Origin of the sequence: Vibrio sp. B1-2 (genome assembly GCF_963888445.1) — a bacterium.
Lineage (GTDB): Bacteria > Pseudomonadota > Gammaproteobacteria > Enterobacterales > Vibrionaceae > Vibrio > Vibrio anguillarum.
The window spans coordinates 57,672-173,014 of record NZ_CAWPJH010000044.1 but is presented as its reverse complement, the minus strand read 5'-3'; the positions used below and the strand labels follow the sequence as shown (position 1 = coordinate 173,014).

Here is a 115,343-nt window from a genome sequence, read left to right as displayed (position 1 = left end):
TCTTCTGCTAAGTGACGAATCGCATCAATAATGTTGCGCATTTCAGGAAGAAGCACGGTATCGCGAGCTTCTTTGAGCATTAGCGCGTGAGATGTGTTGTTGATGTCTTCTGAAGTACAAGCAAAGTGAATGAATTCATTAACGGCGTGCAGCTCAGGAACACCCGCTACTTTTTCTTTTAAGAAATACTCTACAGCCTTAACATCATGGTTCGTTGTGCGTTCAATTTCTTTAATACGAGCGGCATCTTCTTCGCTAAAATTGTCTGCTATCGCATTAAGAAATTGATTTGCTTCATCACTGAATGCTGGAACTTCGGCAATTCCAGCAGTGGCTGAAAGCTTCTGTAACCAACGAATTTCAACAATGGTCCGATACTTGAGGAGACCAAACTCACTAAAGATACTGCGTAACGCAATCGTTTTACTTCCGTAGCGGCCGTCTACCGGTGAAACAGCAGTCAAGGCTGACAGTTCCATGTTTTTCTCCTGAATTTTGAGGTTAAGTGTGAGAGTGAATTCTTTGCGTCAATATTAGACTCGAGCTAATAAAATCTGAGCTTGTTCGATCATTTTCTTACGACCGAAGATCAGATGGCGACGCTTTCCTCCAACCTGACGCCACAAGACAGCGCAACGAATTCCTGAAAGGAGTAAGGCGCGCACTTTGTGCTGGGTTGAAGTTTGTTGAAGTATGGTAGGGGTTCCAGTGACTTGGATTCTCGGGCCAATAGGGCTGATAACATCCAAGTAGATACTGGCAAGGTTGCTGATCATCTGATCATCAAGCAAGTCAAAGTGGTTGACTTGACGTTCAATCGTTTGAATACGATCGCCCAGCTGTGACATCGCATCACGACGAGCGCTTAATTTACGCTCTAATGCCATCAGGCTAATGATATAGCGAGTGATTTCACTCCCTGATGGCGTGCTATCAATACCTTTCACCAAACATTCGAGGCCAATTTTTAAGTTGGCCTCAGAGCCGAAGACATCAAGTGTATTGTTTGGATTAGTACTTAAGATAGCCGTTAGAGAAGTTTCAAACGCGTCTGAATCACAGTGACCATTTTTTGCTACGTGTTGCACTAAAGCGACAGCTTGGCAGATACCCGCAAAAGCGATGGTACGGTCATAAAGGGTGTTAGCCACGTTTATTACTCCTAAGTTGTTTAAATTCGCTGCTCAATAATTCCACCGCCAAGACACACATCGCCTTGATAGAAAACCGCGGATTGACCAGGCGTGACGGCCACTTGTGGCTCATCAAAAATGACTTTAATGTTTTCATCATCAATAGGGATGATGGTACACGCTATATCCGTTTGACGGTAACGTGTTTTTACCGTGCAGCTTAGCGTTGCTTGGATTGGTGTACGATCAACCCAGTGTAATTGGGAAGCGATCAAGCCATGAGATTTCAATAATGGGTGATCAGCGCCTTGGACTGCAATCAAAACGTTACGTTTAAGATCTTTATCAGCGACATACCATGGGTCTTCGTTACCGCCACCGCCTTTTTGGCCACCAATGTGTAACCCTTTGCGTTGACCTAAAGTGTGGTACATCAGGCCTTGATGTTCACCAATAACGAGACCTTCTGGTGTTTCAATTTTACCCGGTTGTGCTGGTAAATAGCGAGACAAGAAGTCGGTAAATTTGCGCTCGCCGATGAAACAGATACCAGTTGAATCTTTTTTCTTCGCCGTCACCAAACCTTGTTCTTCCGCAATGCGTCGAACTTCGGGTTTTTCTAAATCACCGACAGGAAATAAGCTACGAGCCACTTGTTCATGGCTTAGTGTATAGAGGAAGTAGCTTTGGTCTTTGTTGTTGTCCAAGCCGCGCAGCATTTTTGGTTTGTCATTACCTTCAGGGAAGGTGCGTCGAACATAGTGGCCCATGGCGATATAATCGGCATCTAGCACTTCATCTGCAAACTCTAAAAAGGCTTTAAACTTGATTTCTTTGTTACAAAGAATGTCTGGGTTGGGAGTTCGCCCTGCTTTATATTCCTCAAGGAAATATTCAAATACGTTGTCCCAATATTCGGCGGCAAAATTAATGGTATGAAGAGGGATGTCTAACTTATCGCACACGGCTTGTGCATCGGCTAAATCTTCCGCCGCTGTACAATATTCCTCGTTATCATCTTCTTCCCAGTTCTTCATGAACAGGCCTTCGACTTGATAACCTTGCTCTTTGAGAAGATACGCCGAAACGGAGGAGTCAACACCACCGGACATGCCGACGATGACTTTCTTTTGGCTGTTTGCGCTGCGGTTGTCTGACATTACTTAATACCACTCAATTGACTTGGTCGCAGATTCTAGCAGAAAGATTTTCGTCGCGACAGATCCGAGACAGCAATCACACTTCTATCTGGTTTAATTGGCGTCGTATCTGTCAATGTCAGCAGAAATTAGTTTTAGAATTCTACAATGGCTTATGGCATAGTGCGTGCCATTTTAAAGCGTAACAAAAGGCCACAAAATGCAAGATGACAATCAGATTATGGATGACGCGTTCCTCATTGAAACAGTAGAGAATCAACTCGCGGACGGAAATCCGTTAAAGGTCAAAGAAACCTTGATGCGCTTGATGATGACAGGTCACTCAAGGGAGGATGCCGTTGCCTCTATTGCTTGTGCGCTTGCAATTGAGATTTTTGATGTGATGAAAAACGAAGGGCAATTTGACCTAAAACGCTATTCAGAGCATTTAGATAGGTTACCTGATCTCAGCTTTATGGAAGGTGAATAAAAATAATCAAGAGCAAACGTTTGCTATAATTGCCTTAGTTGCCGCGCTAATGGGTGCGCGGTAGAATCGCGCATCTTTTTCTCCTCTACTCAGACTGACGTTATGAAATTTCCTGGCCAACGCAAATCAAAGCATTACTTTCCTGTTCATGCACGTGACCCACTTGTTATCCAAGCACAAGAAAATAAAAAAATGTCACGTACACATATTATTGGTATTGACCAGACCTTGGTGGATATAGAAGCGAAAGTAAATACTGACCTCATCGAAAAATATGAGCTTAGTAAAGGCCATTCGTTAGTGATTGACGATCAGAAGGCCGAAGCGTTGTACACTGAGCTCAAACAAAATGGTCTGATTACTAACGAATATGCTGGGGGAACGATTGGCAACACATTACACAATTATTCGGTGCTGGCAGATGATCGCTCAACGTTGTTAGGTGTGATGAGTCAAGATATAAAAATTGGTAGCTACGGTTATCGTTATTTATGTAATACATCAAGTCGGATGGATCTGAATTATTTACAAGCGGTCGATGGAGCGATTGGGCGCTGCTTTGCCTTGATCACAGAGGATGGAGAAAGAACCTTTGCTATTAGTGAAGGGCAAATGAACCAACTTCGCGCAGAAAGTGTTCCAGAAAAAATATTTAAAAGTGCTTCAGCCTTAGTATTGACTGCTTATTTAATTCGCTGCAAAACTGGTGATCCAATGCCAGAGGCAACAATGAGAGCGATTGAATATGCTAAGAAATATGATGTACCTGTTGTTTTAACCTTAGGTACTAAATTTGTTATTCAAGATGACCCTCAATTTTGGCAAAATTTTTTGCGTGATCATGTCACTGTTGTTGCCATGAATGAAGATGAAGCCGAAGCATTAACCGGGGAAAGTGATCCTCTTGCAGCGTCAAATAAAGCTTTAGATTGGGTCGATCTTGTATTATGCACCGCAGGACCAGTCGGTTTATTTATGGCAGGATATACTGAAGATGCAGCGAAACGTGAAACATCGTTGCCACTATTACCTGGTTCTATTGCTGAATTCAATCGTTATGAATTTAGTCGCCCAGCATCAAAAATAAGTTGTGAAAATCCGATACGTGTTTATTCTCATATTTCACCGTATATGGGTGGGCCTGAGAAAATTAAAAATACTAATGGTGCGGGAGATGCGGCGTTGTCGGCATTGCTTCATGATATGGCAGCCAATAAATATCATAAAGAGAACGTCCCTAATTCGAGCAAGCATCAGAATAACTTTTTAACCTATTCATCCTTCTCGCAAGTTTGCAAATATTCCAACCGTGCCAGTTATGAGGTGCTAGCCCAGCATTCACCTCGTCTGTCCCGTGGTTTACCTGAACGTGAAGACAGCTTAGAAGAAGCGTATTGGGAAAGATAAAAAATTAAAATAATAAAAAGGCTCCGTTAGGAGCCTTTTTATTTGCTAAAGAGTTATTAAATCTCGAATTCGTCTAGAGATTTACCTGCATCAAGTTGCTCTTGAATTGCAGAAGGTGTGCGACCTTGACCTGTCCATGTTTTTTCTTGGCCATTGGCATCAAGATATTTGTATTTTGCTGGACGAGGTGCGCGTTTGCCTTGAACTTTAACTTTGTTCTTAGTTTCACCAGAAAGTGCAGAAATTAATGCACTTACATCAATACCGTCTTTGGCAATCTGTTCTGCAATCGCAGCCAGCTTAGCTTCTTGTTCTGCGCGAGCAGAGCGTTCTTCTTCTTCCGCTTCTCTGCGTTCTTGAACAACGATCGTTAATTTATCTAGTGCTTCTTCAAGCTGCTCTAGAGTGAGTTCACGAGAAAAAGCGCGTAGGCTACGAATATTAAGTAGAGTTTTTGTTAATTCAGACATGACTATTCCTATTTGATTTAATTTAGTCGACACAGCAATAATAAACTGCTGAATTGGTACTTACAATATTAGATTCAAATATTAATGAAAATTTTATAGATAAATAAAAATCAAAAAAATATGAACTTGTTAGTGATGAGCTAATTTCATACATAAGTAGTAGTATCAAGAAGATCATCAATGATTTTTAGATAAACTTATAATTAATGTTTTTTATTATAATCTTCGTGATATTCATTGCACCACATTATGAAAGAAGTCTCAATGTTTCTTAATGAATGTGACCAATAATTGATGCACTTTGATGACATGATCGGTTGCAATGCATTCGTTGTTAAGTACAATGTCATTTACCTAAAGCGAAGTAAGACATTTATCATTGTTAAAATGACTTAATAACGGTGATTTATTGTACTTTCTTTGACGTAGAGGTGCGGTAAAAAATAGTAACTTTTGTTGGGGTAATGCCAATGAACAAAAGTGAAAGGTTTTATCGCCGAAGTAAGTATGCACATTAAAGCAGCTTGCTGGGGTTGTATTCGAATAGGAACAACACTGCCATAGTCTATTCTTTTTTTAAACTATGGAGCGCTACTGTAGGGTTGGGTGAAGTGTTCGCTTCCCTTTCGCTTAGTTCAACATGAATTACGTGGTTATCTTAGCTCGTAATTTGTCTGCAGTAGATCTCTAACCATTTACTTACTGGTTTTTGAAGATCATGAATTTAATCGATTTTGCATCATCTCCTCTGTCGCTGTTACCGCCTCTGGTAGCATTAAGTTTGGCTGTTCTTACACGCAGAGTACTTGTTTCATTAGGTGTCGGTATTGTATTAGGCGCGGTATTACTCGCGGATTATTCTTTTGGTAGTGCATTCAGTTATGTTGCTACTAAGGTATCAAGCGTCTTTGTTGCTGATGGCGGCATTAACACTTGGAATATGAGTATCGTCGGGTTTTTGCTTTTATTAGGTATGATGACCGCGTTATTAACTTTGTCTGGCGGTACTCGTGCTTTTGCCGAATGGGCACAAGTCCGCGTAAAAAGTAAACGTGGCTCAAAACTGCTGGCGGCATTTTTGGGTGTGTTTATTTTCGTTGATGATTATTTTAACAGTTTAGCCGTAGGTTCTATTTCTCGTCCTGTGACTGACCGCTTTTATGTATCTCGCGCTAAACTTGCCTATATCCTTGATTCAACTGCAGCACCAATGTGCGTTGTGATGCCAGCTTCTAGCTGGGGCGCGTACATTATGACGATTATTGGCGGTATTCTCGTTTCTCACGGGATTACCGAATATTCGGCATTGGGCGCGTACATGCGTTTAGTACCAATGAATTTTTATGCCATTTTTGCATTACTGATGGTGTTTGCGGTGGTGTGGTTCCAATTAGATATTGGTCAAATGCGCCAGCATGAAATTAATGCCTCCCAAGGCCGTGGATTTGACGACGCAAATGAAAACGATAGCCAAGACGCACATGAGTTAAATGAAGAGCTTGATATCAAAGAGAGCGAACATGGCAAAGTGTTGGATCTGGTTCTGCCTATCGTATTACTCATCATTGCAACGGTTTCAGCCATGTTATTTACGGGTGGTAAATCTTTAGCCGCAGACGGTAAAGCATTTGATCTACTGGGTGCGTTTGAAAACACCAATGTTGGCGCTTCATTGATTTACGGCGGGCTAGTTGGCTTGGCGATGGCTCTGTTTACTGTGTTTAAGCAAAAGCTGCCAATGAATGACATCAGTAATACATTGTGGATCGGTGCTAAATCGATGTTTGGTGCGATTTTGATCCTGATTTTTGCGTGGACAATTGGCTCTGTTATTGGGGACATGAAAACCGGTGCGTACATGTCATCTTTGGTTCAAGGTAATATTGATCCGCATTGGCTACCGGTCATCTTATTCTTACTATCGGGCGTGATGGCGTTTTCAACCGGCACTTCTTGGGGAACGTTTGGCATCATGTTGCCCATTGCTGGAGATATGGCCGCGGCGACCGATATCGCTCTAATACTCCCTATGCTGAGCGCGGTGCTCGCTGGTTCCGTTTTTGGTGACCACTGTTCTCCTATTTCTGACACCACCATTTTATCGTCGACAGGCGCGCGTTGTAATCATATCGATCACGTTGCGACACAATTGCCGTATGCACTGGCTACGGCCTTGGTTTCGAGTGTCGGTTTTGTTGTTTTAGGAATGACAGCGTCAGTGCTGATCTCGTTGGCTTGTGCTTCTGTTGCATTTATCATTGTGTGCATGATTATGGCCGCTATGGCGAAATCAAAAATGACACATTGCGAGACGTTGTAGCTGTATTTTGGTTAAATAGAGTTGATAAAAGGGAAACGAAAGTTTCCCTTTTTTATTACTGGTGCACGACGGCGAAAAAAGATTTTAAAAAAGCAAAATTTTTAGTTGAAAAAGAACATCAGCTTGGTTAGTGTGGAGTCAAGACAGCAAACCAATAAGAGCTGATAAGTATGCGTAATTTTGTAATGAACATTCATCATCACCATCACCCTAAATAATCTTTCGGGGAGATGTACGCATACCCGGGAGGCAGGAAACTCCCGGTGGTTAAGTCAAAGCATTTAGATTAAAACCCTCGGGAGAACGCAAATCTCCCGAGGGTTTTTTCATTTTGCTTTAACTCAATTCCAAATACATTCAATACATTGCACAGGGAAATTGTCATGCAAACACAACGCCTAAGAATTGCCATCCAGAAGAAAGGTCGCTTGAGCTCAGAGTGCCAAGACTTACTTAAAAAATGCGGCGTAAAATTCAATATTATGGGTGAGCGTCTTGTCGTTCACTCTCTCAATATGCCGATCGACCTACTGCTAGTGCGTGATGACGACATACCCGGGCTGGTGATGGACGGTGTGGTTGATCTCGGTTTCATTGGTGAGAATGAGCTGGAAGAGGTGCGTTTAGAACGCTTGTCGCAAAATAAGAAAAGTGAGTTTGTTTCACTGCGCCGTCTTGATTTTGGTGGCTGCCGCTTATCCATCGCGATCAATAAAGACCAGCAGTACAACGGCCCTCAAGATTTGGCGGGTAAACGCATCGCCACAACTTATCCGCAGTTACTCAAAGCGTACATGGATGAAAAGGGCATTGATTTTAGCACTTGTGTGCTCACCGGTTCTGTTGAGGTTGCGCCACGAGCTGGCCTAGCTGATGCGATTGCTGACCTTGTTTCTACTGGCGCAACATTAGAAGCGAATGGTCTCAAAGAGGCTGAAGTTATCTTCCAATCCAAAGCAACACTCATTCAGCGTCAAGGTGAATTCAGTGAAGATAAGCAAGCATTGATTGCTCGGTTATTGACGCGTATGCAAGGTGTGATTCAAGCCAAAGAGTCCAAATACATCATGCTGCATGCTCCGGTTGATCAATTAGAAGCAATTAAAGATTTACTTCCGGGAGCGGAAGACCCAACAGTGCTGCCTTTATCGGCGGAGAAAAATCGCGTTGCAGTGCATGTGGTCAGTACCGAGAACCTATTTTGGGAAACCATGGAGCGCCTAAAAGCATTAGGGGCGAGTTCTATTTTGGTTTTACCTATCGATAAAATGATGGAGTAACGGCGATGAGAACTGTCGTTTGGCAATCGTTGAGTGAAACTCAGCAAGATTCAATTTTAGAACGCCCGGCTATTACTGAAGGAGCTAATGTCACTGCTGCCGTGAGCGCCGTGATTGCGCAGGTGAAAGCGCAAGGTGACCAAGCGTTAATTGAGTTAACTGAAAAATTTGACCGCGTGAAACCGGATTCAATTCGCGTCTCAAGTGGTGAGATTGATGCGGCGTGCGAGCGTCTTTCTGACAAGATGAAACAAGCACTTCAACAAGCTTATGAGAATATTACTAAGTTCCATAAAGCACAAAAGCTGCAACCGATCAAAGTAGAAACGCAGCCGGGAGTGGTGTGTGAACAAGTCACGCGTCCAATTAATACGGTGGGCTTATACATTCCCGGAGGCAGTGCGCCTTTACCTTCTACCGTATTAATGTTGGGTGTTCCTGCACAAATTGCAGGGTGTCGTAAAGTGGTGCTCTGCTCACCGCCACCGATTGCGGACGAAATCCTCTACGTGGCCAAGCTGTGTAACATTGATGAGGTGTACAACATTGGTGGTGGTCAAGCGATTGCAGCAATGGCTTATGGGACTAAATCCGTTGCTAAAGTAGACAAAATCTTCGGCCCCGGTAATGCCTACGTGACAGAAGCAAAACGTCAAGTGAGTAATGATTTTCGCGGTGCAGCGATTGATATGCCAGCGGGTCCTTCGGAAGTGTTGGTGATTGCTGATGATACGGCTGATGCCGATTTCATCGCGGCTGATCTGCTTAGCCAAGCTGAGCACGGACCTGATTCACAAGTTGTGTTAGTGACCCCTTCAGCGGTGATTGCCGATCAAGTAACAGATGCAGTGCAAAAGCAGCTAAAAAGCTTATCTCGCGCCGCCATTGCAGAAAAGGCCTTGGCTTCTAGTTTGATCATTATCGCTGAGTCTTTGACCCAAGCGGTTTCTATCTCGAACTACTACGGCCCTGAACACTTAATTGTGCAAACGCGGAACCCTCGTGAGCTGTTGCCGTTACTTGATAACGCTGGCTCAATTTTCTTAGGTGAGTGGTCACCAGAATCAGCTGGTGACTACGCTTCGGGTACCAACCACGTTTTACCAACATACGGTTACACGCGTACTTATTCTAGCCTTGGTTTAGCTGATTTTAGTAAGCGCATGACGGTGCAAGAACTCAGCGCAGAGGGCTTACAAGGGTTAGCGCCAACCGTGGTCACAATGGCAGAAGCTGAAGGATTGGATGCACACAAACGTGCGGTCACCATTCGAGTCGAAAAATTGCAAAAGGCGAAAAAATAATGGAAAAACTGGCTCGTAAGCAAATTCAAGCACTGAAACCTTACTTATCGGCTCGCCGTATTGGCGGCAGTGGTGATGTGTGGCTCAATGCCAACGAATCGCCATTCAATAATGAGTACAAAACCGATTTTGTGCGTTTGAACCGTTACAGTGATTGCCAACCCAAAGCTATGATCGATGCGTATGCGGCTTATGCCAAGGTACAGCCAGAGCAGGTGTTGACCTCACGTGGTGCCGATGAAGGGATTGAACTTTTGATCCGCGCATTTTGTGAGCCCAATCAAGACGCTATTTTATACTGTCCGCCGACTTATGGTATGTACGCGATTAGCGCTGAAACGTTCGGTGTCGAGCGTAAAGTTGTGCCATTAACAGAGGATTGGCAGCTCGACCTGTCAGCCATTCGTGCCAGTTTGGACTGCGTGAAGTTGATCTTCGTTTGTAGTCCTAATAATCCAACCGGCAATTTGGTTAAGCGCCAAGATATTATTGCTTTGCTGGAAATGACTAAAGACCGCGCTATTGTTGTGATGGATGAAGCCTACATTGATTTCTGTCCAGAAGCCTCAACCGTTGATTTATTAGCGCAATACCCGAATTTGGCGATTTTACGCACCTTATCCAAAGCGTTTGCGCTTGCAGGTTTGCGCTGCGGTTTTACCTTGGCCAATAAAGAGCTGATTGATGTGCTGCAGAAGGTAATTGCACCTTATCCCGTGCCAATTCCGGTAGCAGACATTGCCGTGCAAGCGTTATCGGAAGCTGGGCTGGCTCGTACCAAATTCCAAGTGTTGGATCTCAATGCAAACCGTGCTTACTTACAAGCAGGGTTGTATATGGTGCCCAATTTAACTGTGTTTGAAGGGTGGGGAAACTACCTATTAGTGAAATTCCCCGATGGCGATGCATTGTTTAAAGCCGCTTGGGATCACGGCATTATTTTACGCAATTCTCCGATTGAAAATTGCGTGAGGATCAGTATCGGTAATCGCGAAGAGTGTGAAAAAACACTCGCTTTTATTCGCAATTATTATCAGTAATCGAGCACCATAAATAGCCAAAAATGAATAAGAGCCAGTCGTTTAAGTGACGTTACTGGCCAATAGAAAAGGATATTCCAGTGAGCAAACAGCAAAAAATTCTCTTTATTGATCGTGACGGCACCTTAATTGTTGAGCCTCCGGTCGATTTCCAAGTTGATCGTTTAGACAAACTGAAACTAGAGCCGTATGTGATCCCAAGCCTACTGGCTTTGCAGGCTGCGGGTTATCGGCTGGTGATGGTCACCAACCAAGATGGACTGGGGACGGATAGCTATCCTCAAGCGGATTTCGATGCCCCTCATGCGATGATGATGGACATTTTTCAGTCCCAAGGAGTGATCTTTGATGATGTGCTGATTTGCCCGCACTTTGAAAAAGATAATTGCTCTTGCCGCAAACCCAAACTGGGGATGGTTAAAGAGTATCTGCAAGGAGGCAAAGTCGATTTTCAGCAATCAGTGGTGATTGGCGATCGAATGACCGACCTGCAACTGGCTGAAAATATGGCGATCCGTGGTATTCAATATCATCCGAAAAGTATGGGATGGCGTGAAATAGTTAAAGACTTAACCGTGAAAGCGCGCAGCGCCGAAGTGGTAAGAACCACTAAAGAGACCGACATTAAAGTTGCGGTCAATTTGGATGAAACTGGTGGTAATCAAATTACAACGGGGTTAGGTTTTTTTGACCACATGCTTGACCAAATCGCAACCCATGGTGGTTTTCAATTGAAGTTGAGCGTCAATGGTGATCTGCACATTGATGATCACCACACCATTGAAGATACCGCATTAGCACTCGGGCAAGCCTTAAAAGAGGCATTAGGCGATAAGCGTGGCATTGGTCGTTTTGGTTTTTCGTTGCCGATGGATGAGTGTTTAGCACAATGCGCGCTCGATCTATCGGGTCGCCCTTATCTGAAATTTGAGGCCACCTTTACACGTGAGCAAGTGGGCGATCTCTCCACTGAAATGGTATATCACTTCTTCCGTTCATTAACCGACACTTTGGCCTGTACGCTGCATCTCTCATCCAGTGGTGAGAATGATCACCATATTATTGAAAGTTTGTTTAAGGCTTTTGGCCGCACATTGCGCCAAGCCATTAAAGTGGAAGGCAATGAACTACCTAGCAGCAAAGGAGTACTGTAATGTCGTCAGTCCGCGAAGCGATGAGTGATCACAGCAGCCAGCCGCAAAAGGTCGTCATCATTGATACAGGCTGCGCTAATGTTTCTTCCGTGAAATTTGCCATCGAACGCTTGGGGTACCCAGTCACTATTTCAAAAGATCCTGATGTGGTGTTGGCGGCAGATAAGCTGTTTTTACCCGGTGTCGGTACGGCAAGTGAGGCGATGAAAAATCTGCAACAGCGCGATTTAATCACCTTGGTGAAGCAGGTTGAAAAGCCACTGCTCGGCATCTGCTTAGGCATGCAACTGTTAGGTCAGCTGTCAGAAGAAAAAGGACAGCAAGCTAACGATCAAGCTAATGGCATTGTTGAATGCTTGGGTTTATGTGATGGTGAGGTTCGCCTGATGGATACAGGCGATTTACCACTGCCACATATGGGTTGGAACACGGTCAATGCCGAAAGAGGCCATCCTCTGTTTAAAGGCATTGAGCAAGGCGAATATTTCTATTTTGTCCATAGCTACGCCATGCCCGTCGGTGAATACACGATTGCTGAATGTGAATACGGCAAGCCTTTCACCGCGGCGCTGCAAAGCGGTAATTACTATGGTGTCCAATTTCACCCAGAGCGCTCATCCAAAGCCGGCTCGGCACTGATCAAGAACTTCTTGGAATTATAAAAGGGAATTAGCAATGATTATTCCAGCATTAGATTTAATTGATGGCCAAGTGGTTCGCTTATTTCAAGGCGATTATGGTCAAGTTACCGAATACAAAGTGGACCCTGCAGAGCAGTTTCGCCTCTATCATCAGGCTGGAGCTAACTGGTTGCACCTTGTCGATTTAACGGGTGCAAAAGATACCTCAGCCCGACAGCTTGATCTGATTGCCAAACTGCTTGCCAGTACCCCTGCCAATATTCAAATTGGTGGCGGTGTGCGTAGTGAGCAAGATGTGGTGGATTTATTAAATGCGGGTGCGCAGCGCGTGGTTGTCGGTTCTACGGCCGTAAAACAGCCTGAATTAGTCAAAGGATGGATGGAAAAGTATGGCGCAGAAAAAATTGTGCTAGCGCTAGACATCAACATTGATCAAGACGGCACACGTAAAGTGGCCATTTCAGGTTGGCAAGAAGATTCAGGTGTAACGATAGAAGCCTTGATTGATGATTACCTAACGGTTGGTTTGACGCACGTATTGTGCACTGATATTTCCCGCGATGGCACACTAGCCGGTTCTAACGTTGAATTGTATATCGATTTATGCAAACAGTACCCACAAGTACAGTTTCAATCCTCAGGTGGTATCGGTAGCTTAGCGGACATCAAAGCCTTAACAGGCAGTGGCGTCGCAGGCGTGATTGTCGGTCGTGCCTTATTAGATGGTAAGTTCACCGCTCAGGAGGCATTCGAATGTTGGCAAAACGCATAATTCCTTGTTTGGATGTCCGCGATGGACAAGTAGTGAAAGGGGTGCAGTTTCGCAATCACGAAATCATTGGTGATATCGTACCGCTTGCAAAACGCTACGCCGAAGAGGGCGCGGATGAGTTGGTGTTTTACGACATTACCGCGTCGAGTGATGGCCGAGTGGTTGATAAAAGTTGGGTGGCGCGTGTCGCGGCAGTGATTGATATTCCATTTTGCGTCGCGGGCGGTATTAAATCTGCCGAAGATGCTGCGCGAATTTTAGAATTTGGTGCAGATAAAGTCTCCATTAACTCTCCTGCACTCGCTAACCCACAGTTGATTACTGACTTAGCGGATAAATTTGGCGTGCAATGTATTGTGGTCGGCATTGACTCTTACTTCGATCAAGAAACGGGTCAGTATCAGGTCTATCAATTTACTGGAGATGAGACGCGCACCAAAGCAACACAGTGGCAAACTTGCGATTGGGTACAAGAGGTACAAAAACGTGGTGCGGGTGAAATCGTATTGAATATGATGAACCAAGACGGCGTGCGTAATGGTTATGATCTACAGCAACTCCAGAAGGTACGTGCTGTGTGTCGCGTGCCACTTATCGCTTCTGGCGGGGCGGGAACGATGGAGCACTTTGCGCAAGCTTACCAACAAGCTCATGTCGATGGCGCGTTGGCGGCATCGGTTTTTCACAAGCAGATCATCAATATCGGCGAATTAAAACAATATTTACAAGCAGAAGGTGTAGAGGTAAGACGATGAGTTTTCAAGTATCGAGTGCGGTTGCACTTTCTGAGCGTATTGATTGGAACAAAGTTGATGGCCTTGTTCCGGCGATAGTGCAAGATTTTCAATCAAGTCAAGTGCTTATGATGGGTTACATGAACCAAGATGCGTTGCAAAAAACCGCGCAAACAGGCCAAGTGACGTTCTTTTCTCGCAGCAAACAGCGCCTTTGGACCAAAGGAGAGACCTCTGGTCATGTGTTACAGTTGAAAAACATGGCGCTCGATTGTGATAATGACACTTTATTGGTCAAAGTGAATCCCATTGGGCCAACGTGCCATACTGGAACCACAACCTGTTGGGATAACGATGCACAAGAAGAGTCTCAAATGGTGTGGCTTCATCAGCTTGAGCAGCTATTGGCTGCCCGCAAGAGTGCCGGCCCTGATTCCTCTTACACCGCTAGCCTTTATGCCCGTGGAACAAAGCGTATTTCGCAGAAAGTGGGCGAAGAGGGCGTTGAAGTTGCGCTTGCGGCGACGTCGGGCGATAAGGCGGAGTTAGTGTGTGAGTCTGCTGATTTGATTTATCACTTATTGGTGCTATTGCAAGACCAAGGATTAGCGTTGAGTGATGTGATTGATAAGCTTAAAGAACGCCATAAATAAACACAGTGAAGCCTCTTAAATAAAGAGGCTTCCGTTTTTGAGAGCGGTGTTAGAGGGTAATTTCTTTCCACTCACCGGGTTGTAGATCGCCTAAAACAATGTCGCCCATCGCGTAGCGCACTAAGCGCAGTGTTGGAAAGCCAATATGCGCTGTCATACGTCGTACTTGCCGGTTTTTACCTTCAGTAATGGTAATCGCAAGCCATGTGGTTGGGATTTGTGCGCGAAAACGAACCGGTGGATTACGTTCCCACAAGGTAGGCGGTTGCAAAATCTCAACCTTGGCAGGCAGCGTCATGCCATCTTTTAGCTCTACACCTTGGCGCAATTTATCTAAATCGTTTTGAGCGGGTTCTCCTTCTACTTGAACCCAATACGTTTTTGGTAATTTTGACTGCGGCTGCGTTAGTCTCGCTTGCAAGATGCCGTCATTGGTGAGCACCATCAAACCTTCGCTGTCTCTGTCCAAACGACCTGCGGCATACACCTCTTTTACGGGAATAAAATCAGCGAGAGTTTTGCGCCCATCACCATCAGTAAACTGGCTTAGTGTATCAAAAGGCTTATTAAAGATGATGACTTTTCGATCAGCAAGTGATATTCGTTTTTTTACCTCTTCTGCAGATGAAGAGGAGCGGGCGGTTGAACGCTGATGTGGATCGCGCCGTTTAAAATGAGAAGAGCCAGAGGGTTTTGATACTGATGAAGAATCACGACGCAAGCGGGATGACATGTTAACTACCTTGCAAAAATGTAAATGAAGTGTGTTTGAAAGTTTTCTGAACTTTGGATTTAAGCTATGATTTGCGCGCCCAGAAACAGGATTGACGCACAAGATAATAGACTATTATCCTAGTTTTGTTTAATTATACTCAACCCATGCTATTTGGATTCAGTATCAATAAAGGGTTTGGGTGTATACGTATTTTCACTCAATGACTAAAATCGGATAACGCTCAACGACATTCGATTCAGTTTTTGAAAGAGTGACGCTATCGTGTTCAAGTCGCGAGGATGCTAACCCACTTGACACGGACAATCACACAGCGCTGTTTCATCCAATGGTGCTGCTAGAACAAATAGGGAAATTTTTCATGCCTACAGAAAAACCTACAATTATTTATACCATCACAGACGAAGCACCAGCACTGGCCACTTATTCTTTATTGCCGATTATCCAATCCTTTACCGCCTCGTCAGGCATTAGCGTTGAAACCCGCGATATTTCACTGGCTGCGCGTATCCTTGCCAGCTTCCCAGAACATTTAAAAGAAAATCAACGTGTAAGTGATGCGCTTGCCGAATTAGGTGAACTGGCGACCAAACCAGAAGCGAATATTATTAAACTGCCTAACGTTTCGGCATCGGTCCCACAATTGAAAGCCGCGATTAAAGAGTTGCAGGAAAAAGGTTACGACCTACCAAATTATCCTGAAGAACCAAGTACCTACGAAGAAGAAGCGATTAAAGCGACTTACGATAAAATCAAAGGTAGTGCGGTTAACCCTGTGTTGCGTGAGGGAAACTCCGATCGCCGCGCACCACTATCAGTCAAGAATTATGCGAAGAAAAACCCACATTCAATGGGCGCATGGTCACCGCAATCCCGTTCACATGTTGCCAGCATGCAAGACAAAGATTTCTATGGAACAGAAAAGTCAGTCACCATTGAAGGTGACACTAAGGTCAAAATTGAGTTTGTCGGCCATGATGGCTCGACTAAAGTCTTAAAGAAAGAGTTTGCGCTGCTTGATAAAGAAATTATCGATGCTTCAGTTCTAAGCAAAAAAGCGTTAGTTGAGTTTTTCGAGCAACAAATCGCAGCAGCGAAACAGCAAGATGTGCTGCTTTCCTTGCACATGAAAGCAACCATGATGAAAGTGTCTGACCCAGTCATTTTCGGCCATGCCGTTAAAGTGTACTACAAGGACGTATTTGCGAAGTATGGCGCGTTGTTTGACTCATTAGGTGTTGATGTCAACAATGGCCTAGGCGATGTTTACGCGAAAATACAAGCATTGCCACAAGCACAGAAAGAAGAAATTGAAGCCGCGATTCAAGCGGTTTATAACACGCAGCCACCGCTTGCTATGGTCGATTCTGACCGAGGTATTACTAACCTACATGTCCCAAGCGATATCATTGTTGATGCGTCAATGCCAGCAATGCTGCGCGCTTCTGGTCAAATGTGGGGGCCAGATGGCAAGCAACAAGACACCAAAGCACTGATCCCCGATCGCTGCTACGCTGGCGTTTATCAAGCGGTGATTGATTTTTGTAAAAAGCACGGCGCATTTGATCCCACCACGATGGGCAGTGTGCCAAACGTGGGCCTTATGGCGCAAAAAGCTGAAGAATATGGATCGCACGATAAAACCTTTATCCTCGATGCAGCGGGTTCGGTACGTGTTGTGGATACCTCCGGCAAAGTATTGCTAGAGCAAACTGTTGAAGCTGGTGATATTTTCCGCATGTGCCAAGTGAAAGATGCACCGATCCAAGACTGGGTGAAACTGGCCGTGACTCGCGCCAGAGCTACTGGCGTTCCTGCGATTTTCTGGTTAGACGATCAGCGTGCGCATGACCGTGAATTGATCAAAAAAGTCAACGTCTACCTTGCTGATCATGATACGGCTGGCTTAGATATTCAGATCCTATCACCCGTTGAAGCGACTCTGTTCACACTTGAGCGTCTCAAAGCGGGTAAAGATACCATCTCAGTTACGGGTAACGTACTGCGTGATTACCTCACGGATCTATTCCCCATTCTTGAGCTCGGTACTTCGGCTAAAATGTTGTCGATTGTTCCCTTGATGAATGGCGGTGGCTTGTTTGAAACAGGTGCTGGTGGCTCTGCGCCAAAACACGTTCAGCAGGTTGAGAAAGAAAACCACTTGCGTTGGGATTCGTTAGGCGAGTTTTTGGCGCTGGCGGCGTCTTTGGAACATTTGAGTGTTGTCACTGGAAATGCGAAAGCGAAAGTACTAGCCGATGCGCTTGATAAAGCCACTGGTAAGTTCCTTGATCTCAATAAATCACCATCGCGCAGAGTTGGTGAGCTTGATAACCGTGGCAGCCACTACTATCTTGCAACCTATTGGGCTGAGGCCTTAGCAGAGCAGACGGCGGATGCTGATTTAGCGGCGGAATTCGCACCGATTGCGAAGCAGCTACAAGAAAATGAACAGGTTATCGTCTCTGAGCTGAATCAGGCACAAGGTACTCCGGGTGATTTGGGTGGTTACTATGCGCCAGTGTTTGAAAAAGCATCAGCACTAATGCGTCCAAGCCAAACCTTGAACGAGATCATTGGCGCTTAACCTTCAGTTATTCACCTCTAAGCAATAAAAAAACCCGCCAGTTCGGCGGGTTTTTCATCAAATACACGTTTGGCAGCGATTATTTTGCAAGTTGACCTTCGATTGGAACAACAGCGCTAGCGTGATAACCTTTCGGCCCCTGTTCAATTTCGTAGGAAACTTGTTGGCCCGCTTTGAGTGTGCGGTAGCCTTCCATTTGAATGGTTGAATAGTGAGCAAAAATATCGGTATCCTCACCTTCTGGACAAATAAACCCAAATCCTTTGGCGTTGTTAAACCATTTTACTGTACCTGTAGCCATGCTTTACATCCCTCATTGCATTTTAGTTACTGATGTTGTTATCGAGAAACTTATCCTAAAAACGTTACCCGAATGTGAATATCAATTCAGCCGCTGCCAAATTTTTAGTCACTAATTGACCAATGTAGTCAATGGTTCGGCGCAGTCAATAGGCAAAAGGTATGATACTCGACATATTTGCAAATAAATCACTTTTAAGGTTTACATTGTTGTAACGATTAAATAGGGCGTTAAGAATGAAATAGTTAAAGAAAGTAGTTGCTTTTGTTTTCTTTTTAATCAACTACGCCGTTGATAGTTCGGAATAGCAATGTTTTATTTGCAGCGATACAATTGCTGCATTAGTCTCTAAGTAAGGGTTGTTTTTCAACTGTGTCGGTAGCACTAATAACATTAATAGATTCGAACGACACAATGGTTACTGAGAGGCACACGGTTCCACTAGGTAGAGAAGCACTCTAAATACGGTCATCATGAGTAAACATTTTGAATGGGTGACTCCAGACTCAGATCTTCTGGAGAAAGAGAAGACAGCAATTAAACCACCAGCGATGTACAACGTAGTTCTTAATAACGATGACTACACGCCGATGGAGTTTGTGATTGAAATCCTTGAGCGATTCTTCTCGATGGATATCGACAAAGCAACACAGATAATGCTCAAGGTGCATTATGAAGGGAAAGCAATTTGTGGCACGTTCAGTGCTGAGATTGCAGAGACCAAAGTAGCTCAAGTTACTTTGTACTCAAGGGAAAATGAGCATCCACTGCTTTGTACTATGGAGCAAGCGTAGTCGCTTGCTGGAGCAACAAAGTGGTTCCTTAAGGAGGTACTTATGCTTAATAAAGAACTAGAGTCGAGTCTAAACGGCGCGTTCGCTCGAGCGCGAGACAAAAGACATGAATTCATGACCGTCGAGCACCTCCTACTTGCGTTATTAGAAAATGATGCAGCCAGAGAGGCCTTATTAGCCTGCCAAGCGGATTTGGATGCCTTACGCCAAGAGCTTGATATTTTTATTGATCAAACCACCCCTCTTATTCCTGAAAGTGACGAAACACGTGAAACGCAACCTACATTGAGTTTTCAACGTGTGCTGCAACGTGCTGTATTTCATGTGCAATCCTCTGGCCGCAATGAAGTCACAGGGGCGAATGTACTGGTTGCAATCTTTAGTGAGCAGGAGTCACATGCGGCTTACCTACTGAAAAAAAATGACATCAGTCGCTTAGATATCGTCAACTACATTTCGCACGGCATCACTAAAGCTTCCAGCGCAAGTGATAATTCAGCCTCTTCCGACTCTTTTAGCAGCGAATCAGCTGATGAAGTCAGTTCTGATGAACGTTTGGAAAGCTTTGCCAGCAACCTCAACCAATTGGCAAAGCAAGGGTTGATTGATCCGCTAATTGGGCGTGATAAAGAGCTAGAGCGAACCATTCAAGTGTTGTGTCGTCGCCGTAAAAATAATCCGCTGTTAGTGGGAGAAGCGGGAGTCGGTAAAACGGCGATTGCGGAAGGGCTAGCGTGGCGCATTGTGGAAGGCCAAGTGCCTGAAATAATTCAAAATAGCGTTATTTATTCACTGGATATTGGTTCATTGCTCGCTGGAACTAAGTATCGTGGCGATTTTGAAAAGCGTTTTAAAACCATTTTGAAACAGCTTGAAAAAGAGCAGGACGCGATCCTATTTATTGATGAAATTCATACCATCATCGGTGCGGGTGCCGCTTCTGGTGGTCAGGTGGATGCGGCTAACTTAATCAAACCTCTGCTTAGCAGCGGTAAATTGCGCTGCATCGGCTCAACGACTTATCAAGAGTACAACAACATCTTTGAAAAAGAGCGCGCGCTGGCTCGCCGTTTTCAAAAAATCGATGTGGTCGAGCCATCGTTGGATGACACCACTAAAATACTTATGGGCCTGAAAACAAAATACGAGGCGCACCATGATGTACGTTACACCAATAAAGCGTTACGTGCGGCCGTAGAGCTTTCTGCAAAATACATCAATGAACGTCATTTGCCTGATAAAGCGATTGATGTGATTGATGAAGCGGGAGCACGTTCAAGGTTGGCACCTGCAAGTCGCCGCAAGAAAACCGTTGGAGTGGCCGATATTGAAGCGATGGTTGCTAAAATGGCGCGTATTCCAGAAAAATCGGTCTCTTCTTCCGATAAAGACATTTTGCAGCACCTTGATAGAAAAATGAAAATGTTGGTATTTGGACAAGATGACGCTATCGATGTATTGAGTGAGGCGATCAAACTCTCACGCGCTGGCTTAGGTGCCGACAATAAACCGGTGGGCTCATTCTTGTTTGCAGGGCCAACAGGCGTGGGTAAAACAGAAGTGACAGTGCAGTTATCGAAGCTACTTGGCATTGAGCTGCTGCGTTTTGATATGTCTGAGTATGGTGAACGTCACTCGGTGAGTCGTTTAATTGGTGCTCCTCCTGGTTATGTTGGGTATGACCAAGGTGGCTTGCTAACTGATGCTGTGATTAAACATCCACATTCAGTGGTGCTACTTGATGAGATTGAGAAAGCGCACCCTGATATTTTTAACTTGTTACTTCAAGTCATGGATAACGGCACTTTAACCGATAACAATGGACGAAAAGCGGATTTCCGTAACATCATTTTGGTGATGACAACCAACGCAGGTGTTGCAGAGACAGTGAAAAAATCGATTGGTCTTATCCAACAAGACAATAGTTTTGATGCGATGTCAGAGATTAAGAAAGTATTCACACCCGAATTTCGTAACCGTTTAGATAACATCATCTGGTTTAATCGTTTGGATGAGCGTGTAATCCATCAAGTGGTTGATAAGTTTATTGTTGAACTACAAGCTCAACTCGATGCGAGAGGTGTATCGTTAGAGGTTTCTGAGGATGCTCGTCATTGGCTTGCTGTGAAAGGCTACGATATTGAGATGGGCGCTCGTCCGATGGGCCGCGTGATTCAGGATAAGCTGAAAAAGCCATTAGCGAATGAGTTGTTGTTTGGCTCGTTGGTCGATGGTGGCACGGTGAAAGTGGATTTAGATGGCGAAGAGCTTAAGTTTAAGTACATTGGTTCTCGTGAAGAAGCGGTTCACTAATCGGTAATCCCGATGCTTATCACCTAATAACAAAAGCACGCTGAGGCGTGCTTTCTTCTATGCATTGCATTTAATCCAGTTCTATGAGTAACAAAAAACGGAGCATTTAGCTCCGTTTTTTGTTGCGTTCGAAAATCAGAGATTAACGAGCACGGAAGACGATGCGGCCTTTAGTTAGGTCGTATGGAGTCATCTCTACAGTTACTTTGTCACCAGTAAGAATACGAATGTAGTTCTTACGCATTTTACCAGAGATGTGAGCTGTTACTACGTGGCCGTTTTCTAGCTCAACACGGAACATTGTGTTTGGAAGAGTATCAAGGACAGTGCCTTGCATCTCAATTACGTCTTCTTTAGCCATTTAATCCTCTTTAGAAACTTGGCGATTTTTAACGGACGCATTCTGCCGCTAAAAGATAAATATGTAAAGTTGGGGCGTATTCTACCCTTGCCAACGTTGATTTACTAGCTTTTGATGGCGCTCAAAGCGTACTTTGTAGTTCATTGCTGGGCATTCATCAATTTGATAACCCAAATATAACCATTGTTTCTGTGTGGCTTGGCAATATTGCAGTTGAAATAAAACGCCAAGTGTTCCGAGTGACAGATCTGACTCTGGATCATAAAAGGTATAAAAGGCGCTGGCACTGTTTTGTAAAATATCCGTCACCGCAATCGCGACCAGTTGTCCGTTTTGATAAATATGCAGGTATTGAGTATCTAGCCAACGACAAGCGGAAAAGGTTTCAAACTCCTGCTCGTTGGGAGGGTACATGCTGCCCTCTTTATGTCGCGCTTCAATATAGCGGGCATAGAGTGCAAACCAACCCGAATCCATGGTCGGTTTCAACTGCCACTGAAAAGCGTGTGCCTTTTTGAGTAACCGCTTTTGGCTGGTTGATAGCTTGACTTGGTCAACAAAAACACGCAATGCTTGGCAGGAGTTGCAATTGTCACAGTGAGGTTTGTAAATGGTATCCCCACTGCGCCGAAAACCATTTGCGAGTAGAATTTCATAATTCTCAGGCGATTGCATGGCGGAGTCTAAAGTCACAGCGACACGTTCTTGCCTATCTTTTAAATAGCTACAAGGGTGGTTATTGGTTAAACCGATGCGTATTTGCTGTAAATCTGAGCTCATGGTTATCCTTCATTAGGCAAGGTGATCCACTGGGGTGTAAAGCAGCGCTCATCGACAGAGCTATCTCTAAAAGATAGCAAGGATTTGAGAAAATCGTCGCGATCTAATTCGAAAGCTCCCAATGATGCCAGATGCGGATTCATCACCTGACAATCAATCAACTGTCCACCGTGTGATTGAAAATGCTGGCAAAAATACCAAAGCGCAATTTTTGATGCATTGACTTTGGTACTAAACATCGACTCACCGCAAAACATTTGGCCCATTTGTATGCCATAGAGCCCGCCGATCAATTTATCTTCCTGCCACACCTCAACCGAATGACAACGGCCAGAAGCCGCAAGGGCGAGGTAGGCGCTGCGCATCTCTTCATTTAGCCAAGTTTGATCTGCGGGTCTTACGTTGGCGCAACTTGTAATTACCTCTTTAGTTGCATGGTTAAGGCTTATTTTATATTGATGTTTTCGCTGGAATTTTTTAACGCTTTTAGCTGGAGAAAAAGTTTGTGGGTTAAACACAGCTCGCGGAGCGGGGCTCCACCAAAGAATAGGCTCTTGTGGGCCATACCAAGGAAAAATTCCGTGTCGATAAGCATTATAAATACGTTCTGGTTGTAAATCGCCACCAAACGCGAGCAGTCCATTTGGCTCTTCTAGCGCCTCATCAGCGGAAGGAAAAGAGAAATCATCAAGCGCAAGTTGAGGAAGGTAAATAGTCATGTTCGATCCGATCTGGGTTAACCATCAAGATAAGGCCACGGAATGAGGATAGTAGGGATTTTTCAATAGTTTGCCAATCATTACTATCAGGCCATATTTGTACTGGAGTTCGCTTTTATTTTTAGATAGGCTGCAAGTACGAAGAATTTTCATTTTCCCAGAGCAAACAGGAGCTCTTTGGAAGATGCAAGGAAACACAACTCGAATGGAAAGCCTCACGTTACAACCAATAAAAAAAATTAATGGGCAAGTCAATTTACCCGGTTCCAAAAGTGTCTCAAACCGAGCGCTACTGCTTGCCTCTTTGGCAAGTGGTACGACTAAGCTAACGAACTTGTTAGACAGTGACGACATTCGCCACATGCTCAACGCACTAGCAAAACTTGGTGTGGAGTATCGTTTGTCAGACGACAAAACGGTGTGTGAGATAAAAGGTTTGGGTCGGCCTTTTAGCATCGAGCAATCCGTTGAGCTGTTTTTAGGTAATGCAGGGACGGCAATGCGTCCACTTGCGGCAGCATTAGTTCTTGGACAGGGTGAATTCATTTTGACTGGTGAGCCGAGGATGAAAGAACGTCCAATCGGTCATCTCGTTACGGCGTTACGTGAAGCGGGCGCTGATATTGAGTACCTTGAAAACGAAGACTTCCCGCCGTTAAAAATTACGGCAACCGGCCTTAAAGCTGGAACCGTGGCGATTGACGGTTCAATCTCGAGTCAATTTTTGACCGCCTTTTTAATGGCTGCGCCACTGTCTGATGGTGAAATGACGATAAACATCGTTGGTGACTTGGTCTCAAAGCCCTACATTGACATCACGTTACACATCATGGCGCAGTTTGGTGTAAAAGTGATCAACCATAACTACACTCAATTTGTGATCCCAGCTGGGCAATCGTATGTTTCTCCTGGGCAGTTTTTGGTGGAAGGAGATGCATCCTCTGCTTCTTACTTCCTCGCGGCGGCGGCTATCAAAGGTGGCGAAGTAAAAGTTACTGGTATTGGTAAAAACAGTATCCAAGGAGATATTCAATTTGCCGATGCGCTAGAAAAAATGGGCGCAGTCATCGAATGGGGGAATGATTATGTCATCGCTCGTCGTGGAGAGCTTAATGCGGTTGATCTCGATTTTAATCACATTCCTGATGCGGCTATGACCATTGCGACGACCGCATTATTTGCCAAAGGCACCACAGCCATTCGCAACGTATATAATTGGCGTGTTAAAGAAACCGATCGTTTAGCCGCAATGGCGACGGAGCTGCGTAAAGTGGGTGCAGAGGTTGAGGAAGGGGATGATTACATTATCATTACACCACCAACGTCATTACAGCATGCGGCAATCGACACTTATGACGATCATCGAATGGCGATGTGTTTTTCGCTGGTTGCACTGAGCGATACCGCAGTGACGATTAATGATCCTAAATGTACTTCGAAAACGTTTCCTGATTATTTTGAACAGCTTGCGCAACTAAGCCACTAGGCATTGAGCGTTTAAACCCAATAATGAAAAGCCTCGAATGAGGCTTTTTTTCATCAAGAATTACGATTGAACGAGAGTAAATTGCTTTGATAAATGCAAGGCAAGGTACTTGAACATGTTAAATACCGCAGTGGTATTAGGTGTTGGCAGCCCCTTGTCGTCTAAAAAGTAGTTGCCTTTAAAAACTAATACATCCTCTTTTTCTTCAACGCTATCGGCGCGCATGCCAACGATATAAGCGTCATGTTCTTGAATGATTTGGTTTGCAATAAGTAACAAATCAAATTCAGTAATAGATTGTTTTTCGCTCATCTTTTACGGTCCTATGAGTAGATGTGCGAGGATAGTGCCGTAAAAGGGTAGGTAATTTCAATGATTTCAAATAGAATTCGGCGCAAAATTCGATGGAGTGGATTCTCAAGCTTTGACCAAAGAGAGAAGTCACGTCTAAGCTTAGACAAGAAAGCCGATTTTTTATGCAATGAGAATGTGTGACTTACGGCATATTTCATTGGATTTATTTCGCGAACTGATAATACTCACTTTAGTATGAGCGCCAAAGCACGTTTAGTAGAGTGCTGCAGCAATGAAAGTCAAGCTCACAAGCGCCACAGGACTCGATTTTAAACTTTTCAATTTAGGTTGGAAGGCTGGCGGAGAATAGGCCACTGAGCTCTGGTTGCATTTTGACCAATTATTGAGTGGTTGAATTTTATTTTTAAAAAACATGTTGATCTTCTTGTTAACTGGCTCGATAGTAAAAAAAGAAGCAATAATTTAGAACGTCATGCGATTTACTTTCGCGTAATGATTAAGGGCATTTGAGTCAATTATGGGTAAATCACTCGTTATAGTGGAATCGCCAGCCAAGGCTAAAACGATCAATAAATATCTTGGTAAAGATTTTATTGTTAAGTCGAGCGTAGGGCATGTTCGTGATCTTCCAACCGCAGGTCAAAGTACCGCTAAAAAAGCAACGCCTAGTTCTTCTTCAAAGAACCTTAGCGCTGAAGAGAAAGCACGCTTGAAAAGCGAGAAAGACCGTAGTTCGTTAATTAAGAAGATGGGCATCGACCCTTATCACGGCTGGGAAGCGAATTACCAAATTTTGCCGGGTAAAGAAAAAGTAGTGGCGGAATTGCAAAAGCTTGCTAAAGATGCCGACTGCATTTATCTCGCAACCGATTTGGACCGCGAAGGAGAAGCCATCGCTTGGCACCTTCGTGAGATCATCGGTGGCGATGAACAGCGATACAAACGAGTTGTATTTAACGAAATTACAAAAAATGCAATCCAACAAGCCTTCCAAACACCGGGTGAATTGAATATCGACGGTGTAAACGCCCAACAAGCACGTCGTTTCATGGACCGTGTGGTGGGTTTTATGGTCTCTCCATTACTTTGGAAAAAAGTGGCGCGTGGCTTGTCTGCGGGTCGCGTCCAATCGGTGGCGGTGAAATTACTTGTTGAGCGTGAGCGTGAAATTAACGCGTTTGTCCCTGAAGAGTTCTGGGATATCCATGCTGATACGAAAACGCAAGATAAAACGGATTTCCGTCTGTTGGTTGCGCAAAAAAATGATGTAGCGTTTAAACCTGTCAACGAAGCGGAAGCTAAATCAGCGGTTTCGATTTTAGAAAAAGCTTCTTACGAAGTGTGTAAACGTGAAGACCGCCCAACCAGCAGTAAACCTTCCGCTCCTTTTATCACCTCGACGTTACAGCAAGCAGCCAGTACTCGCTTGGGTTACGGAGTGAAGAAAACGATGATGCTAGCTCAGCGCTTGTATGAGGCAGGTTACATCACTTATATGCGTACCGATTCAACCAACTTAAGTGCTGAAGCGGTCGAAGCGGTTCGCAGCTATATTGGGAGTGAGTTTGGACAGGCCTACTTACCTGAGAATCCGTTAGCTTATGGAAGTAAGCAGGGCGCTCAAGAAGCGCACGAAGCGATTCGTCCATCCAGTGTGGATGTTAAAGCCGATGATTTACAAGGTATGGAAGCGGATGCTCATAAGCTATACGCGCTAATCTGGAATCAGTTTGTTGCTTGCCAAATGACGCCAGCTCAATACGATTCGACCACTGTGAGCGTGAAAGCGGCAGAATTTACCCTTAAGGCGAAAGGTCGCATCCTTAAATTTGATGGTTGGACACGAGTTCAACGTCCAATGGGTAAGAATGAAGACCAAATTTTACCTCCAGTGAAAGTGGGCGAAACGTTGTTATTGCAAACGTTAGATCCAAAACAACATTTCACTAAGCCACCGGCACGTTATACGGAAGCTGCGCTGGTAAAAGAGCTTGAAAAGCGTGGTATAGGCCGACCATCGACGTATGCTTCTATCATCTCTACGATTCAAGATCGCGGCTATGTGAAAGTGGATCAGCGACGTTTTTATGCTGAGAAAATGGGTGAAATCGTCACCGATCGTCTGGATGACAGTTTCAATGACTTGATGAACTATGACTTCACCGCGCGAATGGAAGAAAAGCTGGACCAAATTGCAGCAGGATCTGCAAATTGGAAAGGAGTCTTGGACGATTTCTTTAAAGATTTCACTGCAGATTTAGAAACGGCTGAACTGGATGAAGAACAAGGTGGTATGAAACCCAACCACATCGTGATGACCGACATTCAATGTCCGACATGTTCACGTCCAATGGGAATTCGTACAGCCTCTACAGGGGTGTTCCTCGGTTGTTCTGGTTATGCACTGCCGCCTAAAGAGCGTTGTAAAACCACCATTAACCTAGGTGACGAAGAAGGCGTCATCAATGTCTTGGAAGAAGATGTTGAAACGGCTGCACTGCGCGCTAAAAAGCGTTGTCCTATCTGTGAAACGGCGATGGATGCGTATCTAATCGATGACACACGTAAAATGCATGTGTGCGGGAACAATCCGAACTGCGAAGGTTACGTTGTAGAATTCGGTGAGTTTAAAGTTAAAGGCTATGATGGCCCAGTTGTCGAGTGTGACAAGTGTGGGTCAAACATGGTACTGAAAAATGGCCGTTTTGGTAAGTACATGGATTGCACCAGCGATGACTGTAAAAATACGCGTAAGATCTTAAGAAGCGGCGAAGTTGCTCCACCAAAAGAAGATCCTATCCATTTCCCTGAATTGCCTTGTGAAAACTCGGATGCGTATTTTGTACTGCGTGATGGCGCTTCAGGCCTGTTTCTTGCGGCGAGCAATTTCCCGAAATCTCGCGAGACACGTGCGCCATTGGTTGAAGAATTGGCTCGTTTTAAAGAGCGCCTAGCACCAAAGTATCAATACTTAGCGGATGCGCCTACACATGATCCTGATGGTGTGGCGGCGGTTGTACGCTTTAGTCGTAAGTCAAAAGAACACTATGTACGCACTGAGATAGATGGTAAACCCTCAGGTTGGACGGCGTTGTACGATAATGGGCGGTGGGAAATTACCGATAAGCGTAAAAACGCTAAAAAATAGCCTTTAATGTGATCAATGCGAAAAGGTAGCCTTCGGGCTACCTTTTTTTTGGCTGGAGTTTGAGCAAGTTCAACTATTCATACTATTCATGGAAAATGTGTCGCCAATATTTTGACATTCCATGTGTAAGGCAGTATTGATTAACTATCCGTGAGCGGGCGGAGTGTCTGATGTTCAGAGTCTTGTACACAGGAGATAACCTTATTGCACCAGCATGTTGTGAATTGTTCAGTCGGTTCAACAACTAAAATGGAGCTATTTGGTGTAATTAATATTTATGTCTTTAACCTAGTAAACATAGCGTCATAAATTCGTTGTATTTTTAATAAAAAGAGAGTGTATATAAAATTAAGAATGCATCAATAAAGTGAATAAAAATGATTAGTTAATACATTGTTATGTTTATATGTTACACCGAGCTGTAAATGTGAGCTAGGTTAGGAGTTAGCAAACTAAAGGGTTCAGACAAGTCAGAACAGCGTATTTAAAATTGTATTATTTCTTTAATTCGATAACGTATAAACAACCAATTGCATTTAGGGTGGTGAGGGAGTTTCATACAGCCCACTGCAAGTGGCCAATAAGGATAGCATCCATACATCCCCTGTAAATTAAGGTATGGAATGCAAATATAAGAATGAAATAAGGAGAATTAAAATGGCTGGTGTTTTAGGAATGATCCTTGCTGGTGGCGAAGGCTCGCGCTTGATGCCTTTAACGGAATCTCGTAGTAAACCTGCAGTGCCATTTGGTGGCAGTTATCGTTTAATCGATTTTGCTTTGAATAATTTTGTAAACGCGGATTTGATGCGTATCTACGTGCTTACACAATTTAAATCACAATCGTTGTATTTACATATGAAGAAAGGCTGGAACCTTTCGGGCATCACTGATCGGTTTATCGATTCAATCCCTGCACAGATGCGTGATGGCAAGCGATGGTACGAAGGTACTGCGGATGCTATCTACCAGAATATTCGCTTTATTGAACTTTCTACCCCCGACCAAGTATGTATTTTTGGCTCTGATCATATCTATAAAATGGATATCCGCCAGATGCTCGATTTCCATAAACGTGTAGATGCAAAACTGACCGTTTCTGCGCTGAGAATGCCGCTGAAAGAAGCGTCTCAGTTTGGTGTGATTGAAGTTGATGAAGCCGGAAAAATGGTCGGTTTTGAAGAAAAACCTTGCAACCCTAAAGCGATCCCTGGGCACCCAGACCTTGCACTTGTTTCTATGGGTAACTACATATTTGATACAGATAAACTCTGTGCAGAACTGCGTCGTGATGCTGAAGATAATCATTCCAGTCATGATTTTGGCAAAGATATTATTCCTAAACTTTTCCCGGAAGGAGAGGTTTATGTCTATGATTTTTCAACCAATAAAATCAAAGGCGAAAAAGACACAACTTACTGGCGTGATGTTGGTACGATTGAGGCCTACTGGGCAGCGCACATGGATCTATTAGAGCATGATGCCGATTTCTCGTTGTATAACCGTAGCTGGCCTCTCCACACTTATTATCCACCGTTGCCACCTGCAACCTTTGTTGATTCACACGATCGTAAAGTACAGATCACCGACAGCTTGATCTCCGGCGGAAGCTACATTCAAGGTGCGAAGATTTATAAATCGGTACTAGGCTACCGCAGTAACATTGGAGCCAACACTTTAGTGAGCGAATCCGTGATCCTCGGTGATGTTAAAATTGGCGAAGGATGTACAATTAAGCGTACAATTATTGATAAAAATGTCGAAATAGCACCAGGTACTATCATTGGTGAAGATTTAGAACTCGATAGACAACGTTTCCATGTTTCTGATGAGGGCATCGTTGTTATCGCAAAAGGAACAAAAGTTGGATTCTAGAATGGAAAAAATCGATGTTTGGTTTACCGTTTCAGAAGCTCAAGGTTTGATCAAAAGTGGTGGTTTGGCCGATGTGGCCAAAGCACTGCCTAAAGCACTGCAAGAGTTAGGTCATCAGGTAGCTATTGTGCTACCTGCTTATCGTTCTATATTGGGCATTTCAGATGCTCCTGTTGTGCTAGAAACTGAGCTTACCCATTGGCCTCATACTTCATATCTGGTCCGCCAGATGGAGCTAGATGGAGTGGCCGTGTACTTAATTGAATGTGAACAATATTTTGGCCGAGCACAAATGTATGGTGAAAATAACCAAGCGTACGCTGATAATGGTGAGCGTTTTGGTTTCTTTTCAGCGGCTAGCCTAGATGTTTTACCTAAGCTCGGTAAAAAACCACAGATTATCCATGCAAATGATTGGCATACAGGGTTGGTTCCATTTTTGTTGAAAACGCGTTACCAGCATGACGCTTATTTTTCTGATATGAAAAGCGTATTGACCGTTCACAACGCGATTTTTAAAGGTATTTTTTCTTATCATCAATTAGAGATCATCCCAGAATTGAACTTATCTGGCATGGAATTTTTACGCTACGGACACGATCACGTCAGTATGCTAAGAGCAGGGATTGCCTTTGCTGACAAAATCAATGCCGTTAGCCCTAATTATGCTTCCGAGCTGCTAACACCGCTTGGCTCTCATGGGTTGGTAGATGATTTTGTTCACCGAGCTAGAGATTTACACGGCATCGTTAATGGGTGTGATTATAGCGAGTGGGATCCACAAAACGATGAATTTCTTCCTCTTGGCTACTGTGATGAAGCTGAATCACTTCAAGCGGGCAAACGGGCGAGTAAGCGCATGTTGCAAGAGGAGCTGCAATTACCTCAGCGTGACTTGCCTTTGTTTGGGATGGTTTGTCGACTCACCCACCAAAAAGGTTTCCACTATATTTTACCTATACTAGAGTCGTTCTTACGCAATGATGCTCAGCTCATTATTGTTGGCACAGGAGAGCCTGAAGTTGCTGTTCAGCTACATAAAATGGCGGCGAAGCATGCTGATAAATTTGCGTTTGTTGAAGCTTATAGCAATCGTTTTGCACATTTGGTTGAAGCCGGTTCTGATTTCTTCTTAATGCCTTCAGAATTTGAAGCTTGCGGTTTGAATCAGATCTACAGCATGGCTTATGGCACGCTGCCCATCGTTCGTGAAGTTGGTGGTTTAAAAGACACCGTACGTGATTATGATAAGTTTCCTGAAGAAGCGACCGGCTTTGGTTTTCATGATCCTTCTCCAGAAGCACTGCTTATTGCAATGCAGCGAGCGATGCTGTTTTATCTTCAACATCCCGAAACTATGTTGGAGGTTCAGCAGAGGGCGATGCGGCAAAACTTTAGCTGGCAGGATTCAGCGAAAGAGTACATCAAGATGTATCATCTCGCGTTTCATGACTGATGTTTTTATAACAAGTAAGGCGCTTTGGCGCCTCACTTGTTGAGCCGAACGAGCCCGCATGATTTTTTGCTATTCAGCCCCCGTTTTGTGGTAGTCTTGCGTTTCTCAAATTGAAGCTGATTAACGGTTTTGTATGTCTCATAGCCTACTTTTCCATAAGACCTACCTGCATCCCACCAGTGATGAATGGGTTGTTTTTGTGCATGGTGCAGGTGGAAGTTCATCCATCTGGTTTAAGCAAATCAAAGCGTACCGTGAGCATTTCAACCTGTTATTAGTTGATTTACGAGGTCATGGCAAGTCAAACCAACTGTTTAAAGAGTTGATGGCAAATCGTTACACGTTTAAATCCGTCACTCTTGATATTCTCAAAGTGCTCGATCATTTGAAAATTCAGTCTGCCCATTTTGTTGGAATGTCACTCGGCACCATTATTGTGCGTAATCTTGCTGAAATAGCGACTGGGCGAGTTTGCTCTATGGTTTTGGGCGGAGCGATAACCCGTTTGAATGTGCGCTCTCAAGTGCTCGTAAAGTTGGGTAATTTGAGTAAACACATCATTCCTTACATGTGGCTTTATCGTCTGTTTGCTTACATTGTGATGCCACAACGCAACCAAAAAGAGTCACGGCATCTTTTTATTCGAGAAGCGAAGAAGCTGTGCCAAAAAGAGTTTAAACGCTGGTTTATGCTGACTTCCGAAGTCAATCCTCTGATGAAATGCTTCAAAGAGAAAGAGCTACCCATTCCCACTCTTTATCTTATGGGAGAGAGAGACTATATGTTCATTCAACCCGTTAAAGACATGGTGGCAATGCATAGACAAAGTGTGTTATTAGAAATCCCAGATTGCGGCCACGTGTGTAATGTTGAACAATCTGAGATGTTTAACCACCACTCAATTGAGTTCATCCGCCAGCATCAGACTCGTTAGTCTGAATCTAAACAACCGCAGTACCAGCAGGCTGCAAACTGCGGCCCATTTTCCTCGTTGCACTGTCCACAAACCCAGTTAGGTTCTTCGTTTATCTCTTCTATCTGATAGGTCAATAATTGTGCTTGAGCCTCGGCGATTTGAGTTTCATCCAACAGCCATATATAGGGCAAGATATAGGGCAAGGTTTCTTCTGAAAAAGGGAGCTCCCCACCTAAGCCGTATAAGTTATCGCCTCTCACTTCACAGCGAATATTGAATTGCTGTAAATACTGACAAACTATATATGCCTCTATCGGGTGGTTTGAAACACAAATTTTCATCATTATTCACTTCAGGCGGAAGTTGGGTTTTTGTTCAATCTGGCCATAATCCACTTGGTGAGAATAGGAAAAAGACCTAATAGAGCAAATGAAAGCAAAACCGAAGGAGATACAATGCCGGATAAGCTTTCAATTTCAGCTAGTTGAGTACCAGCATTCAGATAAACGGCAGTGCCGGGCAGCATACCGAGTTGGCTAATCAGGTAAAAGCGAGCGGTTGATATGGGTGTTAGGCCCATTAATAAATTAATCAAGAAAAAAGGGAAAACCGGAATTAAGCGCAGTGAGAATAGATAAAATGCCCCATCTTTTGCAACGCCTTGATTGATCGTTTGCAGCTTTTGACCAAATTTTGTTTGAATCCATTCACGCAGTAAGAAACGGCTACTCAAAAAGGCGATAGTTGCGCCTATGGTGCTGGCAAAGGAGACAAGCAGTAAGCTAGTCCAAAAACCAAACAGCGCAGCACCCAGTAACGTGACGACCGCCGCTCCTGGGATAGAGAAAGCGGTGAGCACAATATAGAGTGAAAAATAGATCAAAGCAGCACTGATCACGTTTTGGCTAATGTATTCGTTTAATAGCATTTGCTGTGCTTTGGCATTATCTAACGTTAGATAGTGGCCAAAATTTACAATCAAAAAGACAATGAACGCAAATAAAGCCAAGCCTAAGAGAAGTTTTTTATTCATGGTATTCCTCAAAACGACATATTTTACTAGATATAGTGAAGAAGACAGAGGAAGTCGAATTTATATTTCAAAACGGGATGAAAAAAACGCCCGCATGGTGATACGAGCGTATTTGATTATTTAATCGAGATATTTATTTACTCGGAGGTTAAAGGCTTTTAGCTAATTCATCGCGTCGAGATTGTGGGATAACCGACCAATGCTTGCCTTCAATCGCACCTTCAAGGGCCCATAGCAATTCAAGACTGATTGAAGAAGAATGGGTTTGCTGAATCGCTTTATAGGCTTCCAAAGCCCCCTTTGTATGCAAATCCGTTACAGATTCTATCCCTGCTTTCTTAAGCATACGTTCGGTGGCGAGTCGAAGGTTCGGGAGATCTTTTAGGCGTTCTGGCTTCGTTTGGGCTTGAACTTCTCGTTCTTGTTTGGCGATTTCGAGTGCGACAGCAGCATCTCGTAAAATAAGCGAAGGGTTTTCCCAACAATTGTCAGGTAATGCGAAGTATTTTGTGACGACAGGGAACCCACGTTTTTTATAGATATAGGGCTCATAGCCTTGCTCTTTAAAGCGAGAGGTTGATAGATCGTCTGCGCGAATATGAAGTTTATCGTTTACGACCAAAGCAAACATGGTGTCATCGACAAAAATGCCGAAGCCGCCAAACATTGAACGAGACTTAACGCGTCCAAGTTGTTCGAAGAGTCGCATTGAATCTTTAAGTACTGGTTTATCCATGCTGTAAATTCTCGGTGTATGGGAAAAACGCCACCAAAATCAGGTCCGAGAGATTAGCAAACTTATGCAGAAAGAGTGTCAGTAAGGGGTAAACTTAACGTTTGCATATTTGCCATCGGCAACCCCGCTACCTACCGAATAGTCGGTTTAGGCCGGAGGCTTTGCGTCCCATCTTTTCAAATGGTTTGCCCTGTGCGTGACTTCTAATAGTAAGAATATATAAATTTTTGGATGAGCATCACATTTATTTATTATTTGTGTGATGCTAATTCCAAATTTACTATTATTTAATACGGCGTTCTGTCTCGAATATGGGAAAATCCATAAAATTGACATTTGTCGCTTGCTTTAAATAATGACACTATTTCGTTATGTTTTTTACTGTGTTGCGTTCAACAATTTCGGGGTGCATCTCAAACACACGACGTTCATGCTCTTTGTCTTTAATGCGTTCCAATAGGATTTCAAAGGCGTTTTTCCCTACTCGTCGTTTTGGCTGGTGAACCGTGGTTAACGGTGGCGAGAAATACTCAGCAAGTTCAATATTGTCATAACCAATAACAGACATGTCATCAGGAATACGGATGCCTTTTTGTTGCAAGCGACTCATTAAACCGAGAGCCATTGTATCGTTAAAGCAAAAAACAGCCGTTGGGCGCTTGTCCATGGCGGCGATCTTGTCGGCGGCGAGAACCGCCGTATCACACTCGAAGTTACCTTCCAAAATCCAATCTTCATGAACGGTTAGGCTTGCTTCGGCAAGAGCACGCTTAAACCCTTGAATACGCTCTTGGCACGCCGCTTTTTCGAAGTGTCCACTTAAGCAAGCAATGTCAGTATGGCCATGATCAATAAGGTATTTGGTGGCGAGATATCCGCCTTCCTCTGAGTTATCAATAATTTTATCGGCTTGAGAACTTTCAGGGCCCCAGTCCATGATCACTTTCGGAATGTCTGAATGACGATCAAGCATCTCAAGCAGTTCTTGGGTGAGGTCCGAGCACATGACCAACATACCATCGACACGTTTTTCCGCTAGCATGCGGATGTAGTCGCGTTGCTTCTCGTAAATACCGCCGGTATTGCACAAAATAAGTGTGTAGCCTTGGCGGTAGCAGTAACTTTCAACACCATCGATAACCTCAGAAAAAAATAAGTTTGTCGATTGGGTCACTAACATACCAATGGTACGGGTGGTGTTGCATTTTAAGCTGCGAGCGACTGCACTTGGTGCATAGTTAAGCTCTGATACCGCTTCCATCACTCGTTCTTGGGTTGCTTCAGCCACAAAGCGAGTTTTATTGATTACATGCGATACCGTGGTGGTTGATACGCCCGCTAAGCGTGCAACGTCTTTAATCGTAGCCATAAATTCTCTGTCCTGTCGATAACTGCTGAAAGTGATAGTCACGAAGAGCAATTCAGCGGTATTAGGCCTATCGGTGTTATATTGAAGCCTAAAAGTAGTAAAAACACAAAAACCGCCTCTAATCAGCGGTTGCATCTTAAATTCATTTTTTATCGTTTGCGGTCAAGATTCTAGTCCGCAAATGTCCATCAAGCAACGAAAAATCCACCGAATAAATCGGTCAACAGTCACAATTGACCGATTTAGTAATAGGTATTAACTAGGTTATCTCATTAGTTTGATAAATAGTCGCGGTCTAAGTGAAGAAACGCGACCAACAATTCGCTTGCGGCACCGTAAAAACCAAATTGATCAATTTGTTGGCAGCGAAGATGGAATTGTGGGATCCAAGAGAGCAAATGTTGTTCAATAAAATCACACTGCTGTGTAAAGGCTTGTTCAAGGTGTGTCTCTTGTTCAAGCTCATTGGAGCGAATGATCAAGTTACCTAAGAAATCCAGTTCAATCGCAATGTGGTCGGCGGGTTCGTTGAGTGTATCGTTGACTGCAATGTGATGGGCTGCCATCAAATCCGACATTGCTCTGGCTGGTTCGTCATTGAGCAACCCTGATTTTCCAATGTACATTGAGGCATAGGGTAGCGCGGACTCCTTATTGGATTTTAAAAAAAGATCACAGAAATCGGCTGCGAGCTCAAGCTGTGCGTCTTCTTTGTCTTGTAATCGGTTCAGTGCACCAACTAATTTATCAATGGCAGGTTTAAGTGTCGCGTTTTCTGCTAATCCTGAAAGAAATGTGCGAATAGCGGGCGTATAGTATTGCTCTAATTCATGCTCCGAAAGTTCTTTCACAAATAAACTCGAAAGCCACCAATAAATCTCGGCACGTTGTTCATTAAAAGCTTTGATGTCTTGCATGGTATTGGCTCTCCAAGGGGGTGGTTTTGCGAAAATCGTTTTTAAAAAGTAATTGATCTAAGTGTAACTAATAAAAATGAATAGCAGTCGCTAAGAAAATGAAAAAATATGAGTGATTTTTTCATTAAGTTAATGGATGTCTGGAAGGTTGTTTTGAATCAAAAAACTCTCATCTTTCTTAATTTTAAAAGTGATACGACTAGAATTATGACTATTTATGAATAGAATGGCTTTGTACAGAATCTCGAGCCGAGGTTTGAACATTTCTATAGAGTAAAGTGGTGTAAATGAGCTATCACGTATTAGTAGTTGAAGATGATGCAGTCACTCGCAGCAAGCTAGCTGGATACTTTCAAAGCGAAGGTTATATGGTAACGCAAGCGGAAAGCGGTACTCAGATGAGAGATGCTTTGAAAAACAGCGCGATAGATCTGATTATGCTAGACATTAATTTACCCGGTGAAGATGGTTTAATGTTAACGCGTGAGCTACGCAGCCAATCTGATATTGGCATCATATTAGTGACAGGGCGCACGGATAGCATTGATAAGATTGTTGGTCTTGAAATGGGGGCCGATGATTACGTAACGAAACCTTTTGAATTGCGCGAGTTGCTGGTGAGAGTGAAAAACTTGCTGTGGCGGATCTCGACCGCAAAAAACAAACTGAACGAAGAGAGCGGTGTATCTCACAATGCGAATTTAGTGCGCTTTAGCGAGTGGACCTTTGATATCCAGCGCCGAGCGCTGAGCCGTAATGGTGAGCCCGTAAAACTGACCAAAGCGGAATATGAGCTATTAGTTGCCTTGTCGTCATATCCGAATCAAGTCCTTAGCCGTGAACGTATTTTAAATATGATCAGCCACCGTGTGGATGCACCTAACGATCGAACGATTGATGTACTGATTCGACGCATGAGGGCGAAGATGGAGTTTGATCCCAAGAATCCGCAAATCTTTGTGACTGTGCACGGTGAAGGTTATATGTTCGCTGGCGATTAGCTGAGTGGTCGCGTGTGTAAAATTGGCAGTTGGGCCGTGCCTTTTTATTCCCATGATTTTTTGTAGCCGCAATTATCAAGAAAAACGGAGCACATAAATGGCTCCGTTTTGGGTTGAATACAATGGCTAATGGCTAATTGCTATTGATGTCCAACTCTGTATCGCCATGCCCGGAGGCCCAATCACGTAAGTCTTGCCACAGCAGCCCTAACGTTTCATACCAGTAACGCTCAGTTTGTTCTAAATAACGCGCTCGAGGAGCGTATTTTTCCCAAGGTTGCTCAATATTCGTTTGCGCTAAGAAATTGGTTGGCGCAGGTATTGGGTCAATACCTGCAGAATTAAACTCTTTTAACGCTCTTTCCATATGACTGGCTGACGTTACCAAAACCAGCCTACGCTGTTGAACAAAGGCGGCGGCTTGTCGTGCTTCTTCCCAAGTATCTTTAGCTGTTTCTAGCAAAATAATATCGGATTTATTCACTCCAAGCGCGAGTGCCACCACGGCTAGCATGCGTGCATGGCTAAATTCCGACCCGCCAGAGTAGCCTGATAAAATCAACTTTGATCCGGGGTACATACGCATGACACGTATGCCTTCGTTTAGGCGTACCAACGCAGTGCGGCTGAGTTCCGAGGTCGGCGGGATTTGGTCATCCACTACGTGGCCGCTGCCTAAAACCATCACATAATCGATGGTGCCATCAACGGGGAGAAAAGCCGAGTATTGTCTTTCCAAAGGCATTAGCATGCGCGTTGCAAAGGGTTGGAAAGAGATAAGAAATATCCCCACTAAAGAGAAGAGGACAAACATACAGCCAGTCTTACGTCTGACGGTGAACATTATGAGCATTAATCCGACAAAACCGAGGATTAGCATTGCCGGAAGAGGCATTAATAATGAGGAAATAACTTTTTTCAGCTCAAACATATACAAAATAGTCCGAAAAAACACCACTTGATAATAAAAAGGAACAAAGCCCCTTTATTCCTGCCATTCCTATGACAGAATAGCAGCACGATTCGCTATCATAACTCAAGCCACTGTGACTGAAGACCGGAATTTCGACGATATTGCCCACAAATTTGCAAAAAACATATACGGCTCTGACAAAGGTGAAATTCGTCAAGTCATTGTTTGGCAAGATCTTGAGCAACTGCTCGCTTTGTTGAGCAACCACCCAAAACCTTTGCAAGTGCTTGATGCTGGCGGCGGTTTGGCACAAATGTCACAAAAAATAGCCAAGCTTGGGCACCAAATCACGCTGTGTGATTTATCCTCGGAAATGCTCCAGCTAGCCGAACAAGAGATCCGCAAAAATGGTCTGCTTGAGCAGTATCGGTTGGTACATTCCCCCGTGCAATCCATCCAATCGCACCTTAGTGCGCCAGTGGATGTGTTGTTGTTTCACGCGGTGATGGAATGGTTAGCCGAGCCAAAACCCGCATTGCAGAATTTGTTAGAGCAAGTTAGGCCAGGTGGTATGGCATCAATCATGTTCTATAACCATCATGGCTTGGTGTACAAAAACGTTGTCTGTGGCAACATTCCCCATGTATTGGAGGGCATGCCGCATCGCAAGCGGTTTAAGCTCCAGCCTCAGCAAGGGCTAAAACCTGAAGAAGTGTATCAATGGATCGAAGAATCAGGATTTGAGATTTGTGGAAAATCGGGCATCCGATCATTCAGTGACTATATTGGGAATGTGAAAAATATGGGTGACTACCAATATGAAGATGTACTGGCACTCGAACAACAATTATGTAGACAAGAGCCGTACCTCTCGCTAGGTCGATACATTCATGTATGGGCGAAAAAGAAAATAGAGCAGGAATAACAATGAGTGAGATGACTCAGAACGCTGCACAGCAACCTATTGATGAATTGGTTGGTTGGGTAAAGCAGCATGATTTCTCATTGAACCTGACGACAGAACGACTGGCGTTCCTTATTGCCATTGCAGTATTGAGTAACGAAAGGTTTGATGAAGAATTAGGTGAAGGTGAGTTACACGATGCGTTTGCCATCGTAACTCGCTTATTTGAAGAAACCGGTGAAGCCTCCGCGTTTCGTGCTAATAATGCGATCAATGAGTTGGTAAAACAGCGCTTAATGAGCCGCTTCACCAGCGAGATGACTGATGGCGTTAGCATTTACCGTTTGTCACCGTTGGCTATTGGTATTACGGACTATTACGTCCGCCATAGAGAGTTTTCCAAGCTGAAGCTCTCAATTCAGCTTTCTATGGTCGCCGATGAAATGGCCAAGGCGATTGAAGCCGCGAATAAAGGTGGTACTCCCGGGCATTGGAAAAAGAACGTCTACGGCGTATTAAAATACTCGGTAGGGGAAATTTTTGATCGTATCGATTTAAACCAACGTGTGATGGACGAGCAGCAGCAATCGGTCAAACTGCAAATCGCAGAGTTGCTGAATAAAGATTGGCGTGAAGCGATCAACAACTGTGAATCGTTATTGTCTGAAACCTCTTCAACGCTGCGTGAACTGCAAGATACTTTACAAGCGGCGGGGGATGAGCTGCAAACGCAAATTTTGGATATTCAAGAATTGGTTTATGGCGAAGCCGAACTCGAATTCATTGAAGAAATCCTGTTTGGATTACAGATGAAACTTGATCGCATCACCAGTTGGGGACAACAGGCGATCGATCTCTGGATTGGCTACGACCGCCATGTCCATAAATTCATTCGTACCGCCATTGATATGGACCAAAACCGAGCGTTTAGCCAGCGTTTACGTCAATCACTGAGCGACTATTTTGACGCCCCTTGGTATCTCACTTATGCCGATGCTGAGCGTTTAACCGACCTGCGTGATGAAGCTCTCGTCTTAAGAGATGATGAGGTGATGGGGCAAGTGCCTCCAGAAGTGGAGTACGAAGAGTTCCAGCAAGTCAATGATGAGCTCTCCTTGCGTATCGGCAGCATGCTCAAAGGTCATAAAGATCAAGGGATGCCAATTGATTTAGGACGAGTACTGAGAGACTACCTCGCCACTCATCCCCATACACATCATTTTGATTTAGCCCGAATTATTGTTGATCAAGCGGTGAGACTTGGCTACTCAGAGCAAGATTACCAAGCCATCCAACCTGACTGGCAAGCGATCAACGATTTTGGTGCAAAGGTACAAGCAAATGTCATCGACAGATATTAATGAATACATGCCAGAAAATCTGGCCAAAGCGATTTCAAATCCTTTATTTCCTGCGCTAGATAGCCAGCTTCGAGCTGGGCGTCATGTTTCTAGTGATGATTTGGATAATCACACCTTTTTATTGGATTTTGAGCCTGATTTAGCGCTGTTTTACCAACGCTATAACACCGAATTAGTCAAAGCGCCGGAAGGCTTTTTTTACCTGCGTCCTCGCTCTACTGCTTTAATCAATCGTAGCGTGCTGTCTGAGTTGGATATGTTGGTCGGCAAAGTGCTCTGTTTTCTTTATTTGAGTCCGGAACGCCTTGCGCACGAAGGCATCTTTACTAATCAAGAATTGTACGAAGAGCTACTGTCTCTGGCCGATGAAAAAAAACTGATGAAGCTCGTCACCAACCGAGCCAGCGGTTCAGACTTAGACAAAGAAAAGCTGTTTGAAAAAGTGCGTACCTCATTGCGTCGTTTACGTCGTTTGGGGATGATCATCCATTTAGGTGATACCAATAAATTCCGCATTAGCGAAGCCGTATTTCGTTTTGGTGCCGATGTGCGCATTGGTGACGACATGCGTGAAGCACAACTGCGTTTGATCCGCGATGGTGAAGCGGTTGTCCACGCCCAAGAACCGAATCAAGGCAGCTTGCTGGATAACGAAGACGAGATTGAAGAACAAAATGTTAACGAGCAAACAGAATGGGAAGGTGAAGCATGATTGAGAGAGGTAAATATCAATCGCTAACCATGATCAATTGGAACGGCTTTTTTGCTCGTACTTTTGATATTGATGGATTAGTTACCACCTTGTCAGGCGGTAACGGTGCGGGCAAATCGACCACCATGGCGGCATTCATCACCACCTTGATCCCAGATCAAAGTTTGCTTCATTTTAGAAACACCACCGAAGCGGGCAGCTCACAAGCGTCTCGCGATAAAGGCTTATACGGTAAACTGCAAGCGGGCGCATGTTACGCCGCGTTGGATGTAGTGAATTCACGCAAACAGCGTTTACTGTTTGGCGTTAAGCTACAACAGGTGGCGGGGCGCGATAAAAAAGTTGATATCAAACCGTTTGTGATTCAAGGCTTGCCAAGCCATGTCAAACCAACCGATGTGCTGATTGAAAACGTCTCAGACAACCACGCGCGCGTGCGTCAACTCAATGAAGTGAAAGAGATTGTCGCGAAAATTGAAGGGGCGCATTTTAAAGCGTTTAGCTCCATTGTCGATTATCACGCACAAATGTTTGAATTTGGCGTGGTGCCTAAAAAACTGCGTAACAGTAGTGACCGTTCAAAATTCTATCGCTTGATTGAGGCTTCTTTATACGGCGGTATTTCCAGTGCCATTACTCGCTCGTTGCGTGATTATCTGTTGCCACAAAATGGTGGTGTGAAGAAAGCATTCCAAGATATGGAATCGGCGTTGCGTGAAAACCGCATGACGTTAGAAGCGATCAAAACCACGCAAGCGGATCGCGATCTCTTCAAGCACCTGATTACCGAATCGACAAATTACGTGGCCGCGGATTACATGCGTCACGCCAACGATCGCCACAATAAGCTAGAGCAAACGCTCGCGTTGCGTAACGAGTTATTCGGCTCTCGCCATACATTGATTGAGCAAAATCGATTACTCAATCAAGTTCAAGAAGAGCTTGAGCTGCTGTTAGAGCAAGAATCTACCTTAGAGCAAGATTACCAAGCCGCTTCTGATCACTTGCAACTGGTGCAAAACGCACTGCGTCAGCAAGAGAAAATTGAACGCTATCAAGAGGATTTGCAAGAGCTCACTATTCGCCTTGAAGAGCAGATGATGGTGGTGGAAGAGGCGCAAGAGCGCGTCATGATGGCTGAAGAGCAAGCGATTATTTCTGAAGATGAGGTCGATAGCTTAAAGAGTCAATTGGCCGATTACCAACAAGCATTAGATGTTCAACAAACGCGAGCATTGCAATATCAACAAGCCGTACAGGCGCTCGATAAAGCCAAACAGTTGCTAGATGATGATCAGTTAACACCAGAGCGTGCCCAAGCGCAGGTTTCTGATCTCAAGCATCAGCAAGACGCTAATACGACCACGTTATTAGCGTTAAAGCATAAATTGGACATGTCTTCGGCCGCGGTCGAACAGTTTGAGCAGGCACTGAAACTGGTGCGCAGTGTGGTGGGTGAAGTGTCTCGTCACGATGCGTCTCAGCATGCAAAAGCCATCATGCAGCAAGCGCGTAACGCCCAGCAAATTAGCCAAAATGAAGCACAGTGGTATGCACAGCAGCGAGATCTGGAACGTCGTTTAAATCAGCAGCAAGTGGCGCGTCAGTCCGTGGCTGAATACCAAAAGCAACACCATATTGACTTGCACGATGAGCTAACACTAGAGCAAGAGCGCGAGCGCCACGCCGCTCTGATTGAATCGCTGGAATATGAACAAGAAGCGCTACGTGAACAGCGCAGTGAGCAGCGCCGTACCGAGCAAGATAAACAGGCTGAAATTCAACGACTGGAATCGATCGCTCCGACTTGGATTGCTGCCAACGATGCATTGCATACTTTACGCGAACAAAGTGGTGCAACATTAGAAAATAGCCAAGCTGTGATGGCGCAGATGCAGCAAGTGCTTGAGCAAGAAAAAGCACAATCAATCGCTAAAGATAAACTGGCAGAACGTCGCGCGCAGCTTGAAAACGAAATCGAGCGCTTGGCGTCTCATGGTGGTTCAAATGATCCTCGTTTGAAAGGATTAGCGGATAGCTTAGGTGGCGTTTTACTGTCTGAAATTTACGATGACATCACGATTGACGATGCACCTTATTTCAGTGCCATGTACGGCCCAGCTCGCCATGCGATTGTGGTTTCGGATTTATCTGGCATCAAAGAGAAGCTGGTTGAGCTTGATGACTGCCCAGAAGATCTGTACATCATTGAAGGGGATGTCGATGCCTTTGATGATAGCTCGTTCAATGCTGACGAATTGGAAGGAGCGGTATGTGTTCAGCTCAATAACCGCCAAATGCGTTATTCTCGTTTACCTGAGATCCCACTCTTTGGCCGCGCCGCGCGTGAACAACGTTTAGAGTTACTGCGTAACGAGCGCGAAGAAGTGGTGGAAGAGCACGCGAAAGCGGCGTTTGATTCACAAAAACTGCAACGTCTATACCACAGCTTTAACCAATTTGTTGCTTCATACATCCAAGTTGCTTTTGAAGCCGATCCAGAACAAGCATTGCAAGCTGCACGTGAGCAACGCAATCAACTGGTCCGTGTATTGGCTGAATTGGATGCAAAAGAACAGCAGCAACGCAACCAGTTACAGCTAAGCAAACACGCGTTAACGATGCTCGATAAGCTGGCTCCTAACATGTTGCTCATTGAAGATGAGGCATTGCAAGCACGTTTCGATGAAGCTGAGCTGAACATTAATCAATTGGCGGAAGCGAAAGCGTTTTTAAGCTCGCACGGTAAAGCCATCGCGGAGTTAGAGCCGCTTGCTTCAGCGCTTGAGGTTGACCCGCAGCAATTTGATGCACTCACTGCACAATATCAGCAAGCGGATCAGGCTCTTCAGACATTGAAAGTGCAGATCTTTGCACTCTCAGACGTGATTGAACGCCGCCACTATTTTAGCTATTCCGATTCGGTTGCTCTGCTCAGTAAAAGCAGCGAGCTAAGTGAGCAGCTCAAAAACAAATTGGTTGAGGCAGAAAGCGCCCGTACCCGTACTCGTGATGAGCTCAAACAAGCTCAAAGTCAAATGAACCAATATAACCAAGTGTTAGCGGCCTTAAAAAGCTCGCATCAAGCTAAGTTGGAAACGGTTCAAGAGTTCAAGCAGGAGCTACAAGAGTTTGGTGTGCATGCCGATGAAGGTGCGCAAGAGCGTGCTGAACGTCGTCGTGATGAATTGCAACAGCGTCTGCATGCCTCACGTACCCGTAAGAGCGAGTATGAACGTACACTAACCGCAACTGATCTTGAAATGAAAGCATTAGTTAAACGGTTGAAAAAGGTGCAGAAAGATTATCAAGATCTGCGCACATTTGTGGTGAATGCAAAAGCAGGGTGGTGCTCTGTATTACGTTTGGCGCGTGATCACGATGTTGAGCGCCGCTTGCATAAACGTGAGCTGGCGTATTTATCGGCCGATGAACTGCGTTCCATGTCGGATAAATCACTGGGCGCGCTGCGTTTAGCGGTCGCAAGTAATGACGACCTGCGTGATGCACTGCGCTTGTCGGAAGACAATGCGCATCCAGAACGCAAAGTGTTGTTCTACATCGCCGTGTATCAACATCTGCGTGAGCGTATTCGCCAAGACATCATTCGCACTGATGATCCTGTTGAAGCGATTGAAGAGATGGAAGTGGAGCTTGCGCGTTTAACTGAAGAGTTGACTCAACGTGAAAACCGTTTAGCGATCAGCTCTGAATCGGTGGCCAGCATCATCAAAAAAACCATTCAACGTGAGCAAAATCGTATTCGGATGCTCAACCAAGGTTTGTCTAACATTAACTTTGGTCAGGTGAAAGGCGTTCGCCTTAACGTGAAAGTACGCGAGAGCCATGAAATCCTACTCGCGGGATTATCTGAAAAACAGAGTCAGCATAAAGATCTGTTTGAGAGTACTCGTTATACCTTCTCTGAAGCGATGGCGAAATTGTTCCAGCGTGTTAACCCGCATATCGATATGGGGCAACGTTCACCGCAAGTATTGGGTGAAGAGCTATTGGATTACCGCAACTACTTAGAGCTGAGTGTTGAAGTAAATCGCGGATCCGATGGCTGGTTGCAAGCAGAATCGGGCGCGTTATCGACTGGTGAAGCGATTGGTACTGGGCAGTCTATTTTATTGATGGTAATTCAAAGTTGGGAAGAGGAATCTCGTCGTCTACGCAGTAAAGACATCGTTCCATGCCGTTTACTGTTTTTAGATGAAGCGGCGCGTTTGGATGCCAAATCCATTTCAACCTTGTTTGAACTGTGCGAGCGTCTAGATATGCAACTTTTAATTGCTGCGCCAGAGAATATTAGCCCTGAGAAAGGCACGACCTATAAATTAGTGCGCAAAGTGTTTAAAGATCACGAACACGTTCATGTGGTCGGTCTACGGGGTTTTGGTCAAACTGAAAAACCAAAATCAGAAGCACAGCAGATGGCCGAAATGCTGTAAGCATCGCCTCCATCGCTAATAAAAAAGCCCAATACTCCTGATAGAGATTGGGCTTTTTAGTGATTAAATTTGGTGAGAGTTACTCGCTTACCTCACCTGAACCGAATTGCTTTGCGGCATAAGCCACGCGTTCTTCGGGGCTGGGATAGATAAGTTGCGTACCTAAACTTTCAATATGCTGCAAGCGTGGCAACAGCCCTGCGCCATTGGCTATCTGGATAGCAAGCCCTGGGCGAGCGTTAAGCTCAAGTACCATTGGTCCTTCTTCTTTATCCAACACCATGTCGGTTCCCATATAACCAAGGCCGGTCATTTCCCAAGCGCTAGAGGCTAAGGTGAGTAGCTTTTTCCAATGTGGTACTTGCAGCGTTGAGAGCTCTTTGCCGGTATCTGGGTGCTCAGTGATGGGTAAATTAAACTGCACGGCTCGTACTGCTTTTCCTGTCGCAATATCAAGACCTACGCCAACAGCGCCTTGGTGTAAGTTGGCTTTACCATCAGAAGCCGAAGTCGAAAGGCGCATCATCGCCATGACGGGGTAACCTTTGAAGACAATAATGCGTACATCAGGCACACCTTCATAGCTAAAGCCTTCGAAACAATCGTCAAACTTAATTAGGTTTTCAACCACAGCAACATCATTTTTACCGCCTAGTGAAAATAGTCCGGCCAAGGCATTACTGATGTGGCGCTCAACATCTTGCTGGTTGATGGTCGCACCAGAAGGTTTAGTGTACACACCATCCTTGTGCGACATAATCACTAAAATTCCTTTACCACCGCTTCCGCGTGCAGGTTTTATCACAAAGCCCGGCCACTCTTTAACCATGGCATGGATCGACTTCACATCCGCTTGATTACTGATCACACCAATCAGTTTTGGCACAGTACAACCCGCACGCTGCGCAATCAATTTGGTTTGTAACTTATCATCAACCAATGGGTATTTTGAGCGATCGTTATAGCGACCAATGTAGCTATGGTTGCGCTTGTTCATGCCCATAATGCCTTTACGGCGTAGCTTAAATGGAGAAGTGTATTCGGATAATGAAAACATCTTTACTCCTCGGCTAACGGTTTAAAACGGCGAAGTTCAGTTAAACGGTATCCAGTATAGGTTCCCAATAGCAGAATGGCAGCTAATACGATCAGCTGTAAGCCAATAAAATTAAAGGTTAGGTGTTGGACATAAGAGTTAGTCATTGCTAAGTAGATTAAGATGGAAGTAAAGAGCGAGCCGCCACCTTGTAAAATCACCTCTTTTGCTCCTTCTTCTTCCCACAGAATCGACATACGTTCGATGGTCCAAGAGAGAATGATCATCGGGAAGAAGGTAATGGATAACCCTTCGGTCAGCCCGATCTTAAAGGCAACGACGGTAAAGACAGAGATGATGAGTATTACCGCAATGATGACCGCCGATATCCGTGCTACCAGTAGCAGGTTCAATTTCGATAAATAGCTACGAATGATCAAACCTGTTCCGACGATAAGCAGAAAGCCCACGATACCTGTCAGTAATTGAGTTTGAACAAACGCCACGGCGATCAGTACCGGCATGAAAGTACCTGAGGTCTTTAGCCCAATAATCACCCGCAAGAACACCACAATTAATGCGCCGATAGGAATCAACATGATGGTCTTGAACATCGCTTGATCTTCAAGCGGCAAACTGTGAATAGAGAAGTTTAAGAGTTTGTCGGCCTCAATTTTATTATTGGTTGCCGTTTGAGGTGAAACATCTTGAGACAGCATAGTGAAGTGAACTTGGCTGTTTTGTCCACCCGTGACATCCAGCAGTGAAACGTTGGATTCATCCCAAACCAGTAGGTTAGGGTGGTTGGGCTGCGTACCCGTTTCAGGGTTAAAAAGTACCCACTGATCGCCATTCCATATTTCGTTCATGTGTTGAATCGTTTGACGGCGGCGACCATCTTCGAGCTGAATAACACCAACGACTTTATTGGGAATTTGAGAGTATGACAGCAGTTTTTGTGTGGCGTCCACTTTGCTCATTTTATTGAGTAGTAAAGAGGCGTTTTGGCTGTCGGTGTCATTGAGATTTTTAATCAGTTCGCGGGTAAAAGTAATGTTATCCGCAGAGCGTTGGTTCGCTTGCTCAATTAATGCGATAGCTGCGGCTTCTTCTGGACCGTTAAAGGTCGGTTGAACTACATCTCCCACAGGCGGGATAGGTGTTGCTTTCGCTTGGGGATCAACTAAAAATTGGCTTTTATAGTAAATAGTTTGTGGGCCAGTTGCTTTGCGGATTGACCACTCAACACGTTTGCCCGTATCAGTAGTCACGTAAGCTACGCCATAACCTGGTGATGATGACGATTCATTGATCAAAGTATATCCATCTTGAGTATGAGGCGCAGCTAAAGAGACTTTGGCTTCTTTGCCTAACGCATTGAATTCAACACGTGCTTCAATATCCCAAATTTGGCGAGTTTCCCCGGGTGTCCATGGCACCCCGTAAGTTTGGTGGCGAACTACACTCAGTGTGATTCCTGCCACTATCAGCAATAAAACGGATAGATAAAATGGAACTCGTGACGTCATAAATGTCCTTGCTACTATTTAGTTTCGGTTTGGATATACTTGCGACTGACATCGACTAACGCGATATCACGAATAAACTCGCGGCCTAGAAGAATAGGATGGCTCATTTGAGAGCGATCAGCCAAGGTGAACTGTGCTTTTTCGTGAATACTGCCTAATTTTACCCACAGCTCAACAACGGCTCTGCGTTCCATCTCATCGTTGGTCGATTGGCGAATTTTAACGTAGCGAATAATGGGTGATTCAATCCAGTTACTCTCGTCTGTTGCTCTATCACCATCGGAAAGATGAAAGCGCACCCAGTTTTTCCCATTACGTTCAAACTCTTCAATATCAATCGCATTGAGTGAAGAGGTGGCGGCCCCTGTATCAACTCGAGCATCAAAGGTTTGTTTGATCGAATCAATCGTGACTTTTTCGACTTCACCTAAAATGACGTCATAGCGTGATTTTTGAATAGAGGGTGTAGCGACTGGAATTATCACATCATCATTACTGGTTGCTTCTACACGTTTTTGTTGGGTATTGGTCGTGATCTGCTTAAGTTTTGTTAGTTTTCGATCGAGTTTTGATATTTGGTTTTCAAGGCTTTCAATGTAATCATTCTGGTTACTTAGCTGAAGCTCAAGGTTGGTCATTGTGTTGCTGAGGTTCGATTCGGAAGCTTGAATCGCTGCGAGGGTAGCTTGGTGGTATTGTTCACCATTGGTTAGAGTGCAACTTGACAGTAAGGCAATGGCAATGACGGGGGCTACAGACTTAAACATTTGCGACCTTATGTGTTTGTAATGAATACGGATAAACCGAAGTTTAGCTAACAAAATTTAGCTGATAAAAAAGGATGCGTACGGCATCCTTTGACAAGGGTAGTATTATACGCATAGCCAAGCGTTAAAACTGTGTCAATTATAGTTTTTTTGCTACCAAAATAGCGCGTCGTGGTGCGGGATACCCTTCTACGGTTTTGCTTGGGTCGTTTGGGTCAAGATAGTCGGGTAATGAGTTGTGCGTCATCCATTGAGTTGTCCGTTGTTCATCAACGGAGGTGACGCTCTCATCAACGATACGCACGTCACCAAAACCACATTTCTCAAGCCACACTTTGAGCGCTTTTGCGGAAGGGAAAAAGTAGACGTTGCGCATTTGTGCGTAGCGGTCGACAGGGACCAACACCGCATTTTCGTCGCCTTCAATAACCAGCGTCTCAAGAATCAATTCGCCCCCTGTGACCAACTGATTTTTCAATTGGATAAGATGATCTAGCGGAGAGCGGCGATGATATAGGACACCCATGCTAAATACAGTGTCAAAGGCGTTCAATTCGGGTAACTGTTCAATGCCTAGCGGCAGAAGATGAGCACGTTGGTCATCACCCAATAGTTTACGCACCGCTTCAAACTGCACTAAAAACAGGTGCGAAGGGTCGATACCCACACACAGGCGAGCACCTTCGCCAAGCATACGCCACATGTGATAACCATTACCACAGCCAACATCCAGCACGGAACGGTTTTTCAGCGGTGAAATGTGGGGCAATACGCGGTCCCATTTCCAATCGGATCGCCACTCAGTGTCGATATGGATACCGTGTAAGTGATAGGGACCTTTGCGCCAAGGATGAAAGGTTTTAAGCAAACTTTCTAGTTTCTTCTGTTCGCCTAACGTCAGCGGTGTGCTATTTGAGAGAGTGACTGACTGCTTGAGCTCGATCAGCTCAGGTGTACCCGAGGGGATTTTATTTAACGCACGAACCCAGCGGTCAAAGTCGCCATGCTCTGTATTTTGCCAGTCCGTCAACTGTTGTGGCAAAACGTTTAGCCAAGGTTGGAGACGGGTATCTTGAGCGATCAGTTGATAAAAATTGGCAAAGTTAAACATGCAAAGCGTATTCCTAGATGAGGTAAAAAGATCCTAGATAAATGGCTGGTCAGGTTTTGGGCCTTCTAGGGAAAAAAGCCAAAACGGCATTCTATTATTTAATGGCGAACATTGAACCAAAGTTGAAACACTGGAACCACACTTCATAACTTGAAAAGCCAATTTTTTTAAAGCGAGCTTTATGTGTTGTGATGGAGTCTGGGCGCATCACATTTTCAATCGCACTGCGTTTTTGACTGATTTCTAATTCGCTGTAACCATTGGCTCGCTTGAAATCATGGTGAAGGTCAATTAGCAGATCATGCGCCGTTTCATCTTCAAAAATGTACTTTTCAGATAAAATCAGTATGCCACCGGGGCGAAGACCCACGTAGATTTTTTCAAGCAGTGCGAGCCTATCTTCTGGCGATAGAAATTGCAGCGTAAAATTGAGCACCACCACTGAGGCATCATGAATTTCAATCTCACGGATGTCGGCTTCAATCACCTCGACAGGCGTATCCGAACGATAGGCGTTAATGTGCAATTTACAACGCTCAACCATAGCAGGCGAATTATCAACCGCTACAATTTTACAACCTTCTTGGTGAATATGACGACGCATCGAAAGCGTAGCCGCCCCTAAAGAGCAACCCAGATCGTAAATGGTAGAGTGTGGCTTAACAAAGCGCTCAGCTAACATGCCGATTGCAGAGATAATATTGCTGTACCCCGGCACAGAGCGCTGAATCATATCAGGGAAGACTTCAGCAACTCGTTCATCAAACGTAAAATCACCAATTTTATCGATTGGAGCAGAAAAAATGATGTCTTTATGATGGCTCATAATGTACCTCATGGCGATGCGTAAAAAGCAATGCTGACCGTCGCGCTACCTTAAAAAAGGCGCACATTCTAAGAGAAAAGTGTGCGCGTGTCATTAACCTCGCACGCGATCATCAAAATAGGGTGATTTGGTGCTGGTCATCTTGGGCTGGAAATGTTGTCAATGTAGGTAATGTGAGTCGTTGTTGCAGCTGTTGGTATAGTTCGGCGGCTAATAATGGGGCTTCAATATTGTCTGGCGTGTGGACCATAAGATAAGGTTGTTTTCCTTGTTCGATCCAATGTGGCAGTTTGGTCATCCACGCTTCAAAAAAGGGGTAATTGGCCTCTAATTCTGGGTGGCCGATAAAACGGATCATCGGCGTTTGTGCCGTGGCAATGGCGTGAACAGGGACTTTAGGTTTCTTTTTCTGAGCATCAATGATGACGTCAGTTGTCGGTTTGGCCGAAAAGATAGGACGACTGTCCATAATGATTCGATCAATCGACGATTCAACTAACCATTGATTGAGCGCTTTTTCAGCTTCTCCCTTAGCAAAAAACTCAAGGTGCCGCACTTCAACACCCAGTGGAAAACCCGCGGGAAAATAGGCGCAGAATTTTTTCAACTGTTCTAAGTGCTGTGGGCCAAAAGTAGCTGGCAGTTGGATGGTCCATAATCCAACACGAGAGTGCAGAGGCTCCATCAGCATCATAAAATCTTTTAACTGATCTTGGCAGCCAGTGAGCTTATGTTCGTGGGTAATAGCTTTGGGCAGTTTGAACGTAAACCGAAAATCATCATGAGTGGCGGCGCGCCAGTTCTGCACTGTGTTCATGGAAGGTGACGCATAGAAAGTAGTGTTGCCTTCTACGGTATGAAAAACCCTCGCATACTTTTCAAGACGCTGCGCAGCAGGCGTTCCCGCGCCGTAAAACGTACTTTTCCAGCCCGCGTGTGACCACATGGTAAGGCCGAGTCGCAGTGGTAAATTCATCATACTGACCTTTCATCCATTACTAAAAATAAATACTCTACGAGAGTTTTGATGATTTTGGTATTTTAACGCTATAATCAGCCGCAATTTCTCAGCGGTGTTGCTATTTTGGTTGATTATTGATTTAAAAAGCAGCAACCCTTGATAAAACACAACAAATTGTATTCTGGAAGGTCGATTTTGCACATCTTTCAGCGTATAAATGGAACTTTGCGCTGCTCAGATAATGACGCTGAGCGGCTTAGAATTGATAACTAATTAGAGATTGGGAAATTCATTATGCGTAGCCATTATTGTGGTCACCTGAACAAGTCCCTCGCAGGACAAACTGTGGAGTTGTGCGGCTGGGTTAATCGCCGTCGTGATTTAGGCGGTCTTATCTTTATTGATATGCGAGATCGTGAAGGCATCGTTCAGGTGGTGGTTGATCCAGATATGGCGGATGTATTTGCAGTAGCTAATCAACTGCGTAATGAATTCTGCATTAAGCTAACTGGTGAAGTACGCGCGCGTCCAGAAAGTCAAATCAATAAAGAGATGGCGACTGGCGAAGTAGAAATTCTCGCGAGTGGGATTTCTATTATCAACCGCAGTGATGTTTTACCACTGGATTTCAACCAAAAGAACTCAGAAGAGCAACGTCTAAAATATCGTTACTTAGATCTACGCCGTCCAGAAATGAGTGATCGTATTAAGCTGCGCGCTAAAGCGTCTAGCTTTGTACGCCGCTTCCTTGATGAACACGGTTTCCTCGATATTGAAACGCCAGTTTTGACGAAAGCAACGCCGGAAGGGGCTCGTGACTACTTAGTGCCAAGTCGTGTGCACAAAGGCAGTTTCTATGCACTTCCTCAATCGCCACAACTGTTTAAACAGTTGCTGATGATGTCAGGCTTTGACCGTTACTATCAAATCGTAAAATGTTTCCGTGATGAAGATTTACGTGCTGACCGTCAACCAGAATTTACTCAAATCGATATTGAAACGTCATTTATGACGGCCGACCAAGTGCGTGAAGTGACTGAAAAAATGGTTCGCAATATGTGGCTTGAGTTACTAAATGTAGACTTAGGTAATTTCCCTGTTATGCCATACAGCGAAGCGATGCGTCGCTATGGTAGCGACAAGCCGGATCTGCGTAACCCACTGGAATTGGTTGATGTTGCAGACCTTGTAAAAGATGTGGATTTCAATGTTTTCTCTGGCCCAGCTAATGATGCTAAAGGACGCGTGGCGGTTATTCGTGTACCGGGTGGCGCGGCATTAACTCGTAAGCAAATTGATAGCTACGCTGAGTTTGTTGGTATTTATGGCGCGAAAGGTTTGGCGTGGATGAAAGTCAATGACCGCGCTGCTGGCTTAGAGGGCGTTCAATCTCCGGTCGCGAAATTCCTTTCGGCTGACATTGTGGAAGGCATTTTGGCGCGGACTCACGCTGAGTCTGGCGACATCATTTTGTTTGGTGCCGATAAAATAAAAGTGGTGACTGAAGCATTGGGTGCGCTGCGTTTGAAATTGGGTAAAGATCTGGCGATCACCAATGAAAATTCATGGGCTCCACTATGGGTTGTTGATTTCCCAATGTTTGAGGAAGATGACGAAGGTAACTTGCATGCTATGCATCACCCATTTACCGCACCACTTAACTTAACCGCGCAAGAGCTGCAAGCCAACCCAGCGGTTGCAAATTCAAATGCTTACGACATGGTATTAAACGGCTATGAAGTGGGTGGTGGCTCGGTGCGTATTCACAATGCTGAAATGCAATCTGTGGTGTTTGATATTTTAGGTATCGATGCGCAAGAGCAACAACTGAAATTTGGCTTCCTATTGGATGCGCTGAAATTTGGTACGCCACCACACGCAGGTCTTGCATTTGGTCTTGACCGTTTGGTGATGCTGTTGTGTGGTACGGAAAATATTCGCGATGTGATTGCCTTCCCTAAAACAACCGCAGCCGCTTGTTTGCTAACGGATGCACCGAGTCTGGCTAACCCAGCGTCGCTCGAAGAGTTGGCGATTGCGGTGACGGTCGCAAAAGAAAAAGCGCAATAAACGCAACGGTAGCAGGGTGGCGAAAGTCACCCTCTTTTTTGCCCCCGCGTAGGGTTATCCTTTTTTATTTGAGTGAACCTTGTTCTCTCGCCAATTGACTTAGTGACAGGAATCTCTCTTTTGGCTCAAATGTATTTCTATTACTCTGCGATGAATGCAGGTAAATCAACCACTCTTCTACAATCTTCTTTCAACTATCAAGAGCGTGGTATGACGCCCGTGATCTATACCGCCGCCATCGACGACCGTTATGGTGTTGGTAAAGTAAGTTCAAGAATAGGATTGGAATCAGACGCCCAGCTTTTTACCGCTGAAACGAATTTGTATGATGAGATCAACGCACTGCACGAGCAACAAAAGCGTCACTGCATTTTGGTTGATGAGTGCCAATTCTTAACCAAAGAGCAAGTCTATCAATTGACTGAAGTGGTCGATAAAATCGGCATTCCGGTACTGTGCTATGGCTTGCGTACCGATTTCTTAGGTGAGCTATTTGAAGGGAGTAAATATCTACTTTCTTGGGCCGATAAGCTGGTGGAATTGAAAACAATTTGTCATTGTGGCCGTAAAGCGAACATGGTCATTCGCACCGATGAACATGGAGTGGCGATTGCCGAAGGTGATCAAGTCTCTATTGGTGGTAACGATAAATACGTGTCGGTATGTCGTCAGCACTATAAAGAAGCCTTGGGTAAGTAAATTCATTACTTCTGCGCCTTGAACAAATTATTCGATAGGGAGGTTTAAGCCTCCCTATCTATTTTGTATGCCCCACAACTTGTGTTACCACTCAAATTGACTCAGAACTTGGTAAGCAAGTGTCACATCGTCTGGGATCGGTTGCTCAATCTGAAATCCTTGTGCTGGGTAGTCGCGGACTCGCACAAAATCGTCTAATAGCGCACTCAGTACAACATCAACGGTGAAATCCTCATCAAGATAATCGAAAAATGCCTCTCCGCTAGAGGTCACTATTAATGACTCAAATGGGGCGGGCCACTGCTTAACAAATGTGGCGTAGGCACGACGTTCCATGAAGGGTTTTTGAACCACAATAATACGTTGCGCAGTGATCGATTTTTCTGCCAATAGATGATGACTAAATCGTACATTTTCTCCAGAGTGAGTCGCCTCTTTTTCCAGTAAAATCGCGTGGGTTGGTACGCCACAATCTTTGGCTATGTCAGCAAAGGTTTCTGCTTCGCTTTTAGCAAATTTACCCTCAGTAAAACGCCCTTGTCCGCCAGAGAAAAGAAGGTAGGGAGCCAGATTTTGTTGGTACAAATGTGCAGCATACTCAGCCACGCGCAAATCATTGCTGCAAAACACCATAATGATATCGGCCGCGACGAGCTCATGCTTCATCTGCATGTACTGCCACAAGGTTTCAATGTGTTGGTAGAGATGTTTACTCATTCAGTGCCAGTGCCTCTAACGTGTGTGAATAATGAAATTGATAGCCCAATTGGCTCAGCTTGTCGCTTAAGATGCGTTTGTCTGCAATATCGACAATTGGCGGCAATGGTGAGTCTAGCTCGGCGGCCGCCAACGCGGCTTGATAAAACTCAGCTTTACTCACGGTTTGTGGTGTGGTGGCGTTAACGACCTGTTTGGAGAGTTTTTCGCTGGCAAAAATCAGTGCACCAATGGCGTCTTTTTGATGCAACATATTAGCTGGTGCAAGCTGGCTGACTTGCGCCAAACGCGCTGCAAATCGTGAGGGATGACGGTTTGGTCCGATCAAGCCACTACAGCGTACAATGACATAATCTAGCCCTGAATCGATAACGTGTTGCTCGGCTTGCAACATGATTCGTGCTCCTTCACTGAAGTTTGAGTCATTTTGCGCCAGTGGCAAGGAGGCATGCTGTTCACTCATGGGTTGTGCAATGTCAGGATAGGCGCTGGTTGAGCTGACCATGACGATTTTACGCACATTAGCCAGCTTTGCTTGTGCGACTAAATATTGCCACTGCTGCGCATACTCTTGCCCTCTTCCCTTGCGAAAACCGGGTGGAAAGCTGCCTATCACAATCTCACTTTTTTGAGCAATAAAGTGCTGCGATAAGCTTTGGTCGCGCAGAGAAAGATCGCATACAAAGCCTGTGATGCCATGTTGCGTTAACTCAAGCATTCCTGCCGTTTGGGTGCGGCTGGCGTAGACTTGGTGGTTTTCGGTAAGAGCTTGCGCTAGAGGAAGGCCTAGCCAACCTGCGCCAATGAGGGTAATGGTGCTCATAAAATGTACATCCTGTATTGATTGTATGCCGATCAGGCATCGGTGAGTGGGCTAAGCTGGCGCAACAACTGCCTGACCATTTTATGGATAGGATCGGCGCTCATGCGCTGGTGCTGAATGACATCAATGTTGGTATACCAAGCCAGCTGTTCAAACTCAACAGGGACACGCACTAATTTCCCCATCGCTTGTTCACTTTCGGCTAAATAGCTTGGCAGCAAACACCATCCTAAACCGCTTAACGCCATCTCTAATAATAGATAGTAGTTATCGGCGTACCATATCTCTGGGCTAAAGGCTTGATGGAAACTGCTGGTTTTATGGCTGCGTGAGCGGATAACGAGTTGGCGATGCAATCTTAGCATATCGATATGGGGCGCTTGATGCTGAGCCAATTCATGCTCTGCGGCCACATAAACATCAAAACGGATTGAACCGACATTTTCAAAATCAAGGTTATTCGGTAAGGCCAATTCACTGAAGATGATCCCACAGCTAGCGCGACCTTGTTCCACCATCTCAATCACATCGGTACTTGATGCACTTAAACATTCAATTTCAATGTGTGGAAACTGTGTGGCTAACTGTTTGAATAAATGGGTTAACCCTTGTAACGGGATCCCTTCATCCATCGCGAGCGAAAGCTGTTGATTGGGTGAGGAAGCAAGCAGTTGTGCTTGTTGCGCTAAGCGTTGATGTTGCTGCAACGTCGCTTGCGCATACGGTAGAAGTCGCTCGCCTTGCGCGGTTAATCGTGGATAACGGCCGGAGCGATCAAACAGTTCTACGCCGCAATCAATTTCTAAATTGATGATGTGTTGGCTAACGGCCGATTGAACTTTGCCCAACTGTCTTGCCGCGCCGGAGAAAGAGCCACTCTCAACGGTTGCGGTGAAGGCTTGCAATTGATCAATACTCAACATATCTCATTTACCGATACTATCTAACTTTTTAGTATCTTCAATATAGATGAAAATGAGTCCATTCAACACCTCAGACGAAGAATAAAGAGGAGAAAAATGATGTCAATGAGAGAGCTGTCGATGAAAGAGCGCCTTTTCCATGCAATAACGTTTGAAGTGACCGCATTAGCGTTAATTATTCCAATCTCCGCATTGGTGACAGGGCAGGGAACGGGGGATTTAGCCATGATAGGTATTGGTTTGAGCCTATTTGCCGTAGCGTGGAACTATCTATACAACGTTTTGTTCGACCGAGTGTTTGGTACCAACCGATTAGCGCGTACGGTTAGCTTACGCTTGTTACACACGACCGGTTTTGAAGGTGGGCTCGTCTTTATTTCTATTCCGGTGATCGCTTGGGTTTTAGACGTATCGATGTGGGATGCGTTGATTTTGGAAGCTGGGTTTCTGACCTTTTTCTTTATCTACACCACACTGTTTAACTGGGGATATGATCGAATTCAGCCCTATCAACGTTGGATTGAGCCAATTGCCAAATAAAGAAGAGCGGTTTTTTTAAGGGGACAAGGCAGCCAGCAGAATCACGGCTGCCTTTGCAGGCTAGATTAAGAGTTCAAAACACGCAGCACGCGCTCTGCATGCTCGGCCACTTCGATACCTTCATCCGTTAAATAGCCACCATCAGGTAATGTACACAGACCTTTTTCGTAAAGACGTTGAACAGCGGATTGCATGTCGTCAGACGCATCATTACGGACTTTAATACCAGTCGCAGCGCTGCTTAAATCAAATTGGAGGAGTAGATTGAGCTCGGCGATATTTTGTTGAGTAAATTTCATCTCGACACCTATATAGTGAATGATTTTTTGTCACCATAGATGGCAGCGCTGTTGGCTGCAATCAGTTGTTGTAAGAAATGTTATCTGCAACCAAATTGGAGATATTTCACACAGTTATACCCTTCCTACTTGAAGCTGCAGCGGTGTTGGCTACGTTCGTTCACCCCAATCACATAGTTTGCCTATGCTCATGGGGACTCACTCACTTGCCGCCTACCTGCAACTCCAAGTTGTTTGGGTATATATTCATCATTGGTTTGCAAGAGAGTGGCTATCTATAGACGCTGGATATGGGCTATCAATAAATTTTTATGATTTTCATCACGCTAAACACATTTTTTGTAAACATAGAAAATAGCTCTTGAATTGTCATAGGAATGGAGCGATTATCCGCGCCTTATATAACTTGTTTCAAAATGTTACTTGCCATGAACTTAAACCAATTTGATTCCCTATTGCCACCGCAAATGGCAGAGCGCGCCGCAGAAACTGGCGTTGGAAAAGCGACGAAAGATCCGATGAAGTCTTTCCTTCTTGCCATTTCTGCTGGCATTCATATCGGTATTGCTTTCGTTTTTTACACTACAGTGACGACAGGAACGGGCGATATGGCTTGGGGTCTGAGTCGTTTTATCGGCGGCTTTGCGTTTAGCTTAGGTCTTATTCTGGTGGTGGTCACCGGTGGTGAGTTATTCACTAGTTCAGTGCTGACTTTGGTTGCACGTGCGAGTGGCAAAATTTCTTGGAGCATGTTGATTAAAAACTGGGTCATCGTCTATTTTGGCAACCTTGCTGGTGCGCTGATGCTTGTCGCTTGTATGCTAGTTTCCAAACAATATATGTTTGATGGTGGCCAAGTTGGCCTCAATGCGATGGCCATTTCTCAGCATAAGTTGCACCACGAGTTTATGCAGGCAGTAGCGCTTGGCATTATGTGTAACGTGTTGGTGTGCGTGGCGGTCTGGATGACTTTCAGTGGTCGTACCTTGACTGACAAAATTATGGTGATGATTTTACCTGTCGCCATGTTTGTCGCCGCGGGTTTTGAGCACTGCATCGCTAATATGTTCCAAGTTCCGATGGCAATTGGTATCAAATATTTTGCACCCGCTGAGTTTTGGCAGATGACGGGTGCCAATATTGCCGACTACGCAGACCTTAACTTAATGGGTTTTTTGATCAATAACCTATTACCCGTGACGATTGGCAATATCATCGGTGGGGGGGTTTTTGTTGGCATTTGGTACTGGTTAATTTACCTTCGAGATGGATCTCACGAATAACTCCTTATTGAAGAGATGATCTTAGAAGCGGCTTTAAGGGCCGCTTTTTGTTGTCATCTCTAAACCATCACCTTAGGTGGTGTTGACTGCTTCTGCTAGTGTTTATTCACTATTTATACCTTTAAAACAGCTTATCCACATTTTCTGTGGATAAGCTGTTTTAAAGCCAGTGTGTAAGATCAATTCTATCAAGAAGTGCACAAAAACCCAGCAGTGGGCAGTGCATCATGCACTGAAGTGGGGCGAATATAATACCGATTCCTGAGCGGTGATCGACATCTAACCATCCCTCATCTTATTAACAATGGCGTTACATTTCGGTTGTCATTTGAGCGTTTAGCGGGAAGAAATTCGTACCTCAATCCTATCTTGCAATTCATTTTGTTTCTTTTTTGTTTCTTTTTTAACGTTTATGAAAAGAAATTAAACTGACACAACTACTCACATTTCTATACATAAATTCTTAATCAAACACAACTCCGTGTGAGCTCAAAAAAGTAGTGGATTCCTTGCTATATAAGGTAGGAATCGATTGAACCCTACAAAGAGTATGGTCTAACATTTCGTATCAGAAATGGTAATAAGCTGAGCTCTGTCGTCGAGCTGCTCAAAATGACTGAAATACAAAACAGGCAAATGTATGAGTGATGTTAATAAAATAGAGAGTAATGAGAAACGTTCGCTTGAGTGGAAGTCTTTCCTCTTAATCACAGTGGTTCTCTTTCCGATCTTAAGTATCGCCTTTGTCGGCGGTTATGGATTCATTGTTTGGATGCTGCAAGTGTTCCTCTTTGGTCCTCCTGGTGCGCACGGTTAATTCCACGGTTCACCCGTAATCCTTTTGATCGAAAATTTAAGAGAGCGAATCATGAAATCATTGTTAGTCAAAATTTGGCGCACTATGACTCGTCCAGCCGTGCACATCAGCCTTGGTGTGCTCACGATGGGCGGTTTTATCGCCGGTGTGATTTTCTGGGGCGGTTTTAATACTGCACTGGAAGCCACCAACACAGAAGCATTCTGTATCAGCTGCCACACAATGCGCGACAACGTTTATGTTGAGCTGCAAGAAACCGTGCACTGGAAAAACCATTCAGGCGTACGTGCCACTTGCCCAGACTGCCACGTACCACACGAATGGACCGCTAAAATTGCGCGTAAGATGCAAGCCTCTAAGGAGGTATTTGCGCAAGTTTTTGGTGATTTAGGTACCCCTGAAAAATTCGAAGAGCGCCGTATTGAATTGGCCAAGCATGAGTGGGAGCGCTTTTCAGCCAACAACTCATTGGAATGTAAAAATTGCCACAATTACGATTCGATGGATTTCGAACAGATGTCGGCAACCGCGCGTATTCAGATGAAACAAGCAGCGGAAAAAGATCAAAGTTGCCTAGATTGCCATAAAGGGATCGCCCATAACCTGCCTAAAAATATGGATAGCTCAGGTGGACTGATTGGCGAGCTAGAGCAGTTGGCATCTAAAACCGATTACTCGGTCGGCAAGCAAGTGGTGAGCGTTCGCTTCTTACCTATTTATGAAGATGCGCAAGCTCAAGTGGAAGCAGGCCTTCTGAACCCAGCATCGGCAGTCACTGTATTGGATGAGAAAGGCGAGATGATTCAAATCGAAATTGATGGTTGGCGTAAAGCAAAAGGCTTTGGTCGTGTGATCCAAGAAGATTTTGGTATGAACATCGCTGTGGGCTCCTTGATGAAAGAAGCGGCACAAAATGATGCAATCGTCACTGTTGGTGAAAAGCGTGTCGATGATCTCACCGGTCTACCTTGGGAAAAAGTAAACGCGAAAGTGTGGATGAAAAAACAAGCCATGCTCGATAGCGTGGATCCAATTTGGGAAAAAGCGGGTGAGGCCTATAAAACGAACTGCTCTGTCTGTCATAGCCAACCGGATGAAGCGCATTTTGATGCGAATACTTGGCCGGGCATGTTTAACGGCATGATGGCATTCGTCAACTTCGACACAGACAGCGAAGCGTTAGTCTTGAAGTATCTACAAAAACACTCTTCAGATTTTGCTGAAGGTCACCATTAATCCACGTCAAACGGAGTTTTAAATATGGCGATTACACGAAGAAGTTTTCTTAAAGGTGTAGCAACCACCAGTGCGGCGTCGGTTATTGGGCCAAGTTTATTGGTCTCGACATCGGCTAACGCGGCAGAAACAACAGGCAGTTGGAAAGTATCAGGCTCTCATTGGGGCGCATTTCGTGCGCATGTGTATGGCGGAAAAGTACAATCGGTCAAGCCGCTAGAGTCAGACACGCACCCCACTGATATGCTCAACGGAATCAAAGGCATTATCTATAGCCCATCACGAGTGCGTTACCCAATGGTTCGCCTTGATTGGCTCAAAAAACATAAATACAGCGGCGAAACACGTGGCAACAACCGTTTTATCCGCGTCACTTGGGATGAAGCGTTGGATCTGTTTTATCGTGAACTTGAGCGCGTACAAAAAGAGTACGGCCCTTGGGCGCTGCATGCAGGACAAACGGGTTGGAACCAAACGGGGTCATTTCACAACTGTACAGCGATGATGCAACGTGCTGTAGGTATGCACGGTAACTTCATCACTAAAGTGGGTGATTACTCAACAGGTGCAGGCCAAACCATTCTTCCTTACGTGTTAGGTTCGACAGAAGTGTATGCCCAAGGAACCTCTTGGTCGGAAATTCTTGAGCATTCAGACAACATTGTTTTGTGGGCGACCGACCCGGTAAAAAACCTGCAAGTTGGCTGGAACTGTGAAACGCACCAATCCTTTCCTTATCTTGATCAGTTGAAAGAAAAAGTGGCGAAAGGAGAGATCAACGTTATTTCGGTTGATCCAGTCAAGAATAAAACCCAGCGCTTCTTAAACAGTGACCATTGGTACATTAACCCACAGACCGATGTGGCGTTTATGTTGGCGGTGGCGCATGTGTTGTATAACGAAGATCTGTATGACAAGGCGTTCATCAAAACCTATTGCTTAGGATTTGAACCTTTTATTCAGTACGTTCAAGGCGAAACGAAAGATAAGATTGTTAAGTCGCCAGAATGGGCCGCCGAGATTTGTGGCGTAACAGCCGATAAGATCCGCGAATTTGCACGTATGCTCGTTAATGGCCGAACTCAGTTACTGTTTGGTTGGTGTATTCAGCGTCAAGAGCATGGCGAACAGCCTTACTGGGCTGGTGCGGTTGTGGCTGCGATGGTTGGTCAAATTGGCCTGCCAGGCGGGGGGATCTCCTACGGGCATCACTATTCTGGCATTGGGGTCCCATCAACCGGTTTTGCCTCGCCCGGCGGTTTTCCACGTAACCTAGATACGGGTTCAAAACCGAAATGGGACAACGAAAACTACAACGGCTACAGTAAAACGATTCCTGTTGCCCGTTGGGTCGATTGTTTGCTAGAGCCGGGTAAAGAGATCCGCTACAACGGTTCGAGCGTAAAATTACCTGATTACAAAATGATGGTTATTTCAGGCAACAACCCGTGGCATCATCACCAAGATCGTAACCGAATGAAGAAGGCGTTCCGCAAGCTTCAAACCGTCGTCACGATCGATTTTGCTTGGACGGCGACTTGCCGTTTCTCCGACATCGTTCTTCCTGCCTGTACTCAGTTTGAGCGCAATGATATCGATGTATACGGTTCTTATTCGGGCAAGGGTTTGATTGCCATGCACCGCTTGGTTGATCCTTTGTTCCAATCGCGTACTGACTTTGAGATTTTCACTGAATTGACGCGTCGCTTTGGCCGCCATGAAGAGTTCACACGCGGCATGGATGAGATGGAGTGGGTCCGTTCGCTCTATGACGAGTGTAAAAAAGCCAACGCGGGTAAGTTTGATTTACCAGAATTTGAACAGTTTTGGCAGCAGAGCGTACTGGATTTTGGTGAAGGCCAACCTTGGGTTCGCCACGCCGATTTCCGTAAAGACCCTGAGATAAACGCATTGGGTACACCGTCTGGTTTTATCGAGATTACGTCACGTAAGATTGGGCGTTATGGCTATGAACATTGCCAAGATCACCCGATGTGGTTTGAAAAAACCGAGCGTTCGCACGGTGGCCCAGGTTCAGATAAGCATCCATATTGGTTACAATCTTGTCACCCAGATAAGCGTTTGCACTCACAAATGTGTGAGTCAGAAGAGTATCGCGCGACCTATGCTGTCAATGGCCGTGAGCCCGTGTATATCAACCCAATCGATGCGAAACAAAAAGGCATTAAAGCTGGGGATTTAGTTCGCGTATTTAATGATCGCGGCCAGCTATTAGCTGGTGCCGTTTTAAGCGATGGCTACCCGCGCGGCGTGATCCGCATCGAAGAGGGGGCGTGGTATGGCCCGTTGAATGAAAAAGAGGGAGCTATTTGCACCTATGGCGATCCAAATACACTCACACTCGATGTCGGCTCATCTGAGCTGGCGCAAGCCACTTCAGCCAATACTTGCATTGTCGATTTCGAGAAATTTACTGGTAAAGTACCACCAGTGACGTCATTCGGTGGACCAATCGAAGTGGCGTAATTCCGTCATTAGCTCAACGAAACGCCAGCAAACATGCTGGCGTTTTACTTGTCACATCCAAACTTGTACCTTGGGCGTTCTCATTGTTGAATAAAACAGCATACGGAGCCACGTCAAAGAGAAAACGTGATCAAAACAACTTACATGCAACGCGAATTCATTAGACACTGCCAGAACAACAATTTGTACTTTGTACTGAGGTGTTATGACAACGATCACTCTGCCATGTCATCGAGAAGTTGAGTTACTTCAACCGGATTTGATTGCCCAATTGCAAGGCGATGAGATCAGTTTTTCCTATTCAGGAATACATAACTCGCCCATTTCCGATCACTACTCGCTGTTTCGCACTCTATTTGACGTTGAATCGGACGCACGAGTGATTGGTGACGGTTTTCAAATGCTAGCGCAAACTGCAGGTTCGCTGCATCATCCGGTGGATGTGGGGCGTTGCCCTGACAATAGCTTGAGCTACCGGATTTACCCGCTGCAAGACAGCCAACGTTATTACAACACGCTGGTGATTGAACAATCCACCGGATACCAACTGTTTGGTTTTACCTCTTGCCACCGTTTTGCTGGCTATTTTGAAATTCTTGAGGAAAGGACGGGCACCTATTTAGTCGCTTCCATTGACGGCGAGCAGACCCATCCACAAGATTGGACAAATAACAGTTTAGAATCCGTCGTTATTTTGCAAGGTGATTCATTATCAGGTTTGTATCAACAGTATGCGCAATATATTAGTTGTCACCATACGCCGCGTGCTGGTGTGGCACAACCTGCGCCCGTTGGATGGTGTTCATGGTATGCCTATTATGCCGATGTTAATGAACAGCACATCCTAACCAACCTTGCGGCAATGCAAGGAGAACTTTCGGGGCTAGAATGGGTGTTGCTGGATGATGGCTATCAGGCGTTTATGGGCGATTGGTTGACGCCGTCCGATAAGTTTTCTCGTGGTGTTAAAGCACTGATCCAAGAGATCAAACAAGCGGGGAAAAAACCTGCAATTTGGCTCGCTCCCTTCATTGCACAAGCTGAATCTCAATTGTTTAAGCAACATCCAGATTGGTTTGTACAAAATGCTCAAAGACAACCACTGAAAGCTGAAGAAGTAACCTACGGTGGCTGGCGTTGTACACCTTGGTATGTGCTGGATGGCTCTCATCCTGACGTGCAGGAATACTTAACCCATGTGATCAAAACCATGAAAGAAGAGTGGGGTGTTGAGCTGTTTAAGTTAGATGCGAACTATTGGGGAGCACTTAAAGGACGGCGTTATCAGTCGGGAGTGACGGGTGTTGAAGCGTACCGTTTAGGGATGCAGGCGATAGCAGAAGGCGCGGGAGAGGCATGGTTACTTGGATGTAACGCGCCGATGTGGCCGTCACTGGGTTTAGTAGATGCCATGCGTGTTTCGGACGATGTCGAGCGTTCGCCACAGCGCTTTGAACAAATCGCTAAAGAGACTTTTTATCGCAGTTGGCAGCACCGCAAGTTATGGCAAATTGATCCTGATTGCGCAACACTGACGTCGCTTGCGAATCAATCGACCGATCGCATCAGCTATGAATTTCATCGCAATGTATTGCTTGCGTGTGGTGGTTTATTGCTTTCAGGTGATCCACTCCCAGGATTGACCTCTTTTGCTAAGCAGAGCCTAAATAAGTTAATGATTAGGCGCAAACACAACCAAGATGCGGCTAAGCCAACTTCATTGGCTCTCAATCACCTATTTTTAAAGTTAACAGAACGCAATGATCTGCACTGCTTATTCAATTACCAAGGTGAGGCGTGTGACTATACCTTAACAGCGAGCCAGCCAGTGGATTGGTATGACTACTGGACAGGAGATAAGCTTTCGCCAGAGCCAGTCAAAGTATTTGAAGTCTCCTTGGCAAGTGGCTTAGCCAGCCGAGCAGTGATTACCTCTTGTTAGTGGAGTGCCCTTGTTAACAGAGTGCTCAGGTTAACTGAATGATTCGGGGTAGCGGAATGCTGCGCTAAATTAGCCATAATTTCTTAACCACAAGCCATGACAAATTCTGAAAATCAGGTAAAGTATCGGCCTTTGTGAGCAATCTCGCCTATCACCTTCGATAGGCCATCAAATAGCATTAAAATAGGAAGAAAGATGATTTTCGTTGTCGGTCATAAAAACCCAGATAGTGATAGCATTTGTGGTGCATTAGTTGCTGCTGAATTACTTAAAGCACGTGGTCTAGAAGCAACGCCTGTTCGTCAGGGTGAAATTAACCGTGAAACTCAACACATTCTTGCAACAGCCGGTGTTGATCAACCTGAACTTCGTACTAGCGTCGCGGGCGAAAAAGTATGGCTTGTGGACTATACCGATCTTGCGCAAGCACCTGATGACATCAACCAAGCGGAAATTCTCGGTATTGTTGACCATCATCGCCTAGGCGACGTAATGACAGTGAATCCGCTAGAAGCGTGGATTTGGCCAGTTGGCTGTACCTGTACTATCTTGTTCAACCTATTCAAGATGGAAAATGCGCCAATCACACGTCCTTTAGCCATATTGATGATGTCTGCGATTTTGTCTGACACGGTCGGTTTTGCGTCTCCAACGTGCACACCAAAAGATAAAGAAGCGGTGCTGGCACTGGCTGAAATTGCTGATGTTGAAGACCTTGATGCCTTTATTAAAGCGCTTTTGATTGCGAAAACAGACATTGAAGGTTTATCTGCCGCTCAACTTGTTGAGAAAGATTTGAAAGCTTACCCATTCAACGGCCGTGATGTGGTGGTTGGTCAAGTGGAATTGGCAACGCTTGAACAAGTCGATGGCATGATTGACGCCATTCAAGCAGATCTAGTTCGTCGCTGTGAAGAGGAAGGCCTTGCGTTTGCCGCCGTGATGTTGACCGACATTACCACCGCGCAGACCCGTCTTCTTTATACTGGTGAATGGGCTGAAAAACTGACTAAACACGAACAAGATGGCATGTTGATGATGGAAAATACCTTAAGCCGTAAGAAACAAGGTTGGCCTTGGCTGCAAGCTGAATTGGCTTAATCCTTTTTATCATCTTATTGTTTAAGATTCTAAATTTAACGCCTGCAGTGCTACACTGTAGGCGTTTTTATATTCCCCAACTTTCGCATGGAGCCGGGCTATGGCAGACGCATTAACCACAGAACAGATAGAAGCAATCAATCGCTATAATGAAGAAGAACGTTTTAAATACTGCATTAAAGCCATTGTTGCAAACCGTGAAGTTTGGATACTAAAAGATGAGCACGGTTGTGTCATGCTCAACACAGAAGAAGATGATTGTGTTCCTGTGTGGCCTAACCAAGAGTTTGCCAAGGCATGGGCAACAGGCGAGTGGCAAGCGTGTGAAGCGGAAGCGATCTCTTTGAACAAATGGCACAGCCGTTGGACTTCGGGCTTGGAAGAAGATGAACTGTCGGTGGTGGTGTTCCCCAATGAGAATGAAGAAGGCGTTGTGTTATTTCCCGACGAATTTGATTTTGAATTGAAAAAGCAAGCCAGTAAAACGCGCTAACTCAAAGAGCTTCTGATAGAAGCTCTTTTTCTAGCTAAATTAGTAACAGTGCGGGAAAGATTTGCAATTAAATATCAGTAACTTATTACTTGTGTGATGTTGTGACCAATACCGTGGCTGCACTACATACGATAAGCACCATACCTAAGTTTTGAACCTCGCCAACTAGAGCTAATCCGCCACCAATCAATAAGTAATACAGAAGTCCAAATAGAGCACCAGCACTACCCGATTGTTGTTTATAGTCAACCAAAGCGACACTCAGCACATTTGGGATCGCAATACCAAAAGACATCACCACTAACATCATTGGTGCTAAAAACCAAATAGAGCCCTGCATGGCATAAACCCCGATAGCACCAATAGTTAACAGCATAGCGGATACCCATAAAAGAGAACGTTGCGACACTTGTTTCGAAAGTAGAGTTTTGTTTAAGTAACTGCCTAGTAACGTCCCAAGCCCTAATACAACCCCACTGTAACCAAATTGGGCAGAGCTAAGACCTAACGCTTCAAAAGTAAAAGCGCCAAGCTGGTAATAAGAGAACAGTGCAATGTTGTATAGCGCAACCAATAAAGCCGAAAACCAGATGTGCGAATCTTTCAACATTCGAAGACTTAAGCTACCTAGTTGTAGAGACTGACTTTCTTTTTGAGTTTCAGGAAGCTTAATCAGGTTGTACAAAAATAGCATTATCGCCATAACAAATAGCGCCAAGAACACACAATGATGACCACCAATAGACGTTAGCTGACCACCTAGTAGCATTCCTAACACAGGGCTAATTGATATCCCCATTCCCATTAGGCTAAAGACCTTGCCTAACTCTTCGCCACTGAACGCATCGCGAAGCATGGTCTGTGTCACAACTGAACCAACAGCGATTCCCAATGCGCTAAATGCGCGTGCGACCATGATGATGCTAAAGCTTTCAGTTTGCATAGCCACCAAAGAAGCGCAGCCGTATATAAATAGGCCAATAATCATGGTTGGGCGTCTGCCAAATTTGTCTGCCAGTATTCCCCAAACAAGAACACCAATAGCAAAAGCTAAAAAATAAACGGACAGCGTTTGAGCTGCTTGGGCGTCGTTTACCGAAAATGATTGGGCAATAGAACCTAAAGCAGGGCTGTAAATGGTTTCCACGATTTGCGGAAACATCAACATGACAACCATCAGCCATAAAGAAGGTTTTGTATTCATCTTGTGTCCTCATCAATGAACTTGGCGCACAGTATAAATGAGGCTATTCTTTATCTATTAACAACATTAATACCAGAAACAACAAGATTCGGACAAATGGCGATTATTGATGAACAAACCCAATTCGATGCTGATAAATTAACAGCTTGCGTTGTAGGGATAGCAGCCGACATCGGTAAACACGACTCGGGAATGCATCAACATAAAAAAGGCCAACTTCTCTATGCGCCTCAAGGATGCATCAGCTTTGCTTTAGATAACTCAATCTGTATTTTACCACCGACAAAAGCAGTTTGGATTCCACCATACATCCAACATCGAGCGATGATGACGAACGTGGTAGCTTATCGATCGCTATACTTCGATTGTGCAGTTTTTGAATGTCCAAATAACATGATTATGATAGAAGTTGATGCTTTGCTAAAGGCACTCATTGATAAGATGGCATTGTGGGCATGGGATAAACCTGAAAATGAAATGCAAAAAACGACGGCTCTTTTTTGGGAGGAATTTTATGCGGCTAAACGTCATTCTTTCCAATTACCCTTACCGTTAGATCGTCGGTTTAAAAAATTCTGCCAACAAGTGATGCAAGAATCTTTTTTGGTGCCGCCTCTTACCACCATCGCACATTCTATAGGTGCAAGTACCAAAACGATCACAAGGCTATTCAAAGCAGAAACAGGAATGTCCTATCAAGACTGGAGGCAGCAATGGCGCTTGTTAAAGGCGATTGAGTTGCTGTCTAAAGAAATACAAGTTAGCGAGGTCTCTCATTTGCTAGGCTTTTCTTCTGATAGTGCGTTTATTGCTTTTTTTAAGAAACAAACAGGACAAACACCTCTCAGTTTTATGAAAAGCAGTAGAAGTAGATTGAATTAAACTAATCAAGTAGTCAGGTTATTGGTATTACGAAAAGACAAGCCAAATAGTGATTTACTGAAATGGGAACTCAATTTCCTCAAGAAGGTTTAGGGTAAAACTATTTTAGCAACCCGCATCTATCATCATAAATGAAATACTCTCAACGCTAACGAAACTAATTCCCTCCCCTTTTAGGGGAGGGTTAGGGTGGGGTGAGCACTGTCAATCCTCCCCTTTTAGGAGGGCCACCCCCTCCTAAAAGGGGGAGGAACAGTACTGTATCTGAATCGTTCACACGATATTGTCTTCCGACATTAAATACAGAGCGGCTATTTAAAGCTGGGCGCTTTGTTGAAGTGGCTCTCAATCATTCTTTGAGTGATGGGATGAGTTGGATTAGACAATACTTCTTGTGTGTCACCCGATTCGACTACTTCGCCTTCGTGCATCACCATAATTTTGTCTGTAATGTGTTTTACAATACCAAGGTGCTGAGAGACATACACAAACGAGACACCCATCTCTTCTTGCAGTTCTAGAAACAAGTTAATCATCTGTGATCGCATTGCCATGTCTAACCCGTTTAATGCTTCATCAGCCACAATGATCGACGGTTGTAGAATCAGTGCTCGTGCCAAGCAAATCCGCTGTTTTTGCCCGGTGGCGAGCATTTGCGGGTAGAAGTAGGCGTGCTCTGGCAATAACCCAACGCGCAATAGCGTATCTTTCACGCGCTTCATGCGAGCTTCAGGTGGCATATTGGTGTTTCTTTTGAGCGGCCCTTCTAGAATACGACCAATTTGAATTCTTGGGTTGAGCGATGTGTTCGGATCTTGAAAAATCATTCGAATCAGCTTACAGCGCGTGGAGTAATCCTTGTGTTCCAATAACTCTCCATTAACGCGTATCTCGCCAGCCGAGGGTTCAACCATCCCCGCAAGCATTCGTGCCAATGTCGATTTACCAGAACCATTTTGGCCAATAAAACCAATGGTTTGTCCCGCTTCTAATGTAAAGCTAACCGGTTTGACTGCATGCTGAATTTTCTTGCGAAACAGACCTGAACGGGTAATGAAATCTTTAGTTAACCCGTTCACTTCTAATAATGACGCACTCATGACTGTTGCTCCATATTGAGTGGGAAATGGCAGGCAAACTTATGATTTTTAATACGTTGTGGATACGGTATTTCAACGCATTGGCGCTGAGCATAGGGGCAGCGAGGCCCCAATCTGCAACCAATCGGTAAATGTTGCAAGGGTGGAATGGAACCCGGTAAGGATTGCAATTTTTCTTTATGCGGGATCCAATCACTAAAATCGGGCATCGCTTTCAGTAGTGCGGCCGTATAAGGGTGTTTGGGTTCACTCAATATTTTCTGGGTATCGGCTGACTCAACAGACTGACCGCAGTACATCACTGTAATACGGTTAGCCCATTGGGTAATGGTGGTTAAGTCGTGGCCAATCAATAGAATCGTGGTGTTATTAACCTGGTTCATCCGGCTTAGCAGGCGCAATATCTGTGATTGGGTAATGGGGTCCAAATCGTTCGTTGGTTCATCAGCAATTAAAATTTTTGGTTTGGTTGCGATAGCCATCGCAATCATCACCTTTTGGCATTCACCATCAGTTAGCTCATAGGGGTAGCTACTCATGATGCGCGCGTGCTCTTTGATTCCTACTTTATGTAAAAGGGCAATGGCTTGTTTTTTACGCCATGTAAAACGCTGCCACCATTTGCCTTCAAATGTGCGCGATGGAATTGATTCAATCAACTGTTTTCCCACTTCATCTGAAGGGTCTAAGCAGGTTGACGGTTCTTGAAAAATCATCGCGATGTCGCGGGCAATCACTCGCCGGCGTTCGCGCGGCGTCAGCTGAAGTAGATCAATGTTACCTAAGCGCATGCGGTCGGCGGTGATGGTCCAATTATCTTTGCATATTCCTACGATGGCTTTAGCCACCAAGCTTTTTCCTGATCCGGATTCTCCCACCAACCCGCGAATTTCGCCTTCGTTCATGGTTAAGCTCATGCGATCGACTGCTTTTACCATGCCTTGTGGCGTATCAATTTCGATGGTGAGATGGCGAATATCTAATAATGGCATTATTCCACCCCTGCATTCAGAGCTTGTCGTACACCTTCACCGACTAAGTTGATGATGATCACCGTAAACATAATCGCTAAACCGGGGAGAGTGACTGTCCACGGTGCGAGGTAAATCAGCTCAACTGAATCACCTAAGATGGTGCCCCATTCGGTGCTTGGTGCTTGAGCACCCAAACCAAGAAAGCCCAAAGCGGTGATGTCTAAGATGGCAATGGATAACGCGAGTGTTATTTCGTTGGCGATGACAGCAAGGACATTGGGTAAAATGGAGTTCCACAACAGATAAAAGTCATTGGCACCATCTAAACGTGCGGCGAGGATATAGTCTTTTTCTACTTCGTTGTGTACGGCAATATACACCGAACGAACAAAGCGAGGGATGAGTGCCAAACCAATCGCAAGCAAAATATTGAACTCGCCAAAACCGAGCAGTGCCACAAAAATAATGGCAAGCAGCAACGATGGAATCGACATGACCGTGTCGAGTAAGTGGTTCAATGTACTGGACAATAATCCTTTGGTCATGCCTGCCATAATGCCGATAAAACAGCCGATCACAGCCGCGATAGCGGTGATTAAAATAGCGGCAGCGAAGGTGTATTGGGTACCATCAATCAACCGTGACAAGATATCTCGGCCTAAATCGTCGGTACCTAAGAAAAATTCGACAGTACCCGCAGGATCCCAAGAAGGCGGTATTAATAGGTTGCTCGTTTGCAACTGCGGATCATGAGGGGCTATCCAAGGAGAGGTGAGGGTAATCAACACAATGAGTCCTAAGCACCACAAGCCAAACATCGCCAAACTGTTATTGCGATAGCTGCGCCAAAACCGCTCAAACTGAGTTGGAATATGCTCTTCCTGATAAATGTTATTTGTTAGCATACCATTCCTTTCTTACCAGCGGGTTAACCATAGCGCCAATCAAATCAGACAGAATGTTTGCTGTGAGAACGAGCGTACCAACTACGATCACGCCGGCTTGAATGGAGACATAATCTTGGTTAGATAAGGCATCGAGCAGCCAACGGCCGATTCCCGGCCAGTTGAAGATGGATTCAGTAATAATTGCTAGCGTTAACATACTCGATAACTGAACCCCGAATTTAGGAATAATAGGTGGAATTGCATTTCTCAGCACATGCTCGGTGACAATTTCGTAATCACTTAAACCCTTAATTCGAGCGGCGCGTATATAGTTCTGAGCCATTACATCGGCCACCGAAGAACGCATCAGGCTCACCACTTGTGTCGTCGGTGCTAGAGCCAGTACCAAGCAGGGTAAAATCATATGTTCAATAACACTTTGCAAAGCATGAGCACGGTAGTTGCCTTCAGCGAAAAAAGCATCGATCAGAGCGAAACCTGTCACGTGTTCCACTTGGTAGAGTAGATCATAACGTCCTGAAACAGGAAACAGCTCATAATGCAGTGAAAAGACCATGATCATTAGCAAAGCTACCCAAAATAGCGGTGCTGAATAGCCGGACATTGACGTGAAGGAGATGACGGTATCAATCCATTTACCTTGCTTCATTCCTGCGAGCGTACCAATAGGGAGACCAATTAACAAAGAGAGAGTAAAAGCAATGAGGCATAACTCCAGCGTTGCTGGAAAGACCATCGCCAGTTCGTCCACAATCGGGACACCACTGTGATTGACGCCAAAATTCAGTTGCAGTAGTTGCCCTAAATAGGTTGACCAACCTGACCAAAATCCATGAGCAGTTAGAGGCGACTGTGGATCTAAGCGCAGCAGTGCAAACCCGACCATCGTCAAAATGAGTAACGTGATAATAAATAAGTTGAGTCTGCGTACCGTATATAAAAACACTATTCGACCCTCTCAACCGTATTGAATGGTTGTACATTAAATGGGCTGAGTTTAAAGCCCGTTAATGTTTTGCTGTACGCTTTAAATTGCATGCCGTGTGCCAATGGGATAACAGGGAATTCTTCATTCAAGATATTTTGCGCTTGTTTGTATAAGTTAAGGCGATAGCGTGACTTGTCTACTTCCAAGGCCAAATCGAGTAGAAAATCGAAATCACTATTGCACCACATCGAGGCATTGAGCCCTGAGCGATCTGAATTACATGAGAGCAGTGGACGCAAAAAGTTATCTGGGTCTGCGGTATCGCCATTCCAGCCCGTTAAAATCAGATCAACATTGGCGTGCTGGGCCAAATTTGAACGATCGAGGCGGTCTTCCGTGATGATATGCAATGTAATACCAATGTCGGCAAGGTTAGCGTTAATTAACTCGGCGGTTTTACGTGGGCTTGGATTATAGGCATGAGACTCTGCAGGAACAGACATCGTCAATTCCAAGTTGGCGTAATAGTCAGCCTCTTTAAGTAATGCGATCGCGTAGTTACGATCATAGCGAATTTGAATACTGTCCTTTTGATAGGCCCAAGAGGAGGGGGGAAGAATGTTATAAGCAATACTTCCTGTACCGTAATAGACCGAGTCCAAAATATTTTGGCGGTTGATCGCAAAATTAAGCGCTTTACGCACGCGAACATCACTGAGCGCAGGGTGAGAGGTATTCACAGCAATATAAGACACGTTCATCGCAGGCTTGGCATCAAGCTCTATTTCCGATTGCTGCTTGATAATAGGGATTTGGCTTGAAATAGGCGAGCTGAGCACATCGCATTCATGGCGTAGTAGTTTGGCGAGTGTCCCTGTACCTCGGTTGGAGACATCAAATACAACTTGTTCCATCTTCGCCACGCCATTCCAATAAGCGCCATGACGACGGAGGCGGATAAGGTCATTCACTTTAAATTCGTCTAGATAAAATGGTCCGGATCCAACAGGATGGCTGTCGATCATGCTTTTTTCATCTTCAATCACTAATTGATTAGCATACTCATAGGAGAGTATGACAGCGTGACTGGTGGCGATATTGGATAAAAAGGAGTTGTCGGGACGGCTGAGGGTAAATTTAACCGTGAGTTCATCCAGAGCTTGAACATCGATCAGCAAGTTTTTGAAATCAATACCCGCAAACCATGGGTAGACGCCACTATTGACGTAATGAAACGGGTTGGTTGGGTCAATGATTCGGCGAAAGCTGAAGACCACATCATCGGCATTAAGAGCGCGAGTCGGTGTAAACCAAGCGGTTGATTGAAATTGAACGCTATCGTTTAGCTTGAATGTATACTCTGTACCCTGTGGATTCACTGTCCAACTCGTGGCCAGACTGGGTATCGGTTGTAAGGTTTCTGAATCCAATTGCAACAGCGTGTCGTAAATCTGTGGGCTGAGAGCTTCAGACGTAATGCCGCTCTCAACCAATTGTGGGTTAAAAGTGGTGGGATTGCCGTGACCACAATATACGAATCCGCTCTGGCGAATTTTACTATGGTCAATTTGTTCGCTACAGCCTATCAGTAGGCTAAAGCTGCATATTCCTAGTGCGAATCGTATCAATGTTTTCATAAAGAGAAATAACTGTGAGAAGTAAGGCAAACAAAGCTAATCATTATGCCTCAAAATCCTGATAATCTACCATTTTTTGTTGATCTAAACCTAGGGTTAATCATCATTGCTGCCGACGAGTTGATATTTTCTCACCATACCTCTCAATTGGTGGTAGCTCAAGCCGAGTAATTCTGCAGCTTGTCTTTGATTAAACTTACTGGCATTGAGCGCGGCACTCAGTAGTTGTCTGTCCTGATCCTCCTGCCACATTTTGTAATCCATCGGAAATTCAAAGCCAGTGGTGTAAGTATGGCGATCTGTGGAGAGATTGCCAGTAAGGTCATCTGGTTTGTGCCACTCATTAGCAAAAGGGTTAAAAACCAAGTTTTCAATCGGATGGGAGGCCGTTCCATGTTGATAGACAGCACGCTCCACGACATTTTTAAGTTCACGCACATTTCCCGGCCACAAGTAGTGTTGAAGCTGATCTGCCGCTTCTGCACTAAACCCGACAAAGAGCGCTAAGTTCAGTTCACGGCACATCTTAATCGCGTAATACTCAGCAAGTGGCATAATATCTTCTTTTCGCTCTCTTAGCGGTGGAAGCTGGATCACATCAAAGGCCAGTCGGTCGAGTAAGTCAGCTCGAAACTTTCCAATTTCAGCTAATTGTGGAAGATTGGCGTTGGTTGCGCAGACGATACGGACATTCGCATTAAGCCGTTGGCTACCGCCGACACGTTCGTAATGCCCATATTCAATCACTCGAAGTAGTTTCTCTTGTACAGCAAGCGGCGCGGTGGCGAGCTCGTCCAAAAAAAGAGTTCCACCTTCTGCCCGTTCAAATCGTCCTTGGTGACGTCCTTTGGCTCCGGTAAACGAGCCTGATTCATGACCAAAGAGCTCAGAGTCAATTAACCCTTCACTCAAGGTTGAACAGTTTAACGAAACCAGTGGTTGGTCCCAACGTTTGGAAAGATAGTGTAAGCGCTGAGCGATTAACTCTTTGCCCGTTCCCCGCTCGCCAATAATTAATACCGGCCTATCAATCGGTGCAAGCTTAGAGACTTTATCCAGTACCGATAAAAATTGAGGCGCTTCACCCAGTAAGTTTTGTTGCATGTTCACTCTCCACACTGTGATTGAAAGGGTGGTTAAATTCACTAACTCTTGGCGAAAATCATCATAGCACAGTAATCTCATTCTATGAGATATTATCTAATTTATTGATTATCAATGAATTTATATATGGCATGAAACTTGGTTATCTCTTCTCGTCTTAACGTTTTGAGCGATTCAAAATGGTTCACCAATAACTACATCGTCATGAACAACTAATCAGGAGATTGAACATGGGTATTTTTTCTCGTTTTGCCGATATCGTAAACTCGAATATCAGTGCACTGTTAGATAAAGCGGAAGATCCTGAAAAGATGATCCGCTTAATCATCCAAGAGATGGAAGACACCTTGGTGGAAGTACGCACCAATTCGGCCAAAGCTATTGCGGATAAGAAAGAGCTCGCGCGTAAAGTGGATTCTATGGCCTCTCATATTGAAGATTGGCAACAGAAAGCGACCTTGGCGCTTGCTAAACAGCGTGAAGATCTCGCTCGCGCTGCTTTAATTGAAAAAAAGAAATTGCAAGAAATGCAGAAAGGCTTGCACACTGAACAAACCTTGGTAGAAGAAACTATCGATAAATTGACTGGGGAAATCGGTAAGTTAGAGGCCAAAATTGCCGAAACACGGGTGAAGCAGCAAGCTTTGGCACTTCGTAGCCAAACTGCGCACAACCGTCGTGATGTGCAACGTCATTTGCATACTAGCCGTACTGATGAAGCGATGGCGAAGTTTGAGCAGTACTCGCGTAAAGTCGATGAACTTGAAGCTGAAGCCGATCTCTACGCTATGTCCGGTAACGCTAAGTCACTCGACCAAGAATTTGCTGAACTTCAAGCGCAAGATGAAATTGAACAAGAGCTAGCAAAACTGAAACAACAAATGGACAAAAACCAATAACGAGGAGTGGCATATATGTCATCATTTTTTATCGCAGGTCCACTGATTGTCTTTTTGATTTTTGTTGCACCGATATGGCTTTTTCTGCATTACAGAGGTAAACGACATAGCAGCAACTCATTGTCACAAGAGGATTTAGAGCGGATCAAAGCGTTATCTGAAAAAGCGGAAAAACTGCAAAGCCGTGTTGAAACCCTTGAACGCATCTTAGATGCTGAATCACCGACTTGGAGGCAAAATCATGGCTAGCCGAGAACTCTATAAAGATCCGGTCAATGGCAAAATAGCTGGCGTATGTGCTGGGCTTGCTAATTATCTTGGGTTAGAAGTTTGGTTGGTGCGTATATTGGTCATCTCGGCTGCACTACTCGGTGGTGGTTTTTTAGTGCTTTTAGCTTATATGGCTTTGATGCTGATGTTAGAAAAGCAGCCTACTCAGTATGTTGAAACGCTAAAAGCCCAACGCGAACATACATTGAAGAATAAGCCTTGGGAGCAAGGACAAACCGCCGAAGCTTTGCTGGCGACATTGGATCAAGATTTAACTCGAGTGGATCAGAAAATCCGTAAAATGGAGGCTTATGTCACCTCTGAAGCATTTAAAGTCAATCGTGAGTTTAATCAGCTTTAAAAGCAAAGCTAGGGCACGTAGGTTTGCAGTGTCATTGTTCAACTGACACCGCAAATGAAGGTAAGGGTAAGGAAACAAAAAATGAAGCATCATACAGAAATGACTTGTGCATGGGCGATGAATCACCCTTTAGAGCGCGATTATCACGATAATGAGTGGGGCATTCCCGTTTACGATGATGTCAAGTTGTTCGAATTTTTGACGTTAGAAGGTGCGCAAGCTGGGCTGAGCTGGATTACGATTTTGAAAAAGCGCGAAGGTTACCGCTTAGCCTTTGACGGTTATGATCTTGAAAAACTGGCTCAGTACGACGAAACGCGGGCACCTTACATTATCGAGCATTTCGATGTGGTGAAGCACAAAGGAAAAATTGCCTCTGTCTATTCCAATGCACGAGCGGCTTTACTGTTGCAGCAAGAGTATGGTTCCTTATCCAAAGCATTGTGGCAGTTTGTGGATGGTCAACCAGTGCTCAATCATTGGCAGCAGATGAGTGATATCCCTACATCGACGCCCACGTCTAAGGCGATGAGCCAATTTCTAAAGAAAAAAGGCTTCAAGTTTATTGGCGAAACGATTTGTTATGCCTTTATGCAGGCGGTGGGTATGGTGAACGATCATTTGGCTGATTGCCCCAAGCGTTAATTTTTCAGGGCAACCTAATATGCAAAAGACCGCTGAAGATTCAGCGGCCTTTTGGTCTTCCGTTCATATTATGCACGCAAAGCAAGCTGTGCACTGTAGCGTTCTAATCCCGCTTTTAGATCAGCGATCAGATCGTCTACATCTTCAAGACCAATATGCACTCGAATCAGTGTACCTGCAAAGTGCGGGTGTGCGACGGTTCTTAAACTATCAAAGCTTTTGGGTTCATTAGCTAAAATCAGGCTTTCAAACCCACCCCATGAAAAGCCCATACTAAAATGTTGCATGCCATCGAGCAAAGCCGTCGTAGCTTTTATATCACTGCTCTTTAATACAAATGAAAACAGCCCGTTACCACCAGTGAAATCACGCTGATAAAACTCATGTCCAGGACAAGTCTCTAACGCAGGATGGCGAACGTGATCCACTTCAGGTTGCTCTGCTAACCAGTGTGCAATGGCTAAGCTATTTTGAGCATGTTGACGTAAGCGAACATCTAACGTTCTTAGCCCTCGTAGCCCTAAATAAGCGTCATCAGGTGAGACACATTGTCCCATCAAATAGCTTTGCTCTCGCAATTGATCCCAGCATTTTTCATTGGCAATCGCTGTTCCTAACATCACGTCTGAGTGGCCAACAATGTATTTCGTCGCCGCTTGGATCGAAATATCAACACCATGTTCAAAAGGTGAAAAGTTCACGCCCGCCGCCCAAGTGTTATCCAGCATGACAATGATGTCATGTTCATGTGCAACCCGCGCTAAGGTTGGGATATCTTGCACTTCCATCGTGATCGAACCGGGTGATTCAGTGAACAACACTTTGGTATTGGGTTGGATCAAAGCACGGATTCCTTCACCTATGGTCGGTGGGTAGTAGGTCGTTTCTATGCCCATTTTCTTCATGATTTTTTCACAAAAATCACGAGTAGGTTCATAGCAAGTGTCGACCATCAGAATATGGTCACCCGTTTGCACAAAGGAAAGAATACTATTGGCAATGGCGGCCGCACCGCAAGGGAAAAGCGCGCAACCGACACCACCTTCAATTTCCACCATTGCTTCTTGGAACGCAAAGTGCGTATGAGTACCACGGCGTCCATAAAAGAGTGTTTTATTAGCCCGATTGACAGTCGCATGATTTTTTTCAGCCACACTATCAAATACAACGGTAGAGGCGCGCTGAATAGGTGGGTTGACAACGCCATTGGTCCACTTTTTACTACGACCCGCATTGACCAACAGTGTTTTTTTACCTTCTGACATCCGAAATCCTTGTCTGGGAGAGAGTTCGTTATTTAAAACATGGAGTTGCCTAGCTTGGCAACCCCAGTCAGATAAAAAGTTTATAGCAGAGGGTTAAACAGATAGAACAATCGTTCAAAAAACCTATGATACAGCGGGCGTTGCTCCCATATTGGTAGCTCAACCAAGTGCGATTGTTCTATATAGTGTTGTTGTAGCCAGTTCATTTCTTGAGTGAAAGATTGGTCTTCAATCGCGAGCGTGACTTCAAAATTGAGCCATAAGCTGCGCATGTCGATATTCACCGTACCGACAAGACAGAACTGGTTATCGATCACGACTGATTTCGTGTGCAGCAAACCACCGTAGAATTCGTATATTTTCACCCCTGCTTCAAGTAGCTCGCCATAGAATGCGCGTGATGCCCATTTGACCATCAATGAGTCATTTTTATGTGGAATAATGATCTCAACATTGATACCGCGCTGAGCGGTCATTTTTAGCGTTGCTAATAGGTCTGCACTAGGCACAAAGTAAGGGGTAGTGATCCTAACGGATTGGTTTGACTGATTAATCGCCAGTGTTAACACTTGGGAGATTAAGTTTTCTGGCATACCGGGGCCTGAGGGGACAACCTGTACTGGATGATGAGGCTGATCTGGAGCGATAGTACATTCTGGTTGTGCTGGCAACATGCGTGTTCCTGTTTCCACCTCCCAGTCCCAGCAATGTACTGCGGACAGCACATTGACCGCAGGCCCGGTAATACGAACCATAATATCGACCCATTGACCCACACCGGAGTTTTGCTTGAAATAGGCTGGGTCAACCAAATTCATCGAGCCTGTGTAGGCAATTTTATCGTCGATAACAATGATTTTACGATGTTGGCGTAGATCTAAGCGGCGTAAGAACATCCGCCACGGGCTCACTTCTAACGCTTGGACGACTTCAATTCCTGCGTCTTTCATCATTTTGTACCAGTGACTTTTGAAGAAGCGTGGGCTGCCTGCGGAATCAAGCAGTAATTTCACATGCACATCACGTTTAGCCGCTTGGATCAACGCGGAAGCAACCGAATCCGCCAATCCACCTGGGTGCCAAATATAAAATACCATTTGAATGCTGGTGTGAGCTTGTTCAATGTCGGCAATGATGGAATGCAGAATTTCGTTAGGGGAGGTTTGCAGTGATAACGTATTACCACTTAAGGCCGGAATCCCCATACGGTGGTTACACAGTTCATCAATTTTATAAATTTGAGCACCCATTCCCTCAGGGGCATGAGCCTGGCAATCGTTAAGCTGTCTAAACCAATCACCAAATGGAGCAAACATTTCCTTCGCACGCTCTGCACGCTTGCGCCCTAAATTTAGCTCACCAAAAAGAAAGTAGCAGATCACTCCCACAATCGGAATGATATAAATCACCATCAGCCAAGCCAGAGAAACACTCACCGCTCGGCGTTTCAATACAACGCGTAGCGTGACTGCGGCGACCAAAAACCAATAGAGTGCGATGCCTGCTAAAGTAAGAACGTGGTAAACCTTGTCCATGCCATTAATCTTGTCGATAGAATAAGTCACGATAGTAAAGGGAAAGGGAAAAGTAAGGAAGTTTATCGCGTGAATAATATGAAAATAGTAACAGATGAATCGTGTTACTAAAGTGATCATAGCAGTTTAAAAAAATGATCTGAGGATAAAAAAGCAACAATTGAACTATAAAACTACGGTCTAATCCATAATTTATATCGTTCGGACTTCCAATTTTAATCTCAAACTGTTTTACTTGCCACCATCACAGTGCGACTAAAAATTATAACTTGTGTAATTAAAAGTTTACACTCACTTTTAGCACTGCCTAACAAACACAACATTGGTAAATAGTTTATGGCAAGTAGTTCAAGAGGTCATTTCTCATCGAGACTTGGTTTTATTATGGCGGCTGCAGGTTCTGCGGTTGGCCTAGGGAATGTGTGGGGTTTTCCGACCAAAGCGGCAAGTAATGGTGGCGCGGCATTTTTAGTGATTTATTTGGCAATGGTATTCTTGCTGGCGTTTCCGATGCTGGTTGCGGAATTGACGATCGGGCGACATGGACAATCTAACCCCATCGCTTCTTTAAGAAGTATCTGGACCAAAAATCGTGCGGCGGCGGCACTGTTTGGCATTATCGCGATGATTGCCTCATCGATGATCCTCAGTTTTTACTCCATTCTTGCCGGATGGCTTATGGGTTTTGCGGCATCCCCTATATTAGGCCTGTTGGGTTTACAGACGGCGGCCGATTGGTTAGTGAATTTTAGCGGCTTACGCAATGTTTTACTGGCTCTCGCATTTTCTTTGCTTACTATTTATGTTGTGCGAAAAGGTGTCGCGGACGGCATTGAAAAATGGTCTACCCGTTTGATGCCAGTGCTTTTTATTCTATTCGGCGCCATGATTGCTTATATCTTTACCCAAGATGGGGCAATGGAAGGATTGAAGATGTATTTGATCCCTGATATTGCGCACATCACTCCCAGTTTATTAGTAGACGCAATGGGGCAAGCTTTCTTCTCTCTCTCTTTAGGCGTTGGAGCGATGATCGTTTATGGCTCATATCTTAAGAAAGATGTTAATTTGCCAAAAACAGCGGCGCAAGTCGCGGCGATTGATACAGGAGTGGCGTTTGCAGCAGGCCTTTTGATTCTCCCAGCAATGTTTGTGGCTAAAAATCATGGTGTCGAAATTTTTGATGATGCAGGCAACTTGATGAGTTCGGGCGATTTAGTCTTCACCGTGCTGCCTGCGATGTTTGATAATATGGGCAGTGCAGGGGTGTTGCTCGGCTTTGGTTTCTTTATTTTGATGGTTATCGCAGCGCTAACTTCTTCAATTTCTATGCTAGAAGTACCAGTATCTTGCGCGCAAGATGAACTAAAAATGACTCGTAGCCAAGCAACATGGATGATCGGTGGAGCTATTGCGCTGCTGAGCATCATCATTTCCCTTAACTTTGGGGCGTTATTTAACCTAGTGGCTAACGTCTCGACCGTCTATATGCAACCTTTATTAGGTGTGGTTTGGGCTATTGTGGTGGGTTGGGTTTGGCATCGTAATAAATTGCTTGATGAGATCAAACAAGGTAACCCAGACATTGCACAAAGCCTATTCTGGAAAATTTGGCCATGGTACGTGCGTTTTGTTTGCCCCGTGGCGATTTTAATGGTGTTTGCTTATTCATTAATTTAGCGCATTCCTAAGGCTCTCATCCGAGAGCCTTTTTATCATCCTACGGCCTTGAACCTTGCATTTATTGGTATCTGTGTTGTTTAACGCTATACTCAGCCGCCTATTCTGCAGTTAGTGATTCACATGTTTGATATTCTTTATACTCACAACGATTTTCTCATCATCAACAAGCATCCCAATGTTTCTGTACACAAAGATGACGGGGATACAATGCTGCTGCAAGAAGTGGGTAAGGTTTCAGGTGATGGCCAGCTCTACTTAGTCCATCGGTTGGATAAAATGACGTCCGGCATTTTATTGCTTGCCCGCCACCAAGCTGCGGCCAGTGAGTTGTCTAAAAACTTTGCAGCAAGGGAAGTCGAGAAATTCTATCTTGCCATTGGCAGTAAAAAGCCTAAAAAGAAACAGGGCTTGATAAGCGGTGATATGGAACGCTCTCGACGTTCGTCATGGAAGTTAGTAGCGACACAAAATAACCCAGCAGTAACGCAGTTTTTTTCCTGTTCTGCTGAGCCGGGTGAACGTCTCTTTTTATGTAAACCTTTTACCGGAAAAACCCACCAAATTAGGGTTGCTTTGAAATCACTCGGCTCTGCGATTGTCGGTGACCCGATTTATCATTCTCATGATGATTCTGATAGAGGCTATCTACACGCTTTTGCGTTACGTTTTTGCTATCAGGATCTGTGGTATCAATTTATCTGCGACCCACGCAATCAAGTAGCTATGGGGCAGAAATGGAACTCAGACATTGTTAGCCAAGGGATTGAATCTTGGTTAACACCTTGGAATCTAGTTTGGCCGAAAGTAAACAAATGACAGAACAAACAATGCAACGCTCAGCGCTTCCTCACTTTTTTACCCATATTGAGCAGCAGCTCTCTTGTAATACCGGTGAAATTCGCCGCTTATTTCATGGCCGAGGTCGTCAGTGGCCAGGTCTAGAACAGCTCACCTGTGACTGGTTGCAAGGGCAGTTAGTCGTCAACTTATTTAAAAATGTCGAAGAAGATTTTCTCGCGGAGTTAAAAGCGGGTTTGTCGCACCTAACAACCCGTCCGTTATGGCTAGAAAAGCAAGGTCGTTGTGTTTTACTTCAGCATCGATATGCCGATGGCGCACCTTCAGAAACAGTATGGGGAGAATTAGAGCCTTTCCCTGTGGTGGTCGAAAATGGCTTAAAGTACCAATTGAGCATTGGGCGTAACCAGAATTTCGGGCTGTTTTTGGATATGCGCTACGGCCGTGAGTGGGTTTCATCTCACGCTAAACATAAAAATGTACTGAATCTATTTGCCTATACTTGCGGTTTTTCAGTAGCAGCTATTGCTGGTGGTGCTGACCAAGTTGTGAATGTCGATATGGCCAAAGCATCACTGGCTAAAGGTCGTGAAAACCATCAATTGAATGGGCACAATCTCAATTCAGTGAAGTTTCTTGGACATGATATTTTCAAGTCTTGGGGAAAAATCAAAAAATCAGGGCCATATGATCTGATTATTATTGATCCTCCTTCGTTTCAAAAAGGCAGCTTTGCGCTGACTAAAGATTATCAACGTATCTTACGCCGTTTACCTGAGCTGTTAGAACAAGGCGGCGAAGTGCTTGCATGCGTTAATTCACCAGCCGTAACCTGCGACTTTTTAATCGAAGGGATGAAGGTGGAAGCGCCATCACTTACTTTTCAAGCTCGCCTAGAAAACCCACCAGAGTTTGAAGATATTGATCCGCAAGCCAGCCTGAAAGCACTGATTTTCTCCTAAGTAGAATGGAGACTAGGTAAGATCACGCCATAATAAAGTTGGTTATGGTGTGATATCTCCCGACTTCAGGAATTATTAATTTTGCAAAATATGTTCAATCGGTGAGGGTTTAGAATAGATGAATCCTTGGATAAGATACACAGCACGAGTAGCAAGATAATCAACTTGGTCTCCGCGTTCAACGCCTTCAGCAATAATTTCAATATTAGCTTCTTGTGCTGAGAGAATAATGGAATTGAGTACCTTTATTTTTAAGTCGTCAGTTCCAATCGTATCAATAAACATTTTGTCTATTTTAATACAAGAAATACCAAGATTTTGTATATATGAGTAACCACCGTAGCCTGTACCAAAATCATCAATTTTGAATTTATAGCCTTTTGCCATAAGATGAGATAGTGCCCTACCTGCATTTTCAATATTAATAAATGGCGTTCTTTCTGTTATTTCAAAATGAATCTGTTTGGTGGTCGGCCAATTGAGTTCTTCTAGTGTTTCTGCTAAGCCACCACTTTCAATATGGGCAGGCACGATATTGATACTCACCCATTGCTGCACATCGAATTGTTCTAAATCATCAATTACTTTTCTTATGATTTGATTCGTTATCTGGATGATTAAACCGGATATTTCCGCCGGACCAACGAACTCATTTGGTGGAACCATCTCCTTGCCTTTGCACCAACGAACTAAGATCTCATAGCCAATAACTCTCTCTTCTCGGCTATCAAGAATGGCTTGGTAGTAAGGGATGAATTGTTTATCTTTAATGCCTTTAAGAATTAATCCTTGAATTGAGTTTTTATAATTTCTGAACTTTAAATAAAAAATAGATAATAAGATACCAATTGCTAGCGCAATGGGATAACCCCAATATATTAATTGGTAGTAAAGATATTGGTTGAATTCTTTACCAACAGAGAGTGTTTCTTGAATATCAAACTCTTTTATGGTGTAACTAATGGTTGTGATGTGGTCTTGGTAAGCAATCTCTTTATTGCCTCGACTCATTCTCAATCCATTTAAACTAGGCGATAAATAATGAAAATTTAATAAAAAGCAATTTATACAATCACCTTTTAATATCTCTTCTTGCCAGCTACTGTCTAATATCCAAAAAATTCGATTACCTTCTTTTTGATAATAAATAAGTAGCTCTTTTTCTGTATTAAAAAGTGCGGGAGTGGTGGACATGTAAAACCCTGAAGAGAGGTCATAGGCTTTCAACTCATCCGAAAGTTGTAATGGGAAACCGACAGTCGAGCAGCTACGCCCGTCTTTGTTGACAACTGCGATCATTCTAATAAATCGGTTGTAGTACTTGGAATCACGAATTAATGACATATCGCTTGCTTGGCATTCATAATTTATCTGAGCGACTTGATCTAAAATCATATCATTTAAGCTCTGAGCTCTATTGGCCAAGTAAAGATTGACGGTATCGAGTTTGCTTTCCAGCACATAGCGTGTCAACGGATTGATTAATATCGGGATGGCTAACGAAAAAATAAGAGTCGGGATCAGAAAGAGTAAGATCGCTATTTTAACGGGTCTGGTCAAAGTCATAAATGCAACCTTAGGCATCGTTATGCCACTGCGTTAGTAAGTGCGCAGTTTAGCATGCCACTGGTTCAATTGATGAGAATTTCGAAGAGTTATACGATTACCCAATGTATTACATTATCTGGATTTGAAGCCGTAGTTCGAAGCCAAAAGTGATACCGTTAATCATGGTTGTATTCTTGACGTGAGTGAGTGTTAGAGAGTGTTTGAAATCCAGAATAAATGCGGGTAATGGTGGTGAACCAGCATGCGCCGCCGAATAGATAAGCTATTAAGGCAAAATGTTGAGGAAAAAGACAAAACAGGACGAAACAAGCAATCGTTTCCGTACCCTCAGTCAAGCCTGACATGTAATACAGTGATTTATGCTTGTAGATAGGGCTGTGGATGTTTCGCTTGCTGGCCATCACGGCGAAGGCAAGAAAGCTGCTTCCCGTACCGATAAAAGAAAAGATCAAAAAGGCGCCAGCTACCGCATTGTGCTCAGGTGAAGCCAGCACAAAACCAAACGGGATGAGCGAGTAAAACAGAAAATCTAAACTGATATCGAGAAATCCTCCCGCATCGCTGACCCCTTGAATTCTTGCCAACGCACCATCAAGGCCATCTGCTATTCGGTTTAGTATGATGAAAATTAATGCCAGCGTGTACTGCGAGAAAGCAAGTGCAGGAAGTGCACAGCAACCTAAAGCAAAACCCCAGAGTGTCGTTTGGTTCGCTGTAATGCCTAAGCGATGAAGCCCTTGAGCTGTTTTCTCTAGTGGCCAACGAATGATTTTGACACTAAATCGATCAAGCATGTGCGCTCTCCCATGAGCAGGTTAAAATGCGGCTGTTAGGCGGAACATCGTCTTTATCGTGCGTGACCATCAAGGTCGGAATGCCTTCGGCGACCAGTTGATTGAAGACCCAATCCCTAAATTGGATCCGCAGTGCTTTATCTAACTTACTAAATGGTTCATCCAATAGTGCCAGTTTAGGTTGAGCCAGTAGCATGCGAGCCAAGCTAATACGTGCTCGCTGCCCCCCAGATATCTGTTCTGGGTAAGCATTGGCAAGATGTTCGAGAGAAATTTTCTGTAATGCTTTTTCTGCTTGAGACTGCCGTTCATGGCCTTTTACCGAGTTGGGCAAGGCAAAAGCCAAATTTTGCCAAACCGTCAGATGTGGGAAGAGCAGATCATCTTGAAATAAAATACCGACTTGCCGCTGATGTGCAGGCCGCAAAGTGATGTCGACACCGTCCAGTATGACTCTGCCTTGGAAGCTAAAATCCCTCCCCAAATGACCCGCAATTACATTAAGTAGCGTTGATTTTCCGCAGCCGCTCGGCCCCATTAAGCTAACAATTTCACCTGGGGAGATGGTGATATTTAAATCCGATAAGAGAACTTCACCATTTTGTTTATGGATGGCGAGGTTTTCGAGGCAGAACGTCATGAGTAATGGCTTCCTTACGGGCAGTTTTTTTAACGATAGGGTTCATGGTACGGCGATGAGTTTGCAGGCGGCTGATCACAATCGCCAAGGTGAAAAAAATTAAAGGCAGTAGGGCTTGCCAAATGGCATAGATGGCGGTGACTCTGCGGTCAAAGCCACTCGAGAGTGCAACGGCTTCGGTAGTAATAGTAGCAATCCTTCCTGCGCCGAGCATCAAAGTCGGCAAATATTGCGCTAAGCTCACACTCATTCCAATCGCTGCCGCGTAAACGATGGCTGGTAAGAGTTGCGGCGTTTTAATTTGCCAAAATACTTGCCACGGCGTTTTTCTTAAACTTAACGCTGCTTTAGTCAGGTTTTGATTGTAGCTTTTCCACGGGCCATCCAAAGCAAGATAGACAAAAGGAAAGGCGAAAAATACATGTGACCATGTAACCCAAAGCCAATACTGATCGCTGGCTAAAAAGAGTGTGGCGATCTGCATGCCAAATAACAGTGAAAGCTGAGGAATGAGCATCGGCAAGGCGATCAAATAACTGGGTAAATGACGCTGATATTTGAGCTTATACTCATGAGCGAGTAGAGATAACACCAGCGTAATCACAGTGCTGAATAGCGCTAATTGTACGCTTTGATAAATGGTTGGTGCGATATTCAACCATTCGTTGTCCCAAAAACGGGTACTGAACTGGTTGGGCCATAAGTCTGGAAAGCGCCAACGTTGTGCAAAACTCCAAACCACCATTAAAGGCAACATCAGCAGAGATAAGGTAATGATGAATAAAAACAGTGATTTTCCTGGCAAGGAAAGCGCATAGCGCCCTGAGTATTGCCAGCGTTTGTAGTGTTGCGTGGAACACTTTTCGATGAAGAGAACGATCAATAACATGGCGCTGGCAAGTATAAACAACAGAACGGCGCCAGCGGCGGCGCGAGGAATTAAGGCTAAGTTAGGGTCACTAAACCACTGCCATACCAATACTGCAAACGTTGGTGGATTATTGGGGCCTAAAATGAGTGCCAAATCGACAACGGATACGCCGTAGGCAATCACGGCAAAGAGGGCAAACCGCAGTTTATTTAACCACTGTGGGAAGATCACTTTTAGCCATAGTTGGGGTTGAGAATAACCCAGCGAAGCCGCTGCTTGTTGCAGTTTATCAATGTTTAATTGCTGCAAAATGGGGATGCTCATCAGCAGTAAAAAAGGAACTTCTTTAAGTGCTAACGCTAAGGTTAACCCTACTGCGTAAGGGTTGCGCACTAAAAGCGAAGCGCCATCTCCCATGAATGAGGTTCCAAACAGATGATACAAAAGGCGATCCGTCATGCCGCTTGGCGAGAATAAAAAAGCAAAACCAATGGCAAAAGCGACGTGAGGCATAGCCAGTAGCGGTGACAAAGCGTTCTCTACTTTTGACCAGTGACGGCTGTGCCATAATGATTGCAATATAACAAAGCAGATCGCCGCGGCGAGATAGGTACTGATTAACGCAGAACCTACGCTAAGTAGTAGAGATTGCCCGACTCCCGACCATTCTAAGATGGCGATGTAGCCATCTAGAGAAAAGTGGTGCAAGCCAACGGGAGGAATATAGCCCAATGAGGAGAGTATGACCCCAAGTAGGCCGGGAACAACTGGGGCAATACAGATGACAATAATCAGCAAATAGCTTGCTCTAAACATCGGGCTTTATCTCAGTCTCTTTAGTGGCCGTAGCGTTGTTGCCATTCGGTTTCAAGCGCCGTTTGCCAACTTGGATGTGGCTCGGCGATTGATTTAAACAGCTGAGTTTTCTTAGCGCTGCCACTTAAGAACTCATTTTGTAATACCGATGGATCTCCCCAAATGGAAAGATCCCCTTTGCGAGATTGTGCTTCCGGACTGAGTAAGAAATTGATCGCAACCAATGCGCCTTCTTTGGCGCTCGCATTCCAAGGAATGGCGAGAAAATGAATGTTAGAAAGAGCCCCTGTTTCAAACGCGTAGGAGCGGGTAGAGGCCGCTAGCGTTCCATTTGCTTGAGCGGAAAAAACAGCATTGGGGTTAAAGTTGATGGAAAGATCAAGCTGACCATCATCAAGCAATTGCAGCATTTGAGCCGAACCGCTGGGAAACTGCTTACCTTGATGCCAAGCAACAGGATGAAATTCATCAAGATAGCGCCAAAGAGGCGCTGTCATTATGGCAAAATTTTGTTCATCCACAGGCTTAGACAGTGCAACATCGTTCTCTGTTAGTTCAATCAATAAGGCTTTAAGGAAACTGGTGCCATGAAACTCAGGAGGACGAGGGTAACTAACACGATTCGGAAACGCCTTTGCGTAGCTCAACATTTCTGAAAATGAACGGGGTGGGTTATTGAGCTTTTCCTGATCGGAAATAAACACCAGTTGTCCTACACCCCAAGGCGCTTCAAGGCCAAGAGTCGGCTCTGAAAAATCTTGATCGATCGGCAGTGAGGAATCAATATATTGCCAGTTAGGTAAACGCTCCGTAAATGGGCCATACAGTAAACCATTATTTTTCATGGACTTAAAGTTTTCACCATTAATCCATACTAGATCGACACTGCCATTATTATTTTTAGCGGCCGCCTTTTCTGCAATAAGCCGTGTTGTTGTCTCGGCAATATCGGTCACTTTCACCTGTTTTAACTCGATACCGTAACGATCTTGAAGCTCGTTGCCTGCCCAGCGGATGTACTCATTAATCTCTTGGCTTCCTCCCCACGCGTGAAAGTAAACGGTTTGTCCTTTAGCTGCATCTGTGGTTTGTTGCCAAGTTTGCGCTGGCGCGGAAAGTGCGAAGGCACACGTGCAGAGTAAGGTGATGAGCTTTTTCATAATTATCCTTAAAGATCGCTTTATTCAGTGAGTTAGTGAATAGACCGGAGATATTTCCATGTTCATTCATTATGAACGAAAAAAAACAAAAGATCTGAATTGGTAAGAAAAAGCAGAAGTCGCAGATAGGTGAATGATGTGTGAGGTGGTTTACGGAAATGGCAGCCTGATAGAAAAGACTGCCATGAGAAGAATGACTGAAATTAATTTACCCAATCACGCAAAGTAAAGGTGAGCGTGTGAACCTCATTTTTAAGCGTTAGGCTATCTTTAGTCAGGTTGATCTCGCTCCAATCTGACAATGTTTGAGAAAACGCCTGCTCGGTATCCATGACATCACCGATACACATCATCATGGTCATGCCCATTTTTTCGATGCGGAATTGGTTGTCTTTTAGCTCGGCTTGCCCAAAAAAGTTATTGCAACCTGCGTTACCGCTAGCCATCATCTTTTCGCCGATTTCTAATCGCGGTGCTTTTTGTTTGTTATTATTGACCACGTCCTTGCCATCAATTTGCACCAGTTGCCAATTGTGATGCTGCAAATCTTGAGCGGTGATGCTTTCTACATCACCATTACTTGCACAGGCACTCACCAATACAGGTAGAGAAATTGCGGCTAGCCATTTTTTTGAACTAAACTTCATCGTATTAGACCCCAGAATTTGGAAAACGCGCACAGTATATAAAATTGAGTACTGTTTTTGTCAGTATAAGGTGATTGTTTTATATGCGTCACAGTTTGCAATCAGGAAGTGACACACGTTACTCTTATGTGGCGGACATTAAATTGGAAAAATAATTGAGTAACCATGGAGCAACTCGAATTTTTTAAAGTGCTGAGCCCTTGTATCGGTGTATGTTCAGTTGATGACAAAGGTTATTGCCAAGGCTGTATGCGTAAAAGGGAAGAGCGTTTTAACTGGCTCTCAATGACTGCTGCGCAGCAACTGCATGTCATAAAATTATGCCAACAGCGCTATAAGCGGAAAAAACAGAAACAACAAGCGCAAAACAAAGCAGATTCCGAGCCAGAAACGAACCCGCAGCGCGATCTGTTTTAATCAATTACTTCATTCCCCAAAAATCACTGACCCAACCACCAGCATGTCCATCAAAATGATTACCGTGAAAATGTTTATTCACATCGGGTTGTTCCATGTTGGGTTTTTCTGTCAGAAGCTGTTGAATATAGCTCGCCATTGGATCCGTACGTTGGTGCCGCGTTACAACATCTTTTATCAGTTGTAATCGATAAGTGGAACTTGCGCGTTTCATTTCTATAACCTCCATTGTTGTGGTAACCAATAGAAAAAATAGAAGCGATCCAGTACAGCGTCAATCAAAGATCTGCTTAAAATTTGCTCAATTTTATGATTAAAAATTAACCGCCTGATTTGGCTCGATTAACGCTCTTTAAGCCATAGAATCTATTTAAAGAGAGATCGCTCTCGAAATTTTGTGATTGCTTTTCAGTGTTGCAACCAAATGAGCGACCCCATCACATAAACATATTTATGAAATCAATAATATCCACTCTGTTTTAATGAGAGCCTGTTTATACGTATGAGTATGTTATGAAACTAAAAATTGTTACTAGCGCAATACTTGCTTCTATTGCCGCTTCTTCTTTCGCTGCTGATGGCGATATTCATCAGGTTACCATTCTCGGTACTTCCGATATTCACGGGCATTTTATGCCATGGGATTATGCTGCTGACAAACTGAATATGCAGGGGAGCCTAAGTCAAATCGCCACCAAGGTTAAACAGATACGAGAGCAAGATAAAAACGTTATTTTAGTAGATGCGGGAGATACGATTCAGGGAAACTTTGTTGAAACGTTTAAGCATGAAGCCGTAGACCCTATGATGCTCGGTTTTAATGAGATGAACTACGATGTTTGGGTGCTGGGTAACCATGAGTTTGATTTTGGTTTATCGGTATTAAATCGCTCCCTGACTCAATTTAAAGGCCGAGCGTTAGCCGGAAATATTCAGAGGCCCGATGGCAATCCATTCTTACCCGCCGCAACAATTATTGAAAAAAATGGCGTCAAGATCGGTATTATTGGAATGGATACTCCGATGACACAAGTGTTTGCTGAAGGCACTAATCGCCTTGAAGGCATGAGCTTCACTAACCCAACACTTGAAGTGAAAAAAGTGATTGGGCAGATAAAAAATGATGTCGATGCGATCGTTTTGGTTGCGCACATGGGGCTGGATAACGAAAACGACATCAAAGATACGGGCGTATCTGATATTGCCAATGCTAACCCTGAAATCGATGCCATTGTTGCTGGCCACATGCACACTAAAATTGATAAAGCGACGGTAAACGGTGTCATCATTACCGAGCCTGATAAATATGGACGCGTTTTATCTCGAATCGATTTCCAATTTGAAGAAAAAGATGGCAAATACACGCTCGTTCATAAAGACAGCTTCACTTATCCTATGAAAGGTGTTGATTCTGATTCGAAAATGGAAACGCTGTACGCACCTTATCATCAACGCTTACGAGAAAACGCCAATCGCGAAATTGCGATACTTGACGGAGTCGACTTGGTTCCTGATGATGAAATACGCGGTATCCCTCAAGTGCATATTCAAGATACCGGCATCAGTGCGCTGTTTCAGGAAGCCAGTTTTTTCTACGTGCCAAAAGCAAACGTGATCGCACTGCAAATTGATAATGACCAAGCTCAACTTGATACTGGCCCAATCAAAGCAAAAGATATCGCGTTTAACTATCAATATGCTGGTGGTGAAATTACGGTTTACCAAATGACGGGTAAAGAGCTGCGCACCTACATGGAATGGGCCGCTGGGTATTTCAATTCCGTCTTGCCAGGCGATGTGACTTATAGCTTTGATCCAAAGCGGCGCGCATCGAAATACTCAACCAATGATTTTTTTGCGGGTGTCACTTACACCATTGATCTTACTCAACCTGCGGGTAAGCGAATTAAAGATCTGCGTTTTGCTGGTGGACAACCGATTGATGATACTAGTGATATTCGGTTGGGTATGAATAGTTACCGAATGGGGCATTTGACGCAGAAAGGGGGTAGCCTTGAAGGGCGGTCATTCCCGATTATTTTTGACTCGGAAGCGGAATATGGCGAAGAGGAAGGAACTATTAGAAACCTAACGATCCGCTATCTCACCCAAGAAAAGCAAGGCCGCTACGAAGGGAAACCAATGCAACGTTGGAAGCTAGAAGGTTTGCAAGGGTATGAATCGGAACGTGCCATCGTGAAAGCTCTAATTAATAGTGGCCAAATTGATGTACCAAGTAGTGATGATGGGCGTTATAGCAATATCGCCTCGATCAATGTTAAAGCACTACTTTTTACCAATAAGGCCGCGGCTGAAGAGGCGATCAATGCGCGTATTTTGCAAAGTAGCCAAGCTTCTGATGCTGAAAAACAGCGTATCAATCGAGAGATTGTATTGCTCAAGGCATTGAATGCTAATGTTTTAGATTAGCTAAAGTTTTAAATTAACGGTTAAGGCTCTGGCCAAAAGTCAGAGCCTACTACTTTAACGACTAACTCATCAATAACCAGAATCCAACACCTATCATCAATGAGCCTGAAATACGGTTCATTAGACGCACATTTTTTGAATGCCCTAGAGCTCGTTTTAACCCCTTGCCACCTGTTGCGTAAAGTGTCATACAGACAAATTCTGAGACCATAATAATGGACACCAGCAGTAATAGTTGAGGTGCAAGTGGTGCTTCACTATTAATAAAAGGCGGAAGTAGGGAGATCATAAACGCCCAGCCTTTAGGGTTGGCAATCGCGGTCACAAAACCTTGCATGACAAGATCCCAGTCTTTGTTATGGGGAGTGACTTGTGAGTCGCTACTGAGGGCAAGCTTGCCTTTTGAGCGCCACATCTGAATGCCTATATAGCCAAGATAGATGGCACCGATGGTTTTGAATCCGGTAAAGAGCCAAGGGTAATTGAGCATAATCGAAGCCATCCCCAAAACGGCTGCGATGGAAACGAACGCCACACCGACGATCTCTCCCATCATCATCCATAAAGTTCGGCGATAACCAATACTCATCCCAAGACTCAGTGCCAATGTCATGCACATACCTGGAGTAATCGAAACAAAAAAGAATGTTGGTATAAATGCCAGAAGTAAAGTACTGCTCATTAATCAATCCGTGTTGAGAGACAAGAGCTCTAGCATACACATTAATTACAATCTTCACTATTTCACTTTGCTGTGCAATTGACGACAGTGCTACTTACGGATTGAAACCAATAAAGATGACCGTTTGGGATGATGAAGCATAGATAGGATGCACAGAGATGAAAAAAGCCGCATTGCTGCAGCTCTTTCGTTGTTATGACTTACTTCTTACGATTTTTTAGTCGATTCATCATGTTCAAACGACGTTCTGCTGAGGCTTGATCTGGCTTTTCGTCATTTGGGTTGTTACGACGGCCTTGGCGATCTTTGTACGCCGCTTTTGTGTGAAGTTTTTCAATGTAGGCATCACGCTGTTTAGGCTCATAACCAGGCTGTTCAACACGGCGGATGCGTTGCTGGATAAGGTTTTCAACCTGAACAACAGTCAACTCTTCTTCGCGGCTGACAAATGAGACAGCATGTCCCTGTTTGCCAGCACGACCAGTACGACCTATGCGGTGTACATAATCTTCGGCGAGAAATGGCATGTCATAGTTAACCACGTGCGGCAGGTCGACGATATCTAAACCACGTGCAGCCACATCGGTCGCAACCATGACACGCACTTTGCCTTCTTTAAATTCTTCAAGAGCGCGTCGACGTGCACTTTGTGCTTTATCGCCATGACACAGCACGGCCTTGATGCCATCCAGTTTCAGCTCTTTAACCACGTCATTAGCCGTCTCTTTATAGTTCACAAACACTAAGACTTGTTGCCAATTTTTGCGGCCAATCAGCTCAGACAGCAGTTCCGTTTTACGCTCTTGATCGACAGGGTAAACCACATGCGCCACTGTTGCGGCCGTGGTATTGGCACGATCGGCATTAATGCGCTTGGGTTTGCGTAAAATATCGCCCGCCAGTTGGTTAAGCTGAGTGGATGTAGTGGCCGAGAACATCATGATTTGCGGTGAGGTTTCCACTTCCAGCATGATTTTACGCACGGGATTGATGAACCCCATATCTAAAATTCGATCTGCTTCGTCGAAAACCAAAAACTCAAGGTTGGCGAGTGAAACATTACCTTCACTTAAATGCTCTTCTAATCGGCCAGGGGTCGCGACCAAAATGTCCACACCTATTTCAAGCTGACGAACTTGAGAAGACATTTTATTTCCACCGTAAACAGCAGCGATACTGAGTTTGGTGTACTTGACGTAGTCTTTAATGTTCTGGGCAATTTGTGCCACTAATTCACGCGTGGGTGCCAAAATTAAGCCTCGCGCTGTTTTAGGCGAAGGTTGCTTGCCGCTATCTAACAGATGTTGAATAACGGGCAGTGCGAATGCTGCGGTTTTGCCTGTGCCAGTTTGCGCCGTTGCAAAAATATCATGCCCTTTACGAGCCTCGGGAATGGCTTGTCGCTGAATGGGGGTAAGTTTTTCATAGCCGCATTCAGTAAGCGCTTTAACAAGTTCAGGTGCAAAACCTTGAGATGAAAATGACATTTAACGGGTTCCTTAAGCAGACAGCCTACAGTTCTTAATTTTAGCCGTGCACTATATAGGATTTAGAGTGATTTATCTCACGTTTATCGTGATCAGTGATAAATTTCCTACATTATTGACCAATTGTATTTGAGTTCACAAATGAGATGAATTGGTGATTCATAGCGGTTGCCTATCTTTCTATTATGTTTTTACTTCAGAAGCCGATAATAAATGGTAGACTCTCAACACTTGCGTAGCATCATGATGACGCAGAAGTAATTAACCTTGATAAAGGATGCATAGACGCCATGGACAATGCAGATTTTGTACAGAAACGGCAATATTACCGCTTAAAGTATCCAAAGCGGGCAAGACCTACCGTAAAAATTGATGATCAGCTATTCCATGTCTGTGAAATATCAGAGCAAGGCATTCGTATTTCAATGCCGAGAGTGACTACCTTATATTGTGGTCTATCGATGTCTGGTACGGTGCAGCTACGCAGCAATAATACAGTCAAAATTGCAGGTCAAGTACTGCGCTTTCAACAAGATGAAGTCGTGGTTCAACTATCCAATGGTCCTGCTTTTAAGCACATGGTTGAAGAACAGCGTTATATTCGCCAAAGATACCCGTCTTACTTCTCGTCTTTACGTTCTGCTTAAATCAAAAACTGTCTGCGTTGAAACGAGCGGTGCGTGCTTCTGCGATTGTGCAGTGCGTGATGTGCATAAGTTCGGCGAGAGTGATTGATGGGTTTTGTTTAACAAGCCTTACCAACTTGGCTGATTTGGGTTCAAGCTGTTCCTGATATTCTGCCAGTTTGTCTTTGAGTCTCGTTATTAAAAATTGCATGGCCAGTGAATCAAGTTCTCTGAGCCGATTTGCCAATAATTCAAGTTGCGTTATCTCACCACTGATTTGCCAATTTCTGGAACGTCGTATTCGTTTCAGGTCGCACTGATATTCTCTCGCCAGCATTTTTGCTTTTTTCGCATTTTCTCCACCAAGCCGATGAATCAATGAGGGGAGGGAAATCGTGATGATCATAATAGCCATGTTCTTGTTTGGATGACTTTCCGTTATAACACGGTCTTATAAAACGGTGAAACCCCGATAGTTGGTAGCTATCGGGGTTTCGAATTTTTAGATTTCTCGGATGGTAAGGCCGATAGTCTTTATGCAAAAGGTTGGATTTTATCCAACTAATTCCTTGGTAGGAAATTAGATGCGGATGAAGTCCATGTGCTCAACTTTTGGCTTGAACACGTGACGTTGAACGTCTTGTGGCTTAACTTTTACTTCTGCGCCATCAATTACTAGAGTAATTGCTTCGTAGAATTCTGGTTTGTCCATTTGGTTGATCACGTCAGAATGATCCAGTGCGATAGCAACTGGCGCTGCTTCACCACCGTAAACAACTGCTGGGAATTGGCCCGCGTGACGTAGGCGGCGGCTCGCACCTTTACCTAGTTCAGTACGTACTACTGCTTCGAATTTCATAGTTTTTACACTCAAATTAGTAAAAATAAACTTCACATCTGCAATGCGACCTTGCTGATGTGGTATAGCTTTGATAGTGAATCAATGATTACTAACAAAACGAGCGCGGATACTAGCACTCTATCTAAGATGGGGCAATAGAAAATCCCTTGCAGCATCGATTTATTGCAGTGTTACGAAGGACCGTGACAGTCTTTATTGCTTAATGTCGAGTTCGATTTCGTCCATTAAACCGAACGAAAAGTTAGCACCGCTTTTAACCCCCCCATGGTGCTAGTCGATAGGGTTAGCGTACCGCGATAACTGTGCGCCATTTCACTGACAATATTCAACCCAAGCCCAGATCCAGAGGTTGTTTCGTCTAAGCGCACGCCACGTTGTACCGCTTTAGCCAGATCTTGCTCAGCAATACCTGGGCCATCGTCTTCAATGTGGATTTCTACCCAGCCTTCTTCTCGATTTTTTGCGTGAACTCGAACCAAAGAAGCTGCCCATTTGTAGCTATTTTCCAGTAGGTTGCCGAGCATCTCGTCGAGATCGGTTGGGTCAACGGCAACCTCTAGATCAGAATCCAACTCATTAACTAACGTGATTTCACGCTGTGCGTAAATTTTGTCAAATGCCATAGAAATAGCATCTACCCGTTCGCTTGGATTGGCTTTTACCGCAAGAATATTCATTGAGCCAGCCATGCGCGCGCGGCCTAGATGGTAGTCAATCTGCTTTTGTAACTGTTCAATCGGTGTTCTGAGTTTCTGCTGTTGTGCGAAATCAAGATGATCGATCTCATTGCGCAGTACAGAAATCGGTGTTTTTAAAGCGTGAGAGAGATTGCCTGCATGATTACGTGCACGTTCAAGCAATTCTTGATAGTGGAATAACAGTGCATTCAAATCATTGACTAACGGAAAGACTTCTTTTGGGTACTCGTCACTGAGACTGGCTTGTTGACCTTTGCGCAATGCGGCCAGCTCTTTTTGCATTTTCCCTAACGGCCGTAATGACCAACTGACTTGCAAGCCAATCAGCACCAATACACCACTGAAGAGTAGGCCTAGTATCATCCACAATTGGCTAATTACGCTGTTTAAAGTGTCTTGTAATGGCGCTTCATCAAGACCGATGGTAATGGTGATAGGAGAAGGAAAATCTGGTAAGTAGATGATTTGTTCAATGACGATCAGTTTTTCATCTCTTGCGCCTTTGACGATGCTTTTCAAGCCATGTTTTTCGCTGATAAGGCGCTTATCCCACAATGAGCGAGAACGAAGCGATTGATCATGGCTTGAGGCCGTCCAATAAAGGCCGCTGTAGGGTTGGCTAAAACGAGGGTCTGAAAGGCGCGACGACAGTACTAGATTTCCTTGCGGTGTCGCTTCCAAGTTCGCCGTGATTTCATCCATCGCTAAGCGTAGCTGACTTTGCACATCATTGACTAGGTAGTCTTTGATCAGTGTGGGAATGCCAATTCCCGCCGCTAAAATCATGGTACCTAACCAAAACGTTGCCGCGAGCAGTAAACGACTTTTTAAACTGAGGCGCTTTAAGGCCGAGGTTTTATTTTGCATTAAGCTGGTATCCCAGTCCTCTCACGGTTTTGATAATGTTGTTATTGATTTTTTTACGGATGCGGCCAATAAACACTTCGATGGTGTTGGAGTCTCTATCGAAATCTTGTTTGTAGATGTGTTCTACCAGTTCAGTCCGTGAAATGACTTTGTCGGCATTGTGCATGAAGTAGGCAACCACTTTGTATTCCAGTGCCGTCAAGCTCACCGCTTGACCTTGCCACATCACTTTAGAGGTTCGAGTATCAAGGCTTAAGTCACCGATTTGCATCACAGGGGAAGCGTTACCTGATGCTCGGCGCAGTTGTGCGCGGATACGAGCGGTTAATTCCACCATCTCAAATGGTTTGGTGAGGTAATCATCCGCTCCTGCATTTAAGCCCTCGACTCGTTGAGTCAAACCGTCTCTTGCACTGAGGATCACAATGGGCGTATTAATGTTTTCATCTCGAATGCCTTTCAATACGGTGAGCCCATCGAGCTTGGGTAAACCGAGGTCGAGCACAATCACATCCCACTCTTCTGATGTAGCGCGATAGAGTGCATCAATGCCATCTTGTGATAATTCAGGCACCCAGCCGGTCTGTTCAAGCGCTTCTACAATTTGTTCCCCAAGACGAGGATCGTCTTCGACTACCAATATTTTCATGGTTATTCTCTATTTTTTGATGATGTCGCGTAGGTTCCTGCCACGAATAGCCATTAGTTCTAATGTGCTTGCATTATATTCTACGCGGATAACTCGGTTGTCATGCATCAGTTTTAATTCGTAGACCCATTCACCATCATCTTCATCTAACTCTACCTTGATAACTCGGCCATTGAGTTCTTTATCTATCGTGGCATAAAGCTCAGACAATGGATGAATTAAACCTTTTTGAACTGCCGCGTAGACCTCGTCTTGATCCTCATCAATCTCTACCTTGGTTCCTGGCTTATAAGTGTCTTGAACCCAATCGTGTACATCACTGCTTGCAGCTAAAGTGGGTAAGGATAATGATGAGAGCAGCAGTAAGCGTGCGAAAGCTTTACCCTTTTTGAACAACATGTTGCGCCCCCTGTAAATAAGATGAACAGAGTATAAATGACCTTACATGAATAGAAAGTGAATCATCGGTTTTGTAGCTCATCTTCAAAGATCTTATCGCGCATTTTCCAAAATCGTCCCACTTTTCGCGCAATGACAAATTGTGGTGGACGAAAACGGTGTTGATGAGCCACCACTTTGCTTGGTGAAGATTGATCAAAAGGGCGATGCTTATCGGCTAGGTGTGGTCGCACAAATTGGTCGTGGAACACCTGTTTCTGTTTCTTGGTGGTTAGTGGCCAAAATTCGTGGACTTGCGCATCGTTCTCACCACGATAGGTAACGCGCAGTTGCGCTTTTCCACTTGCATCTTTATGTACATTCAAATCCATTTCGATACATTCAAAAACCAATGCATCTTTGAGGTTGAGTGCCTCTTTGAGCTTTTTATCAGGGTCAACCAGTGTTGCGTCACATTCATGGCAGATACGTGCGGCGATATCGTTGTCAGCGCCACACTCACCACAATATTTTGCTCTAAAACGGTAACCACAGTGTTCTCGTTCGCCACTTTCTTCGTCTGTAAAATAGCCTTGGCAACGTCGACCATAGTGTTCAAGCAAAAAACCAGCGGCATCAAGTTTACCCCAAAAGTTGTTATTAAAACCGCAGGCCGGACAGGGAATGGTAATAATTTCACTGTTGGGATCGGGCTTTGGCTCACCGACTTCTGGTTGATAAAGATCATAGTTATTGCCCGCATAATCCAATACCAAACATTCGGTTTTTCCTGCGGATAAGCGTAGCCCACGTCCGACAATTTGCTGATATAAACTGATGGACTCGGTGGGGCGTAAAATCGCAATCAGGTCAACATGCGGAGCATCAAAACCTGTGGTCAATACCGACACGTTAACTAAGAATTTGATTTGGCGCTGTTTAAACTGCTTGATGATGGTGTCGCGCTCAGGGGTCGGCGTGTCACCAATGACGATGGCAGTTTCGTTATTGGGCAGTAATTGCACAATTTCTTGGGCGTGGCGAACGGTGGCCGCAAAGATCATTACTCCCTGTTTTTGCTGTGCTAGTTGGATGATTTGTTGAACAATCTGTGGTGTGGCACGTTTCGATTGCTCAATCACCATGTCGAGTTCGGCTTCTTTGTAGCGCCCGGTATTGGCGGGTTTTAACTGCGAAAAATCGTAACTGAGCACGGGGGCATCAACCATTCGCGCTGGCGTTAAAAAAGCTTCATCAAGCAGATAACGGATCGGTAGCTCAAAAATACAGTCACGGAAGAAGCGAGGCTCCTCACTGCGCACTTGGCCGCGAGTATGGTATTGATAAATCCAGCCCATGCCTAAACGATAAGGCGTAGCGGTTAACCCCAACACTTTAATCCCTGGGTTGAGCTCGCTTAAATGGGTGATCACCTTTTGATAGCTACTACTTTTCTCATCCGGTACGCGGTGGCATTCATCAATCACCAGTAATGAAAATTGATTTTTAAAGGCATCTAAATTGCGCACCACGGATTGTACCGAAGCGAAGACGACCTGTTGATCGGTCTCTTTTCGTCCTAAACCTGCCGCAAATACCGCGCCTTGCAAACCGTAGCCCTCATATTTGGCATGGTTTTGCTCTACCAGTTCTTTCACGTGCGCTAGTACTAAGACTCGTCCTTTGGCAAGCCTTGCCAGCTCAGCAATAACCAAACTTTTTCCTGCCCCCGTCGGTAGTACAATTACGGCGGGCGTAGTGTGATGACGAAAATAGTGGATCACGGCTTTGACCGAGTCCGATTGATAAGGACGAAGTGTGTACATAACTCGCGTTTTCTCTTGTTGAACGCTGGATAAAAACAGTGAAATAGATCAACTATTTCATTTTAGCTGCGTATAATACCTGACTTGATTTAGATGAGGTAATCATGCGGTTAGATAAATTTTTGTGTGATGCGTTAGGTGCGACACGTAAAGAAGCCACCAAGATCATCAAAAGTGGTGATGTCACAGTAAATGGTAAGACGCAGAAAAGTGGTTCATTGCAGGTGACACAGGAGTGTGAGGTGGAGTGGCAAGGCCGTGAGTTAATCTTGCATGGCCCGCGCTATATCATGTTACACAAACCCGCTGGCTACGTTTGCTCACATGAAGACGGCTTCAATCATACGGCATTTATTTTGCTCGATGAAGTGAATGTTCAAGACTTGCATTTTGCAGGACGTTTGGATGTCGATACCACAGGTTTGGTTCTGATCACCGATGACGGTCAATGGTCTCATCGCATTACCTCGCCAAAACACAAATGCGACAAAACCTACCGTGTCTGGCTTGCAGACCCTATTGAAGCGAATTATGTCGAACAATTCTTAACGGGTATTGAACTGCGTAATGAGCGTGAGCCAACCTTGCCTGCGCAATTGGAAGTCGTCGGTGAGAATGAATGTTTACTGACCATTCATGAAGGCAAATACCATCAAGTTAAACGCATGTTTGCTGCTTTAGGCAATAAAGTGGTTGGCCTTCACCGTGAGCGCATTGGTCATATTGTGCTAGATGAGGCACTAGAGCCCGGTGAATACCGTTATTTGACTGACCAAGAAGTGGCTTCTATTGGGGCTTGAACGACCTAGCTTTACTGCAACTTCATTCCTTATTTATCTGGAGAACTATGACTTCATCTAAACCTGTTACAGCGAATAATACGCCGCACATTAGTTTTTTACTCTTCTTAGTATTAGGCGCGATTGGCGCATTAACGCCGCTGGCGATTGATATGTATCTGCCAGCCATGCCAGCGATTGCTAAAGATCTCGGTGTGAGTGCTGGAGCGGTACAAATGACGCTGACCGCTTATACCGCTGGTTTTGCGATAGGCCAACTATTGCATGGCCCGCTGGCCGACAGTTATGGCCGTCGCCCAGTGCTGCTGATCGGCGTATTACTGTTTGGTATTGCTGCCACTGTGAGTGCGACTACGCAAGGTATTGAAGCGTTAACGTATGTTCGCGCTGCGCAAGGTTTTGCTGGAGCAGCGGCGGCTGTGGTTATTCAAGCGGTGGTGCGTGATATGTTTGATCGCGAAGATTTTGCCCGCGCCATGTCTTTTGTCACCTTAGTGATGACTGTTGCCCCGTTAGCTGCGCCGATGATTGGCGGACACTTGGCCATTTGGTTTGGTTGGCGTTCGATATTTTGGGTGTTAGCTATTTTTGCCGCGGTGGTGATTGCTCTCGTGGTTTGGAAAATTCCAGAAACACTCAGTGCAGAAAATCGTCAACCACTACGCTTTCGAAATACCATTCGCAACTATGTGCAGTTAAGCCGTAACCCAGTCGCGATGGGGCTTGTTTTTTCTGGTGCTTTCTCGTTCGCTGGTATGTTTGCCTTTTTGACCGCAGGCTCTTTTGTCTATATTGATATTTATGGAGTCGATCCTGATCAATTTGGTTACCTGTTTGGCCTCAATATCGTCGCGATGATTATCATGACCAGCTTGAATGGTCGAATGGTGAAACGAGTCGGTTCCCACGCCATGCTACGCTTTGGTTTATTGATTCAGTTGTGCGCAGGTATCGGGCTATTTATCGCGTGGTTACTCAACCTTGGTTTATGGGGTATTGTGCCTTTTGTGGTGCTTTTTATTGGTACATTGTCAACGATAGGCAGTAATTCAATGGGATTATTGTTAAGTGGTTATCCGAAAATGGCGGGTACCGCTTCTTCACTGGCTGGAACGTTGCGTTTTGGCACAGGCTCAGTGGTTGCGGCGATTGTCGCGATGATGCCTAGTGATGTTGAGTGGCCGATGATTGTGGTCATGACGGCGTGCTCGGTACTTTCATCTCTTTTTTATTGGACATTAGGAAGAAAGGCGTAATGTCAGAGTATTACCTCGAAATTCAACGTGTAGTGAATACAGCGCTGCAAGAGTTAACAGCAGAACACCAAGCGAATAAGCTGGTGAATGCGCCTTTAGCTAATAATCACTTTTTGGTGCATTGGGTGAGTAAGGCATTGAAAGCACAACGATTCCATCGCTGTGTGGTGGATGATTTAAATCGTTGGCAGAAAGCTGGACGTTCGAAAGGCAACCAATCTGAATTACTGTTTATCTTCAAACGCATCTCAGCATTTTACGGTAAGTTTTTTGCGCAAGAGGCGGATAACATCATTACCGATAAGAAAATTGACGCGTTTTTGGAATTCATGGAAGCGGCTCACTGGGAAGTGACAACATGTGATCCATTGGTGAATGAAGGCAAATTACAGCTTTTTACCGATGGGCAAAACTCATTAGCTTTGTGCGCAAATCAGTGTGAATCATGCTTTGATGGTGAACTGCTCGTGAAGCCGATGAACTGGTTTGTGCGGGGCCATCATGCTGATTTCGTCGAAAAAGCCAGCAATGCTGGCTTTATGGTGCACAAACGTACCGATTATAAGTCGAATGTGAAATATCATGGTGAGTATTTGATATACCCAAGCAACCATGGCGTGCAATTGGCTGAAATTCCATTAGGCTTTCCTATTGATTAGTATGGAATTGAAACCCAATAAGTTGCAGAGCTAGCGATTTCGCTAGCTCTTTTTGTGTGCCTTTTTGACGATGGCTTTGACCATGCCATTAAAAATAAAAAGGTGGGCAGGCATCATCGCGAACCAGTAAAGTAACCCTAAGAATCCTTTGGGGTGCCACCATGCGGCCACATTGAGTTCTCGTGTTTCGCCTAGATCTTTAATGGTAAATTCCAATCGCCCTAATCCTGGGCCTTTCATCCCAAAAAGAAGAGACAAAAACTGTTGAGGTTGGCAGCGGATCACTTTCCACGAATCAATAAAATCGCCAACTTGCAGTTCCGGGCCACAAGGGGAGCGGCGCACAGGTTTGCCACCACCGAATAAAAGATCGAGCCATTCGCGTGTACGCCATAGTGCATTGGCAAAAAAATAGCCTTCTTGGCGGCTGCCTATGGTTCGGATAATATCCCATAAAGCCTCAGCAGAAGCGCTGGTCTGAATCGTTGCTCCTGCCTGTTTAGGATAGTAGCCAAAACCGGGTTGCCAACGCTGTAGGGCACTTGGATCAAATCCCCACACCTGCGAGCGTGTAAATTCCCCTTCATGCTCGATTATTTTGGTGACAACGTCACGATAGGAGGTCAGTTTCTGGGGATAGCGTGCTTCAATGGCTTGTGAGTCGGCAATGTAATCATGATCTAAACCAGCAAGTAGTGCTCTGCCAATATTAGAGGGAACGGAGGTGACAAGACCTAGCCAGTAAGAAGCCATTTTTGGGGTTAATAGTGGGGTTGACCATAACCGAAAAGGTTTCTGCGTTGCCTGACAAATAATGGCAAATTGTTCTCTGTAGGAGAGGGTGTCAGGCCCACCGACTTCAAACAATTGGTGTGCAACGGGCTGTTCATTAGCTAATTCAAGTAGATAATGATTGAGGTTTTCCAGCGCTATCGGATTTGCTTTGGAATCAACCCATTTGGGAGTGATGAGCATCGGTAAGTTGTAAACAAAATCACGCATGATTTCAAATGCGGCTGATCCCGGTCCAAGAATAACACCGGCTCTTAATTCGGTGACTGGGACGGGACTTTTCCTAAGTAGATCGCCTGTCATTTTCCGTGCTTTGAGGTGCTCTGAGTTTCCGGTTTGTGGTTGAATCGCACTTAAGTAGATCAGGTGTTTGACTTGGCTAACCTCAAGGGCTTGTTTAACGTTTTCCGCTAGCGACAATTCATAGTCGACGAAATCATGTCCTTGCGCCATACCGTGCACTAAAAAATAAACCAGTTCAAATTGTGGAATAAGCGCAAGTGTCGCCTCTTTATCGGTAAGGTCTAAATAACGCAAGGTAAGGTTGGGATGAGATATGGCACGTGAGGTTAAGTAGTCAATGTGCCTAGCTGCGGCCGTTACTTGAAAACCTTGCGCTAATAGCAAAGGTAACAGTTGTGAGCCGACATAGCCTGATGCGCCGAGTACTAACACTTTTTTCATGACGGTCCCTTCAAATAAGATGGTTAGATTATGCTCACAGACGTATAATAGCGACTTCATTTTTCCTGTGCTATCAATGTGTTGAATTTGAGGTGATCGGTTGTCTGTTTTTTCGCAAATCGTGTTACATACAAGAGGCGATTTTTTCCGTCGCTTAATGGCTATCGCTCTGCCGATCACCTTGCAAAGTATTATGTTTTCTAGCCGTGGTCTAGTGGATGTTTTGATGCTAGGGCAATTAGGTGAGGCTGAAATTGCTGCGGTAGGCGTTGCCGCTAGAGCAACTTTTGTCACCACCATCATGCTAGTGGGCGTGACAACCGGAGGCGCACTGTTAACAGCTCAGTATTGGGGCGCAGGAAACAAACAGGGCGTGCGAGAAAGTACGGCACTTACGTGGTTAGTCGCTAACCTATTTGCTGCAATGACGGTGGCACTATTTTTACTGTTTCCAAGTCAAATCATGGCACTAACCACGGATTCCGAGACCGTTAATGCGCTAGGTAGCCAATATTTGGTTATTACCTCCCTCAGTATGTTTGCTGTAGCTTGCTGCGAGCGATGCATAAACCGGGGCTCAGCACGTTTTTTAGCGGTATTGGTATTGTTTCAAACGTGTTTTTAAACTGGGTGCTGATTTTCGGTAAATTGGGTTTTCCCGCGATGGGAATCGAAGGTGCGGCGATTGCTACCGTGCTCAGTGGTTTTATTGAAGTCGCGTGTTTATACGGTTACCTCTATGCCAAGAAACATCTGTTAGCGTTTGGAATTGACGATATCCGAGCCATCATTGAATGGCCTACCATTTCTCGTTTTTTGAAGCTTTCGTTGCCAACCACCTTTAATTTCCTTGCATGGGCAGGCGGTTTATTTGTCTACCATGCCATTATGGGGCAGAGTGGTGTGCAAGGTTTAGCGGCGCTATCGGTGATGACGCCAGTAGAATCGATTTCATTGAGTTTACTGATTGGGATGTCGAATGCGGCTGCGGTTTTAGTCGGTAACCAACTTGGCGCTAAGCAGTACGATGCCGTTTATTATCAAGCCTTGGGTTTAACTATCATCAGCCTTCTTGTAGGCGTGATCGTCGCTGCCGCCTTGTATGTGGTGCAGATCCCTATCCTGAACTCTTTCACCGCCTTGACGGATGAAACCCGTGCTTTATCTGAAGAGTTTATCGTGATACTGAGCCTTGGCATCATTTTACGTTCCATTCCAATGACTGTGATTGTTGGCGTGTTGCGAGCTGGCGGTGACGTAAAGTTTTGTCTTTATCAAGATTTAGTCGCGCAGTGGCTGATCGGTATTCCGTTAGCCGCATTTTGTGCGATTGTGCTTGGTGCTAAGCCTGAAGCCATCTATTTATTGTTTCTCGTTGAAGAGTTGATTAAATGGGGCGGTTCTCTTTATCGAATGAAAAGCAAGAAGTGGATGCGAAATTTGATTGAAAATTAGACACAACGCAGTTAGGTGGTGCAATTTGATGCACATAATGTGATCCGGTATCCAAAATGCTTTCTACTACAGGAGAATTAGTGTAGATTCACAATCCAATTTTAGTCGATTGCGAGCGATTTGATGTTACAGCTGACCAACCTGTGTAAAGGCTATCTAGATGGCGATGAATTTCATCCCGTGCTACAGGGGGCAGAGTTAACGTTAAACCGAGGCGACCAAATCGCATTGATGGGTGAAAGTGGTTCGGGTAAGAGTACATTACTCAACCTTATTGCCGGATTAGATATTGTCGATTCTGGCGAAATTTGGTTTCCAAGTTTTGCCATGCATGACACGTCAGAAAATAAGCGTACCGCTTATCGCCGAAATAACATTGGTCATATATTTCAGCAGTTTAATCTTCTTCCCACCCTCAATCTCGCGGATAATATTCGCTTTTGTCGTCAGTTGAAAGGAATGCCGGAAGACCAAGGTTTACTGCGTCAAATTCTTTCTTCGCTTGATTTAATGCCGTTGCTAGGCCGATACCCTGAAGAGGTTTCTGGTGGGCAGCAGCAGCGTGCTGCGATCGCGCGCTCCTTGTACATGGAGCCTAAGATTTTATTAGCAGATGAACCAACCGGTAGTCTTGATGAGCGTAATGCCGAGGCGGTGATGCGTTTATTGACGACCTTAACTCGCCAGCTGGATTGCACGTTATTATTGGTGACGCACAGTGAAAAAGTCGCGCAGCATATGGATGGTCGCGTACGTTTACAAGGAGGGTTGTTGCATGTTATGGCCCGTAGTTAAGGCGCTACTTGGTCATTATCGGCGTTATCCTTTACAAATCATTCTAGTATGGCTGGGTTTAACGCTTGGCGTTTCATTGTTGGTGGGAGTGACGGCCATCAACCAGCATGCTCGTCAAAGTTATGAACATGGCGAAAAGCTGTTTTCTAATCCATTACCTTATCGTATTCGTTCCAAGCATATTGCCAATAAAATCCCCCAAGGTTTCTATATTCAGTTGCGCCGTGATGGATTTTCTCAGTGCGCTCCTTTTGAAAACCATCGTTTGACGACAAAAAATGGCACGGATATTTCGCTGATTGGGCTTGATCCCGTCGCGATGTTGCCAACCAATAGCGGCCTTCCTCTATCTGAATTTTCGACATTATCATTGATGAATCCGCCGTATCCTATTTTGGTGAGTGTTGATCTCGCTCGTCTCCAAGGTTGGCAAACGGGTGATTTTATCGTGCTTGATGATGAATCAAAGTTAGGTCCTATTCAGATCGATCAACAAGATCTCATCAACGGCACACGCGTTATTGCGGATCTATCCTTGGTGCGAATGCTCAAGAAAAGTTCGGGCTTATCTGTTATTGCTTGTGGTGATATGCCGCCAGAGAAACTGAAAAGACTAAAAGATAATTTACCTAATGGTTTGACGCTAGTCCGTAGTTCTCGCACTGAGCTGGAATCACTCACGCGTGCTTTTCATCTCAATCTCAATGCAATGGGTATGTTGGCATTTTTGGTCGGGCTATTCATATTCTACCAAGCCATGTCTTTATCTTTAATCCAGCGTCAACCTTTAGTCGGGTTATTACGGCAAGCGGGCGTTTCTGGCTGGCAGCTTACCCAAGCATTGGTGATTGAGTTGTTTGGCATGGTCCTGCTTAGCTGGATATGCGGAAACGGATTGGGGTTATTATTGGCTAATCAACTTATTCCAGCGGTTTCAGCCAGTTTGGGTGACTTGTATGATGCTAATGTTGGTTTATCGATTAGCTGGAATTGGCAGTGGAGTAGTTACAGTTTAGCCATGGCGTTGATTGGTGCATTTGCGGCGTGCGCTTGGCCCCTCGTCCGGTTGCTAAAATCGCAGCCTATTCGTCTTTCGGCTCGTCTCTCTTTGCTTCGATTTGCTGGCACAGAATTTCGCCTGCAAGCCCTTGTTGCTTGCGCATTGACTGTCGCGGCGATTGCCGTGTATCAAGTTCCACAAACGCAACTTTCTGGTTTTGCAATTATTGCGTTGATGTTACTCAGTGTTGCGTTGTTTACGCCTTATCTTATTTGGACGCTGTTCAACAGTTTTTCCTATTCACTCGCTTGGGTAAAAGCGCGTTGGTTCTTTGCCGATGCAGCCGCCAGTATGAGCTATCGCGGTGTCGCAACTATGGCATTTATGATTGCTATGGCGGCGAATATTGGCATTGAAACCATGGTTGGTAGCTTTAGAGACACTACTGAAAAATGGTTAAACCAACGTTTAGCGGCCGATATTTATGTCTATCCTACCAACAGTTCTGCATCAAGAATGAGCAGTTGGTTGAAAGCGCAGCCTGAGGTCAATGATGTTTGGTGGCGTTGGGAAAAAGATTTCTCCACTGACAAAGGCGCATTGCAAGTGGTCAGCACGGGTATCTCCGATGGTGAGTTAGACTCGTTGACGGTTAAACTTGCTGTTCCTAACTATTGGTATGATTTACACCATTCAAAGAGTTTGATGATCAGTGAATCCATGGCGCTTAAATTAGGCATTAAGCCTGGTGATTTTATTGACCTTTCTGAGCCTTTGGGCCAAAAGTGGCAAGTCGTGGGAGTGTATTACGATTATGGTAACCCTTACCACCAAGTCTTATTGTCACACCAAAATTGGTTATTTGCGTTTGCCAGTACGGGAAATGTGGCGCTAGGAGTGGTTTTGCACGAAGGTGTGAATGACCAAGGATTAAAGAAGCGACTAGAATCGGTATTTAGGTTAGGCCCTGAGCGGATATTTGATAACAATCACATCCACACTCAAGCGATGCGGGTGTTTGACCGAACCTTTGCCATCGCCGATACGCTCGGGCGTATTACTTTGTTGATTGCCGTGTGTGGTATTTTCTTTGCTACGTTAGCCGGAGAGGTTTCCCGCCAGCGACACGTTTCGCTACTGCGTTGTTTGGGTGTTTCTGGTAAAGAGCTGGTGGTGATTGGCAGCTTGCAATTATGTGTTTTTGGGGCGATAGCGCTCGTGATTGCGATGCCGTTAGGGCTTGCACTCGCTCGTCTTGTGGTGGACATCGTGATTAAACAATCCTTTGGTTGGACAATCCAACTGCAGTTGATCCCCGGGGAGTATTTGAAAACGGCAGCATGGGCGATGGTGACCTTGATGTGCGCAGGTGCAATCCCGGTTATTCGTTTGGTCAGAAGGCCACCGATTAGCTCATTTAGAGACGCGTTATAAATGATGAAACGATACCTCGTACTTTTGTGCTCTTTGTTGATTGCTGTATTGTTCGGCCTCTATTCGTGGCACCAGTATTGGCAGGCACAGCAAACGATTTCAGAATATGCCGTTTCTGAAACAGCTTCTAAGCAAATGGATACATCATCAATATCGAAAGAGCACCCGTTCGAGTTCGTGCTTCCTAATCGCCCGGTACGACTTCCTCAAGATTTCAATTTTCATCAAGGTTTTGAACATGAGTGGTGGCATTACTTTGCGAATGTCAGTGATGAGCATGGGCAGCAATATGGGATCCAGTGGAGTTATTTTCGTCTCGCTAATGAAGCTCGAGATGCCAATGGATGGCTTAGTCCTCAGCTTTATCTTGCTTATGTGGTGATCTCTTCAAAGAATGAAGTCTGGCGTGAACAGCGGATTGCGCGGGGCGGAATTGGTCAAGCCGGCTTAGAATTAAAACCGTTTAAAATGTGGATTGATAATTGGAACTGGCGCGCACCGGGGACGACTCCATTTCCTGGAGTATTAGACGTAGCGACGGATACGTTTTCACTTTCATTAAAAAATAACCTCTCTGGGCCATTTGTATTACCTGGTCAGCAGGGATACCAAAAAAAGCATGATTCACTCTCTTTAGCCTCATATAGTCTCCAAGCACCGTTTTTGCAGGTCAAAGGTGTGCTCAACTTAGGTGTTAACTCTCAACCCATTCAAGTCACAGGTAATGCATGGCTGAGCAAGGAGTGGGGTAATAATCTACTGCCTAACGCTAAACAGGGATGGGATAAGTTGTTCGTTAAACTCGATAGCAAAACAACCTTATTGGTTAATCGCTATCGTTATTTTCAGCAAGAGCCCTATTTGTTTGGGGCAATTGTGAAAGATTCGGGCACCACGATCGCACTATCTGCTGATGAAATTGATTTAGTTCCTGTCGTTTCTGCCGCGTCGGAGAATGAGCGTGACATCCCGTTACAATGGGTGGTAAACATCCCTAAATATAATATTCATCTGGTGACGAAAGCGGTGAATCGCGATTTGTGGTCACCCTTTCTGATCCCTTATTGGGAAGGCCCCATTATCACCGATGGTAGTCATAAGGTGACGGGTTTCATGCAACTAACGAGCAACTAAGTTCAAATATTTGCGGAATCTAAAGGTCAAGTTGTTCTTGGCCTTTGTGTTTTTGTGAACCTTTTTTATTTTGTTGTAAAATTGTTATGCATGAAAACTAATCAACAATGGGAAAATAGTGAAAACCAAGGAATATACGTTGTATTGTTATGCTTGACTCGGAAATTCCGATTCTTAATATCTGAACAAGCGATTTTTACTTCTATCAGCTACTGTATAAACTCTGTCATATTCATTTGTTAATGGTTTATTAACATGCATAACTATAAGGACGATATCATGAGTGATGTGATTCGCGACTTTTTCAAGATGGAATCAGCAGGTGGTATTTTGCTGGTTATTGCTGCTGCAATTGCAATGATGATTGCTAACTCACCGCTAAATGATGTTTACCAATCTTTTTTACATTCCTACGTGTTTGGAATGTCAGTGTCGCATTGGATCAATGATGGCTTAATGGCCGTATTCTTTTTGTTGATTGGTTTAGAAGTCAAACGTGAATTGTTGGAAGGTGCTCTTAAATCCAAAGAAACGGCTATTTTCCCAGCCATTGCTGCCGTCGGCGGTATGCTTGCTCCAGCATTAATTTACGTGCTGTTTACGGCTGGTGATGCACAAGCGATTCAAGGTTGGGCGATCCCAGCGGCCACTGATATTGCGTTTGCGCTAGGTATTATGGCGCTATTGGGTAAACGTGTTCCGATCAGCTTAAAAGTGTTCTTGCTGGCGCTTGCGATTATTGATGACTTAGGGGTTGTGGTCATTATTGCGCTATTTTATAGCGGTGATCTTTCTACCATTGCGTTAACCGTCGGTTTCTTAATGACTGGTGTGCTTTTTATACTAAACAACAAGCATGTTACCAAAATCAGCCTTTACTTAATTGTCGGTGCGATTTTATGGTTTGCCGTACTTAAATCTGGTGTTCATGCAACCTTGGCTGGTGTAGTGATTGGTTTTGCTATTCCGCTGAAAGGTAATAAAGGCGAATATTCTCCGCTAAAACATCTTGAGCATGCGCTACACCCGTATGTCGCTTTTGGTATTCTGCCATTGTTCGCATTTGCCAATGCCGGGATTTCACTGGAAGGGATCTCCGTATCTAGCCTCACGTCAATGTTGCCTTTGGGCGTGGCTCTTGGCCTATTTATTGGTAAGCCATTGGGTATTTTTACCTTCAGTTGGGCTGCGGTGAAACTCGGTGTCGCTAAATTGCCTGAAGGGATCAATTTCAAGCATATTTTTGCCGTGTCAGTGCTATGTGGTATTGGCTTTACAATGTCGATTTTTATCTCGTCATTGGCTTTTGGACCGACCAATGCTGAATTTGATACGTTTGCACGGCTCGGTATATTAATGGGCTCGACCACTGCCGCGATTGTAGGCTATATATTGCTTCGTTTATCTTTGCCAAAAAACGCATAAGAATAATCAGCCCTCCGTAATACGAGGGCTGATTCATTTTATAAACTAACCATTTGATTTATCAATATTCTTAATCAATAGAAAATTTAAGTTTTTATCGATTTATTGAAAATTATTGCCAGCGTAATTATTTTTTGATATTTTTCGCACCAATCTCGGACAGTAGCTTCTGGGGGACACGCGTAATGACCATTCAGGCTGATTGTGACATTACGTAGGGTAGGTATCAGCAAGTCCTTTTGTTGATAGACGGGATACTCTTGCAGCGGGAGCTGCATGTGAATGGGAAACCCAACATTGAACTCATCATCACTTAACACACTGACGTTAATCAGCTTTGTACTTCCTCTATGCCCTGTGCTTGAAGACAGTTCTATCACCGAACCTTGATTCTCTGATTTAGTAATCTTTCATCGAAGACGATGAACCAATTTCCGTTTTTGCCCTTTGGCTAATACGGAGCTTATTGCTATGTCATATTTCCTTATATTCAAACCAAACCAAGGAAATAGGCGGAAATTTTCACATTCAAGGGGAAGGGAAATGAGCACAGCCTTTGAAGTCGATAACACTATCGCAAACATTTTTTCATCTCAGGTACCTGTTGTTGAAGGTATTTATGATCTCACACCGGACCAAATTCTACTCGATCAAATTGAGCATGAATCTGAAGTTCGTTCATACCCACGCCGTCTACCGATTGCCATCAAGCAAGCTTATGGTGCGTTAGTAGAAGATACGCGCGGACAAATTTTCCTCGACTGCTTAGCGGGCGCGGGAACGTTGGCGCTTGGGTATAACCATCCTGAGATCAATCAAGCACTGAAAGAGCAGTTAGATTCAGGTCTGCCATATCAGACATTGGATATGACAACGCACGCTAAAGACAAATTCATCAAGCAAGTAAAAGCATTTTTGCCTGAAGAGTTTGCAAAAAATTCCGCGATTCAATTTTGTGGACCTTCTGGTGCGGATGCCGTTGAAGCGGCTATCAAGCTGGTGAAGCAGACAACGGGTCGTAACACCATGTTTGCGTTTCGCGGTGCTTACCACGGTATGACCAACGGAACGATGGGCATGATGGGCAACCTGAATACTAAAGCTCGTCGCACAGGGTTAATGTCGGATGTGCATTTTATGCCATTCCCATACAACTTGCGCTGCCCGTTTGGTTTAGGGGGCGATGAAGGTGCCAAAGCGAGCATTCGCTACATCGAACGTCTGCTGAACGATGACGAAGCAGGCATCATGAAACCGGCGGCCATTATTGTTGAACCTGTTCAAGGTGAAGGTGGCGTTATTCCCGCTCCAGCATTCTGGCTGCGTGAACTACGCCGTATCTGCGATGAACACGGTATTTTATTAATTTTCGATGAAATTCAGTGTGGCGTGGGTAAATCGGGTTACCGCTTTGCATTTGAAGAGTCTGGAATTTGTCCTGATATTCTTTGCCTATCTAAAGCCATTGGTGGTGGTCTACCAATGTCTATTCTTGTGTTCAAGAAAGAGATCGATACTTGGAAACCGGGTGAGCACACAGGCACGTTCCGTGGTAACCAATTGGCCATGGTTTCTGGTGCGAAAGCGTTAGAAATTATTTTACGTGATAACCTCGTTGAACACGCTAATGTCGCGGGTCAGTACCTACGCCAAGGTCTTGAAGCGATTCAACGCCGAGTGAATTGTATTGCTGAAGTTCGTGGCAAAGGTTTGATGCTCGGCCTCGAGATTCGTAAACCAAACGGTGAAATGAACAAATTTGGCGAGCCAATGGCCGATGGCCAATTAACACTCGCTATCCAACGCGCGGCACTTGAGCGTGGGTTGATGGTTGAAAAAGGTGGCCGTGAAGGATCTGTTATTCGTTTCTTACCACCGATTATCATCTCATTCGAGCAGATCGATTTTGCCCTGCGCACTCTTGAAGCGGCGATTTTAGCCGCAGGTGGCGGCG

At 44.7% G+C, this 115,343-nt stretch carries 104 protein-coding genes, 1 pseudogene, 2 riboswitches and 1 other annotated feature (2 of these 108 cut by a window edge); of the genes and pseudogenes, 54 read left to right on the top strand and 51 right to left on the bottom strand.

The window, feature by feature from the left end; all coding sequences use genetic code 11:
* The 3 genes in view from purB to mnmA are tightly spaced (at most 54 nt apart) and all read right to left on the bottom strand, a layout consistent with a single transcriptional unit that may run on beyond the window.
* A protein-coding gene (purB, locus tag AACQ75_RS17440; protein ID WP_013857106.1) for an adenylosuccinate lyase crosses the window boundary here: on the bottom strand, positions 1-479 show its 5' end (the start). It extends 892 nt beyond the left edge of the window; 479 of the gene's 1,371 nt are visible here — the first part of the coding sequence; the start codon lies at positions 477-479; its stop codon lies off the left edge, out of view.
* Between the two features lie 54 nt (positions 480-533).
* Entirely contained in the window at positions 534-1,151 is a 618-nt protein-coding gene (gene hflD / locus AACQ75_RS17435; protein WP_013857105.1) for a high frequency lysogenization protein HflD, read from the bottom strand.
* A 20-nt stretch (positions 1,152-1,171) separates the two neighbouring features.
* Positions 1,172-2,293, bottom strand: coding sequence for a tRNA 2-thiouridine(34) synthase MnmA (mnmA, locus tag AACQ75_RS17430; RefSeq protein WP_017043901.1), 1,122 nt, complete (start codon positions 2,291-2,293; stop codon positions 1,172-1,174).
* A 199-nt stretch (positions 2,294-2,492) separates the two neighbouring features.
* On the opposite strand from mnmA, the gene AACQ75_RS17425 reads away from it, so the two are divergent.
* On the top strand, positions 2,493-2,762 hold the full coding sequence (locus tag AACQ75_RS17425; RefSeq protein WP_013857103.1) for a hypothetical protein: 270 nt from the start codon (positions 2,493-2,495) through the stop codon (positions 2,760-2,762).
* 102 nt (positions 2,763-2,864) lie between these two features.
* Positions 2,865-4,169 carry an inosine/guanosine kinase gene (locus AACQ75_RS17420; protein WP_013857102.1) on the top strand — a complete coding sequence of 435 codons (1,305 nt, stop codon included), beginning with the start codon at positions 2,865-2,867 and terminating at the stop codon, positions 4,167-4,169.
* A 56-nt stretch (positions 4,170-4,225) separates the two neighbouring features.
* On the opposite strand, the gene AACQ75_RS17415 is transcribed toward AACQ75_RS17420, so the two are convergent.
* The gene (locus tag AACQ75_RS17415; RefSeq protein ID WP_170889143.1) at positions 4,226-4,639 is read right to left on the bottom strand and encodes an H-NS family histone-like protein; all 414 of its coding nucleotides are present in this window, start codon (positions 4,637-4,639) and stop codon (positions 4,226-4,228) included.
* A gap of 418 nt (positions 4,640-5,057) precedes the next feature.
* A riboswitch (Lysine riboswitch) is annotated at positions 5,058-5,241 on the top strand.
* A gap of 116 nt (positions 5,242-5,357) precedes the next feature.
* Between AACQ75_RS17415 and AACQ75_RS17410 the strand changes: the two genes are divergently transcribed.
* The 9 genes from AACQ75_RS17410 (at position 5,358) to hisIE (ending at position 14,537) form a co-directional block, all read left to right on the top strand.
* Positions 5,358-6,959, top strand: coding sequence for a Na+/H+ antiporter NhaC family protein (locus tag AACQ75_RS17410; RefSeq protein ID WP_170889142.1), 1,602 nt, complete (start codon positions 5,358-5,360; stop codon positions 6,957-6,959).
* 193 nt (positions 6,960-7,152) lie between these two features.
* Positions 7,153-7,289 (top strand) — a sequence feature (His leader region).
* 53 nt (positions 7,290-7,342) lie between these two features.
* Positions 7,343-8,239, top strand: coding sequence for an ATP phosphoribosyltransferase (gene hisG, locus AACQ75_RS17405; RefSeq protein ID WP_026027608.1), 897 nt, complete (start codon positions 7,343-7,345; stop codon positions 8,237-8,239).
* Between the two features lie 5 nt (positions 8,240-8,244).
* A complete protein-coding gene (gene hisD / locus AACQ75_RS17400) occupies positions 8,245-9,543 on the top strand; it encodes a histidinol dehydrogenase (RefSeq protein WP_013857097.1) in 1,299 nt (432 codons plus the stop codon).
* Positions 9,543-10,583: a histidinol-phosphate transaminase gene (gene hisC / locus AACQ75_RS17395; RefSeq protein WP_170889141.1), complete on the top strand. Its 1,041-nt coding sequence runs from the start codon at positions 9,543-9,545 to the stop codon at positions 10,581-10,583. The genes hisD and hisC overlap by 1 nt, the downstream gene beginning before the upstream one ends.
* An 80-nt stretch (positions 10,584-10,663) precedes the next feature.
* Positions 10,664-11,737 (top strand): bifunctional histidinol-phosphatase/imidazoleglycerol-phosphate dehydratase HisB, encoded by a 1,074-nt coding sequence (gene hisB, locus AACQ75_RS17390; protein ID WP_013857094.1) that lies wholly within the window; start codon positions 10,664-10,666, stop codon positions 11,735-11,737.
* Positions 11,737-12,399, top strand: coding sequence for an imidazole glycerol phosphate synthase subunit HisH (hisH, locus tag AACQ75_RS17385; protein WP_170889140.1), 663 nt, complete (start codon positions 11,737-11,739; stop codon positions 12,397-12,399). The genes hisB and hisH overlap by 1 nt, the downstream gene beginning before the upstream one ends.
* A gap of 13 nt (positions 12,400-12,412) precedes the next feature.
* Positions 12,413-13,150: a 1-(5-phosphoribosyl)-5-[(5-phosphoribosylamino)methylideneamino]imidazole-4-carboxamide isomerase gene (gene hisA / locus AACQ75_RS17380; protein ID WP_013857092.1), complete on the top strand. Its 738-nt coding sequence runs from the start codon at positions 12,413-12,415 to the stop codon at positions 13,148-13,150.
* On the top strand, positions 13,132-13,905 hold the full coding sequence (gene hisF / locus AACQ75_RS17375) for an imidazole glycerol phosphate synthase subunit HisF (protein ID WP_017044649.1): 774 nt from the start codon (positions 13,132-13,134) through the stop codon (positions 13,903-13,905). Before hisA ends, hisF begins: the two co-directional genes overlap by 19 nt.
* A complete protein-coding gene (gene hisIE / locus AACQ75_RS17370) occupies positions 13,902-14,537 on the top strand; it encodes a bifunctional phosphoribosyl-AMP cyclohydrolase/phosphoribosyl-ATP diphosphatase HisIE (protein WP_170889139.1) in 636 nt (211 codons plus the stop codon). The genes hisF and hisIE overlap by 4 nt, the downstream gene beginning before the upstream one ends.
* Positions 14,538-14,586: 49 nt before the next feature.
* On the opposite strand, the gene AACQ75_RS17365 is transcribed toward hisIE, so the two are convergent.
* Positions 14,587-15,270 carry a pseudouridine synthase gene (locus AACQ75_RS17365; RefSeq protein ID WP_208871742.1) on the bottom strand — a complete coding sequence of 228 codons (684 nt, stop codon included), beginning with the start codon at positions 15,268-15,270 and terminating at the stop codon, positions 14,587-14,589.
* Between the two features lie 361 nt (positions 15,271-15,631).
* Between AACQ75_RS17365 and AACQ75_RS17360 the strand changes: the two genes are divergently transcribed.
* A complete protein-coding gene (locus AACQ75_RS17360) occupies positions 15,632-17,857 on the top strand; it encodes an NADP-dependent isocitrate dehydrogenase (RefSeq protein WP_170889138.1) in 2,226 nt (741 codons plus the stop codon).
* Positions 17,858-17,936: 79 nt separating this feature from the next.
* Here AACQ75_RS17360 and cspD read toward each other — a convergent pair whose 3' ends face one another.
* Positions 17,937-18,158, bottom strand: coding sequence for a cold shock domain-containing protein CspD (cspD, locus tag AACQ75_RS17355; protein ID WP_013857087.1), 222 nt, complete (start codon positions 18,156-18,158; stop codon positions 17,937-17,939).
* Between the two features lie 473 nt (positions 18,159-18,631).
* Between cspD and clpS the strand changes: the two genes are divergently transcribed.
* Both clpS and clpA read left to right on the top strand, forming a co-directional pair.
* Positions 18,632-18,952, top strand: a complete 321-nt coding sequence (clpS, locus tag AACQ75_RS17350) for an ATP-dependent Clp protease adapter ClpS (RefSeq protein ID WP_010319243.1) — start codon at positions 18,632-18,634, stop codon at positions 18,950-18,952.
* A gap of 42 nt (positions 18,953-18,994) precedes the next feature.
* Complete coding sequence (clpA, locus tag AACQ75_RS17345; RefSeq protein WP_013857086.1) at positions 18,995-21,265, top strand: ATP-dependent Clp protease ATP-binding subunit ClpA; 2,271 nt, start codon at positions 18,995-18,997, stop codon at positions 21,263-21,265.
* 142 nt (positions 21,266-21,407) lie between these two features.
* Here the strand turns inward: clpA and infA are convergent, their stop codons facing one another.
* The 3 genes from infA to aat all read right to left on the bottom strand — a co-directional run bounded on the left by infA (position 21,408) and on the right by aat (position 23,125).
* A complete protein-coding gene (infA, locus tag AACQ75_RS17340) occupies positions 21,408-21,626 on the bottom strand; it encodes a translation initiation factor IF-1 (RefSeq protein WP_006075347.1) in 219 nt (72 codons plus the stop codon).
* An 81-nt stretch (positions 21,627-21,707) separates the two neighbouring features.
* A complete protein-coding gene (locus tag AACQ75_RS17335; protein ID WP_013857085.1) occupies positions 21,708-22,406 on the bottom strand; it encodes an arginyltransferase in 699 nt (232 codons plus the stop codon).
* A 2-nt stretch (positions 22,407-22,408) separates the two neighbouring features.
* Positions 22,409-23,125 (bottom strand): leucyl/phenylalanyl-tRNA--protein transferase, encoded by a 717-nt coding sequence (aat, locus tag AACQ75_RS17330; RefSeq protein ID WP_064625006.1) that lies wholly within the window; start codon positions 23,123-23,125, stop codon positions 22,409-22,411.
* Positions 23,126-23,330: 205 nt separating this feature from the next.
* Between aat and aroA the strand changes: the two genes are divergently transcribed.
* Positions 23,331-24,611: a 3-phosphoshikimate 1-carboxyvinyltransferase gene (gene aroA / locus AACQ75_RS17325; RefSeq protein ID WP_170889137.1), complete on the top strand. Its 1,281-nt coding sequence runs from the start codon at positions 23,331-23,333 to the stop codon at positions 24,609-24,611.
* A 60-nt stretch (positions 24,612-24,671) separates the two neighbouring features.
* Here the strand turns inward: aroA and AACQ75_RS17320 are convergent, their stop codons facing one another.
* Positions 24,672-24,923: a YciN family protein gene (locus tag AACQ75_RS17320; RefSeq protein WP_013857082.1), complete on the bottom strand. Its 252-nt coding sequence runs from the start codon at positions 24,921-24,923 to the stop codon at positions 24,672-24,674.
* 520 nt (positions 24,924-25,443) lie between these two features.
* Here AACQ75_RS17320 and topA point away from each other — a divergent pair.
* The 4 genes from topA to AACQ75_RS17300 all read left to right on the top strand — a co-directional run bounded on the left by topA (position 25,444) and on the right by AACQ75_RS17300 (position 32,339).
* Positions 25,444-28,074 carry a type I DNA topoisomerase gene (topA, locus tag AACQ75_RS17315; RefSeq protein WP_170889136.1) on the top strand — a complete coding sequence of 877 codons (2,631 nt, stop codon included), beginning with the start codon at positions 25,444-25,446 and terminating at the stop codon, positions 28,072-28,074.
* A 657-nt stretch (positions 28,075-28,731) separates the two neighbouring features.
* Positions 28,732-29,949: a glucose-1-phosphate adenylyltransferase gene (gene glgC, locus AACQ75_RS17310; RefSeq protein WP_013857078.1), complete on the top strand. Its 1,218-nt coding sequence runs from the start codon at positions 28,732-28,734 to the stop codon at positions 29,947-29,949.
* Position 29,950: 1 nt separating this feature from the next.
* Positions 29,951-31,405 carry a glycogen synthase GlgA gene (glgA, locus tag AACQ75_RS17305; protein WP_013857077.1) on the top strand — a complete coding sequence of 485 codons (1,455 nt, stop codon included), beginning with the start codon at positions 29,951-29,953 and terminating at the stop codon, positions 31,403-31,405.
* Positions 31,406-31,538: 133 nt separating this feature from the next.
* Positions 31,539-32,339, top strand: a complete 801-nt coding sequence (locus AACQ75_RS17300) for an alpha/beta fold hydrolase (RefSeq protein WP_019282196.1) — start codon at positions 31,539-31,541, stop codon at positions 32,337-32,339.
* Here AACQ75_RS17300 and AACQ75_RS17295 read toward each other — a convergent pair.
* The 5 genes from AACQ75_RS17295 to torD form a co-directional block, all read right to left on the bottom strand.
* Positions 32,336-32,665 carry a DUF2007 domain-containing protein gene (locus AACQ75_RS17295; RefSeq protein WP_170889135.1) on the bottom strand — a complete coding sequence of 110 codons (330 nt, stop codon included), beginning with the start codon at positions 32,663-32,665 and terminating at the stop codon, positions 32,336-32,338. The two genes, AACQ75_RS17300 and AACQ75_RS17295, sit on opposite strands and share 4 nt — an antisense overlap.
* Positions 32,666-32,673: 8 nt before the next feature.
* A complete protein-coding gene (locus AACQ75_RS17290; RefSeq protein WP_026028026.1) occupies positions 32,674-33,354 on the bottom strand; it encodes a TVP38/TMEM64 family protein in 681 nt (226 codons plus the stop codon).
* 148 nt (positions 33,355-33,502) lie between these two features.
* Positions 33,503-34,090 carry a TfoX/Sxy family DNA transformation protein gene (locus AACQ75_RS17285; protein ID WP_013857073.1) on the bottom strand — a complete coding sequence of 196 codons (588 nt, stop codon included), beginning with the start codon at positions 34,088-34,090 and terminating at the stop codon, positions 33,503-33,505.
* A gap of 114 nt (positions 34,091-34,204) precedes the next feature.
* Positions 34,205-34,290, bottom strand: a riboswitch (cyclic di-GMP riboswitch).
* Between the two features lie 161 nt (positions 34,291-34,451).
* A complete protein-coding gene (gene purR, locus AACQ75_RS17280; RefSeq protein WP_026028025.1) occupies positions 34,452-35,459 on the bottom strand; it encodes an HTH-type transcriptional repressor PurR in 1,008 nt (335 codons plus the stop codon).
* A 272-nt stretch (positions 35,460-35,731) separates the two neighbouring features.
* On the bottom strand, positions 35,732-36,376 hold the full coding sequence (gene torD, locus AACQ75_RS17275; protein WP_170889134.1) for a molecular chaperone TorD: 645 nt from the start codon (positions 36,374-36,376) through the stop codon (positions 35,732-35,734).
* A gap of 287 nt (positions 36,377-36,663) precedes the next feature.
* Between torD and torR the strand changes: the two genes are divergently transcribed.
* Entirely contained in the window at positions 36,664-37,377 is a 714-nt protein-coding gene (gene torR, locus AACQ75_RS17270; RefSeq protein WP_013857070.1) for a two-component system response regulator TorR, read from the top strand.
* 133 nt (positions 37,378-37,510) lie between these two features.
* Here torR and elyC read toward each other — a convergent pair whose 3' ends face one another.
* Positions 37,511-38,335, bottom strand: coding sequence for an envelope biogenesis factor ElyC (gene elyC, locus AACQ75_RS17265; protein WP_013857069.1), 825 nt, complete (start codon positions 38,333-38,335; stop codon positions 37,511-37,513).
* Positions 38,336-38,423: 88 nt separating this feature from the next.
* Here elyC and cmoM point away from each other — a divergent pair, with 88 nt between their 5' ends.
* The 4 genes from cmoM to mukB are packed head-to-tail and all read left to right on the top strand — an operon-like array spanning position 38,424 to position 45,721.
* Complete coding sequence (gene cmoM, locus AACQ75_RS17260) at positions 38,424-39,215, top strand: tRNA uridine 5-oxyacetic acid(34) methyltransferase CmoM (protein ID WP_017044660.1); 792 nt, start codon at positions 38,424-38,426, stop codon at positions 39,213-39,215.
* Between the two features lie 2 nt (positions 39,216-39,217).
* Positions 39,218-40,555: a chromosome partition protein MukF gene (mukF, locus tag AACQ75_RS17255; RefSeq protein WP_017044661.1), complete on the top strand. Its 1,338-nt coding sequence runs from the start codon at positions 39,218-39,220 to the stop codon at positions 40,553-40,555.
* The gene (gene mukE, locus AACQ75_RS17250) at positions 40,536-41,267 is read left to right on the top strand and encodes a chromosome partition protein MukE (protein WP_017044662.1); all 732 of its coding nucleotides are present in this window, start codon (positions 40,536-40,538) and stop codon (positions 41,265-41,267) included. The genes mukF and mukE overlap by 20 nt, the downstream gene beginning before the upstream one ends.
* Positions 41,264-45,721, top strand: coding sequence for a chromosome partition protein MukB (mukB, locus tag AACQ75_RS17245; protein WP_170889133.1), 4,458 nt, complete (start codon positions 41,264-41,266; stop codon positions 45,719-45,721). Before mukE ends, mukB begins: the two co-directional genes overlap by 4 nt.
* 79 nt (positions 45,722-45,800) lie before the next feature.
* Here mukB and AACQ75_RS17240 read toward each other — a convergent pair whose 3' ends face one another.
* From AACQ75_RS17240 to AACQ75_RS17215, 6 genes are all read right to left on the bottom strand, one after another.
* The gene (locus AACQ75_RS17240; protein ID WP_019280854.1) at positions 45,801-46,778 is read right to left on the bottom strand and encodes an alpha-L-glutamate ligase-like protein; all 978 of its coding nucleotides are present in this window, start codon (positions 46,776-46,778) and stop codon (positions 45,801-45,803) included.
* A 2-nt stretch (positions 46,779-46,780) separates the two neighbouring features.
* Positions 46,781-48,286, bottom strand: a complete 1,506-nt coding sequence (locus AACQ75_RS17235) for an inactive transglutaminase family protein (RefSeq protein ID WP_170889132.1) — start codon at positions 48,284-48,286, stop codon at positions 46,781-46,783.
* A gap of 14 nt (positions 48,287-48,300) precedes the next feature.
* Entirely contained in the window at positions 48,301-49,053 is a 753-nt protein-coding gene (locus AACQ75_RS17230) for an ATP-dependent zinc protease family protein (protein ID WP_170889131.1), read from the bottom strand.
* A gap of 139 nt (positions 49,054-49,192) precedes the next feature.
* Positions 49,193-50,164 carry a tRNA 5-methoxyuridine(34)/uridine 5-oxyacetic acid(34) synthase CmoB gene (gene cmoB / locus AACQ75_RS17225; RefSeq protein ID WP_170889130.1) on the bottom strand — a complete coding sequence of 324 codons (972 nt, stop codon included), beginning with the start codon at positions 50,162-50,164 and terminating at the stop codon, positions 49,193-49,195.
* Between the two features lie 94 nt (positions 50,165-50,258).
* A complete protein-coding gene (gene cmoA, locus AACQ75_RS17220; RefSeq protein ID WP_017044667.1) occupies positions 50,259-51,002 on the bottom strand; it encodes a carboxy-S-adenosyl-L-methionine synthase CmoA in 744 nt (247 codons plus the stop codon).
* Between the two features lie 100 nt (positions 51,003-51,102).
* Positions 51,103-51,969, bottom strand: coding sequence for a DUF72 domain-containing protein (locus tag AACQ75_RS17215; protein WP_170889129.1), 867 nt, complete (start codon positions 51,967-51,969; stop codon positions 51,103-51,105).
* A 276-nt stretch (positions 51,970-52,245) separates the two neighbouring features.
* Here AACQ75_RS17215 and aspS point away from each other — a divergent pair, with 276 nt between their 5' ends.
* Together aspS and AACQ75_RS17205 are read left to right on the top strand one after the other, a co-directional pair.
* A complete protein-coding gene (gene aspS / locus AACQ75_RS17210) occupies positions 52,246-54,021 on the top strand; it encodes an aspartate--tRNA ligase (RefSeq protein WP_094129337.1) in 1,776 nt (591 codons plus the stop codon).
* A gap of 120 nt (positions 54,022-54,141) precedes the next feature.
* Positions 54,142-54,720 carry a thymidine kinase gene (locus AACQ75_RS17205; protein ID WP_026027614.1) on the top strand — a complete coding sequence of 193 codons (579 nt, stop codon included), beginning with the start codon at positions 54,142-54,144 and terminating at the stop codon, positions 54,718-54,720.
* Between the two features lie 84 nt (positions 54,721-54,804).
* Here AACQ75_RS17205 and AACQ75_RS17200 read toward each other — a convergent pair whose 3' ends face one another.
* From AACQ75_RS17200 to AACQ75_RS17190, 3 genes are read right to left on the bottom strand one after another with little or no spacing between them, the layout of a single operon-like run.
* Complete coding sequence (locus tag AACQ75_RS17200; RefSeq protein WP_170889128.1) at positions 54,805-55,437, bottom strand: YdcF family protein; 633 nt, start codon at positions 55,435-55,437, stop codon at positions 54,805-54,807.
* Positions 55,430-56,260 carry an NAD(P)H-binding protein gene (locus AACQ75_RS17195; RefSeq protein ID WP_170889127.1) on the bottom strand — a complete coding sequence of 277 codons (831 nt, stop codon included), beginning with the start codon at positions 56,258-56,260 and terminating at the stop codon, positions 55,430-55,432. The genes AACQ75_RS17200 and AACQ75_RS17195 overlap by 8 nt, the downstream gene beginning before the upstream one ends.
* 32 nt (positions 56,261-56,292) lie before the next feature.
* Positions 56,293-57,183 (bottom strand): LysR family transcriptional regulator, encoded by an 891-nt coding sequence (locus AACQ75_RS17190; RefSeq protein WP_010318618.1) that lies wholly within the window; start codon positions 57,181-57,183, stop codon positions 56,293-56,295.
* A 96-nt stretch (positions 57,184-57,279) separates the two neighbouring features.
* Here AACQ75_RS17190 and AACQ75_RS17185 point away from each other — a divergent pair, with 96 nt between their 5' ends.
* On the top strand, positions 57,280-57,723 hold the full coding sequence (locus tag AACQ75_RS17185; RefSeq protein WP_170889126.1) for a PACE efflux transporter: 444 nt from the start codon (positions 57,280-57,282) through the stop codon (positions 57,721-57,723).
* A 65-nt stretch (positions 57,724-57,788) separates the two neighbouring features.
* Here AACQ75_RS17185 and AACQ75_RS17180 read toward each other — a convergent pair whose 3' ends face one another.
* Positions 57,789-58,022 (bottom strand): TIGR02647 family protein, encoded by a 234-nt coding sequence (locus AACQ75_RS17180; protein WP_010318620.1) that lies wholly within the window; start codon positions 58,020-58,022, stop codon positions 57,789-57,791.
* Positions 58,023-58,450: 428 nt separating this feature from the next.
* Between AACQ75_RS17180 and focA the strand changes: the two genes are divergently transcribed.
* The 7 genes from focA (at position 58,451) to AACQ75_RS17145 (ending at position 67,381) form a co-directional block, all read left to right on the top strand.
* Entirely contained in the window at positions 58,451-59,305 is an 855-nt protein-coding gene (focA, locus tag AACQ75_RS17175; RefSeq protein ID WP_026028023.1) for a formate transporter FocA, read from the top strand.
* A 640-nt stretch (positions 59,306-59,945) separates the two neighbouring features.
* Entirely contained in the window at positions 59,946-60,122 is a 177-nt protein-coding gene (gene torE / locus AACQ75_RS17170; protein ID WP_010318622.1) for a trimethylamine N-oxide reductase system protein TorE, read from the top strand.
* A 51-nt stretch (positions 60,123-60,173) separates the two neighbouring features.
* Positions 60,174-61,358 (top strand): pentaheme c-type cytochrome TorC, encoded by a 1,185-nt coding sequence (gene torC, locus AACQ75_RS17165; RefSeq protein ID WP_026028833.1) that lies wholly within the window; start codon positions 60,174-60,176, stop codon positions 61,356-61,358.
* 24 nt (positions 61,359-61,382) lie between these two features.
* Positions 61,383-63,845 carry a trimethylamine-N-oxide reductase TorA gene (gene torA / locus AACQ75_RS17160; protein WP_017044673.1) on the top strand — a complete coding sequence of 821 codons (2,463 nt, stop codon included), beginning with the start codon at positions 61,383-61,385 and terminating at the stop codon, positions 63,843-63,845.
* Between the two features lie 205 nt (positions 63,846-64,050).
* Positions 64,051-65,787 carry a glycoside hydrolase family 36 protein gene (locus AACQ75_RS17155; RefSeq protein ID WP_170889125.1) on the top strand — a complete coding sequence of 579 codons (1,737 nt, stop codon included), beginning with the start codon at positions 64,051-64,053 and terminating at the stop codon, positions 65,785-65,787.
* Positions 65,788-65,982: 195 nt separating this feature from the next.
* Positions 65,983-66,888: a manganese-dependent inorganic pyrophosphatase gene (locus AACQ75_RS17150; protein WP_088728800.1), complete on the top strand. Its 906-nt coding sequence runs from the start codon at positions 65,983-65,985 to the stop codon at positions 66,886-66,888.
* Between the two features lie 100 nt (positions 66,889-66,988).
* Positions 66,989-67,381, top strand: a complete 393-nt coding sequence (locus AACQ75_RS17145; protein ID WP_017047713.1) for a DUF2750 domain-containing protein — start codon at positions 66,989-66,991, stop codon at positions 67,379-67,381.
* Positions 67,382-67,466: 85 nt separating this feature from the next.
* Here the strand turns inward: AACQ75_RS17145 and AACQ75_RS17140 are convergent, their stop codons facing one another.
* Entirely contained in the window at positions 67,467-68,585 is a 1,119-nt protein-coding gene (locus AACQ75_RS17140; RefSeq protein ID WP_170889124.1) for a multidrug effflux MFS transporter, read from the bottom strand.
* Between the two features lie 96 nt (positions 68,586-68,681).
* Between AACQ75_RS17140 and AACQ75_RS17135 the strand changes: the two genes are divergently transcribed.
* Positions 68,682-69,467 (top strand): AraC family transcriptional regulator, encoded by a 786-nt coding sequence (locus AACQ75_RS17135; protein ID WP_017043971.1) that lies wholly within the window; start codon positions 68,682-68,684, stop codon positions 69,465-69,467.
* 311 nt (positions 69,468-69,778) lie between these two features.
* Here AACQ75_RS17135 and AACQ75_RS17130 read toward each other — a convergent pair whose 3' ends face one another.
* From AACQ75_RS17130 to pspF, 6 genes are all read right to left on the bottom strand, one after another.
* A complete protein-coding gene (locus tag AACQ75_RS17130) occupies positions 69,779-70,567 on the bottom strand; it encodes a peptide ABC transporter ATP-binding protein (RefSeq protein WP_013857043.1) in 789 nt (262 codons plus the stop codon).
* Positions 70,564-71,559, bottom strand: coding sequence for a peptide ABC transporter ATP-binding protein (locus AACQ75_RS17125; RefSeq protein ID WP_010320232.1), 996 nt, complete (start codon positions 71,557-71,559; stop codon positions 70,564-70,566). Before AACQ75_RS17125 ends, AACQ75_RS17130 begins: the two co-directional genes overlap by 4 nt.
* The gene (locus tag AACQ75_RS17120) at positions 71,559-72,446 is read right to left on the bottom strand and encodes an ABC transporter permease subunit (RefSeq protein ID WP_013857042.1); all 888 of its coding nucleotides are present in this window, start codon (positions 72,444-72,446) and stop codon (positions 71,559-71,561) included. Before AACQ75_RS17120 ends, AACQ75_RS17125 begins: the two co-directional genes overlap by 1 nt.
* The gene (locus AACQ75_RS17115; RefSeq protein WP_013857041.1) at positions 72,433-73,395 is read right to left on the bottom strand and encodes an ABC transporter permease; all 963 of its coding nucleotides are present in this window, start codon (positions 73,393-73,395) and stop codon (positions 72,433-72,435) included. The genes AACQ75_RS17120 and AACQ75_RS17115 overlap by 14 nt, the downstream gene beginning before the upstream one ends.
* A complete protein-coding gene (gene sapA / locus AACQ75_RS17110; RefSeq protein ID WP_170889123.1) occupies positions 73,395-75,014 on the bottom strand; it encodes an ABC transporter substrate-binding protein SapA in 1,620 nt (539 codons plus the stop codon). Before sapA ends, AACQ75_RS17115 begins: the two co-directional genes overlap by 1 nt.
* A gap of 96 nt (positions 75,015-75,110) precedes the next feature.
* Positions 75,111-76,118: a phage shock protein operon transcriptional activator gene (gene pspF / locus AACQ75_RS17105; protein WP_026028021.1), complete on the bottom strand. Its 1,008-nt coding sequence runs from the start codon at positions 76,116-76,118 to the stop codon at positions 75,111-75,113.
* A 230-nt stretch (positions 76,119-76,348) separates the two neighbouring features.
* On the opposite strand from pspF, the gene pspA reads away from it, so the two are divergent.
* The 4 genes from pspA to AACQ75_RS17085 are packed head-to-tail and all read left to right on the top strand — an operon-like array spanning position 76,349 to position 78,293.
* Positions 76,349-77,017 (top strand): phage shock protein PspA, encoded by a 669-nt coding sequence (pspA, locus tag AACQ75_RS17100; protein ID WP_026027628.1) that lies wholly within the window; start codon positions 76,349-76,351, stop codon positions 77,015-77,017.
* 15 nt (positions 77,018-77,032) lie between these two features.
* Complete coding sequence (gene pspB / locus AACQ75_RS17095) at positions 77,033-77,266, top strand: envelope stress response membrane protein PspB (protein ID WP_026027627.1); 234 nt, start codon at positions 77,033-77,035, stop codon at positions 77,264-77,266.
* Positions 77,259-77,648 carry an envelope stress response membrane protein PspC gene (gene pspC / locus AACQ75_RS17090; protein WP_013857036.1) on the top strand — a complete coding sequence of 130 codons (390 nt, stop codon included), beginning with the start codon at positions 77,259-77,261 and terminating at the stop codon, positions 77,646-77,648. The genes pspB and pspC overlap by 8 nt, the downstream gene beginning before the upstream one ends.
* Before the next feature lie 54 nt (positions 77,649-77,702).
* Positions 77,703-78,293 (top strand): DNA-3-methyladenine glycosylase I, encoded by a 591-nt coding sequence (locus AACQ75_RS17085; protein ID WP_013857035.1) that lies wholly within the window; start codon positions 77,703-77,705, stop codon positions 78,291-78,293.
* A gap of 68 nt (positions 78,294-78,361) precedes the next feature.
* Here the strand turns inward: AACQ75_RS17085 and AACQ75_RS17080 are convergent, their stop codons facing one another.
* Positions 78,362-79,558 carry a cystathionine beta-lyase gene (locus AACQ75_RS17080; RefSeq protein ID WP_170889122.1) on the bottom strand — a complete coding sequence of 399 codons (1,197 nt, stop codon included), beginning with the start codon at positions 79,556-79,558 and terminating at the stop codon, positions 78,362-78,364.
* A gap of 80 nt (positions 79,559-79,638) precedes the next feature.
* Positions 79,639-81,093, bottom strand: a complete 1,455-nt coding sequence (gene cls, locus AACQ75_RS17075; RefSeq protein WP_094144480.1) for a cardiolipin synthase — start codon at positions 81,091-81,093, stop codon at positions 79,639-79,641.
* A gap of 336 nt (positions 81,094-81,429) precedes the next feature.
* Between cls and AACQ75_RS17070 the strand changes: the two genes are divergently transcribed.
* The 3 genes from AACQ75_RS17070 (at position 81,430) to AACQ75_RS17060 (ending at position 84,536) form a co-directional block, all read left to right on the top strand.
* Positions 81,430-82,773 (top strand): sodium-dependent transporter, encoded by a 1,344-nt coding sequence (locus tag AACQ75_RS17070; RefSeq protein WP_013857032.1) that lies wholly within the window; start codon positions 81,430-81,432, stop codon positions 82,771-82,773.
* A 123-nt stretch (positions 82,774-82,896) separates the two neighbouring features.
* Positions 82,897-83,592: a TIGR01621 family pseudouridine synthase gene (locus AACQ75_RS17065; RefSeq protein ID WP_013857031.1), complete on the top strand. Its 696-nt coding sequence runs from the start codon at positions 82,897-82,899 to the stop codon at positions 83,590-83,592.
* 11 nt (positions 83,593-83,603) lie between these two features.
* A complete protein-coding gene (locus tag AACQ75_RS17060) occupies positions 83,604-84,536 on the top strand; it encodes a class I SAM-dependent methyltransferase (RefSeq protein WP_026028564.1) in 933 nt (310 codons plus the stop codon).
* A gap of 75 nt (positions 84,537-84,611) precedes the next feature.
* On the opposite strand, the gene AACQ75_RS17055 is transcribed toward AACQ75_RS17060, so the two are convergent.
* The 6 genes from AACQ75_RS17055 to AACQ75_RS17030 form a co-directional block, all read right to left on the bottom strand.
* A complete protein-coding gene (locus AACQ75_RS17055; RefSeq protein WP_170889121.1) occupies positions 84,612-86,102 on the bottom strand; it encodes an EAL domain-containing protein in 1,491 nt (496 codons plus the stop codon).
* 158 nt (positions 86,103-86,260) lie between these two features.
* Positions 86,261-86,899 (bottom strand): CDP-alcohol phosphatidyltransferase family protein, encoded by a 639-nt coding sequence (locus AACQ75_RS17050; RefSeq protein WP_013857469.1) that lies wholly within the window; start codon positions 86,897-86,899, stop codon positions 86,261-86,263.
* Positions 86,892-87,539: an ATP-binding cassette domain-containing protein gene (locus tag AACQ75_RS17045; RefSeq protein ID WP_094124578.1), complete on the bottom strand. Its 648-nt coding sequence runs from the start codon at positions 87,537-87,539 to the stop codon at positions 86,892-86,894. The genes AACQ75_RS17050 and AACQ75_RS17045 overlap by 8 nt, the downstream gene beginning before the upstream one ends.
* A complete protein-coding gene (locus tag AACQ75_RS17040) occupies positions 87,505-89,226 on the bottom strand; it encodes an ABC transporter permease (RefSeq protein WP_170889120.1) in 1,722 nt (573 codons plus the stop codon). Before AACQ75_RS17040 ends, AACQ75_RS17045 begins: the two co-directional genes overlap by 35 nt.
* 20 nt (positions 89,227-89,246) lie before the next feature.
* Positions 89,247-90,386 carry an ABC transporter substrate-binding protein gene (locus AACQ75_RS17035; protein ID WP_170889119.1) on the bottom strand — a complete coding sequence of 380 codons (1,140 nt, stop codon included), beginning with the start codon at positions 90,384-90,386 and terminating at the stop codon, positions 89,247-89,249.
* Between the two features lie 203 nt (positions 90,387-90,589).
* Positions 90,590-91,033: an META domain-containing protein gene (locus tag AACQ75_RS17030; RefSeq protein ID WP_026027724.1), complete on the bottom strand. Its 444-nt coding sequence runs from the start codon at positions 91,031-91,033 to the stop codon at positions 90,590-90,592.
* A gap of 165 nt (positions 91,034-91,198) precedes the next feature.
* Here AACQ75_RS17030 and AACQ75_RS17025 point away from each other — a divergent pair, with 165 nt between their 5' ends.
* Positions 91,199-91,450, top strand: coding sequence for a DUF1289 domain-containing protein (locus AACQ75_RS17025; protein WP_013857474.1), 252 nt, complete (start codon positions 91,199-91,201; stop codon positions 91,448-91,450).
* Between the two features lie 4 nt (positions 91,451-91,454).
* Here the strand turns inward: AACQ75_RS17025 and AACQ75_RS17020 are convergent, their stop codons facing one another.
* The gene (locus AACQ75_RS17020) at positions 91,455-91,664 is read right to left on the bottom strand and encodes a hypothetical protein (protein WP_170889118.1); all 210 of its coding nucleotides are present in this window, start codon (positions 91,662-91,664) and stop codon (positions 91,455-91,457) included.
* 299 nt (positions 91,665-91,963) lie between these two features.
* Here AACQ75_RS17020 and AACQ75_RS17015 point away from each other — a divergent pair, with 299 nt between their 5' ends.
* Positions 91,964-93,880: a bifunctional metallophosphatase/5'-nucleotidase gene (locus tag AACQ75_RS17015; protein ID WP_170889117.1), complete on the top strand. Its 1,917-nt coding sequence runs from the start codon at positions 91,964-91,966 to the stop codon at positions 93,878-93,880.
* A 61-nt stretch (positions 93,881-93,941) separates the two neighbouring features.
* Here the strand turns inward: AACQ75_RS17015 and AACQ75_RS17010 are convergent, their stop codons facing one another.
* Together AACQ75_RS17010 and AACQ75_RS17005 are read right to left on the bottom strand one after the other, a co-directional pair.
* Complete coding sequence (locus tag AACQ75_RS17010; RefSeq protein WP_013857026.1) at positions 93,942-94,562, bottom strand: LysE family translocator; 621 nt, start codon at positions 94,560-94,562, stop codon at positions 93,942-93,944.
* A 200-nt stretch (positions 94,563-94,762) separates the two neighbouring features.
* On the bottom strand, positions 94,763-96,049 hold the full coding sequence (locus tag AACQ75_RS17005) for a DEAD/DEAH box helicase (RefSeq protein WP_170889116.1): 1,287 nt from the start codon (positions 96,047-96,049) through the stop codon (positions 94,763-94,765).
* A gap of 290 nt (positions 96,050-96,339) precedes the next feature.
* Between AACQ75_RS17005 and AACQ75_RS17000 the strand changes: the two genes are divergently transcribed.
* Complete coding sequence (locus AACQ75_RS17000; RefSeq protein ID WP_017046184.1) at positions 96,340-96,696, top strand: PilZ domain-containing protein; 357 nt, start codon at positions 96,340-96,342, stop codon at positions 96,694-96,696.
* 1 nt (position 96,697) lies between these two features.
* Here the strand turns inward: AACQ75_RS17000 and AACQ75_RS16995 are convergent, their stop codons facing one another.
* The 6 genes from AACQ75_RS16995 to AACQ75_RS16970 form a co-directional block, all read right to left on the bottom strand.
* Positions 96,698-97,090: a ribosome recycling factor family protein gene (locus tag AACQ75_RS16995; RefSeq protein ID WP_017046183.1), complete on the bottom strand. Its 393-nt coding sequence runs from the start codon at positions 97,088-97,090 to the stop codon at positions 96,698-96,700.
* A 165-nt stretch (positions 97,091-97,255) separates the two neighbouring features.
* On the bottom strand, positions 97,256-97,534 hold the full coding sequence (gene rplY, locus AACQ75_RS16990; RefSeq protein WP_010318386.1) for a 50S ribosomal protein L25: 279 nt from the start codon (positions 97,532-97,534) through the stop codon (positions 97,256-97,258).
* 227 nt (positions 97,535-97,761) lie between these two features.
* Positions 97,762-99,102, bottom strand: coding sequence for an ATP-binding protein (locus AACQ75_RS16985; protein ID WP_013857021.1), 1,341 nt, complete (start codon positions 99,100-99,102; stop codon positions 97,762-97,764).
* Entirely contained in the window at positions 99,092-99,751 is a 660-nt protein-coding gene (locus AACQ75_RS16980; protein WP_010318384.1) for a response regulator transcription factor, read from the bottom strand. Before AACQ75_RS16980 ends, AACQ75_RS16985 begins: the two co-directional genes overlap by 11 nt.
* 9 nt (positions 99,752-99,760) lie before the next feature.
* Positions 99,761-100,150, bottom strand: a complete 390-nt coding sequence (locus AACQ75_RS16975) for a PepSY domain-containing protein (RefSeq protein WP_010318383.1) — start codon at positions 100,148-100,150, stop codon at positions 99,761-99,763.
* A gap of 62 nt (positions 100,151-100,212) precedes the next feature.
* Positions 100,213-101,955 (bottom strand): DEAD/DEAH box helicase, encoded by a 1,743-nt coding sequence (locus AACQ75_RS16970; RefSeq protein WP_013857019.1) that lies wholly within the window; start codon positions 101,953-101,955, stop codon positions 100,213-100,215.
* A 104-nt stretch (positions 101,956-102,059) separates the two neighbouring features.
* Between AACQ75_RS16970 and rsuA the strand changes: the two genes are divergently transcribed.
* The 3 genes from rsuA to AACQ75_RS16955 are packed head-to-tail and all read left to right on the top strand — an operon-like array spanning position 102,060 to position 104,670.
* Positions 102,060-102,755, top strand: coding sequence for a 16S rRNA pseudouridine(516) synthase RsuA (gene rsuA, locus AACQ75_RS16965; protein ID WP_017044313.1), 696 nt, complete (start codon positions 102,060-102,062; stop codon positions 102,753-102,755).
* A 47-nt stretch (positions 102,756-102,802) separates the two neighbouring features.
* Positions 102,803-104,011 carry a Bcr/CflA family multidrug efflux MFS transporter gene (locus tag AACQ75_RS16960; RefSeq protein WP_170889115.1) on the top strand — a complete coding sequence of 403 codons (1,209 nt, stop codon included), beginning with the start codon at positions 102,803-102,805 and terminating at the stop codon, positions 104,009-104,011.
* Positions 104,011-104,670: a DUF2913 family protein gene (locus AACQ75_RS16955; RefSeq protein WP_094147890.1), complete on the top strand. Its 660-nt coding sequence runs from the start codon at positions 104,011-104,013 to the stop codon at positions 104,668-104,670. Before AACQ75_RS16960 ends, AACQ75_RS16955 begins: the two co-directional genes overlap by 1 nt.
* A gap of 42 nt (positions 104,671-104,712) precedes the next feature.
* Here the strand turns inward: AACQ75_RS16955 and AACQ75_RS16950 are convergent, their stop codons facing one another.
* On the bottom strand, positions 104,713-106,206 hold the full coding sequence (locus tag AACQ75_RS16950; RefSeq protein ID WP_170889114.1) for a DUF2867 domain-containing protein: 1,494 nt from the start codon (positions 106,204-106,206) through the stop codon (positions 104,713-104,715).
* Between the two features lie 40 nt (positions 106,207-106,246).
* Here AACQ75_RS16950 and AACQ75_RS16945 point away from each other — a divergent pair.
* The 6 genes and pseudogenes from AACQ75_RS16945 to AACQ75_RS16920 form a co-directional block, all read left to right on the top strand.
* Positions 106,247-107,601 (top strand): annotated as a pseudogene (locus AACQ75_RS16945) (MATE family efflux transporter).
* Positions 107,602-107,724: 123 nt separating this feature from the next.
* Positions 107,725-108,396, top strand: a complete 672-nt coding sequence (locus AACQ75_RS16940; RefSeq protein ID WP_013857013.1) for an ABC transporter ATP-binding protein — start codon at positions 107,725-107,727, stop codon at positions 108,394-108,396.
* Positions 108,377-110,830, top strand: a complete 2,454-nt coding sequence (locus tag AACQ75_RS16935; RefSeq protein ID WP_170889113.1) for an FtsX-like permease family protein — start codon at positions 108,377-108,379, stop codon at positions 110,828-110,830. Before AACQ75_RS16940 ends, AACQ75_RS16935 begins: the two co-directional genes overlap by 20 nt.
* The gene (locus AACQ75_RS16930) at positions 110,831-111,964 is read left to right on the top strand and encodes a lipocalin-like domain-containing protein (RefSeq protein WP_094147886.1); all 1,134 of its coding nucleotides are present in this window, start codon (positions 110,831-110,833) and stop codon (positions 111,962-111,964) included.
* A gap of 279 nt (positions 111,965-112,243) precedes the next feature.
* Entirely contained in the window at positions 112,244-113,389 is a 1,146-nt protein-coding gene (nhaA, locus tag AACQ75_RS16925) for a Na+/H+ antiporter NhaA (protein WP_170889147.1), read from the top strand.
* A gap of 543 nt (positions 113,390-113,932) precedes the next feature.
* A protein-coding gene (locus tag AACQ75_RS16920; protein WP_170889112.1) for a pyridoxal phosphate-dependent class III aminotransferase crosses the window boundary here: on the top strand, positions 113,933-115,343 show its 5' portion. Its footprint extends 1,478 nt past the window's final position; 1,411 of the gene's 2,889 nt are visible here — the first part of the coding sequence; its start codon is at positions 113,933-113,935; its stop codon lies off the right edge, out of view.

Bases quoted from the DNA above. Each gene is read 5' to 3' on its own strand.
- mnmA (WP_017043901.1), bottom strand. From the start codon at position 2,293: ATGTCAGACAACCGCAGCGCAAACAGCCAAAAGAAAGTCATCGTCGGC.
- AACQ75_RS17425 (WP_013857103.1), top strand. From the start codon at position 2,493: ATGCAAGATGACAATCAGATTATGGATGACGCGTTCCTCATTGAAACA.
- AACQ75_RS17420 (WP_013857102.1), top strand. From the start codon at position 2,865: ATGAAATTTCCTGGCCAACGCAAATCAAAGCATTACTTTCCTGTTCAT.
- AACQ75_RS17415 (WP_170889143.1), bottom strand. From the start codon at position 4,639: ATGTCTGAATTAACAAAAACTCTACTTAATATTCGTAGCCTACGCGCT.
- AACQ75_RS17410 (WP_170889142.1), top strand. From the start codon at position 5,358: ATGAATTTAATCGATTTTGCATCATCTCCTCTGTCGCTGTTACCGCCT.
- hisG (WP_026027608.1), top strand. From the start codon at position 7,343: ATGCAAACACAACGCCTAAGAATTGCCATCCAGAAGAAAGGTCGCTTG.
- hisD (WP_013857097.1), top strand. From the start codon at position 8,245: ATGAGAACTGTCGTTTGGCAATCGTTGAGTGAAACTCAGCAAGATTCA.
- hisC (WP_170889141.1), top strand. From the start codon at position 9,543: ATGGAAAAACTGGCTCGTAAGCAAATTCAAGCACTGAAACCTTACTTA.
- hisH (WP_170889140.1), top strand. From the start codon at position 11,737: ATGTCGTCAGTCCGCGAAGCGATGAGTGATCACAGCAGCCAGCCGCAA.
- hisA (WP_013857092.1), top strand. From the start codon at position 12,413: ATGATTATTCCAGCATTAGATTTAATTGATGGCCAAGTGGTTCGCTTA.
- hisF (WP_017044649.1), top strand. From the start codon at position 13,132: ATGTTGGCAAAACGCATAATTCCTTGTTTGGATGTCCGCGATGGACAA.
- hisIE (WP_170889139.1), top strand. From the start codon at position 13,902: ATGAGTTTTCAAGTATCGAGTGCGGTTGCACTTTCTGAGCGTATTGAT.
- AACQ75_RS17365 (WP_208871742.1), bottom strand. From the start codon at position 15,270: ATGTCATCCCGCTTGCGTCGTGATTCTTCATCAGTATCAAAACCCTCT.
- AACQ75_RS17360 (WP_170889138.1), top strand. From the start codon at position 15,632: ATGCCTACAGAAAAACCTACAATTATTTATACCATCACAGACGAAGCA.
- cspD (WP_013857087.1), bottom strand. From the start codon at position 18,158: ATGGCTACAGGTACAGTAAAATGGTTTAACAACGCCAAAGGATTTGGG.
- clpS (WP_010319243.1), top strand. From the start codon at position 18,632: ATGAGTAAACATTTTGAATGGGTGACTCCAGACTCAGATCTTCTGGAG.
- clpA (WP_013857086.1), top strand. From the start codon at position 18,995: ATGCTTAATAAAGAACTAGAGTCGAGTCTAAACGGCGCGTTCGCTCGA.
- infA (WP_006075347.1), bottom strand. From the start codon at position 21,626: ATGGCTAAAGAAGACGTAATTGAGATGCAAGGCACTGTCCTTGATACT.
- AACQ75_RS17335 (WP_013857085.1), bottom strand. From the start codon at position 22,406: ATGAGCTCAGATTTACAGCAAATACGCATCGGTTTAACCAATAACCAC.
- aat (WP_064625006.1), bottom strand. From the start codon at position 23,125: ATGACTATTTACCTTCCTCAACTTGCGCTTGATGATTTCTCTTTTCCT.
- aroA (WP_170889137.1), top strand. From the start codon at position 23,331: ATGGAAAGCCTCACGTTACAACCAATAAAAAAAATTAATGGGCAAGTC.
- AACQ75_RS17320 (WP_013857082.1), bottom strand. From the start codon at position 24,923: ATGAGCGAAAAACAATCTATTACTGAATTTGATTTGTTACTTATTGCA.
- topA (WP_170889136.1), top strand. From the start codon at position 25,444: ATGGGTAAATCACTCGTTATAGTGGAATCGCCAGCCAAGGCTAAAACG.
- glgC (WP_013857078.1), top strand. From the start codon at position 28,732: ATGGCTGGTGTTTTAGGAATGATCCTTGCTGGTGGCGAAGGCTCGCGC.
- glgA (WP_013857077.1), top strand. From the start codon at position 29,951: ATGGAAAAAATCGATGTTTGGTTTACCGTTTCAGAAGCTCAAGGTTTG.
- AACQ75_RS17300 (WP_019282196.1), top strand. From the start codon at position 31,539: ATGTCTCATAGCCTACTTTTCCATAAGACCTACCTGCATCCCACCAGT.
- AACQ75_RS17295 (WP_170889135.1), bottom strand. From the start codon at position 32,665: ATGATGAAAATTTGTGTTTCAAACCACCCGATAGAGGCATATATAGTT.
- AACQ75_RS17290 (WP_026028026.1), bottom strand. From the start codon at position 33,354: ATGAATAAAAAACTTCTCTTAGGCTTGGCTTTATTTGCGTTCATTGTC.
- AACQ75_RS17285 (WP_013857073.1), bottom strand. From the start codon at position 34,090: ATGGATAAACCAGTACTTAAAGATTCAATGCGACTCTTCGAACAACTT.
- purR (WP_026028025.1), bottom strand. From the start codon at position 35,459: ATGGCTACGATTAAAGACGTTGCACGCTTAGCGGGCGTATCAACCACC.
- torD (WP_170889134.1), bottom strand. From the start codon at position 36,376: ATGCAAGACATCAAAGCTTTTAATGAACAACGTGCCGAGATTTATTGG.
- torR (WP_013857070.1), top strand. From the start codon at position 36,664: ATGAGCTATCACGTATTAGTAGTTGAAGATGATGCAGTCACTCGCAGC.
- mukF (WP_017044661.1), top strand. From the start codon at position 39,218: ATGAGTGAGATGACTCAGAACGCTGCACAGCAACCTATTGATGAATTG.
- mukE (WP_017044662.1), top strand. From the start codon at position 40,536: ATGTCATCGACAGATATTAATGAATACATGCCAGAAAATCTGGCCAAA.
- mukB (WP_170889133.1), top strand. From the start codon at position 41,264: ATGATTGAGAGAGGTAAATATCAATCGCTAACCATGATCAATTGGAAC.
- AACQ75_RS17240 (WP_019280854.1), bottom strand. From the start codon at position 46,778: ATGTTTTCATTATCCGAATACACTTCTCCATTTAAGCTACGCCGTAAA.
- AACQ75_RS17235 (WP_170889132.1), bottom strand. From the start codon at position 48,286: ATGACGTCACGAGTTCCATTTTATCTATCCGTTTTATTGCTGATAGTG.
- AACQ75_RS17230 (WP_170889131.1), bottom strand. From the start codon at position 49,053: ATGTTTAAGTCTGTAGCCCCCGTCATTGCCATTGCCTTACTGTCAAGT.
- cmoB (WP_170889130.1), bottom strand. From the start codon at position 50,164: ATGTTTAACTTTGCCAATTTTTATCAACTGATCGCTCAAGATACCCGT.
- cmoA (WP_017044667.1), bottom strand. From the start codon at position 51,002: ATGAGGTACATTATGAGCCATCATAAAGACATCATTTTTTCTGCTCCA.
- AACQ75_RS17215 (WP_170889129.1), bottom strand. From the start codon at position 51,969: ATGATGAATTTACCACTGCGACTCGGCCTTACCATGTGGTCACACGCG.
- aspS (WP_094129337.1), top strand. From the start codon at position 52,246: ATGCGTAGCCATTATTGTGGTCACCTGAACAAGTCCCTCGCAGGACAA.
- AACQ75_RS17200 (WP_170889128.1), bottom strand. From the start codon at position 55,437: ATGAGTAAACATCTCTACCAACACATTGAAACCTTGTGGCAGTACATG.
- AACQ75_RS17195 (WP_170889127.1), bottom strand. From the start codon at position 56,260: ATGAGCACCATTACCCTCATTGGCGCAGGTTGGCTAGGCCTTCCTCTA.
- AACQ75_RS17190 (WP_010318618.1), bottom strand. From the start codon at position 57,183: ATGTTGAGTATTGATCAATTGCAAGCCTTCACCGCAACCGTTGAGAGT.
- AACQ75_RS17185 (WP_170889126.1), top strand. From the start codon at position 57,280: ATGATGTCAATGAGAGAGCTGTCGATGAAAGAGCGCCTTTTCCATGCA.
- AACQ75_RS17180 (WP_010318620.1), bottom strand. From the start codon at position 58,022: ATGAAATTTACTCAACAAAATATCGCCGAGCTCAATCTACTCCTCCAA.
- focA (WP_026028023.1), top strand. From the start codon at position 58,451: ATGAACTTAAACCAATTTGATTCCCTATTGCCACCGCAAATGGCAGAG.
- torE (WP_010318622.1), top strand. From the start codon at position 59,946: ATGAGTGATGTTAATAAAATAGAGAGTAATGAGAAACGTTCGCTTGAG.
- torC (WP_026028833.1), top strand. From the start codon at position 60,174: ATGAAATCATTGTTAGTCAAAATTTGGCGCACTATGACTCGTCCAGCC.
- torA (WP_017044673.1), top strand. From the start codon at position 61,383: ATGGCGATTACACGAAGAAGTTTTCTTAAAGGTGTAGCAACCACCAGT.
- AACQ75_RS17155 (WP_170889125.1), top strand. From the start codon at position 64,051: ATGACAACGATCACTCTGCCATGTCATCGAGAAGTTGAGTTACTTCAA.
- AACQ75_RS17150 (WP_088728800.1), top strand. From the start codon at position 65,983: ATGATTTTCGTTGTCGGTCATAAAAACCCAGATAGTGATAGCATTTGT.
- AACQ75_RS17145 (WP_017047713.1), top strand. From the start codon at position 66,989: ATGGCAGACGCATTAACCACAGAACAGATAGAAGCAATCAATCGCTAT.
- AACQ75_RS17140 (WP_170889124.1), bottom strand. From the start codon at position 68,585: ATGAATACAAAACCTTCTTTATGGCTGATGGTTGTCATGTTGATGTTT.
- AACQ75_RS17135 (WP_017043971.1), top strand. From the start codon at position 68,682: ATGGCGATTATTGATGAACAAACCCAATTCGATGCTGATAAATTAACA.
- AACQ75_RS17130 (WP_013857043.1), bottom strand. From the start codon at position 70,567: ATGAGTGCGTCATTATTAGAAGTGAACGGGTTAACTAAAGATTTCATT.
- AACQ75_RS17125 (WP_010320232.1), bottom strand. From the start codon at position 71,559: ATGCCATTATTAGATATTCGCCATCTCACCATCGAAATTGATACGCCA.
- AACQ75_RS17120 (WP_013857042.1), bottom strand. From the start codon at position 72,446: ATGCTAACAAATAACATTTATCAGGAAGAGCATATTCCAACTCAGTTT.
- sapA (WP_170889123.1), bottom strand. From the start codon at position 75,014: ATGAAAACATTGATACGATTCGCACTAGGAATATGCAGCTTTAGCCTA.
- pspF (WP_026028021.1), bottom strand. From the start codon at position 76,118: ATGCAACAAAACTTACTGGGTGAAGCGCCTCAATTTTTATCGGTACTG.
- pspA (WP_026027628.1), top strand. From the start codon at position 76,349: ATGGGTATTTTTTCTCGTTTTGCCGATATCGTAAACTCGAATATCAGT.
- pspB (WP_026027627.1), top strand. From the start codon at position 77,033: ATGTCATCATTTTTTATCGCAGGTCCACTGATTGTCTTTTTGATTTTT.
- pspC (WP_013857036.1), top strand. From the start codon at position 77,259: ATGGCTAGCCGAGAACTCTATAAAGATCCGGTCAATGGCAAAATAGCT.
- AACQ75_RS17085 (WP_013857035.1), top strand. From the start codon at position 77,703: ATGAAGGTAAGGGTAAGGAAACAAAAAATGAAGCATCATACAGAAATG.
- AACQ75_RS17080 (WP_170889122.1), bottom strand. From the start codon at position 79,558: ATGTCAGAAGGTAAAAAAACACTGTTGGTCAATGCGGGTCGTAGTAAA.
- cls (WP_094144480.1), bottom strand. From the start codon at position 81,093: ATGGACAAGGTTTACCACGTTCTTACTTTAGCAGGCATCGCACTCTAT.
- AACQ75_RS17070 (WP_013857032.1), top strand. From the start codon at position 81,430: ATGGCAAGTAGTTCAAGAGGTCATTTCTCATCGAGACTTGGTTTTATT.
- AACQ75_RS17065 (WP_013857031.1), top strand. From the start codon at position 82,897: ATGTTTGATATTCTTTATACTCACAACGATTTTCTCATCATCAACAAG.
- AACQ75_RS17060 (WP_026028564.1), top strand. From the start codon at position 83,604: ATGCAACGCTCAGCGCTTCCTCACTTTTTTACCCATATTGAGCAGCAG.
- AACQ75_RS17055 (WP_170889121.1), bottom strand. From the start codon at position 86,102: ATGACTTTGACCAGACCCGTTAAAATAGCGATCTTACTCTTTCTGATC.
- AACQ75_RS17050 (WP_013857469.1), bottom strand. From the start codon at position 86,899: ATGCTTGATCGATTTAGTGTCAAAATCATTCGTTGGCCACTAGAGAAA.
- AACQ75_RS17045 (WP_094124578.1), bottom strand. From the start codon at position 87,539: ATGACGTTCTGCCTCGAAAACCTCGCCATCCATAAACAAAATGGTGAA.
- AACQ75_RS17040 (WP_170889120.1), bottom strand. From the start codon at position 89,226: ATGTTTAGAGCAAGCTATTTGCTGATTATTGTCATCTGTATTGCCCCA.
- AACQ75_RS17035 (WP_170889119.1), bottom strand. From the start codon at position 90,386: ATGAAAAAGCTCATCACCTTACTCTGCACGTGTGCCTTCGCACTTTCC.
- AACQ75_RS17030 (WP_026027724.1), bottom strand. From the start codon at position 91,033: ATGAAGTTTAGTTCAAAAAAATGGCTAGCCGCAATTTCTCTACCTGTA.
- AACQ75_RS17025 (WP_013857474.1), top strand. From the start codon at position 91,199: ATGGAGCAACTCGAATTTTTTAAAGTGCTGAGCCCTTGTATCGGTGTA.
- AACQ75_RS17020 (WP_170889118.1), bottom strand. From the start codon at position 91,664: ATGAAACGCGCAAGTTCCACTTATCGATTACAACTGATAAAAGATGTT.
- AACQ75_RS17015 (WP_170889117.1), top strand. From the start codon at position 91,964: ATGAAACTAAAAATTGTTACTAGCGCAATACTTGCTTCTATTGCCGCT.
- AACQ75_RS17010 (WP_013857026.1), bottom strand. From the start codon at position 94,562: ATGAGCAGTACTTTACTTCTGGCATTTATACCAACATTCTTTTTTGTT.
- AACQ75_RS17005 (WP_170889116.1), bottom strand. From the start codon at position 96,049: ATGTCATTTTCATCTCAAGGTTTTGCACCTGAACTTGTTAAAGCGCTT.
- AACQ75_RS17000 (WP_017046184.1), top strand. From the start codon at position 96,340: ATGGACAATGCAGATTTTGTACAGAAACGGCAATATTACCGCTTAAAG.
- AACQ75_RS16995 (WP_017046183.1), bottom strand. From the start codon at position 97,090: ATGGCTATTATGATCATCACGATTTCCCTCCCCTCATTGATTCATCGG.
- rplY (WP_010318386.1), bottom strand. From the start codon at position 97,534: ATGAAATTCGAAGCAGTAGTACGTACTGAACTAGGTAAAGGTGCGAGC.
- AACQ75_RS16985 (WP_013857021.1), bottom strand. From the start codon at position 99,102: ATGCAAAATAAAACCTCGGCCTTAAAGCGCCTCAGTTTAAAAAGTCGT.
- AACQ75_RS16980 (WP_010318384.1), bottom strand. From the start codon at position 99,751: ATGAAAATATTGGTAGTCGAAGACGATCCTCGTCTTGGGGAACAAATT.
- AACQ75_RS16975 (WP_010318383.1), bottom strand. From the start codon at position 100,150: ATGTTGTTCAAAAAGGGTAAAGCTTTCGCACGCTTACTGCTGCTCTCA.
- AACQ75_RS16970 (WP_013857019.1), bottom strand. From the start codon at position 101,955: ATGTACACACTTCGTCCTTATCAATCGGACTCGGTCAAAGCCGTGATC.
- rsuA (WP_017044313.1), top strand. From the start codon at position 102,060: ATGCGGTTAGATAAATTTTTGTGTGATGCGTTAGGTGCGACACGTAAA.
- AACQ75_RS16960 (WP_170889115.1), top strand. From the start codon at position 102,803: ATGACTTCATCTAAACCTGTTACAGCGAATAATACGCCGCACATTAGT.
- AACQ75_RS16955 (WP_094147890.1), top strand. From the start codon at position 104,011: ATGTCAGAGTATTACCTCGAAATTCAACGTGTAGTGAATACAGCGCTG.
- AACQ75_RS16950 (WP_170889114.1), bottom strand. From the start codon at position 106,206: ATGAAGTCGCTATTATACGTCTGTGAGCATAATCTAACCATCTTATTT.
- AACQ75_RS16940 (WP_013857013.1), top strand. From the start codon at position 107,725: ATGTTACAGCTGACCAACCTGTGTAAAGGCTATCTAGATGGCGATGAA.
- AACQ75_RS16935 (WP_170889113.1), top strand. From the start codon at position 108,377: ATGTTATGGCCCGTAGTTAAGGCGCTACTTGGTCATTATCGGCGTTAT.
- AACQ75_RS16930 (WP_094147886.1), top strand. From the start codon at position 110,831: ATGATGAAACGATACCTCGTACTTTTGTGCTCTTTGTTGATTGCTGTA.
- nhaA (WP_170889147.1), top strand. From the start codon at position 112,244: ATGAGTGATGTGATTCGCGACTTTTTCAAGATGGAATCAGCAGGTGGT.